At 35.6% G+C, this 115,343-nt stretch carries 98 protein-coding genes and 14 pseudogenes (2 of these 112 cut by a window edge); 17 read left to right on the top strand and 95 right to left on the bottom strand.

Annotated features, from left to right (window positions below):
- The 32 genes and pseudogenes from scfB to TTE_RS05485 form a co-directional block, all read right to left on the bottom strand.
- A protein-coding gene (scfB, locus tag TTE_RS05640) for a thioether cross-link-forming SCIFF peptide maturase (protein ID WP_011025521.1) crosses the window boundary here: on the bottom strand, positions 1 to 471 show its 5' portion. Its footprint begins 939 nt before the window's first position; the window shows 471 of its 1,410 coding nt (coding positions 1-471); it begins with the start codon at positions 469 to 471; the stop codon falls past the left edge of the window.
- 71 nt (positions 472 to 542) lie between these two features.
- Positions 543 to 683, bottom strand: a complete 141-nt coding sequence (gene scfA / locus TTE_RS13505) for a six-cysteine ranthipeptide SCIFF (protein WP_022587783.1) — start codon at positions 681 to 683, stop codon at positions 543 to 545.
- 52 nt (positions 684 to 735) lie between these two features.
- Positions 736 to 1,110, bottom strand: coding sequence for a TIGR04086 family membrane protein (locus TTE_RS05635; protein WP_407636727.1), 375 nt, complete (start codon positions 1,108 to 1,110; stop codon positions 736 to 738).
- Between the two features lie 101 nt (positions 1,111 to 1,211).
- On the bottom strand, positions 1,212 to 1,517 hold the full coding sequence (yajC, locus tag TTE_RS05630) for a preprotein translocase subunit YajC (RefSeq protein WP_011025519.1): 306 nt from the start codon (positions 1,515 to 1,517) through the stop codon (positions 1,212 to 1,214).
- Between the two features lie 3 nt (positions 1,518 to 1,520).
- Positions 1,521 to 2,648 carry a tRNA guanosine(34) transglycosylase Tgt gene (gene tgt, locus TTE_RS05625; protein WP_011025518.1) on the bottom strand — a complete coding sequence of 376 codons (1,128 nt, stop codon included), beginning with the start codon at positions 2,646 to 2,648 and terminating at the stop codon, positions 1,521 to 1,523.
- A 16-nt stretch (positions 2,649 to 2,664) separates the two neighbouring features.
- The gene (gene queA, locus TTE_RS05620) at positions 2,665 to 3,690 is read right to left on the bottom strand and encodes a tRNA preQ1(34) S-adenosylmethionine ribosyltransferase-isomerase QueA (RefSeq protein ID WP_011025517.1); all 1,026 of its coding nucleotides are present in this window, start codon (positions 3,688 to 3,690) and stop codon (positions 2,665 to 2,667) included.
- Between the two features lie 68 nt (positions 3,691 to 3,758).
- Entirely contained in the window at positions 3,759 to 3,971 is a 213-nt protein-coding gene (locus TTE_RS05615) for a DUF2905 domain-containing protein (protein ID WP_011025516.1), read from the bottom strand.
- Positions 3,964 to 4,980 (bottom strand): Holliday junction branch migration DNA helicase RuvB, encoded by a 1,017-nt coding sequence (ruvB, locus tag TTE_RS05610; protein WP_009609552.1) that lies wholly within the window; start codon positions 4,978 to 4,980, stop codon positions 3,964 to 3,966. Before ruvB ends, TTE_RS05615 begins: the two co-directional genes overlap by 8 nt.
- A 10-nt stretch (positions 4,981 to 4,990) precedes the next feature.
- A complete protein-coding gene (gene ruvA, locus TTE_RS05605) occupies positions 4,991 to 5,554 on the bottom strand; it encodes a Holliday junction branch migration protein RuvA (RefSeq protein WP_011025515.1) in 564 nt (187 codons plus the stop codon).
- Positions 5,551 to 6,048, bottom strand: coding sequence for a crossover junction endodeoxyribonuclease RuvC (ruvC, locus tag TTE_RS05600; RefSeq protein ID WP_011025514.1), 498 nt, complete (start codon positions 6,046 to 6,048; stop codon positions 5,551 to 5,553). The genes ruvA and ruvC overlap by 4 nt, the downstream gene beginning before the upstream one ends.
- A 151-nt stretch (positions 6,049 to 6,199) precedes the next feature.
- Complete coding sequence (locus TTE_RS05595) at positions 6,200 to 6,988, bottom strand: ABC transporter permease (protein WP_011025487.1); 789 nt, start codon at positions 6,986 to 6,988, stop codon at positions 6,200 to 6,202.
- A 48-nt stretch (positions 6,989 to 7,036) separates the two neighbouring features.
- Positions 7,037 to 7,900: an ABC transporter ATP-binding protein gene (locus TTE_RS05590; RefSeq protein ID WP_011025513.1), complete on the bottom strand. Its 864-nt coding sequence runs from the start codon at positions 7,898 to 7,900 to the stop codon at positions 7,037 to 7,039.
- 128 nt (positions 7,901 to 8,028) lie between these two features.
- Positions 8,029 to 8,654, bottom strand: a pseudogene (locus TTE_RS14630) (ATP-binding cassette domain-containing protein).
- A gap of 5 nt (positions 8,655 to 8,659) precedes the next feature.
- Positions 8,660 to 10,027, bottom strand: a complete 1,368-nt coding sequence (locus TTE_RS05575; RefSeq protein ID WP_041587145.1) for a S41 family peptidase — start codon at positions 10,025 to 10,027, stop codon at positions 8,660 to 8,662.
- A 21-nt stretch (positions 10,028 to 10,048) separates the two neighbouring features.
- Positions 10,049 to 10,543 carry a S41 family peptidase gene (locus TTE_RS05570; protein WP_011025509.1) on the bottom strand — a complete coding sequence of 165 codons (495 nt, stop codon included), beginning with the start codon at positions 10,541 to 10,543 and terminating at the stop codon, positions 10,049 to 10,051.
- 388 nt (positions 10,544 to 10,931) lie between these two features.
- On the bottom strand, positions 10,932 to 12,215 hold the full coding sequence (locus TTE_RS05565) for an IS110 family transposase (RefSeq protein WP_009609587.1): 1,284 nt from the start codon (positions 12,213 to 12,215) through the stop codon (positions 10,932 to 10,934).
- 713 nt (positions 12,216 to 12,928) lie between these two features.
- Positions 12,929 to 14,212 carry an IS110 family transposase gene (locus TTE_RS05560; RefSeq protein ID WP_011024548.1) on the bottom strand — a complete coding sequence of 428 codons (1,284 nt, stop codon included), beginning with the start codon at positions 14,210 to 14,212 and terminating at the stop codon, positions 12,929 to 12,931.
- 115 nt (positions 14,213 to 14,327) lie between these two features.
- Positions 14,328 to 15,014: a hypothetical protein gene (locus tag TTE_RS05555; protein WP_050724076.1), complete on the bottom strand. Its 687-nt coding sequence runs from the start codon at positions 15,012 to 15,014 to the stop codon at positions 14,328 to 14,330.
- A 91-nt stretch (positions 15,015 to 15,105) separates the two neighbouring features.
- Complete coding sequence (locus TTE_RS05550; protein WP_011025506.1) at positions 15,106 to 15,294, bottom strand: hypothetical protein; 189 nt, start codon at positions 15,292 to 15,294, stop codon at positions 15,106 to 15,108.
- 92 nt (positions 15,295 to 15,386) lie between these two features.
- Complete coding sequence (locus TTE_RS05545; RefSeq protein ID WP_011025505.1) at positions 15,387 to 16,712, bottom strand: radical SAM/SPASM domain-containing protein; 1,326 nt, start codon at positions 16,710 to 16,712, stop codon at positions 15,387 to 15,389.
- A gap of 470 nt (positions 16,713 to 17,182) precedes the next feature.
- Positions 17,183 to 18,748 (bottom strand): ABC transporter ATP-binding protein, encoded by a 1,566-nt coding sequence (locus tag TTE_RS05535; RefSeq protein WP_011025503.1) that lies wholly within the window; start codon positions 18,746 to 18,748, stop codon positions 17,183 to 17,185.
- A 348-nt stretch (positions 18,749 to 19,096) separates the two neighbouring features.
- Positions 19,097 to 19,267, bottom strand: coding sequence for a hypothetical protein (locus TTE_RS13925; RefSeq protein WP_011025501.1), 171 nt, complete (start codon positions 19,265 to 19,267; stop codon positions 19,097 to 19,099).
- Between the two features lie 48 nt (positions 19,268 to 19,315).
- The gene (locus TTE_RS05530) at positions 19,316 to 20,089 is read right to left on the bottom strand and encodes an ABC transporter permease (protein ID WP_011025500.1); all 774 of its coding nucleotides are present in this window, start codon (positions 20,087 to 20,089) and stop codon (positions 19,316 to 19,318) included.
- 4 nt (positions 20,090 to 20,093) lie between these two features.
- Positions 20,094 to 20,885 (bottom strand): ABC transporter permease, encoded by a 792-nt coding sequence (locus tag TTE_RS05525; protein WP_011025499.1) that lies wholly within the window; start codon positions 20,883 to 20,885, stop codon positions 20,094 to 20,096.
- A complete protein-coding gene (locus TTE_RS05520) occupies positions 20,878 to 21,894 on the bottom strand; it encodes an ABC transporter ATP-binding protein (protein WP_011025498.1) in 1,017 nt (338 codons plus the stop codon). Before TTE_RS05520 ends, TTE_RS05525 begins: the two co-directional genes overlap by 8 nt.
- Positions 21,895 to 21,932: 38 nt before the next feature.
- The gene (locus tag TTE_RS05515) at positions 21,933 to 23,243 is read right to left on the bottom strand and encodes a radical SAM/SPASM domain-containing protein (protein ID WP_011025497.1); all 1,311 of its coding nucleotides are present in this window, start codon (positions 23,241 to 23,243) and stop codon (positions 21,933 to 21,935) included.
- Between the two features lie 392 nt (positions 23,244 to 23,635).
- Positions 23,636 to 24,408: pseudogene (gene istB, locus TTE_RS05510) on the bottom strand (IS21-like element helper ATPase IstB).
- Positions 24,374 to 25,632, bottom strand: a pseudogene (gene istA, locus TTE_RS05505) (IS21 family transposase). The pseudogenes istB (TTE_RS05510) and istA overlap by 35 nt, the downstream one beginning before the upstream one ends.
- Before the next feature lie 95 nt (positions 25,633 to 25,727).
- Complete coding sequence (locus tag TTE_RS05500) at positions 25,728 to 25,988, bottom strand: hypothetical protein (RefSeq protein WP_011025495.1); 261 nt, start codon at positions 25,986 to 25,988, stop codon at positions 25,728 to 25,730.
- A gap of 254 nt (positions 25,989 to 26,242) precedes the next feature.
- Complete coding sequence (locus TTE_RS05495; protein WP_226990172.1) at positions 26,243 to 27,280, bottom strand: metallopeptidase TldD-related protein; 1,038 nt, start codon at positions 27,278 to 27,280, stop codon at positions 26,243 to 26,245.
- A gap of 113 nt (positions 27,281 to 27,393) precedes the next feature.
- Positions 27,394 to 28,812 (bottom strand): radical SAM protein, encoded by a 1,419-nt coding sequence (locus TTE_RS05490; RefSeq protein ID WP_407636722.1) that lies wholly within the window; start codon positions 28,810 to 28,812, stop codon positions 27,394 to 27,396.
- 239 nt (positions 28,813 to 29,051) lie between these two features.
- The gene (locus tag TTE_RS05485; RefSeq protein ID WP_011024557.1) at positions 29,052 to 30,419 is read right to left on the bottom strand and encodes a DDE-type integrase/transposase/recombinase; all 1,368 of its coding nucleotides are present in this window, start codon (positions 30,417 to 30,419) and stop codon (positions 29,052 to 29,054) included.
- A gap of 186 nt (positions 30,420 to 30,605) precedes the next feature.
- Between TTE_RS05485 and TTE_RS05480 the strand changes: the two genes are divergently transcribed.
- Entirely contained in the window at positions 30,606 to 31,889 is a 1,284-nt protein-coding gene (locus TTE_RS05480) for an IS110 family transposase (protein WP_011024548.1), read from the top strand.
- A gap of 575 nt (positions 31,890 to 32,464) precedes the next feature.
- On the opposite strand, the gene TTE_RS05475 is transcribed toward TTE_RS05480, so the two are convergent.
- From TTE_RS05475 to TTE_RS05420, 13 genes are all read right to left on the bottom strand, one after another.
- Positions 32,465 to 33,667 (bottom strand): MFS transporter, encoded by a 1,203-nt coding sequence (locus TTE_RS05475; protein ID WP_011025492.1) that lies wholly within the window; start codon positions 33,665 to 33,667, stop codon positions 32,465 to 32,467.
- A gap of 1 nt (position 33,668) precedes the next feature.
- On the bottom strand, positions 33,669 to 34,895 hold the full coding sequence (locus tag TTE_RS05470) for a radical SAM/SPASM domain-containing protein (RefSeq protein WP_226990171.1): 1,227 nt from the start codon (positions 34,893 to 34,895) through the stop codon (positions 33,669 to 33,671).
- Complete coding sequence (locus TTE_RS05465) at positions 34,856 to 35,179, bottom strand: rhodanese-like domain-containing protein (protein WP_011025490.1); 324 nt, start codon at positions 35,177 to 35,179, stop codon at positions 34,856 to 34,858. The genes TTE_RS05470 and TTE_RS05465 overlap by 40 nt, the downstream gene beginning before the upstream one ends.
- A gap of 53 nt (positions 35,180 to 35,232) precedes the next feature.
- Positions 35,233 to 35,448 carry a hypothetical protein gene (locus TTE_RS05460; RefSeq protein ID WP_011025489.1) on the bottom strand — a complete coding sequence of 72 codons (216 nt, stop codon included), beginning with the start codon at positions 35,446 to 35,448 and terminating at the stop codon, positions 35,233 to 35,235.
- 641 nt (positions 35,449 to 36,089) lie between these two features.
- Positions 36,090 to 36,617 (bottom strand): tetratricopeptide repeat protein, encoded by a 528-nt coding sequence (locus TTE_RS05455; protein WP_226990170.1) that lies wholly within the window; start codon positions 36,615 to 36,617, stop codon positions 36,090 to 36,092.
- Positions 36,618 to 36,754: 137 nt separating this feature from the next.
- Positions 36,755 to 37,543: an ABC transporter permease gene (locus TTE_RS05450; RefSeq protein ID WP_011025487.1), complete on the bottom strand. Its 789-nt coding sequence runs from the start codon at positions 37,541 to 37,543 to the stop codon at positions 36,755 to 36,757.
- Between the two features lie 48 nt (positions 37,544 to 37,591).
- Entirely contained in the window at positions 37,592 to 38,455 is an 864-nt protein-coding gene (locus TTE_RS05445; protein ID WP_011025486.1) for an ABC transporter ATP-binding protein, read from the bottom strand.
- 128 nt (positions 38,456 to 38,583) lie between these two features.
- Entirely contained in the window at positions 38,584 to 40,302 is a 1,719-nt protein-coding gene (locus TTE_RS05440) for an ABC transporter ATP-binding protein (protein WP_011025485.1), read from the bottom strand.
- 333 nt (positions 40,303 to 40,635) lie between these two features.
- Positions 40,636 to 41,373, bottom strand: a complete 738-nt coding sequence (locus TTE_RS05435) for an ABC transporter permease (protein ID WP_011025484.1) — start codon at positions 41,371 to 41,373, stop codon at positions 40,636 to 40,638.
- Positions 41,366 to 41,872 (bottom strand): energy-coupling factor ABC transporter ATP-binding protein, encoded by a 507-nt coding sequence (locus tag TTE_RS14250; protein WP_226990169.1) that lies wholly within the window; start codon positions 41,870 to 41,872, stop codon positions 41,366 to 41,368. The genes TTE_RS05435 and TTE_RS14250 overlap by 8 nt, the downstream gene beginning before the upstream one ends.
- A gap of 60 nt (positions 41,873 to 41,932) precedes the next feature.
- Positions 41,933 to 42,301, bottom strand: coding sequence for an ATP-binding cassette domain-containing protein (locus TTE_RS14245; RefSeq protein ID WP_226990168.1), 369 nt, complete (start codon positions 42,299 to 42,301; stop codon positions 41,933 to 41,935).
- 1,025 nt (positions 42,302 to 43,326) lie between these two features.
- Positions 43,327 to 44,631 carry a helix-turn-helix domain-containing protein gene (locus TTE_RS05425; protein WP_011025483.1) on the bottom strand — a complete coding sequence of 435 codons (1,305 nt, stop codon included), beginning with the start codon at positions 44,629 to 44,631 and terminating at the stop codon, positions 43,327 to 43,329.
- Between the two features lie 160 nt (positions 44,632 to 44,791).
- Complete coding sequence (locus TTE_RS05420; RefSeq protein WP_011025482.1) at positions 44,792 to 45,358, bottom strand: hypothetical protein; 567 nt, start codon at positions 45,356 to 45,358, stop codon at positions 44,792 to 44,794.
- Between the two features lie 109 nt (positions 45,359 to 45,467).
- On the opposite strand from TTE_RS05420, the gene TTE_RS05415 reads away from it, so the two are divergent.
- Positions 45,468 to 45,914 carry a chemotaxis protein CheW gene (locus TTE_RS05415; protein ID WP_011025481.1) on the top strand — a complete coding sequence of 149 codons (447 nt, stop codon included), beginning with the start codon at positions 45,468 to 45,470 and terminating at the stop codon, positions 45,912 to 45,914.
- A gap of 24 nt (positions 45,915 to 45,938) precedes the next feature.
- Here the strand turns inward: TTE_RS05415 and TTE_RS05410 are convergent, their stop codons facing one another.
- Together TTE_RS05410 and cysK are read right to left on the bottom strand one after the other, a co-directional pair.
- Positions 45,939 to 46,670, bottom strand: coding sequence for a YebC/PmpR family DNA-binding transcriptional regulator (locus TTE_RS05410; RefSeq protein WP_041587143.1), 732 nt, complete (start codon positions 46,668 to 46,670; stop codon positions 45,939 to 45,941).
- A 12-nt stretch (positions 46,671 to 46,682) separates the two neighbouring features.
- Positions 46,683 to 47,603 carry a cysteine synthase A gene (gene cysK, locus TTE_RS05405; protein ID WP_011025479.1) on the bottom strand — a complete coding sequence of 307 codons (921 nt, stop codon included), beginning with the start codon at positions 47,601 to 47,603 and terminating at the stop codon, positions 46,683 to 46,685.
- A gap of 129 nt (positions 47,604 to 47,732) precedes the next feature.
- On the opposite strand from cysK, the gene TTE_RS05400 reads away from it, so the two are divergent.
- Positions 47,733 to 48,089, top strand: coding sequence for a sulfite exporter TauE/SafE family protein (locus TTE_RS05400; RefSeq protein ID WP_011025478.1), 357 nt, complete (start codon positions 47,733 to 47,735; stop codon positions 48,087 to 48,089).
- Positions 48,086 to 48,439: a sulfite exporter TauE/SafE family protein gene (locus tag TTE_RS05395; RefSeq protein ID WP_011025477.1), complete on the top strand. Its 354-nt coding sequence runs from the start codon at positions 48,086 to 48,088 to the stop codon at positions 48,437 to 48,439. The genes TTE_RS05400 and TTE_RS05395 overlap by 4 nt, the downstream gene beginning before the upstream one ends.
- Here TTE_RS05395 and TTE_RS05390 read toward each other — a convergent pair.
- The 3 genes from TTE_RS05390 to TTE_RS05380 form a co-directional block, all read right to left on the bottom strand.
- A complete protein-coding gene (locus TTE_RS05390; protein ID WP_011025476.1) occupies positions 48,422 to 48,856 on the bottom strand; it encodes a CoA-binding protein in 435 nt (144 codons plus the stop codon). The two genes, TTE_RS05395 and TTE_RS05390, sit on opposite strands and share 18 nt — an antisense overlap.
- Before the next feature lie 32 nt (positions 48,857 to 48,888).
- Entirely contained in the window at positions 48,889 to 49,536 is a 648-nt protein-coding gene (locus TTE_RS05385) for a YigZ family protein (RefSeq protein WP_011025475.1), read from the bottom strand.
- A 92-nt stretch (positions 49,537 to 49,628) separates the two neighbouring features.
- Positions 49,629 to 50,057: an NUDIX hydrolase gene (locus TTE_RS05380; RefSeq protein WP_011025474.1), complete on the bottom strand. Its 429-nt coding sequence runs from the start codon at positions 50,055 to 50,057 to the stop codon at positions 49,629 to 49,631.
- Positions 50,058 to 50,252: 195 nt separating this feature from the next.
- On the opposite strand from TTE_RS05380, the gene TTE_RS05375 reads away from it, so the two are divergent.
- On the top strand, positions 50,253 to 50,735 hold the full coding sequence (locus TTE_RS05375; RefSeq protein ID WP_011025473.1) for a DUF3189 family protein: 483 nt from the start codon (positions 50,253 to 50,255) through the stop codon (positions 50,733 to 50,735).
- Here TTE_RS05375 and hflX read toward each other — a convergent pair.
- Both hflX and TTE_RS05365 read right to left on the bottom strand, forming a co-directional pair.
- Entirely contained in the window at positions 50,725 to 51,960 is a 1,236-nt protein-coding gene (gene hflX / locus TTE_RS05370; RefSeq protein ID WP_041587307.1) for a GTPase HflX, read from the bottom strand. The two genes, TTE_RS05375 and hflX, sit on opposite strands and share 11 nt — an antisense overlap.
- Before the next feature lie 96 nt (positions 51,961 to 52,056).
- Entirely contained in the window at positions 52,057 to 54,399 is a 2,343-nt protein-coding gene (locus TTE_RS05365) for a peptidoglycan-binding protein (RefSeq protein WP_011025471.1), read from the bottom strand.
- A 194-nt stretch (positions 54,400 to 54,593) separates the two neighbouring features.
- Between TTE_RS05365 and TTE_RS05360 the strand changes: the two genes are divergently transcribed.
- From TTE_RS05360 to TTE_RS05350, 3 genes are all read left to right on the top strand, one after another.
- Positions 54,594 to 56,672, top strand: coding sequence for a phospholipase D-like domain-containing protein (locus TTE_RS05360; protein WP_011025470.1), 2,079 nt, complete (start codon positions 54,594 to 54,596; stop codon positions 56,670 to 56,672).
- Between the two features lie 264 nt (positions 56,673 to 56,936).
- Entirely contained in the window at positions 56,937 to 58,634 is a 1,698-nt protein-coding gene (locus TTE_RS05355) for an IS1634 family transposase (protein ID WP_011025469.1), read from the top strand.
- A gap of 156 nt (positions 58,635 to 58,790) precedes the next feature.
- Positions 58,791 to 59,171 carry a hypothetical protein gene (locus TTE_RS05350; RefSeq protein WP_157858514.1) on the top strand — a complete coding sequence of 127 codons (381 nt, stop codon included), beginning with the start codon at positions 58,791 to 58,793 and terminating at the stop codon, positions 59,169 to 59,171.
- 127 nt (positions 59,172 to 59,298) lie between these two features.
- Here the strand turns inward: TTE_RS05350 and TTE_RS05345 are convergent, their stop codons facing one another.
- The 23 genes and pseudogenes from TTE_RS05345 to TTE_RS05245 form a co-directional block, all read right to left on the bottom strand.
- Positions 59,299 to 60,606: a histone deacetylase family protein gene (locus TTE_RS05345; protein ID WP_011025467.1), complete on the bottom strand. Its 1,308-nt coding sequence runs from the start codon at positions 60,604 to 60,606 to the stop codon at positions 59,299 to 59,301.
- Between the two features lie 18 nt (positions 60,607 to 60,624).
- The gene (locus tag TTE_RS05340) at positions 60,625 to 62,301 is read right to left on the bottom strand and encodes a hydantoinase/oxoprolinase family protein (RefSeq protein ID WP_011025466.1); all 1,677 of its coding nucleotides are present in this window, start codon (positions 62,299 to 62,301) and stop codon (positions 60,625 to 60,627) included.
- A gap of 211 nt (positions 62,302 to 62,512) precedes the next feature.
- A complete protein-coding gene (locus TTE_RS14240) occupies positions 62,513 to 62,806 on the bottom strand; it encodes a UPF0236 family transposase-like protein (RefSeq protein WP_226990166.1) in 294 nt (97 codons plus the stop codon).
- Between the two features lie 238 nt (positions 62,807 to 63,044).
- A complete protein-coding gene (locus TTE_RS13305; protein WP_050724075.1) occupies positions 63,045 to 63,338 on the bottom strand; it encodes a hypothetical protein in 294 nt (97 codons plus the stop codon).
- Between the two features lie 202 nt (positions 63,339 to 63,540).
- A complete protein-coding gene (locus tag TTE_RS05325; protein ID WP_009609554.1) occupies positions 63,541 to 64,407 on the bottom strand; it encodes a DUF1002 domain-containing protein in 867 nt (288 codons plus the stop codon).
- A gap of 142 nt (positions 64,408 to 64,549) precedes the next feature.
- Positions 64,550 to 65,987: pseudogene (locus tag TTE_RS05320) on the bottom strand (IS200/IS605 family accessory protein TnpB-related protein).
- A complete protein-coding gene (locus tag TTE_RS05315) occupies positions 65,968 to 66,561 on the bottom strand; it encodes an IS607 family transposase (RefSeq protein ID WP_011025462.1) in 594 nt (197 codons plus the stop codon). Before TTE_RS05315 ends, TTE_RS05320 begins: the two are co-directional and overlap by 20 nt.
- A 368-nt stretch (positions 66,562 to 66,929) precedes the next feature.
- Positions 66,930 to 68,552 (bottom strand): acyl-CoA dehydratase activase, encoded by a 1,623-nt coding sequence (locus TTE_RS05310; RefSeq protein WP_011025461.1) that lies wholly within the window; start codon positions 68,550 to 68,552, stop codon positions 66,930 to 66,932.
- 22 nt (positions 68,553 to 68,574) lie between these two features.
- Complete coding sequence (locus tag TTE_RS05305) at positions 68,575 to 69,825, bottom strand: 2-hydroxyacyl-CoA dehydratase subunit D (RefSeq protein WP_011025460.1); 1,251 nt, start codon at positions 69,823 to 69,825, stop codon at positions 68,575 to 68,577.
- Between the two features lie 226 nt (positions 69,826 to 70,051).
- Positions 70,052 to 70,192, bottom strand: coding sequence for a hypothetical protein (locus tag TTE_RS14235; protein WP_022587753.1), 141 nt, complete (start codon positions 70,190 to 70,192; stop codon positions 70,052 to 70,054).
- A gap of 171 nt (positions 70,193 to 70,363) precedes the next feature.
- Positions 70,364 to 70,650: pseudogene (gene rsmG / locus TTE_RS05300) on the bottom strand (16S rRNA (guanine(527)-N(7))-methyltransferase RsmG); the annotation flags it as partial.
- 1 nt (position 70,651) lies between these two features.
- Positions 70,652 to 72,553 carry a tRNA uridine-5-carboxymethylaminomethyl(34) synthesis enzyme MnmG gene (mnmG, locus tag TTE_RS05295; RefSeq protein ID WP_011025458.1) on the bottom strand — a complete coding sequence of 634 codons (1,902 nt, stop codon included), beginning with the start codon at positions 72,551 to 72,553 and terminating at the stop codon, positions 70,652 to 70,654.
- Positions 72,554 to 72,562: 9 nt separating this feature from the next.
- Positions 72,563 to 73,667: pseudogene (mnmE, locus tag TTE_RS05290) on the bottom strand (tRNA uridine-5-carboxymethylaminomethyl(34) synthesis GTPase MnmE); the annotation flags it as partial.
- A 138-nt stretch (positions 73,668 to 73,805) separates the two neighbouring features.
- Positions 73,806 to 75,242 (bottom strand): IS200/IS605 family accessory protein TnpB-related protein, encoded by a 1,437-nt coding sequence (locus TTE_RS05285; RefSeq protein WP_011025457.1) that lies wholly within the window; start codon positions 75,240 to 75,242, stop codon positions 73,806 to 73,808.
- Positions 75,223 to 75,638 (bottom strand): annotated as a pseudogene (locus TTE_RS05280) (MerR family DNA-binding transcriptional regulator). The gene TTE_RS05285 and the pseudogene TTE_RS05280 overlap by 20 nt, the downstream one beginning before the upstream one ends.
- 56 nt (positions 75,639 to 75,694) lie before the next feature.
- Positions 75,695 to 75,973, bottom strand: a pseudogene (locus TTE_RS05275) (tRNA uridine-5-carboxymethylaminomethyl(34) synthesis GTPase MnmE); the annotation flags it as partial.
- Positions 75,974 to 76,202: 229 nt separating this feature from the next.
- Positions 76,203 to 77,420 (bottom strand): IS110 family transposase, encoded by a 1,218-nt coding sequence (locus TTE_RS05270; protein WP_011025455.1) that lies wholly within the window; start codon positions 77,418 to 77,420, stop codon positions 76,203 to 76,205.
- Positions 77,421 to 77,773: 353 nt separating this feature from the next.
- A complete protein-coding gene (locus TTE_RS05265) occupies positions 77,774 to 78,121 on the bottom strand; it encodes a hypothetical protein (RefSeq protein WP_011025454.1) in 348 nt (115 codons plus the stop codon).
- 150 nt (positions 78,122 to 78,271) lie between these two features.
- Positions 78,272 to 78,445 (bottom strand): hypothetical protein, encoded by a 174-nt coding sequence (locus tag TTE_RS14230; RefSeq protein WP_011025453.1) that lies wholly within the window; start codon positions 78,443 to 78,445, stop codon positions 78,272 to 78,274.
- Between the two features lie 482 nt (positions 78,446 to 78,927).
- Complete coding sequence (locus TTE_RS05260; protein WP_011025452.1) at positions 78,928 to 79,731, bottom strand: response regulator; 804 nt, start codon at positions 79,729 to 79,731, stop codon at positions 78,928 to 78,930.
- Between the two features lie 65 nt (positions 79,732 to 79,796).
- Complete coding sequence (locus TTE_RS05255; RefSeq protein WP_041587142.1) at positions 79,797 to 81,806, bottom strand: GGDEF domain-containing response regulator; 2,010 nt, start codon at positions 81,804 to 81,806, stop codon at positions 79,797 to 79,799.
- 170 nt (positions 81,807 to 81,976) lie between these two features.
- Positions 81,977 to 83,185 (bottom strand): annotated as a pseudogene (locus TTE_RS05250) (glycosyltransferase).
- Between the two features lie 47 nt (positions 83,186 to 83,232).
- Positions 83,233 to 83,889, bottom strand: a complete 657-nt coding sequence (locus TTE_RS05245; RefSeq protein ID WP_011025450.1) for a hypothetical protein — start codon at positions 83,887 to 83,889, stop codon at positions 83,233 to 83,235.
- Between the two features lie 448 nt (positions 83,890 to 84,337).
- On the opposite strand from TTE_RS05245, the pseudogene TTE_RS14625 reads away from it, so the two are divergent.
- The 5 genes and pseudogenes from TTE_RS14625 to istB (TTE_RS14615) form a co-directional block, all read left to right on the top strand.
- Positions 84,338 to 84,394, top strand: a pseudogene (locus TTE_RS14625) (hypothetical protein); the annotation flags it as partial.
- A 263-nt stretch (positions 84,395 to 84,657) separates the two neighbouring features.
- A complete protein-coding gene (locus TTE_RS05240; protein ID WP_041587141.1) occupies positions 84,658 to 85,485 on the top strand; it encodes a 4Fe-4S binding protein in 828 nt (275 codons plus the stop codon).
- 20 nt (positions 85,486 to 85,505) lie between these two features.
- Positions 85,506 to 86,237 carry a hypothetical protein gene (locus tag TTE_RS05235; RefSeq protein ID WP_011025448.1) on the top strand — a complete coding sequence of 244 codons (732 nt, stop codon included), beginning with the start codon at positions 85,506 to 85,508 and terminating at the stop codon, positions 86,235 to 86,237.
- 225 nt (positions 86,238 to 86,462) lie between these two features.
- Positions 86,463 to 86,661 (top strand): annotated as a pseudogene (locus TTE_RS14620) (transposase); the annotation flags it as partial.
- Between the two features lie 415 nt (positions 86,662 to 87,076).
- Positions 87,077 to 87,810 (top strand): annotated as a pseudogene (gene istB / locus TTE_RS14615) (IS21-like element helper ATPase IstB).
- A 396-nt stretch (positions 87,811 to 88,206) separates the two neighbouring features.
- Here istB (TTE_RS14615) and TTE_RS05225 read toward each other — a convergent pair.
- From TTE_RS05225 to TTE_RS14220, 5 genes are all read right to left on the bottom strand, one after another.
- Positions 88,207 to 88,422 carry a hypothetical protein gene (locus TTE_RS05225; protein WP_041587140.1) on the bottom strand — a complete coding sequence of 72 codons (216 nt, stop codon included), beginning with the start codon at positions 88,420 to 88,422 and terminating at the stop codon, positions 88,207 to 88,209.
- Positions 88,423 to 88,641: 219 nt separating this feature from the next.
- Positions 88,642 to 88,944: a hypothetical protein gene (locus TTE_RS05220; RefSeq protein ID WP_011025445.1), complete on the bottom strand. Its 303-nt coding sequence runs from the start codon at positions 88,942 to 88,944 to the stop codon at positions 88,642 to 88,644.
- An 84-nt stretch (positions 88,945 to 89,028) separates the two neighbouring features.
- Positions 89,029 to 89,877 (bottom strand): metallophosphoesterase, encoded by an 849-nt coding sequence (locus TTE_RS05215; RefSeq protein WP_011025444.1) that lies wholly within the window; start codon positions 89,875 to 89,877, stop codon positions 89,029 to 89,031.
- Positions 89,878 to 89,940: 63 nt separating this feature from the next.
- Positions 89,941 to 90,381, bottom strand: a complete 441-nt coding sequence (locus TTE_RS05210) for a hypothetical protein (RefSeq protein ID WP_011025443.1) — start codon at positions 90,379 to 90,381, stop codon at positions 89,941 to 89,943.
- Positions 90,382 to 90,574: 193 nt separating this feature from the next.
- Positions 90,575 to 91,144, bottom strand: coding sequence for a hypothetical protein (locus TTE_RS14220; protein WP_011025442.1), 570 nt, complete (start codon positions 91,142 to 91,144; stop codon positions 90,575 to 90,577).
- A 777-nt stretch (positions 91,145 to 91,921) separates the two neighbouring features.
- Between TTE_RS14220 and TTE_RS13480 the strand changes: the two genes are divergently transcribed.
- Positions 91,922 to 92,101, top strand: coding sequence for an S-ribosylhomocysteine lyase (locus TTE_RS13480; protein ID WP_081427407.1), 180 nt, complete (start codon positions 91,922 to 91,924; stop codon positions 92,099 to 92,101).
- A 53-nt stretch (positions 92,102 to 92,154) separates the two neighbouring features.
- Here the strand turns inward: TTE_RS13480 and TTE_RS05200 are convergent, their stop codons facing one another.
- Complete coding sequence (locus TTE_RS05200) at positions 92,155 to 93,249, bottom strand: P1 family peptidase (RefSeq protein WP_011025440.1); 1,095 nt, start codon at positions 93,247 to 93,249, stop codon at positions 92,155 to 92,157.
- Between the two features lie 1,239 nt (positions 93,250 to 94,488).
- Here TTE_RS05200 and TTE_RS05195 point away from each other — a divergent pair.
- On the top strand, positions 94,489 to 96,030 hold the full coding sequence (locus TTE_RS05195) for a FapA family protein (RefSeq protein WP_041587139.1): 1,542 nt from the start codon (positions 94,489 to 94,491) through the stop codon (positions 96,028 to 96,030).
- Between the two features lie 60 nt (positions 96,031 to 96,090).
- On the opposite strand, the gene TTE_RS05190 is transcribed toward TTE_RS05195, so the two are convergent.
- Entirely contained in the window at positions 96,091 to 97,494 is a 1,404-nt protein-coding gene (locus tag TTE_RS05190; protein WP_011024560.1) for an ISLre2-like element ISTte3 family transposase, read from the bottom strand.
- Positions 97,495 to 97,676: 182 nt separating this feature from the next.
- Between TTE_RS05190 and TTE_RS05185 the strand changes: the two genes are divergently transcribed.
- Positions 97,677 to 100,058, top strand: coding sequence for a GGDEF and EAL domain-containing protein (locus TTE_RS05185; RefSeq protein ID WP_011025437.1), 2,382 nt, complete (start codon positions 97,677 to 97,679; stop codon positions 100,056 to 100,058).
- Between the two features lie 246 nt (positions 100,059 to 100,304).
- On the opposite strand, the pseudogene TTE_RS05180 reads toward TTE_RS05185, so the two are convergent.
- From TTE_RS05180 to TTE_RS14205, 7 genes and pseudogenes are all read right to left on the bottom strand, one after another.
- Positions 100,305 to 101,165, bottom strand: a pseudogene (locus tag TTE_RS05180) (IS1634 family transposase); the annotation flags it as partial.
- Complete coding sequence (locus tag TTE_RS14215) at positions 101,159 to 101,296, bottom strand: hypothetical protein (protein WP_162828796.1); 138 nt, start codon at positions 101,294 to 101,296, stop codon at positions 101,159 to 101,161. The pseudogene TTE_RS05180 and the gene TTE_RS14215, both read right to left, overlap by 7 nt.
- A gap of 491 nt (positions 101,297 to 101,787) precedes the next feature.
- Positions 101,788 to 104,376 (bottom strand): M56 family metallopeptidase, encoded by a 2,589-nt coding sequence (locus tag TTE_RS13475; protein ID WP_011025436.1) that lies wholly within the window; start codon positions 104,374 to 104,376, stop codon positions 101,788 to 101,790.
- A 2-nt stretch (positions 104,377 to 104,378) separates the two neighbouring features.
- Complete coding sequence (locus TTE_RS05165) at positions 104,379 to 104,753, bottom strand: BlaI/MecI/CopY family transcriptional regulator (RefSeq protein WP_011025435.1); 375 nt, start codon at positions 104,751 to 104,753, stop codon at positions 104,379 to 104,381.
- 513 nt (positions 104,754 to 105,266) lie between these two features.
- Entirely contained in the window at positions 105,267 to 106,502 is a 1,236-nt protein-coding gene (locus TTE_RS05160) for a hypothetical protein (RefSeq protein ID WP_011025434.1), read from the bottom strand.
- A gap of 502 nt (positions 106,503 to 107,004) precedes the next feature.
- On the bottom strand, positions 107,005 to 107,553 hold the full coding sequence (locus TTE_RS14210; RefSeq protein ID WP_022588875.1) for a transposase: 549 nt from the start codon (positions 107,551 to 107,553) through the stop codon (positions 107,005 to 107,007).
- A gap of 363 nt (positions 107,554 to 107,916) precedes the next feature.
- Positions 107,917 to 108,576 (bottom strand): transposase, encoded by a 660-nt coding sequence (locus TTE_RS14205; protein ID WP_011025432.1) that lies wholly within the window; start codon positions 108,574 to 108,576, stop codon positions 107,917 to 107,919.
- Between the two features lie 761 nt (positions 108,577 to 109,337).
- Here TTE_RS14205 and TTE_RS13470 point away from each other — a divergent pair.
- A complete protein-coding gene (locus tag TTE_RS13470; protein WP_226990165.1) occupies positions 109,338 to 110,564 on the top strand; it encodes an integrase in 1,227 nt (408 codons plus the stop codon).
- Here the strand turns inward: TTE_RS13470 and hydE are convergent.
- The 6 genes and pseudogenes from hydE to TTE_RS05125 form a co-directional block, all read right to left on the bottom strand.
- Positions 110,484 to 111,539 carry a [FeFe] hydrogenase H-cluster radical SAM maturase HydE gene (hydE, locus tag TTE_RS05145; RefSeq protein WP_011025431.1) on the bottom strand — a complete coding sequence of 352 codons (1,056 nt, stop codon included), beginning with the start codon at positions 111,537 to 111,539 and terminating at the stop codon, positions 110,484 to 110,486. The two genes, TTE_RS13470 and hydE, sit on opposite strands and share 81 nt — an antisense overlap.
- A 1-nt stretch (position 111,540) precedes the next feature.
- The gene (locus TTE_RS13920; RefSeq protein ID WP_011025430.1) at positions 111,541 to 111,696 is read right to left on the bottom strand and encodes a hypothetical protein; all 156 of its coding nucleotides are present in this window, start codon (positions 111,694 to 111,696) and stop codon (positions 111,541 to 111,543) included.
- A 137-nt stretch (positions 111,697 to 111,833) separates the two neighbouring features.
- Positions 111,834 to 112,094: a hypothetical protein gene (locus TTE_RS05140; protein ID WP_011025429.1), complete on the bottom strand. Its 261-nt coding sequence runs from the start codon at positions 112,092 to 112,094 to the stop codon at positions 111,834 to 111,836.
- Positions 112,095 to 112,173: 79 nt separating this feature from the next.
- Positions 112,174 to 113,190, bottom strand: coding sequence for a GerMN domain-containing protein (locus TTE_RS05135; protein WP_041587138.1), 1,017 nt, complete (start codon positions 113,188 to 113,190; stop codon positions 112,174 to 112,176).
- Positions 113,191 to 113,457: 267 nt separating this feature from the next.
- Complete coding sequence (locus TTE_RS05130) at positions 113,458 to 113,733, bottom strand: AbrB/MazE/SpoVT family DNA-binding domain-containing protein (RefSeq protein ID WP_011025427.1); 276 nt, start codon at positions 113,731 to 113,733, stop codon at positions 113,458 to 113,460.
- A 597-nt stretch (positions 113,734 to 114,330) separates the two neighbouring features.
- A pseudogene (locus TTE_RS05125) lies at positions 114,331 to 115,343 on the bottom strand (IS110 family transposase); it runs 206 nt beyond the window's last position.

Genomic DNA, 115,343 nt, shown 5'->3' with positions numbered 1-115,343 from the left:
AAGGGGTTCACCGCCAAAAAAGTCAATTTCAATATTTCTCCTCTTACCAGAACTCTTTATCAAAAAATCTATGGCCTTTCTCCCCGTCTCAAAGTCCATTAATTTTCTTCCACCCTTAAAATTTCCAGTGGAAGCAAAACAATACTTGCACCTCAAATTACAGTCATGAGCTACATTCAAACACATTGCCTTTATCACAGAATCCGCTCTTGAAATTGCTATATCTTTGTATATATCCTCTGTAAAAAGGAGCCCGTTTCCCTTTAACTCATCGACCTCTGAAATCGCCTCTAAAATATCTTCTTCTTTGTACTTATCTTTTAGCAAATTTACAATTTCCTCGCGAGAATGATTTTCATAATAATCTAATACATCATACACTACATCATCCACCACATGTATGGCACCACTTACTGGGTCAACCACTATGTTAAGGCCCAATCTTTTAAATTTATGCATTGTCGCAGACATTTTAAAACCTCCATTGCAAGTTTAAATGGCAGTAAATACTTACTGCCATTTAAGGTAGTTATGTATTAAAGTTAGTTATACTGGCACTCTTGATTACCTACAGTGCAGGAAGTCTTGCAAGCAGACTGACAGGATGCCTGGCATTCTCCACAACCAGGTTTTTTAAGGCTCTCTCTCAATGTGGGCTTGTTAATTGTTATAATCCTCCTCATCTTCCTTCCCTCCTCCCGCTTTATTATAACACATAAAAAGAAGGAAGGAAAGCTATAAATTGATGCCTATCATCCCCCCTAAAGAGCCCAGAAAAGCTCCCCATAAAAACTTTACAGCCAGCGAAGATGAGGGTCCAAATTCCTTCACCAAAAAAGTTCCTAAAAGTGCCATCACTGCAATGTACAAAATTCCTGCAATTCCGCCATTTAACCAGCCTTTGCTGGCAGTATTCCTTGCAGATAGGGCTCCTGCCAATACCACTCCTGTAATAGTGACGAAGATTGTGAATTTAGGCAAAGCCATCTCCGAAACAGAAGTAAAAGTTAAAAGAAGGGCGTAGATTATGAAAAAAAGAAGTGTAATTATGTAAGAGACTAAGACTCCAATTAAAATGCCTGAAAAATTGATTCCACTCCTTTTATCCATCACAAAGTGCCTTCTCAACCTCCTACCCCCTTTCACTTCTCACTAATATCTATGCCAAAAAACAAAAACATAGTACAAAAAAGATGCGGACTAGCCGCACCCTACTTTGATTCCTTATCTCCTTTATTGTTGTTAGATTCTGCTCTGCTCACAACTCCACCTACTGCCCATTTAGCAATCTTTAATCTTACCTTGTCTGCTCCCATTTCAAGAGTTATCACATCGTCCTTTATATTGAGTATCTTTCCATAAAAACCGCTTTTAGTTATAATTTCATCTCCAGGCCTCAAAGAATCCAGCATTTCTCTCTCTTTTTTCTGCCTTCTCTGCTGTGGCAAAATAAGTAAAAAGTAAAAAATTGCAATTAAAATCGCAAATTGAATGAGTACATAAGTAGTTTCGTTCATTCACTATTCCTCCCTGTTCCCATAATATTTTTTTAAAAACTCTTCTTTAAATTCCAGCAGGCGATCTTGCCTTATGGCCTCCCTTATTTTCTCCATCAATTTAATTAAAAAATAGAGATTGTGGTAGGTAGCAAGCCTCGCCGCCAAAATTTCCTTCGCCTTAAAAAGATGCCTTAAATAAGCTCTAGAATAATTCTTGCAGGTGTAACAGTCGCATTCCTCATCCAGTGGCGAAAAGTCTTCAGCATACGGCGCATCTCTCACTATCAATTTGCCTCTGCTTGTAAATACAGTTCCATTTCTGGCAATTCGCGTAGGCAATACACAGTCAAACATGTCAACCCCTCTTATCACACCTTCTATAAGGTCTTCGGGCGTTCCCACCCCCATCAGATATCTCGGTTTATCGTGAGGCAAATAATCAGTAGTAAAATCTATAATTTCGTACATAAGGTCTTTTGGCTCACCAACACTTAAACCCCCAATAGCATATCCGGGAAAATCCATATCAACTAACCTTTCTGCGCACTCTCTTCTTAAATCTTTATAAGTTCCCCCTTGCACAATGCCAAAAAGAGCCTGTCTATCCGTATTTTTATGGGCTTTTTTCCCCCTCTTCGCCCACTTTATTGTAAGTTCCATAGACCTTTTTACATAGTCATAGTCAGCAGGATAAGGGGCACATTCATCAAAAGACATGATTATATCAGACCCCAGCGAATTCTGTATCTCTATCACTTTTTCAGGAGTAAAAAAATGTTTTGACCCGTCAATGTGAGACCTAAATTCCACGCCATCTTCTGTAATTTTTCTCAAAGAGCTTAAACTAAAAACTTGAAATCCGCCGCTATCTGTTAAAATAGCCCTATCCCAGTTCATGAATTTGTGAAGACCACCTGCTTTTTCAATAATCTTGTGGCCTGGCCTTAAATAAAGATGGTAGGTGTTTCCTAAAATAATTGTAGCGCCCATTTCTTTTAGCTCATCAGGGGTCATCGCTTTCACTGTAGCCTGCGTACCTACAGGCATAAAAACTGGCGTCTCTATAACTCCATGGGGGGTTTCAAGAATTCCCAATCTTGCCTTGGTCCTTGCATCTTTTTTTATAACTTGGTACTTTATCGCAGCCATTTTTACCTCCTGTCCTTTATATGATAAGCATTGCATCTCCAAAGCTAAAGAACCTGTATTTATTCTCAATAGCCACTTTATACGCCCTCATTATATTCTCTTTTCCTGCAAAAGCAGAAACCATCATTATGAGGGTAGATTCAGGCAGATGGAAATTTGTAATCATCCCGTCTATCGCTTTAAACTTATATCCAGGATATATAAAAATATCTGTCCATCCGCTTTTTGGATGAATATATCCGCTCTCATCTGCAACCGTCTCTAAAGTGCGAGTAGAAGTAGTCCCTACAGCTATTATGCGGCCTCCATTTTTTCGAGCTTCATTTATGGCTTTTGCGGCTTCTTCTGTAACAATGTAAAACTCCTCGTGCATCTTGTGGTTCTCTATTATTTCCTCTTTAACAGGCCTGAAAGTGCCCAACCCCACGTGAAGAGTTATGAAAACCGTCTTTACTCCCATATTTCGAATTTCATCCAGCAATTCCTCTGTGAAATGAAGACCTGCTGTAGGTGCTGCAGCCGAGCCTTCATACTTGGCGTATACCGTTTGATACCTATTCTTGTCCTTCAGCTTTTTCTTTATATAAGGAGGAACAGGCATCTCCCCCAACCTGTCCAATACCTCTTCGAACACCCCATCGTAGTAAAATCTTGCTATGCGCCCTCCCGCCTCTGTGGTATCGATTATTTCTGCCACAAGCTCTCCATTTCCAAATACCACCCTTTTGCCCACCTTTGCCCTTTTGCCTGGTTTCACTAAAACCTCCCACTCATTCATTGAAGTCCTTCTCAAAAGCAAAAGCTCTACCTTTCCTCCAGAATCCTCCCTCTGTCCAATGAGCCTTGCAGGAATTACTTTTGTGTCATTTAAAACCAGACAATCCCCTTCTTTTAGATATTTAGTTATGTTTTTAAAAATGTCGTGCTTTATTTCCCCTGTCCTTCTATCTAAAATCATCAATCTGGAACTTGCCCTATCTTCTAATGGCTCTTGAGCAATTAACTCCTCCGGCAAATCAAAGTAGAATTCACTTCGCTTCATACCCTACTCCATCCCTTTTCAAGAATGCATATGGTGATTATACCGTTAAATCAAAAAATTTTCAATACTTACCTTCTAAAAAGCCAGAAAAGAAGTGTTAAAAATACGCTTAATAAAAGGCTTGTCATCAATGGAAAATAAAAAGTAAAATTTCCCCTGTGATAAACTATATCTCCTGGCAAACGGCCCAAACCAATTTTTGAACCTGCTGAAAAAAGAAGTCCTATGGCGATTAAAATTGCTCCCATAAATATTAACATTTTGCCAAAGCTGTCAAACATCCTCAATCCTCCTCTGCTCAACATAAGGGTACTTAAGATACTGATAGGCCAGTTTTGTAACTACTCTCCCTCTTGGAGTTCTATTTAAAAATCCTATCTGCATGAGATAAGGCTCGTACATATCTTCTATTGTATCCCCATCTTCACCAACTGATGCAGCAATAGCATCAATTCCAACAGGTCCTCCGCCAAACTTCTCTATTATTGCAATCAAGATCTTTCTATCAATTTCCTCTAAACCCATTTCATCGACCCCAAGCATGTTTAAAGCTATATTTGCCGTATTGTAATCAATATAGCCATTTCCTTTCACTTCCGCGAAATCTCTCACCCTTTTTAAAAGCCTGTTGGCTATTCTGGGAGTTCCTCTGGACCTTCTAGCTATCTCAAAAGCTGCATCTTCGTCAATACCAATATTCAAAATATTAGCTGACCTTTTTATAATTTCCTTTAATTCCTCTACTGAATAATAATCAAGGCGATTTATGACTCCAAATCTACTCCTTAAAGGAGAAGTCATGAGAGCTGCCCTTGTAGTAGCTCCAATAAGCGTAAATTTAGGAAGGCTAAGCCTTATAGACCGAGCGCTTGGTCCCTTCCCTATTACTATGTCAAGCTCAAAATCTTCCATAGCAGGATACAAAATCTCCTCAACGCTTCTGTTTAATCTGTGAATCTCGTCTATAAAGAGTATGTCATTCTCCTGCAAATTCGTCAAAATTGCGGCTAAATCTCCAGACCTCTCTATAGCAGGTCCTGAAGTTATTTTTATGCCTACACCCATTTCATTAGAAATAACTGTAGCTAAAGTAGTCTTCCCAAGCCCGGGAGGACCGTAAAGTAGGACATGGTCTAGTGGTTCTCCTCTTTTTTTAGCTGCTTCTATATAGATTTTTAGCTCCTGTTTTATTTTCTCCTGTCCTATGTACTCAGAAAGCCACCTGGGACGGAGACTGTATTCCGTCGCATCCTCTTGAGTAAAATTTTGAGTCAATATCCTTTCTTCCATTTACTTCACCCTATTTCGCCAATTTTTTCAGCGCCTCTTTGACAGCCTGTTCCACACTTTCACAGTTTACATCAGAAAGAGCGTAAATAGCCTCACTTTTAGTATAACCCAATGCTAGCAAAGCCTCTAAAGCCTCATTTAACAGGCTGTCCTCTTTCGGGACTACAACCTCTTTGGGCACTTTATCCTTGAGCTCTAATATGATCCTCTCTGCTGTCTTCTTTCCTATGCCAGGAGCTGCTGTTAAAATTTTGTAATCACCGCTGTTTACTGCCTTTATAAAGCTTTCTATTGGCACAACAGAGAGAATAGAAAGAGCACCTTTAGGTCCTACGCCGCTCACAGAAAGTAATTTCTCAAAAAGTTCTAGCTCTTCTTTTCTCTTAAAGCCAAAAATCTGAAATCCATCTTCCCTGACGTAAAGGTATGTGTAAAGCTTTGTTATATTTCCTTTGGGAGGCAACTCCTTCATAGTAGAAAAGGGCACAAAAATTTTTATACCTATGCCCATAAGGTCGATTATCACATGATCTGGTCCTATGTCTTCAATAATTCCCCTTATGTACTCAATCATCGCCCATACCCCAGTCTTTCCAACATATTATTGCTGTGGCAGTGGCAAATGGCAACGGCCAGCGCATCAGCCACATCATCTGGCTTTGGTATCTCATCAAGATTTAAAAGCACCTTTACCATCTGCTGAACCTGCTGTTTTTCCGCTCTCCCATACCCAACTACTGCCTGTTTCACCTGTAGGGGGGTATACTCATACACTTTTACCCCAGAATTTACAGCAGCCAGTATTGAAATCCCTCTAACTTCTCCAATTGTAATTACCGTCTTAGAATTTTTATTATAGAAAAGCTCTTCAATCGCTACAATCTCTGGACGATAAAGCTTTATAATATCTTCAAGTCCCTTATATAGGGTGTAAAGACGAAACGCCTTGTCAACTCCCGCATCTGTAGTGATGGCTCCATAAACTATGGGAGAAAATTTGTTGTTCTTGTACTCAACGACTCCATATCCCAATGTGGCAATTCCCGGATCTATTCCCAATACCCTCATTCTTCTCCTCTCCTTTTATTTATTTTAACATCAACAGAGCTTGTAAACAAGAAAAAGTTCTCCCGAAGGAGAAATCGACCTTTCAAAGATAAAATTAAGTCCCTGTTTCCTACCTTCAAAAACAGGGACTTACATATCCTTAGATAGCATATTAATAAAAAGCATATTCTCCTTTTTTCTTAACAACTAGCATGGCATACCGGAAGGTTACTATAGAAATTATGGCAATTAATACTGTATAAACTACTAGTCCTACAAAACTTCCAATAAAATTACCGCCATTAATTAGGCTCTCAAGTGCTTTTACTCCCCAAGTCATTGGCAATATATTAGAAAAAGCTTGTAGTGAAGCTGGCATGGTACTCCAGGGTATGACTATTCCTGAAAAGAATAAAATAAGATATTCTAGAATAGATGTCGTTGCTCCTACCCGTTTAAAAATCATCCCCAAAGATGCTATGAAAAATCCAAAGGCATAAAGAGTAAGGATTATCAACATACCGATAACTACTGCCATCGCAGTTACTCTCCATGATGAGGACATATAGCTTAAGTCAGGCTTAAACACCACATAGAGTATGCCACCAACCACAAGAGTCTGAATTAGAGTAAACAGGCAATGCACAATATTGCGAGCAATCAAAATATGAATAAATGGGGTCTTGGTTATAGATATGCGTTCCAGCGTTCCCAAGTATCGTTCCTCTGCAAGATGACTTGTGGCATCAGATAACGCAGATGGGGTAAAAAGCCACAGCAGCAATCCAACAAAAGCTACTGCCTGCCCACTCTGCGTAAACAAGGAATTTACTGCCCAGTAGAGCCCACTCAAAAAAATAGCAGTTGAAATAAGTCCAACAATGTAGTTGAATAAGTATCGCTTTAGGTCAAAGTAAAACTTAAAAAACTCAGCTTTAATTGCTTTCACTACACTCACCATATAACCTCCTAAAAATCGCCTCAAAATCCGGACTTTTTTTCTCCAAGTTTAACACTTAAAATCAGGATCGGAAAAAACCGAATAAAACAATTCCTTTTGCCCCAGCCGTAAGGTTGTTTTTAAAGTAACATCCGATAAAATTTCAAATTGAAGTTCGTATTTACGCAACTTTTCCCTTGCTTTTGCAGAATTCCGCAAATATAAAATATATTCCTCTTCTTTGCTTAAGTTCTTAAGGTCCTCAGTTTTACCCTCTAAAATGACTTTTCCCTCTTTGAGCCATAAAACTTTATTAGTAACCTTTTCTACAAAGTCCATTCTATGACTGGCAATTATGACAGTTTTCCCCATCTCTTTTACCCAGCTTTTTATAGATTCAGTAAGTTCGGCAGCAGCAAGCACATCAAGGCCGGAAAGAGGTTCATCTAAAAATACCACTTCCGGATCATTTATAAGGCAGGTAGCAATTGCAAGTTTTTTTCTCATTCCTGCTGAATATGTAAATACATACTGGTCCTTAACTTCATACAGATCTAGTTTTTTTAAAAGTTCTTCACATCTCCTCTTGGCAACAGAAGATGGAACCTGATTAAGATATGCAAAGTAGATAATATTAGCTTCTCCGGTTAAGTAATGATATACATTTTGCGTGCCTTCCCAGAGAAAAGAAAATCGCCCTCTTATTATCTCAGGCTTTTTTAGAAGGGATACTCCCCGGTACAAGATATCTCCTTGGTCAGGGATTAGCAAAGTTGCAATCTGCTTTATCAAAGTGGTCTTGCCAGCCCCATTTGGCCCCAAAATCCCCAGTACGTCACCACGCTCAACAAAAAAGTTAATATTGTCATTTGCCTTAATCTGTTGATTCCCTCTCTTATACACTTTCGTCAAGTTTCGCACTTCCAACAGCATAACTTCACTTACTCCTTACTATTATCTTTTAAACTAGAAACACTTAACTTCTCTATTACTCTTTCATAGATACTTGCTTTTGTCGGCAACCATTTGTAAGTTGCTTCAATGCTATATTTTGCATCCTTTCATACAGCTTCCTCTACTGCCTCTTTCTCATCAATCCCATAATTATACATATAATAGAAATATCCTCTCTTCTCTAATAGCTCATCTAATGTACTCCTTTCAACGATTTCCCCATCTTCCATCACAAATATTTCATCATACCTTTTAAGTATGTCCGGGTCCAATTTATGGGTTACAGCAAGTAAAGCATTCCTCTTCCCATCGTAGGAAAAGGTTAGGTTCTTGATTTCTATAGAATTTCTAAATTCAAAACTTGTGAAACTTCTTACACCAAACATTCCACCTTTTTAGAAATTCTATTTAAATCTATCACTTCATCCGCTATATTTAAAAACTCTTGATTATGAGTAACAATTAAAATTATTTTTTCTTTCTTGAGTGCTGTTAGCATAGATTTTAATTTCTCAATACTAACAACATCTAAGGCAGACGTGGGCTCATCTAACACTATAACATCTGGATCTTTTAAAAATGTCCTTGCAATCGCTATCTTTAATTTTTCTCCTCTTGAAATATTGCTTGAGGCTTCATTTAGTTTTGTATTCAATCCTTCATGAAATTTATCTATATTTACATTTAAATCTTTTAGCAGTTTATCAATAGTTTTATAATCGTAAACCTCCACCCCTTTTAGAAATTGCCTTTTTCTAAAGACTTAATCACTTCAACTGTCTTTTGCTTCAATATTTCTGCTCTTACTTCTGGATAGCCAGCATTTGTATCTGGAACGTCTAATTCTATGTCTGGTTTCACACCTTCTATAAAAAATGAACCCCCGTCTCGGTTTAAAATTGTGCCGGCTTCAAATCTCACAATCAATCCACTGTTAGGAAGCCTCATATATGAAGTAAGTGAACCATCTCCTGAAGTACTTCTTCCTATCAATGTAGCAAAACCAGTTTCTTTGCAGAACATGGCAAATCTTGTGGCTGCAGAAAAAGTTCCTCTGTCTATTATTAGAAATATCCTTCCTTTGAAATTTACATATTCATTTGATTTGAAAAACTTTTCTATGTAGTTTTCTTTTTGTTTAGATAGGTTTTCTTTAAATTCACAGATTGTAAAATCTTTTTTCATCTCTTCTGAAAGTTTATCGTATATAGGACTCTCTTTGAATTTATCTTCGTCATAAAATATTACATACTTCTCGAAATTTTTTTTCGTATATTTTCCCTTTCTCGATAGATAAAACCATGTATTTTTATCCTCAGAGTATCTGAAACCTTTTTCTCCTATCAGTGGAGCTACTATAGCATCTATCCAGTATTCTGAAGAACCTCCTTCATTTCCACTAATGTCTATAATTAAATAAGGATAATCTTTGATAGTTTTTAAAAAGTTGTATATTTCTTTTTTCTCTTCCCGATAATTTTTACTGTTCTGATCTTTATCTATCAAAAAAGAATTAACTCTTAAATACGCTATTTTATCCTCTTCTAAAATTTCTGTTTTTATATTTTTCTGTCCTCTCCTCATTTGAACAAAAAAGCTACTATTATGACTGGGATTTACACTTTCTAGCAATTCACTCCATTTTTCATAATTTTTCTTAGAATCTTTAAACATTTTTATAAAAGGCTTAAATTCAATAAAATTTCTTATCTCTTCACCTTCGATTAACTTTAAAAGATAATTAAAATAGCTAGGACTTGCTACATAAAGGTGCCCATCATGCAATTTCCGTAAAATTTCATTTAATTTATTATAAAACTCAATATTATTCCTTGTATTTTTTATCTCTTCTATAAACTCTTCCTTATGGGCTAGCCAGTCGTAGCCATACATTTTCTTTACTTCATAAAAATGTGCGTAATTGTCTTTTAAAATGTTATACATGTACTCAAAATCTTCTATCTTTTCTTTCTCTGTTAAATCTTTTAATTCCTTTGATGCAAATAAAGTGTTTGAAGTATATATACCGGTAAAAAATCCTGTTGAAAATATCAGAATCAATAAAAATATCAAAGTAATTGTAGAAATTGACAGTTTCTTACCCAACAGTATCACATCCTTTTTTCCTTATTTAATACCCTTTTCCTCATTTTCTAACGATTTAATTACTTGCAGTATTTTTTGTTTTAGCTCCTCATCTTTTTCAAATGGGTTTTTAGGCATCATTTTTATTTCTATATCCGGTATACTCCCTGTTTCAAAATATGAAGTACCATCTTGATTTATAAGCATTGCTCCATCAAATCTCACGATTAACCCGCTATTAGGAAGGCGCATTAAACCTGGCATAAGCCATCCTCCATCTCCTTTTCTGGTTCTTTCACCTATTACTGTAGCAAAGCCCGTTTCTTTACAAAATTCTGCAAATATATTTGCTGTTGAATAAGTGGTTCTACTAACGATTAAAAATATCTTACCATTAAAATCTACAGGTTCTACATATTTAGAAAATTTTTCAAAATCTTTTACTATATCTGTGGTCGCATAGTACATGAAACTTTCTTTTACTTCTGCAGGAAGCAAATCATATATAGGAAGTTTATCTATTGTATTAATTTCCAAATCTGGTATATAATTTTCAAGCAGATTAACAATATATTCCCCCCCTATCTCAATATTTTGTAATTAGCTCAATCAAGCTTGAAAAATCTCATTTTTTCACTAAATTTGAGCTCTTTTTACCTTTTTCAAATAAAGCCTTTTTAAAACAACACAACACCTCCCTTAGGCAACTTATTTCACGGTTGCCTTTTATTAGCATATTTTTATGTTTTTTTACTTAGCCCTCGGCTACCCTATCATGTCTCTCAGGGTCATGCCCTTAATTACATTCCTTCCTCCTGCCTTTGAGGGCTTTTGGGGAGCTTCTTACTCGTATTCAGGGTCTTGCCCTTATGGGGGGTACTACAGCTTCCCCAACCTTATTTGCTCTAAATTGATTTGTTGCCCCCTAGGCTACTAATTCCTTTATTTGCTTCATACGATATTCTCCAAGTACTTTTTGTGAATCGTATTTTTCTTTCTTCTTAGCAAGCGTAAACATAACTCTTATGAGTTTTATTGAAATCGCAATTAATGCTTGTTTCTTCTCTAAAGGATTTTCTCGCCTTCTTAAAAAGTAGTTGTAAAGTGCTTTAAATTCTTTGTTTTTGGCTACTAATGTCAGGCTTGCTTTGTATAGAAGATTTCTTAACTCAGGACGCCCTCTCTTTGATATCTTGGTCTTCCCCCTGTGTTTCCCTGATTGGTTATCCGTTATGTTTAATCCCCCAAGTTTCTGGATTTGTTTATAGTGTGTGTATTTCCCTATGTCCCCTACTTCTGCTAAAAATCCTGCTACTGTTATTACTCCTATGCCTGGAATGCTTAACAGATATTCTGCTATGTCTATTTTTTTGAGCAGTTCTTCCATAGCTTTTTCTATGGTTTCTAATTGTGTTTTTAAAAATTCTAATTCATCAAGGTAAATGTTTAAACGTATTTGTGCCCCTTTTATCCCTTCTTTTACACCTATTGACTTTTTTGCTGCTTCAATGAGCTTTTCTGCCCTTTTCATGCCTACCCTGTTATTAGTGGCTTTCTTTAGCTGTTCTGCTATTTCTTCTTTGCTCAGTTTAAGTATTATGCTGGGAAATGGACAGTTCCTCAATATCCATAAGGCTGCTTTCCCCCACAAATTCTTGAATACTTCTTCAAATTCAGGAAAGTATTCGTCTAATATTGCAATAATTTTATTCTTTACACTGTTTAGTTTCTTTATTAACTGCTTTCTTGCAACTGAAAGGTTTCTTAAATCTGCATATGTGTTTTGAGGTAAAAGACAGTTTAGAAATTTCCCTTCTTTTATTAGTCTTGCAATTATTAACGCGTCCTTTCTATCGTTTTTTGATGGACTGTTGTCCTCCTCTTCTTTCCTTTGTTTTACGTGATATGGGTTTACTATCACTACTGTATATCCTTTTTCTTTTAAAAACCATGCAAGTGGCTTCCAATAATGACCGCTTGGTTCGAAACCTATTAATATTTTTGTTGCTTTCGATTTTTCTTTGGCTTCGAGTATTTTGGATACTAGACGTTCATATCCATCTATGCTATTATTAAATTTGAAGGGTTTTATTACTTCAAGTCCTATGTGATTTATTATTCTTGCATAATGGGTCTTTTTAGCTACATCGACCCCGACAAAAATTATATCAGAACTGTGGACTAAAAGTAGTTTTTGTACTTTGTTCATGTGTATCACCCTCCTGGTTATTGTTTTTCCTTTTCACTTTCTTTTTTACCAGGAGGGTTTTATTTTTGCAAAGGCTATTTTAATTTATTACAGGAATGCTCGTATAAGATAAGTCTTTTCTACTGACAAGTTTTTAACTTCTTTTAACTTATTTTTCAAAGGTGCTATTATAGCTTCCAACCAGTACCCTCTATTACCCCCTCCCTCTATTATCTTTTATTTTCTCTTAATATCTTAGTTTTTCTTTAATTTTCTCATCACAACAAGAGCATCTCATGGCTTATATTACCATTTCTTGCTTATCTAACCATTAAATGGGTAAGCTTAATAAACCTCATATCCTATTTCCATATTATGGCGGGATAGCTCCACTTATCTCATGGGGTTTACCCTCCCATGTCTCACTGGATCTTAGTCCTTAATTCCTTCGTTCTACCTGCCATGAGGTGGATGTCATTTCTGCTCCATTGCAGGGTCTTTGCCCGTATGGTGATTATTTTTATGACAATTCCCGCTCTTGTTGTCAATATCCCATCTCTTGATTGGTTGTTTTTGTCTTATTCCTTCTTTTACCTTTTATGTCACATCGTTCACACTTTCGCTTTTCATAAAAATCAATTTCTTCTTAAGGGTCAGCTCTTTAGATGTGACTAAGTTAAAGCTGAAGAGAAGATGATTAACCCTTAATTGATTTGATAGTATGTTGGCACTTTTTATGCAGCTTCCTGTAAGCCTGGCCTCTTTATGTCCTTCATCATCTTGATTGGGTCATATTTTACTCCTTTCTTTAATATGACATAAAATATCCTTATCAGTTTGTTGCACAATACTATTAGTGATTGCTTCTTTTTTAGCGGGTTTTGCGCTCTGGTGGTGTAATATTTGTGTAGTTCACGAAATTCTTCGTTTTTTGCGACCAAGGCCATTACTGCATTAAATAGCACACTCCTCAATCGCTTCCTCCCTCTTTTACTTATTGTCGTTTCTCCTTTATGCTTACCAGAGCTATTTTCTATTAGGTTTAATCCCCCTAGTTTTTGTATCTGTTTTGGATGTTCATATTTTTCAATATCTCCTACTTCTGCAATAAAACCTGCTACTGTGTTTACTCCTATCCCTTTGATTTCTAGTAGTTCTTTAACCCCTGGTATCTCAACTATTAATTCTTCCATCTTCTTCTCTATTTCTTCAATTTGTTTTTTTAAAAATTCGTATTGTTCAATGAGAGTCTTTATCTCGTATTCCGCCATCTTTATGCCCTGCTTCTTCCCTATGCTCTCCTTAGCAGTTTCTATCAGCTTTATAGCCCTTTTTTCTCCTACCCCTCTTTGTACTTCTTTCTTCCATATCGATATTATTTCTTCAGCACTCTTTTTTGCTATCTTCTCAGGCGTTGGAAATTCTCTTAATGTGATAAGTGCTGCTTTCCCTTCCCAGTCTGAAAATACGGTGTTAAACTCTGGAAAGTATATGTCCAACCATCTTGTTATTTGATTTTTTGTCATCCCTATTTGTTTGTTCAACCTGTCTTTTATGCCCATCGCTACCCTTAATTCTGCATATACTCCTTCAGGTATTATCGGCTCTACATATCTCCCGTCTTTTACTAGCATTGCTATTGTTTTTGGGTCTTTCTTATCGCTTTTTGTGGGAGAATTGTCATCTAATTCTTTGCTCATCTTTACATGAAATGGATTAACCAATACTACCTTTATGTTATTGTCTTTAAGGTATTGGGCAAAACACAGCCAATATTGCCCTGTCGGTTCTATCCCTACTATTAGTTTGTTTTTCTTATGTCTCTCCATCAAGTCTTTTGCCCAGTTAAGAAATTTTGTCATACCTTCTCTATTGTTTTCAAATCTCAGGTATTTCCCATATTCTACTCCTCTGTAGTCAAATGCTCTGGCATAATGGCTTTCTTTTGCTATGTCTACTCCCGCAATTAATGTGTCTCCCGTTACTTGCAAAATCTTTTCATTTTGTTTATACTTCATTTTAGGTACCTCCTGTTTATTTTGATAATTCGAGGTAAGTTCTTAAACTTACACTCTGTATTTTATCAGGAGGTACTTATTTTTTCAAAGTCCATTCTCCCTTATTTTTTATTCATTACAGGAATGCTCCATTATCACTAATATCTATGACTAAATATGGATAATCCTTTATACTTCTCAAAAAATCGTATATCATCTCTCTTTCCCTTTTGTACTCTTCTCCTTCATTGTGATAATCAAGCAAAAAAGAGTGGACTTTCAAATAAGCAATTTTTCCAGGCTCTATAACGTCTGTTGTAACGTTTTCCTTCGGTTTCATTAGTGAATAGTAATTTTCTAGTTCGCCCTCTCTATGTGCATTCTTAAAGATTTTTTCCCACATCTTGTAAGAACTTTCTGATTCCTTAAGCATATCTTCATAAGGTTTAAAACCCCATGGTCCAAGTAAATTTCTGTAATGCCCAGGACTTAAAACATAGGTATGCCCATCATGAAATTTTGATAGAATCTCATTTAATGCATAATAAAATTCCAAATTATTTTTTGTCTTCTTTACCTTTTCTGTAAATTGCTCTTTATATGCTAGCCAGTCATAGCCGTACATTTTCTTCACTTCATAAAAATGCGCATAATTGTCTTTTAAAATGTTGTACATGTATTCAAAGTCTTCTATTTTTTGCTTTTCTGTTAATTCCTTTGTCCAATATAAATTAAGCCGTGTATTCAAAAAAATATGTGTACTGAGTAATATAATTACTGAAAATACCAAAGTAACTATTAAAATAGGTAACTTTTTTCTCAAGAATATATCCATCCTTTCTCTTATAATTTTTAAAAGTAGCGATGCATCTAAAACTTAAAAGTTCCAGATGCATCGCTATTAAGATAACAATTTACTTTATTGCTCCGTAATAAGGCTCCATCTTAGGACGGCATGCCTGCACCCAACAATATGGACCCCAGCACACACAGGGATCTGGTCCTTCTGGTAATTTTATTATATCACAAGGTGTTATAGGAAAAACGTCATTAGGTATCTCATTGCCAATTTCTTTATTATACCCTTCTATCAAATATTCCATTTTCTTTTACCTCCCTTCTTTTCATCTTTTATATAGAATGTGCGCACATTCTAATCAAAATTAATACCCTAAAACATCAAACTCAAATTGGTTTAAACCCTTTCTTGTTTTTTCTCTAATAATTCTTTTGCTATATCTTTTAAATACTCTTCTAAAACATACTTATAATCCCTACACCTCTCCGTCACTCTCTCTATTCTTCTCCTTGGACATCCTCCCATACAAATTGGCAGTAGCTTGCAATCAATACACATCTCGTCTATCGCAGGGTCATAAAGAAGATATTCCATATATTTATCAACATTCAAAGAAACTAAGGACGTGTCGTCCAATATATTCCCTACTCTATACTTTTCCATACCTATATCAGACCAGCACTTGTATATGTATCCTTCCGGGTCTATCACCATTGAATTTACACTATCTGCTCCACAAAAATTGTATTTTAAATGGGGGTACTTATGCATTAAATTATTCGAAAAACCTCTTTCTTTTAACACTTTTTCAAACATATAAGTAACCTTAGAGTATTCATACATAGATAGACATTTATTTGGTACGTAACTGTCATTTGTATGTTCTACATGTCCCAAATAAACGCTGAGTCTATTTTTCAATCCTCTCATTTCTAACTCATCTAATATCTCATTAACTCTGGTTACGTTTTCTTTGTCCACGTTTATTCTTAAGTAAATATTTGGCATTATATCAATATTTTCTTCTATGTTGGCCAGTATCTTTTCAAAAGTCCCCTGTCCACTTTTTAAAGGACGTCTCTTATCATGTACATCCTGGGGACCGTCTAATGTTATTTGTATAAATGATAATCGCAAGTTCTTAAATTGTTCCACTACTTCCCTCGTCAAGTTATATCCATTTGTCACAATAGATGCACCATATATAACTTCGTTTTCATCACAGAGTTTTATAATTTTTTCTGACATATCTTTGACAATGTCAAAAGCCAACAGCGGTTCTCCTCCATACCAAACAATATTTACACTCTGCAAATACTTCATATGCCGCTTTATGTATTCAATTATTTTATGCTGCACTTCTTGGCTCATAAATACATTTTTCTGACTATCCTTTTCATAACAATATACACAAGCAAAATTACACCCTAGTGTAGGTGCAATAGTTAAACCTAAATTTTTGTCATTAAATCTACTCCGCCAGAGATTAAAATGCAACAACTGGAGTTCATCAACATTGTCATCTATGATAAATTGCCCTTTTTTCAAGTCTTCTATTAATTTACTGTCATCAATTGAAATGCCCTTTTCTACATAATTTTTATACTTATCGTAATTATTTTTTTCCATTAAGGCTAAAGCTCCTGTTCTTGAATTATAAGCTACTATTTTCTCCGGATCTTCAGGAAAGTCAAAGAAAAAGTTATACTTAGACGGTTTCATTTTCTTTCTCCCTTTAAAGAATTTTTATGCTTAGCCCATCCCAAAAACTTTTCTACATCAAAGTTCTAAGATGTGCCTTTGGCCTGCTTGAAATCTATCTTGGCTTTGCATCTTTTTACTTATCTACAACTACTGAATGCCAATCTATTATATCCTTTTCTCCCATTGGTCCTATACTTTCGACATTTCCCATCACACTAAAACACCATGAATGCAGTAAAAGAGTAACTATGGAAAAAATAATTAATAATTTTTTCTTCATGTCTCTCCCTACTCCCTTTACTTTTCCTTCTCTTACCTATATAATATATGGTAAGTTAAACAATTTCAACCCGAATGGATTCTGGGTGGTGTGTAAAAAAATGGATGGATTCTATTATGATTTAGAGGCTTTTGGAAATGAATTGAGAGAAATTCGCAAACAAAGAGCATTGTCTCCAGTGTTCACAAACAATTAATAAGAAAAAACATCAAGCCTTAGCAGAAACATCGTTATTTCTATTTTCTATGAGCTGTTCCTTAATAATATCACGGTAAGTAGAGCATGAGGCAAGCAATTCTTCATGAGTCCCAATAGCAGCAATTTTTCCTTTATCAAGCACATAAATTTCTCTGCACTGAAGAACTGTTGATAACCTATGGGAAATCACAATTAAATTTGGAATGATAGCTTTTATATTCTTAAATATCACATTCTCTGTTTCGGCATCCACACCTGATAAAGCTTCGTCTAGTATTAATAAAGTTGGTTTTCTCAAAATAGCTCGTGCCAAAGCTAAACGCTGTCTTTCTCCAGTAGATAATGCTTTTCCACCTTCTCCAACCTTCGTATTGAGAAATTCTCTACCAAAATTAAGTCCGCAAAGTTTTAGAGCATACTCCATCTCCTCTTCTGAAAAGTTCTCCCCCATTGAAAGGTTCTCCCTTACTGTCATCCCAAAAATAAAATCTGTATTGCTAACAAGTAAAATATATTTGCGCAAGGACTTCTTTGAATAGGCAGTAATTGGAACATCATTTATTAAACATCTCTCACTATCAAAATATCCGCTTAAAAAGCGCACTAAAGTACTTTTACCCGAACCACTATAACCAACAATTGCAATATTTACGTTATTTATAAAATCAAGTTTTAGGTTGATATTATCTAATACCTCTTTATCCCCATACTTAACTGTTAATCCATTAAGAGATATGCTTTTTAGCTCTCTCAATGTCCTTGTTCCATCCGGAGCAGTGTAAGTAGTCTCAATAATCGTTAAAACTCTACTAAAAGGTGGAATAACTTGACTAAAAGCACCTAGATTTTTTGAAAAATTGCTAAGAGGTTCAAACAAATTCTCAGAATATAGATAAAAAGCGATCATAGTACCTATATCTGTTCTACCTATAGAAACTAAAACTGCGCCCACCCCGAAAATCACAAGTGGAAATATAGCGCTCAAATAAGAATAGCTTGCAGTATAGGCTTTCATATTGAAGATAACTTTTCTGATATTTTTTAACCATTCTTTAATATCAAACAAAAATTTCTTAATGAGAAAATTTTCCTGTTTATAAAAAATAGCAATGGGCAATCCTTCTATTTTTTCTTTTAAGCTTTCTAATACATTTGCATAAGAAATCCTCTCTTCCTGAGACGATTCGATAATTCCTTTTGAGTATTTTTTAAATACAAAAAAGTAAAAAGGAATAAAGATTACCGAAATTATACCAAGGATAGGATTGAGATATACCAATACGGCTATCACAACTAAAAATCTTAAAAGATTAAGAAGGATTGACGGTAAAAAACCCGAAACAACAATACCTGCCATCTCTCCATCAGAAAGTATCTTTGAAATATACTCTCCGCCCTTTTCTGAGATAAGTCTTTCTATAGAAAGCTTTTGCAGACTTTCATATGTCTTCTGAAAAAAATCAGCTGTTGCTTCTTTTTGGAGATATTCGAACCTATACTCTGCTATAAAATTTAAAATTACTACAGTAGTTCTTATGACAAAGAGCGCCAACAAAAGCGAAATTAACTTTGACAAAAAAATTTTGACTGCATTAAATTAATTATTTCTCGATTAATAAAAGGTACCAAGGCTCCCAGTAAAGATATTGCAGTCCAAAGGATGAGTATACAAAACTGTGCCTTCCAATATGGTCTGGAGTAGTGAAGAATTTTCCTAAGATATTCTCTATGCATTTTTTCTACCCCCAAAGTAATGAGAAATATTCTCTAGGATTTTTTGCCCATTTCCTTTCTTTCTCATTATATATATCTTTTTTAAAACTTCATCCCAAAATAGGCTTTCAAAATCAACAAATTCACCAAAGCGCTTTTTTATGAGTAACGGATCTGACTCCAAAGAAATCAACGCTGCAGGACATAAATCTTAAAAGTCAGAAAACCACACTTTCAAAGGAAAATTTAAATCTCTAAATTTTTCTAATAGCCATCCTTCTATTTCTTCATACTTGTTATAAAAACAGTTTTTCTGTAAGTTTAATATATTATCAGCTAGCTTTAGGTGCAAATTTGTAAGAAATGGAATTTTTAAATTCAAAAGGTTTATCTCCTTGTGAAACCTCCTCTTTATCTACCTCATAATAGTCTATCCCCTTCCCTGATATTTTACAAGACCTCTTTGCCAGAGCGTAAGTGATATTCCTAAAAATACAAGTAATAAAATTGTCTGATATATGAATATTTCTTGAAAATTTGAAAGTCCAATTAATATTCTTGTAGGAAAAGAGGAAAATATTATAACAGGTATAATTGTCATAAACACCTTCCTTATGATGCCTGAATATATTACATCAGGATATTTAGCAAATTCCATCAAATCATCATATATATAAAACATGTTGTTTACCTCAAAAAACCAAAAGGAAAGAAGACTTATACAAAAATTTGAAATAGTATATATGATTAAAGATAAAATAAGTGAAATTATATAATAAACTAAGTTCATGCCTGTATGAATGTCATTCATCTTAAGTCCATAAATTAAAAGTATAAATCCAGGCAGTACCCTCCATACTCTCCCAATATTCACTCTTTTAAGTAATATAAATGCAATTGTATTTACAGGCTTTAATAGGTAAATCTCCAAATTCCCTTCCTTTACAGTTTCAGGTAAACTCAATATACCTCCTCTAAAGGTCATGTTATAGACCTCAATAAGGATAAAATAGGTACCAAGTAAAACATACACATCTCCTAAAGTAAAGCCTCCTATTTCACTGACATTCAAATATATCACTCTAAAAAGTAAAAGGATACCAATTAAATAAACCAGTTGGGTAAAAAAGTTGAAGAATACATCAACCCTAAAAGCCAAATCCATTTTTAGCCTCAATTTAAAAAGGGACTTTATAAACCTCATTTTATTATCCTCCCGACGCAGTAAATCTCCTACTTCCTATTTTAAAGACTAAATGGCTTAATGACACTAAAACGAATATCCAAATTGCCATTGAAGCAAATTCAAATACAATATTTAATCCCGTCATTTTTCCTAAAAATATTTGTGCTGGTACATAGCCGCAAAACTTAAAGGGTAAAAAAAGCCATAGGCTTTTAGCTGGCAGCAAATCCAGCGGAATTAGCATACCAGATAAAAGGGCAACAATCCCTTCAGAAAAATATATAATGTATGTACTTCTCTCAAACCAAAAGCTCAAAAGATTAAGTATATAACCATAACTAAACCCTATTACTATTCCACCCATCCAAAATAAAATACTTAAAAAATATGTACTGGCTTCCTTTGGAATTACAACATAATCTTTTAGTATAATTGATACCACTATAACTCCTGCTATCCCAAAAATCCACTGTATTATCCATGAACCAATAAGCCTAAAAAAATAGAGAAGATAATGGTTCACAGGCTTTGTGAGCCAAAGGCTTAAACTTCCATCTTTTATACTTTCCCCTATTTCTATCCAAGCAGAATAAGGAGTATTCATTACAAAAAATTGTGTCACAATAAAATATGTAACCATATCTGAAAGGTTATATCCTCCAATGCTTCCTCCATGGGAAAGTATTGTCTTCCAGAGAAAGAAAAGGGCTAACGGTGGAATAAGCACCACTGTTAAGTAAAATAAAGAATTTGCTTTGTACTGAAGCATTCTCTTGACTTCACATTTTGCACTTTCTAAATATAGCCTAATCATTTTCCTTCCCCTCACTGTAGAATCTATAAACCACTTCTTCTAATGTTGGCTCCATAATCTCAATATCTGAAATATTGTATTTGTTTAAAATTTCTTTTGCCACATCCTTTGAAATGCTTTCTTCTGTACTAATTGTAAGGCAGTTTTCTTCCTTTGATATGACCGCTACACCTTCTACACTCAGTAATTTCTTTTCTATATTTTCATTAAATACCTCATCAAAACATATTTTTATAAATTTCCTGCCAAATATTTTTTTCTTAAGCCCTTCAATATCTCCGTCATATAATTTCCGACCTTTATCAATCATTATCACCCTTGAAGCACATTTTTCTATGTCTTTCATATTATGGCTTGTGAGCATTACAGTAGCCTTATAATCCTTTACATACTCCTTCAAAAAATTGTGAAGTTCATTTTGAGAAAATATGTCAAGCCCAAGAGTTGGTTCGTCTAATAAAATTAGCTTTGGCTCCCATAGCAAATTTGCAACTATCTCCGCTTTTTTTCTCTGCCCATGGGAAAGGTTTCTCACAGGACTTTTTAAAATATCTTCTATCTTCATCATTTCAGAAAGTTTGTCTACTCTATTTTTATATTCGCTATACGAAAGATTGTAAATTTCTTTTATAAAATAAAAGCCGTCCAAAACAGGTAGGTCCCATGCTACCTCTTCAAGAAATCCCCTTGATGCCATAATAAAGCTTATTTTAGATAAAAATTTTTTGCTCCTTTTGTATGGAATTTCATCAAGCACACGAACTTCTCCTTCTGTAGGGAAAAGGACTCCTGCAAGAATTTTCAAAGTAGTAGTTTTGCCTGCCCCATTTGGTCCTATATATCTTACAATTTCTCCTTCTCCTACATTAAAAGAAACTCCTCTTAATGCTTCAACTTCTTCATATAAAGGTTTAAATATACTCTTTACACTTTCTATAAGGCCTGCCTCTTTCACCTGTCTTCTATAAATTTTTGTAAGATTGGCTACTTCAATTACATGCCCACTCATTTTTCTCCTCTGCCTTTCAAAAATTATGTTTAAAATCCTTATTCCCTCTTTATAAATAAATCAACATCTATCCACTTAACTTTACCTAATACATCAAGTAACTTGTCAATTTCTTTTGCCATAGATATTTTATCACACTCTTTTGTTTTACCTAAAGTGTAAGAATTAAAATTACATCCTCCATTACAAATTCCTCCATAAAAATCACAATTATTGCATTCAAAATCTTTATTGCTTTCAACAAATCTAGCGCTATTTATTAAAACTAATTCCGGTTCCTTTATTACTTCATTATAGCTACACAATTTAAAATCATCTATTCCAACTCCCGATATACATTTATAAATATCCCCTGTAGGATGAATTACAAATTCATTTTCTTTCCTGTTTACACAAAAAGAATTGTTCAAAAAATTAACTACTTTTATTCCTTTGTCTATTGCTTCATTTAATACACTGTAATATATGTCTTTGCAAAGATAGCCGTTAGGAATATTGGCATCCACAAACTCGCAACCTCCTTCTGGTCTACAAATTGTGCCAATATTAAATACTATTCTATTTTCATCATCAAATAATAAGTGATCAAATTCTTCTACTAATTCGTCTATCATACTTCCATAATATTTATAATTCGACAAATCAATAACAGTATTGATTATAATACGCGTTTCTGTATCATTTAAAAGTTTTTTGATATTATTTACGATAAGTGCCCAGCTGCCTTTTCCGTTTTTAGTTATACGTCTTTTATCATGAATTATAGAAGGACCATCTATGGTAATTTGTATATCACTAATATTAAATTTATTAATTACATCAATGACTAACTTATTAATCATGGTACCATTGGTTACAGCTGTTATTCTACTTATTGGTAATAAAGCATCAGTAGCTTTTGTCAACAAATCGTTTAAATATTTTGGATACAAAAATGGTTCTCCTCCAAAAAGTGTAATTACTATCTCTCTAGGCCAAAAAATTTCGTAAATTCTTTTCCATAAATTAACTCTCTCTGTGGGAGACATAATGTCTTGCTTTTTATTCCTATTTTGTTGCATGCAATATAAACATTTTAGATTGCAATCAAAAGAAAAAACATCTGTTATATAAAGTTTTTGAAGATCGTATTTTATCTTATTATTGAAGTATCGATTCACTTCATGTTCGTTGAGATAACTAGGTAAAATAAACTTTTCATTCAATAGATCATAGTAAACTGGTGACTTAAAGAGTTCCTGTAAATTGTGAATATTATATCTTTTGTCAATAATTCTGAAATCTCTTAATATTTTATTGTATACCACAAACTCTCCCGTCCTTAGTCTCTTACCAAATAAATAAGCCATAATTTTTCACCTCTGAATTGGGCATCTTCTAAATTCTTTGTTCCTTAATATTCCGCTAATTAATTATATTATGTTATCTGTCAATAATCTTTTAAAAACCAAAAATCCAAATTTAGAAATATAAAGCAGAGCAGTTAAAATATTAAAATTCAAATGCACAAAAAAATGTTGACAATAAATAAATCTCTAATTAGTTGCAATTAATTAACAAAATATTATAAAATCTACTTTGTTTATTATCTGACTTATTATTTTATTTGTCCTCCTAAAAAAGGATAAAAATCTTATAAATTCCACACATTTTTATTCTTTTAATTCAATTATGTCAATAGCGGATTAAAATTGACCCATTTTCAACGGTTTTAAATTGACCCACCCTGCGTTTTTTTAATTTAAGCCTTCCCGTTTGGACTGCCGTAATAAAGACCAGCCTTTAACCTATCCTTTAAACGATAGCTGTTACCTCTTATGTTGATTATATGAGCATGGTGCAGCAATCTGTCCAATACCGCAGTTGCAAGAACCGGATCCCCCATTAGTTCACCCCATTCCCCAAATCCTTTGTTGCTCGTAAGTATTATGCTCCCTCTCTCATACCGTGCGCTTATCAGCTGAAAAAAGAGATTTGCTCCAAGGTTGTCTAAAGGCAAATACCCTACTTCATCTACAACAAGAAGCCTTGGCCTTATGTAGTTCCTCATCTTTCTATCTAATCTGTTCTCTTCATAACCTTTTTTAAGGTCTTCAATTAGTTTTGATAGGGTGATAAAGTAAACTGGTATCCCCTGCGATAGTGCTTCTACAGCAAGTGCTACAACTAGATGTGTCTTACCCACTCCAGGAGGTCCAAGAAATATCACATTCTCCGCACGGTGTACAAAGTCCATCGTAGCAAGTTCTTTTATCAGCTTCTCATCTATACTTGGCTGAAACGTAAAGTCAAATTCTGCTAGTGTTTTTCGGTATGGAAGTCGGGCTAGTTTGAATCTTACCTCAATATTTCTCTTCTGCCTTTCTGAAAGCTCTGTTTCAAGAAGCTCATTTAAGAAGTCAAGATATGTGCTGTTTTGTGCTGCGCTCTTTCAAGGAGTGAATCAAGTAAAGAAGCTGCACTCAGAAGTCCCAGTTCTTCAAGATGTAGTCTGGCTTTCTCCAGTTCTATCATATCCTGTCACCTCCGCTAGACTTTCATAAAGACTAAGTGAGCGTCTCTCAACCTCTAGTGAAAATAGCTTGATTGCTTTTGGTCTGGGATAAAGCATCCCTTCTGCCGCTTTTAAGCCTTTGTACTGGTCTTTGAGAAAAACTGTGCTTCTTGAACGATAACGTTTGTCATGTACTGCTATTACCTTGCTATCGTAGAGAATTTCAATTTTGCCATTTTTTCTCTTACAACTACCTCTTTCCCGCTGTACTGCCATGGTACTCCATACCTTACACCATCATAACTCAAAAGGCCATCTTTATGTACCTTCCTTGGTTCCTCCAGAAATTTTTGATATTTATCCAATGAAGGCAAAGGCTTTAAGTTTTCCCTCTTTAGTCTGTCAATTGGTCTTTCTCCTGTAGTACCATGTACTCTTCTGTTCTTCTTCTCACACCACTCTACTGCCTGACGATTTAAGTCGCCATAATCTAAAAATCTTCTCCCGGGCAGAAAATTGTCCTTGACAAAGTCTATTCCGCTTTCTACTTTGCCTTTTGTCTGGGGGCGTCTAACTTTGCAAACTCTGGGTACAAATCCCAAAGTTGCTGCAAGGTCCTCAAATACTGCATTCCATATGGGCTTCTTGTTTGCATCTGTACCTATGATTACAGTTTTCATTCTGTCAGTAAGTACAACGTCAGTTACTCCACCAAAATATTCAAAACCATGGATAAGGCAGCGATTGAAAGTGTGAACATCACAGCGATTTGTGAATTCCACATACATTGCTCTTGAATAACCAAGTACCATGACAAAGAGATAGAGCTTTCTTACTTCTCCTGTTTCCTGATCAATGTAATTGTATTCACCCCAATCAACCTGGGCTTGTTCTCCAGACTTTGTTTCATAGCGGCATACAGCCTGAATATGCTTTGAAGGTCTAAACTGCCTTACATAGTCTCTTAAAATAGTCTTTCCTCCAGTGTAACCTTCTTCTTTTATTCTTTCGTAAATAACTTCACAATTAAATATTCCCATATTAATGTACTCATGAATAGTATCTTTGTAAGGGTCAAGTTTTGAACCTCTCTTAGGGCGAGGTTTTCTTTCGGGGATTCCCTCTGCTCTGAGATACTTTCTTATTGTGTTTCGAGAATGCCCTGTTTCTCGTGAAATTGCACGAATACTCTTGCCTTTTGCTCTGAGTTCATGTATCATGATAATAGACCCACTCCCTAGCATTTTTTATCTCCCTCCGATCCTCTGAGGTTTAATTCAGATCAGAGGGATATTTCGACAGGGGGTGGGTCAATTCCTTCTCGTTACCCCTGGGTCAATTATACACCGTTAGTGACAACTAGCATTATTTTTCTTCCAAATCTATCACTGAATTGCCCTCCTAATAAGGCGATAACTGTATCGCCTAAATTAGCAATTGAAAAGGAAAGCCCTACAAGAAATGGCCCTCCTCTTCCCATCAAAATCAAAGGTAAAAGCCATCTCATTGGTCCATCCATTAGCCCTATAGCCATGTTAGATAAAAACATAATAGCAATGTTTCTTTTGCATAGTAGAGAAAAATAAGAAGTTTTTCTCATATTTTTACCTCTTTACCTATATCAGTGGTTTACTTGTTTTCGATTTTTCAACTTCTAAACAGTAATATTTTTTATAACTCTTTTCCCGATTTATTGTCCTGAAACACTATAACTTACACCTAAAGTTACTAATTTTTTATATAATTGTGCAAATATTCCTTTTTCAGGATAATTGCTTTTAAGAAATCAATTAATTTCTTTTTGATATTCCTAGCAGATGAAAGATTGTTAGTAATCTCTATAGATTCAGGCCTTTATCTTGGCAGCAAACTCTTTCCTAATAACCCTTCAAGTAGTACTGGTGGGGCACTTTGAGCAGAGCGTACTGCAATACCATTTTTGACACAAATTCCACCAACTACGGTAAGGTGAATGTTCGAAGAATCCAGAAAGATCATACTACATACTAACTCTTGAACTGTTGTTTCAATTCCAACTTTCCAATTTACCCTATATATAGGCATCCCACGTTCTATATAAACGCCTTCGCAATTCTTAATCCGAATCCGAGTAGAAACAGGATCCTTATTTAAAAGCTCCAGATCAAGTTCAGTGATCACTAATGCCCTCTCACTCTCATATACTATTGGCCTAGCTTGAATTACTAGGTTGGTTGTGCGTGGAATAGGGAAAGCACTATTATTGTACCCAAGATATCCACATCCAAGATAATGATATGGGTATGCAGAACTATCTATAAACCCAACTATTCTGCCTTGTTCTACAATAGGGATCCGCCTTGTAATTCGGGCATCGTCATTGAAAGCATTGAATCCAATGGTCTCTGCCTTTGGATCCTCGAAGATTTGTAGATCGACACACTCACCAAAAATCGGAAGATTTTTGATACTCAACGCAGTTTCATAACCTAAAAAGTCAAGTTCTAATAAATGAACCCATTCATGGAAGATGTGACCAACAACATTAGGACTTAAGAGGATCGGTAAATTGTTTGGAAAAACTACCCGGTGAGGCAACATGTGAAAAATACACAGTTCTTTCAACTTTTCTGGAACATAGTCCGCATATATATAAAATCTAGAATTTTCCTGAAATTGTAACACATAAAATCCCATACGCTGGTACTTGACAAAACCATCTGTTTCTATTGTCCTTTCTTCATGATAAAAAGAAAGTACTGCATCGACAGAATAGTTTGCTACTGTTTCCACAGCAGCAAGCAAGCCTTGTGTATCAAGAAGCCCTCTCTCAACATATATATCTCCAGGATCTGGTTCCCATACAGCAGCCTTAGGAAGTGTAAACATCTTAGAACCGCCATCACTCTCCACAATAACAGTCCTCCCACTGTACATCATACAATGAACCTTGGAATCTTTGTAAGTTTTGATTTCATAAATACGTCCCTTACATATCTTGAAGTGCCGTGACCGCAGAAAATATGCTATTCGATAACACATCCTAAAACACCCGAACTAATTAATGCCCTAAGTTCCCCTAGAGGGAGTTCTCTTCCTGTTTGTTTCTTGAAAACTAACCTGAGGTCATTCAAGGCAATCCCACATTGGGATGGAATTAAACAATAGATAGTTGATGCATCACCTGTGAGCTCCACGAAAGTATTTCGTGCCTCATTACGGATAATCAAAGAATCTCCTTGCCACGTTGCAAGTGTAACGAGTTTTACAATTCTTGTGTCATTTCTAATGTTTATTTCTGACAAATAGGCATCAGTCCTTTCAGTAGTTATTTTTTTGCTTGCTTGATTCAAGTTAATTGCTCTGATTAATTCTTCTGGTGAAAAAGGACAAAGTGGATCTTCCCCTAAAAAGTTTCCACTATATGCTACAGCATTACAACGACAACCCCCGCATTTGAAAACCAATGGACAATCTCTACATCTTCCCTCAACCTCTCGTTCTCTCCATCGTCGTAACACAGGATGATTTCGCCAAATTTCGGTTAATCTTGTGTTGCACACATTGCCGAGCACATACGAGTTAAGCTGGCAAGGAACAACATCACCATTACTACGTACTCCAAAATAGTAAATCCCCGCGCTGCAACCAATAAAAAGACTATTCATAAGCAGTTCCCGATCAACAGCTGCTATCCAGTGCTCATGAGTCACTATATATCGGTAGCCTAATTGGGTATTACGTGTCATAATCCAATCCAGAAGCCATTTATATTGTTCGGAACTCAGATTTTGCTCATATGCCTTTGCACCTTTGCCAATAGGAACAAATTGGGAAATGTTTAGTAATCCAGCCCCCCAGTACAAAGCCAATATAAGTACTGTGTCAAGCTGATTAAAGTTTTCCTTTGTCGGTACAATACCCAAGCTGAAGTTAATCCCATATCGCTTTAACAATTTGATACCTTCAATTTGTTCCTTAAAGTGTCCTTTATATCCGACAATTTTGTCATGAACTTCAGGGCTCCCGTGGATGCTTAGATAAAACTGTATCCTATTATCTCCAAGGTCCTTGTTGAGTCGCCAGACCTGTTGTACAACATCTTCACGTTGGTTTACCATCATAGTATCAATTGTAATAATCGGCATTTCATCCCCCATTCGTTCCGCTAACTGCTGCAATATCCAGCTAATGTACGGACTTAACAATGGATCGCCTCCTCCAATGCCTAGATGTAGTGGTTTCAATTCTACTACATTGTCAAGTATTGTTTCAATTAGATCTCGTGTTTCGGTTGGATATAATTTTCTTTCGGTGTTGTAGCAAAAGTTACAATGGAGCATTCCTGTAATGAATAAAAAATAAGGGAGAATGGACTTTGAAAAAATAAGTACCTCCTGATAAAATACAGAGTGTAAGTTTAAGAACTTACCTCGAATTATCAAAATAGGTAGCGTCAAGTAAGAACATGAGGATTCCCTAAAAAATAGAAATTGTAGGTAGTAGTTAGCAAAGAAATCAGTGATTATTAAATCAATAACTTAAAATGACACCTAGGGAAAAACTATAAGTAAATAAAATCTAAGCTTTTATGGGCAAAGAAGGCAAATATCACCCTATGGTAAGCTAGACTATTTCAAATACAGTCTAACTTACCACATAAAAGTTGTCAAGATTATAGAGTTTAATTAAGCTCAACAAACCATTGAATCAGTTTAGCCCAATTATCCACTTGGTGGCCATGTTTATCTTTAAGGGGTGCAAGTACTTTGCCATCGGAAGCCTCATGAGGTTTCAAGTGATTGTAGTACAGCTGATATAGCAATGCATGAGCGATAGCACCTTCAAAAGAACTAAAAGACTTATGGCGCTTGTAATGAGCCTTGTAAGAGCCAAATAAGCGTTCTAAACGGTTTTTATACGGTCTGTAAGTATGACTGTCACCACCGGGTGGAGGAGAGATTCCCAACACAGGTCGATGACGGATATTGGCTCCAAAGAAAACCGAAGCGAAATGGACTGCCACATCATAAATAGGCGCTTTATCTGTGACTAAAATGAATTCTCGGTTGTTGTAACGGTCAATGACCTCTTTAAGGATTGTCAAAGCAGCTAAAGCATCCCTATGAGGAGAAAGGTGCTGTGAGATAATAAAACCTCTCAAGCCATCACAGGCAGTAAAAAGGTAATGCCACTTACCTTTGACCTTTATGTAAGTCTCATCAATAACAACAAGGCCTGACAAAGGGAGGTTGATAGACTTAACAAGCGGAGCGAGTTTAGAGGCCAAGGAAACCACCCAGTTTTGTATAGTCTGATGAGAGAGTTGAACTTGCCATATATGCTGTAGTGCAGAGACAGTTTGCCTTAAAGAAAGACCGAGACCTACGTATAAATTAACAGTTTGTGCTATCAAGAATGGGCTAAAATGGCTTTTTGCGAGGTTAACAGGGGCAGCATTTGGAGAAGAAGAAGAGAGTTCATCAAAATCAACATCAAAAGCTCTGAAGCGATATCTTTTACGGTGGTTAAGCCACTTAGGGCAATTATCATTGCGACACTTAAACACAGTAAAATTCTTTCTAGTTTTATCCTGAATAAGTGCAGACCCGCAGAAAGGGCAGCGGTAAGTAGGGCGAGACTTTTTAGGAGCAGGTTTACCAGGAGCCCATTGATGTTTACACACTTTACACTGTAGTTTTTGAAAGCCGTCAGGGTCTTTACCAAAACTGTACAAATAATCAGGAGGGGCACCGCAAACAGGGCACTTATCAACATCAACACAAAGGGGTTTAATACGTCTAACATGAGAGATAGGCTTACCTTGAGCTTCAGCTTCGGCAAGGATTTTCTTGTAATCTTTTTTCTCAACAACTTTTTCAACAAGTGGCAAAGGATCCTCTAAAGGTGACAAAACTTTGTAGCCTGAAGGTTGGAGGTCAACAGGCGGCTGAATATCTACTTTAAAGTGTTTGAGAGCGAATAGAGAAATTTTAAGCAAAAAATTTAATAAATGAGTAAGAAGGAAAACGGGTAGTAGTTGTCGAAACATAAATTAGGATTCCCTCCTTTGGGTTGATGGTGTTTGTTTTTGCTACAACTACTACCTACGACACCAAGGGGAGGGAATCCTCCTTTTTCTCGAAAAAATTTTTATTCCAATGTTTTGGAGACTATAGATACGCGAATTTAAGGCTTTAATTTGACGTTACATCAAAATAAACAGGAGGTACCTAAAATGAAGTATAAACAAAATGAAAAGATTTTGCAAGTAACGGGAGACACATTAATTGCGGGAGTAGACATAGCAAAAGAAAGCCATTATGCCAGAGCATTTGACTACAGAGGAGTAGAATATGGGAAATACCTGAGATTTGAAAACAATAGAGAAGGTATGACAAAATTTCTTAACTGGGCAAAAGACTTGATGGAGAGACATAAGAAAAACAAACTAATAGTAGGGATAGAACCGACAGGGCAATATTGGCTGTGTTTTGCCCAATACCTTAAAGACAATAACATAAAGGTAGTATTGGTTAATCCATTTCATGTAAAGATGAGCAAAGAATTAGATGACAATTCTCCCACAAAAAGCGATAAGAAAGACCCAAAAACAATAGCAATGCTAGTAAAAGACGGGAGATATGTAGAGCCGATAATACCTGAAGGAGTATATGCAGAATTAAGGGTAGCGATGGGCATAAAAGACAGGTTGAACAAACAAATAGGGATGACAAAAAATCAAATAACAAGATGGTTGGACATATACTTTCCAGAGTTTAACACCGTATTTTCAGACTGGGAAGGGAAAGCAGCACTTATCACATTAAGAGAATTTCCAACGCCTGAGAAGATAGCAAAAAAGAGTGCTGAAGAAATAATATCGATATGGAAGAAAGAAGTACAAAGAGGGGTAGGAGAAAAAAGGGCTATAAAGCTGATAGAAACTGCTAAGGAGAGCATAGGGAAGAAGCAGGGCATAAAGATGGCGGAATACGAGATAAAGACTCTCATTGAACAATACGAATTTTTAAAAAAACAAATTGAAGAAATAGAGAAGAAGATGGAAGAATTAATAGTTGAGATACCAGGGGTTAAAGAACTACTAGAAATCAAAGGGATAGGAGTAAACACAGTAGCAGGTTTTATTGCAGAAGTAGGAGATATTGAAAAATATGAACATCCAAAACAGATACAAAAACTAGGGGGATTAAACCTAATAGAAAATAGCTCTGGTAAGCATAAAGGAGAAACGACAATAAGTAAAAGAGGGAGGAAGCGATTGAGGAGTGTGCTATTTAATGCAGTAATGGCCTTGGTCGCAAAAAACGAAGAATTTCGTGAACTACACAAATATTACACCACCAGAGCGCAAAACCCGCTAAAAAAGAAGCAATCACTAATAGTATTGTGCAACAAACTGATAAGGATATTTTATGTCATATTAAAGAAAGGAGTAAAATATGACCCAATCAAGATGATGAAGGACATAAAGAGGCCAGGCTTACAGGAAGCTGCATAAAAAGTGCCAACATACTATCAAATCAATTAAGGGTTAATCATCTTCTCTTCAGCTTTAACTTAGTCACATCTAAAGAGCTGACCCTTAAGAAGAAATTGATTTTTATGAAAAGCGAAAGTGTGAACGATGTGACATAAAAGGTAAAAGAAGGAATAAGACAAAAACAACCAATCAAGAGATGGGATATTGACAACAAGAGCGGGAATTGTCATAAAAATAATCACCATACGGGCAAAGACCCTGCAATGGAGCAGAAATGACATCCACCTCATGGCAGGTAGAACGAAGGAATTAAGGACTAAGATCCAGTGAGACATGGGAGGGTAAACCCCATGAGATAAGTGGAGCTATCCCGCCATAATATGGAAATAGGATATGAGGTTTATTAAGCTTACCCATTTAATGGTTAGATAAGTAAGAAATGGTAATATAAGCCATGAGATGCTCTTGTTGTGATGAGAAAATTAAAGAAAAACTAAGATATTAAGAGAAAATAAAAGATAATAGAGGGAGGTGACATGCTGTAGTAAGATCCCAAGACAAGTGGTAAGGTCTATCGGGTACAACAATCTGTTTCATGAATCTTCACCTCTTAGCACTAACGCAAGTTTTAACAAAAACAAGGAAATCAGCGAAGCTACTCCTGCAAAAAAGAACATGACCTTAAGCCCCAAAACTGAGATAAGAGTCCCCCATAAGAGAGGAGTTACTGCCCAGAAAGCACTACGAAGAGTATTCAAAAAGGATAGTGCTGTTGCCCGTTCGACGCTAATCTGTTCATTCTCTAAAAGGGTAATACCACTCCCCCTCAAATAACTGGAAGCAATCGCAACAATAACTAAGGCCACAAAAGCCCAAGGCACAGGAACTAACGGCATTAATAAAAAGGCAAGCGCTGATAATAGTGTTGGCCAAAGAATTAGTTTCCTGTAATCGGTGATTTTTATCTTGCAAATATAAAAACCTGTCACTGCTGCAGCCAATGAAGTAACACCAAAAGCAAAAGCCGTCCCTTTCAGGTCAACTCCAAACTGTTCCACCATGTAAGTAATCCACCAGGCAGTTGTGATCCAAATGGGAAGTGTAAAGAAAAAACTCTGAACTGCTGTAATCCATAGAACACGACTTTCTAAAAACTGATAAAATCCCGTTTTGAGTATCTCCAACCACCCTCGGCGACGGTAATTTCCATAGTTCTCAGGAAAGGTCATGATAAAAAACCCATTGGCTATAATGATAACGCCAGTCAAAGCAATTGGAATACGCAGGCTGCCAAGACTTCCCAGAATATATGCAACCACCATTCCTATCGCAGTAAATGGAATAGAGTAAAGGTAAAGTTTACCAAAAGCTTCCCTTGTCCCTTCTTGTCCAACACTATCATAGAGCCATGCTTCCCGTGCACCGCTCGTAAAAGCATAAGAAATTCCCATTAATACAGCAGTAACAAGTGCAGGACCAAAGGCAGAAATCGAGCTGAGCCATAACATTCCTGCACCATAGCAAAACATTGCCAATCCCCAAGAGAGCCTACGGCCCAGCCGGTCTGCAAAAGCTCCAGACAGGTAATCGATAGCAGAGGTCACTGCTGAAGCAAGTGATACAAAAAATCCAAATTGGGTAGGTGTTAACCCGAGTCCCTTTTCTGTAGTCATAAATTGAATATAGTAAGGATCAAGAATTTTAAAAGCAAAAAACTCTATAAGGCATACAGCAATAATATAACGGCGAATATAGTAGGTATAGAGTATTTTTCCATTAGTTGAATGTTCAGTCATGTCAATTTCCTCCTACCTTTTCCTTTGGTAAATTGGATGGAAAAACTCTAACTTGCTCCTCGTTTAAACCTCTGACAAGGGGGCACCAGGGATCCGCAGCAAACCAATCTTCAGTAAGATAGTACGTTCTAGCACGGCACCCCCCGCAGAATTCGCGGTATAAACAAGAACAGCACGGTTCAGCAAGCAGCGATCCGTTACGAACTCCTTCCAGCACAGATGAATGATAAAGAACGATTAGAGATTGCTCAAAAATATTTCCTAAACACAAATCTCTACTGTATAAACAGGGAAGGACTGAACCATCAGCAGTAATAGTTAGGTTGGTACGCCCCCAAGGACAAGCTGTACTCAGATCCAAATAGGGCGAGATGGGATCAGTAAGAGGGTAATACGGGACATTATAATATACTGCAAAAGCCTGTCTAAAATACCTGGTATCAAGTTCTCTAACAAGCTTCATAATTCGTAAATGTTCTTCGTAAGAGATATCAAGCTCTGATTGTACTATACGTCCACAATAAATCGGAGGGTTAATCCACACATAATTAAATCCCATTTGAAAAGCTAAATCAACATAATCTTCAATATTGTCCATATTTAGTGTAGTAAGAGTCATGGTACATCCAAGAAATATATTAGAACAGTATTTTATTAGTATCTCTACGCCTCTCATAGTCCTGGCGAACGAACCTTGTCCTCTGATAGCATCGTGGGTTTGTGCACTAGCTCCATCTAGGGATATCATGACCTCAGAAATACCTAAAGATTCCATAAGCTTTGCTGTTTCTTGGTTAATAAGTGTACCATTAGTGATAATTGCAATACCTTTAATATCCGGCCCTTGAGCCAACTGAAGCATGTCCCATATCCAGTTATTTGTCAATGGCTCTCCCCCAGAAATTGTAAGCCAAAGTCCATCCATCTCTAAACACTCCACAAGTTGTCGAGCATCTGCTAAAATACGACTAAATTGCTCCACTGTCATAATTTGTGGCTTATTCGATACATTGTAGCACGTTCGGCAAGCAAGATTACAAATAGTGGTAATCTCTATATCAAGATTGAAGAGGCGACCTCCAGCAAACTTTTGTTCCCGAGCTATTCGCATATCTACTCTACGTCGGAAATGTGGGTCCGAGGTGTAATGGGGAGAATTACGCAGAATATTGAGAGGATGATCAATATTTATGTGCTGCTTTCCCACGGAAGACCCGCCTCTATCCATTCCTTAGTACCTCCTCTATAAACCTTTACATTAAATCCATAGTTAGCCAACAATTCCGCTGCCTCGATACAGGATGTACATTCGTAGCTTGCACAATACGTAACAATAAGCTTATCTTTAGACAAACAGTTTAAATGGTTTGGCAACTCCTCCAGGGGGATTGATATCGAACCCTTAATGTGAGCCTGCTCATACCAATCGCGAGGAAGAACGTTTAATACAATAACGTCAAGGTTATTTAGCATAGTCAATAACTCTTCTTTTGTTACCATTTCAATTTGCATATGCCATGCTCTCCTTTCTCACTCAGTTAGTTTAACTCTTCTCATTTTAGAATTTACTTTTCCCAAGACAATGATTCTGATAATGCTAACTTGTCCGCAAACAACTGCTTTAAGATCTGCTCTTCCCGTATACCAATTATTCCTTTCTCAACAATTTCTGAGGCAACTTCTTCTAGCGCTCGGTTAGTTAGTGAAAGTGGCATCGCTACAACCCCACCATGAATACACCAGTGAATCTGATAAATCCCTTCATGGATCACCACAGACATATTATCTCACCTCCTATTTTTGTATTTTTTAAGATTTATATAATTTAAGTCACTTAAGAGGTGTGCTTTTTAACTATTGCTTTCAAATTTAAATTTTTATCTTTTGTTTATAATCCCTTATGATTGTTCAATTGTGAGAAATACTCATAAGGAGGAAATCCTACATCCACCAGCTTCAATTACTTTATAAAAATATATTCGAACTCTTTACTTCTCAGCTGAAAATTGGATTTCTATTCTTCATATATTTAAAAAATCTAGACTTGCCTTCAAAGCCTAAATTCCCTTCCTCTGATCATTGCCGCAAGGGTTATTCTCATCGTGCAATATTTAAAACTTTTGCTGTTATAAAAGTTGAAAGATAATGATGGGCTAAAGATTAGTTTTTACAATGAGCAAATCAGCAAGGTCAGATTAATAAAGTTAGAAACAACTTAATTTAAAATTATTAAAAGTAGCTCAATTTTAACCCGCTATTGATATTATTACCCCTTAACCTACCCAAATAGGAGGATTTTCAAGTGGAATTACAATAAAAGCCCCATATACATAGGCAAGGAGTACCAGTGATGTGAGTAGCACCTTGAGCTTCCCCCTCATATTTTGTTATCCTTTCTCAAATATTCCTTTCTTTGCCCTTATTATAACATAAGAAAATAAAAATGCAATATATTTTTTATTTTTTTTTGGAGAATGTTTGCCAGCCTTTTATATGTTTCTATGATAGCCTGTTTATTTCCTAACTTTTTATATACTTCCGCCAGAAGATAACTGCCTTTTACTATGTATTCCATATCCTTGTTCCTGTAGGATATTTCAATGCCTTCTTCCAATAAAGAACGTGCTTCTTTGTATAAACCCATTTTTATATAAAGATTTGCTTTTTCAATAAGAGTATGTGATAGTAAATTTTTATCTTCTTTTCGCCTGATTTTTTCGGCTTCATTTAAATATTCCATTGATTTTTCAAAATCATTTTTTTCCATATAAATTTCTCCAATGTTGGTATAAAGAAAACCCAATAAAGGGTTATTATTGTCATTTATTTCTTCGACTAGTCCTCTAAATATTTCTAAAGCCTTATCATATTCTTTCATGTCTCTATAGCAATTCGCTTCTATTGACTTTATATATACATAGTACTCAAAATCTTTTTCTTTATCTAACACTGATAAACACTTCTGAATATAATCAATTGAAACTGCTGGCTCACTAATACACCTGCAACATAAGGCATTGTTATAACTTGCTAAGTCCCTGTTTCTTAACTTCAAAAACAGGGACTTACATATCCTTAGATAGCATATTAATAAAAAGCATATTCTCCTTTTTTCTTAACAACTAGCATGGCATACCGGAAGGTTACTATAGAAATTATGGCAATTAATACTGTATAAACTACTAGTCCTACAAAACTTCCAATAAAATTACCGCCATTAATTAGGCTCTCAAGTGCTTTTACTCCCCAAGTCATTGGCAATATATTAGAAAAAGCTTGTAGTGAAGCTGGCATGGTACTCCAGGGTATGACTATTCCTGAAAAGAATAAAATAAGATATTCTAGAATAGATGTCGTTGCTCCTACCCGTTTAAAAATCATCCCCAAAGATGCTATGAAAAATCCAAAGGCATAAAGAGTAAGGATTATCAACATACCGATAACTACTGCCATCGCAGTTACTCTCCATGATGAGGACATATAGCTTAAGTCAGGCTTAAACACCACATAGAGTATGCCACCAACCACAAGAGTCTGAATTAGAGTAAACAGGCAATGCACAATATTGCGAGCAATCAAAATATGAATAAATGGGGTCTTGGTTATAGATATGCGTTCCAGCGTTCCCAAGTATCGTTCCTCTGCAAGATGACTTGTGGCATCAGATAACGCAGATGGGGTAAAAAGCCACAGCAGCAATCCAACAAAAGCTACTGCCTGCCCACTCTGCGTAAACAAGGAATTTACTGCCCAGTAGAGCCCACTCAAAAAAATAGCAGTTGAAATAAGTCCAACAATGTAGTTGAATAAGTATCGCTTTAGGTCAAAGTAAAACTTAAAAAACTCAGCTTTAATTGCTTTCACTACACTCACCATATAACCTCCTAAAAATCGCCTCAAAATCCGGACTTTTTTTCTCCAAGTTTAACACTTAAAATCAGGATCGGAAAAAACCGAATAAAACAATTCCTTTTGCCCCAGCCGTAAGGTTGTTTTTAAAGTAACATCCGATAAAATTTCAAATTGAAGTTCGTATTTACGCAACTTTTCCCTTGCTTTTGTAGAATTTCGCAAATATAAAATATATTCCTCTTCTTTGCTTAAGTTCTTAAGGTCCTCAGTTTTACCCTCTAAAATGACTTTTCCCTCTTTGAGCCATAAAACTTTATTAGTAACCTTTTCTACAAAGTCCATTCTATGACTGGCAATTATGACAGTTTTCCCCATCTCTTTTACCCAGCTCTTTATAGATTCGGTGAGTTCAGCAGCAGCAAGCACATCAAGACCGGAAAGAGGTTCATCTAAAAATACCACTTCCGGATCATTTATAAGGCAGGTAGCAATTGCAAGTTTTTTTCTCATTCCTGCTGAATATGTGAATACATACTGGTCCTTAACTTCATACAGATCTAGTTTTTTTAAAAGTTCTTCACATCTCCTCTTGGCAACAGAAGATGGAACCTGATTAAGGTATGCAAAGTAGAGAATATTAGCTTCTCCGGTTAAGTAATGATATACATTTTGCGTGCCTTCCCAAAGAAAAGAAAATCGTCCTCTTATTATCTCAGGCTTTTTTAGGAGGGATACTCCTTTGTACAGGATGTCTCCTTGGTCAGGGATTAGCAAAGTTGCAATCTGCTTTATCAAAGTGGTCTTGCCAGCCCCATTTGGCCCCAAAATTCCTAGTACGTCACCACGCTCAACAAAAAAGTTAATATTGTCATTTGCCTTAATCTGTTGATTCCCTCTCTTATACACTTTTGTCAAGTTTCGCACTTCCAACAGCATAACTTCACTTACTCCTTACTGTTATCTTTTAAACTAGAAACACTTAACTTCTCTATTACTCTTTCATATATACTTGCTTTTGTCGGCAACCATTTGTAAGTTGCTTCAATGTTATATTTTGAATCCTTTCATACGGCTTCCTCTACTGCTTCTTTCTCATCAACCCCATAATTATACATATAATAGAAATACCCTCTCTTTTCTAATAGCTCATCTAATGTGCCTCTTTCAATGATTTCTCCATCTCTCATCACAAATATTTCATCATACTTTTTAAGTATCTCCGGGTCTAATTTATGGGTTACAGCAAGTACTGTCGCATCTAAATTTATAAGTGTCCTCTCTATATCGCTTGCCGTAACTTTATCTAAAGCTGCCGTAGCCTCATCTATTAGTAGTACTTCCGCTTTTTTGATTAACGCTCTTGCAATTGCTATCCTCTGCCTCTCTCCTCCTGATAGCTCTACTTCCCCTTCTCCTACTATTGTATCAACTCCTTTGGGAAGTTTCTCAACAACCTGAATTAAACCAGATTGTCTCAATGCTTCATTAAGTTCCTCTTCCCCACATTCACTGTAAAGACAAATGTTATTCTTTAATGTTTCGCTAAACATAAAGACATCCTGCTGTATAATGCTAACTTTTCTGTAATAGGAAGCAGGGTCAAATTCTCTTATGTCTACTCCGTCAATTAGCACTTGCCCCTCATAATCTGTAATGTGATTTAATAGCACTCTGAGTAGTGTGGTCTTTCCACATCCACTTTCTCCAACTAATGTATACTTTTTGCCTTTATCAAGTTTTATGTTTATGTTTGACAAAGCATTCCTTTTCCCATCGTAAGAAAAGGTTAGGTTTTTGATTTCTATGGAATTTCTAAATTCAAAAGGTTTATCTCCCTGTGAGACTTCCTCTTTGCTTACGTCTATTATTTCTTTTTGGATTTTATCTGCTATTTTTTCAACAGATTTTATCTTTGTAGCATACAAAGATGCAGAAATTAAAGGATTTACTATGTAGTTCATAAGCTGTACAGCGGCAATCATAGAACCTACTGTTATGTAGCCTCTTAAAACCAAATATGTGGCTACAAGAATATTCACAAAAAACATTGCAAATCCTGACACGATAGACAAAGCTCCCTGAAATCCTTGAAACGCGTCGGATTTATACCCCGCCATTTCTGCATCTTTGTTATCTTTTGATGCCATATTGAGGATTTTATTCTCTATGTTAAAAGCTTTTATTACTTCAAATCCCTGAGCCATCTCTTTTATCCTGTTGGTAAACCTCTCAAGCTTTTTAAGGTACTGCCCTTTTAGTTCCTGATTTATTTTTGTGAAAAGCTGAGGCACAATCACTGGAACCCAGCCAAAAATGAAAATGACTATAGTGAGATAAATGTTTATTCGAAGTATCAAATATAAAGACACGATAAATAGTAAAACGTCTTCCATAATGTTAATGAGGCTTGTTAAGTAATTACTCTCTATCATTCTCACATCATTGCTAAGTAAAGATATCAATTCTGAGCTTGTAATTTTCCTTCTTTTAGAATTTATGAAACTTTCTATAATGGATTGTTTGTAGTCTATTAACACTTTCTTGTTAAAAGCTGCTGAAGCTGCCTTTGACAGGGTCTCAGCTGTAAATACCGCTATCAAAAACCCTACTGAATACCATATTAACGTAGAAATACTGTAATTTAAATTTCCAACTGATGTGTCAACAATTATTTTAAAAAGTATTGCCTGCAGGGCTTTAAGGGCTGATACGAAAATTATAAGTATAGCGTTTATCAGAATTAAAAACTTGTACTTTAAGATGTATTTCTTTATCGTCTCCATTTACACGACCTCCATAGAATGAGATTGCAATATCAAATTAAACTTTCCCCTTTAGATTAAGACAATTCGTTTTTTATACAAACTGAAATTGTGCCATATATGTCAGTATCCCAAACAAAAAAGTAAATATCATCAATAAACCCTCAACTTTTTCAATTTTATCCTAACATTCTTATCTCTCTCAGTAAAATAGCAAAAATGTCCATAAACTCTTCTAATATTTCATTTTGGTGAACTTATCCATACTTTCCTCCATTTTTCTCATTTTTTCATATATCGCCAGTAAAAAATTTCAATTTTGTAACTGTAAGTTACAATAAATTATTCATTTTATCAATAGAATCTTTCAAGAATATACACTCTATTAAATGCCTTTAAAGAGTATGCACCAAAAATAACTATAAGAATTATAAGATAAACTAAGCTCCCAGTTACATTAGTTATACTCTCAAAACCCAATCCCAACCTAATCAGGTTCAGACAGTGAGTTACGGGATTTATCATGAGGATTCCTCTGTATATTGGATTTAGCTGCTCTACTGAATAGTATACAGGGGCAAAGAGTAAAAATACCCACGACAGCAAAGGTATAATACCCTGTGCTATAAATATGTTTCTAATCAAAAGTCCTAAGAAAGTCCCAATGAGCAGTATTGTTATAAGTGAAGCCATTATACCAACTATTAAAAAACTTACATTTATTCCTCTGGCAAATATCACAGAAATATATGATGATATTATTACTACTGGCAGCGTAAAAATGATATAGGTAAGAGCAAGTGAAAAAGCTATTTCCTTTATGTTCACAGACATGGTGGAATATAATTCAAGTACCCGAGGTTCCATTAAATTGCATATCCTTATGGCGTATAATCCTAAAAATGCTCCGATGAAGGTCGCTACCATGTAACCAGAAACCAAATAGGCTACTATTTCTCCTCTAACCCCTCCAAACAGCAAAAGCACAAACACATATGAAAGAGGTAAAATCAAAAGGCTGCTTACCACCTGCCATTTGTACATCCTTAAGCTTTTTAACTCCATCTGTATTCCTGTAACAATTTTATTCATTTTTATCTCCTTCCTTCAGCAGTTTTAAGATAGTCTTTTCAAATGATGGAGATTCTAATTCCAAATACTTAATCTCTGTTACTTCTTTTAATTTATTTATAAATTCTATTCCTTTATCCAGTTCCTCAAATGAAACATCAAACACGCTCCCGTGCTTAGTAAAGCTAACTGGAAGTGAAAATTCTAAAATTGATTCAACTTTTTCCTCATCTGCAGGAATAAAAGTCATTTCTACAGGCATTTTCATTAAGGTTGAGATTTCTTCAGGAGACCCTTCTGCTATAATTTTACCCTTTACTATTACATAAACTCTATCGCAAAGGGATTTTATTTCGTTCATATCATGGCTTGCAATCAAAATAGCTCTTTTATTTTCACTTTTCAACTGGGATATTCTCTCCCAAACCTGTGTTTTTGAAATTATGTCAATCATAGCTGTGGGCTCATCAAGTATTAGAATTGGAGTTTCTCTCGCAATTGCTATGTTTAGTAACAGCATCCTCATCAAACCGGAAGATAGCATATACCCTGCGTAGTTTTTAAACCCTTCAAGCCCTGATTATCTCAATACTTTATCAATTTTTTGAGATAATTCCTCTTTCTTTAATCCTTTAAATTTCAAAGCGAATTCAACTGTCTCTTTAACAGTAAGAGAAGGAAAATACAAAATACCTTGAGGACAATATCCAATGTTATCTCTAATGATGCCTGGTCTTTTAGATATATCCTCTCCTAAAATTTCTATTCTACCCTCTGTAGGACGAAGCAATCCCAATATCTGCCTTATCAAAGTAGTCTTCCCTGCTCCATTTGGTCCAATAATACCGACAATTTTTCCTTCTTCTACCGAAATGTTTATCGCATCATTTGCCCTAACTCCATTGGGATATACTTTAGTCAAATTCACCGTTTTTACAAGCGCTCCCAACTCTAACCCTCCTTTTAGTTTAAAAGATTCAAATTCCAATTTTGGCTTCATTCAAGAGTTTAATCACTTGTTCTTTTCTCTATTGAATTTGCTAGGACCTCCATTACGGTGTCTGAAAATAATTGTTTTTTACAAATTTTTTGGTGTAATCATGTAAAACCATGGATTAATATTTTACACGAACCATACGTTATGGTAAATAGTGGAGAAATGAAACAAACATAAAAATTAGGTCCCCCCTTCCATTTGTTGTTAGATTTTTGCAAAATCTCAACATTTCCAATAAAATGAGAGATTCTGCTATATATTTCAAAGGAATTCCTCTATTTTCGTCAAATTTATATAAACGACCACATTACAGGAAGAAATAGAGGAATTCCTTTGAGAGCCAACAACTTACTACCGCTGATATTTACGTCAATATTCTATCTTTTTTAAAGATGATAAATCTAAGTTTGTTAAATTTTTTGAAACCTTTATTGGATTTAATTGTTAGTATCTATATCCTTTCTTTAATCAAAGATATTACTCTAAATAAAGTACTTTGCAACTACACCCAAAAACCCCCCAAATTTGTCCAGCAGTATAGGATTCCAATAATTTGTATTTAAAGATTACGTTAATAACAAATCCCGTAAAGGTTAGCACTAGCACATCTTTGTTAAGATTTTTTAATACAATTCATATGGTGCAAACTACCAGCAAATTTTTCAGTAATCATTTTGTAAAAAGCAAAAATTTTTATTTATAGAGAATACTGAAAATATTTTCGTCGTTTCACCTTTTAATAAACGTGGAATCCCTGCTTAAAATTATTTTAAAAAACCAAGAAGGTTTGGTCTCTTAACCTACCCAAATAGGAGGATTTTCAAGTGGGATTACAATAAAAGTCCCATATACATAGGCAAGGAGTACCAGTGATGTGAGTAGCACCTTAAGTTTCCTCCCCATCCTGTTCCCCCCTCTTAACTGTCTACTCTTTTGCTTTTATTATAACGTAAAAAAATAAAAATGCAATATATTTTTTATTTTTTTATTGTTTTTTGTTCAATTACTTCTCTGGATTTTTCCAAAAAATATTTAGCATTACTAACATCGTTATTCTCAATATAAAGCAATGCCAGTTCTATATAGGTCTTTAAAGTTTCTTTCTTGCTACCCATGTTTTGGAGAATGTTTGCCAGCCTTTTATATGTCTCTATAATAGCCTGTTTATTTCCTAACTTTTTATATACTTCCGCCAGAAGATAACTGCCTTTTACTATATATTCTATATCCTTGTTCCTGTAGGATATTTCAATGCCTTCTTCCAATAAAGAACGTGCTTCTTTGTATAAACCCATTTTTATATAAAGATTTGCTTTTTCAATAATAGTATGTGATAGTAAATTTTTATCTTCTTTTCGCCTGATTTTTTCGGCTTCATTTAAATATTCCATTGATTTTTCAAAATCATTTTTTTCCATATAAATTTCTCCAATGTTGGTATAAAGAAAACCCAATAAAGGGTTATTATTGTCTTTTATCTCTTCGACTAGTCCTCTAAATATTTCTAAAGCCTTATCATATTCTTTCATGTCTCTATAGGAGTTTGCTTCTATTGATTTTGCATATACATAGTGCTCAAAATCTTTTTCTTTATCTAGTACAGATAAACATTTCTCAATATAATCAATTGAAACCGTTGGCTTACCAATATACCTGTAACACAGGGCGTTGTTATAACTTGCTTTGATTTTTATTTCAATATCATTTATCTCTTCTGCATATTCTAAAGCCTTGTGAAAATACATTGTTGCTTCAGGAGACTCTAATAAAGCTACTTTACAAGCTCCCAACATGTTGTAGACGTAGGGCAGTTGTTCCTTTATATTGTTGAGTAATAATATATCCAGTGCTTTGTGGTAATTGATAAAAGCCTCCTGAAAATGTTGATTTTTATACATCACATCTCCTATTTTTATGTAAGCTAAAGCAGTCACTCTTTTTAACTTGTATTCATCTGCAATTTTAAATATTTCTTTTAGTTCATTTAAATCTTCTAACGTGTTAATTTGATCTAGTTTCTGAATACAGTAATACTCTGCTTCTTGGGCAGGAGTCATTAGAAGATAGTCACCATCTATGTTTAAGTCAATACCAAGTTCCCGAGCTCTTTTATTAAATTTTTCTGCGATGATAGAAGCAGTTTCTCTGCTCATAGTAGTTCGATTGCTTTCAATCATGCTTATAAAACCTCTTGTAATATTTTCAGACTGCAGCTCTCTTTGCTTCATTTTAAGCATTTTCCTTATTTTTTTGACTCTTTCTCCAGGCGTTAGAAATTCCATAAGCTTCAGTACCTCCTATTGTGAAATAAAAATATTATTTTTAAATTGCTTTTTATCTCATTATAATATCTTCTTCCCTTGATATCAAGGCAATATTCTGCTTTCAAAGACAAAATTAAGTCCCTGTTTCTTAACTTCAAAAACAGGGACTTATACTCTTTTAAGAGCTTAAATTTGCCAGTATTTGATAAGCTTCATCTTTATCTTTTGTAATTATATTCTTCATTACTCTTTCCCTATCAAAAGGTGTCAAACTTTCAAGAGGAATGTCAGTCTTTTCTACAATTTCTTTATGCCCGTTTCCATCGCTTTTGAGCAAAGCCACATAGCCGTCAACCACAGAAATAATGTAATAATCTGGCGGCAAACCTTCTTTTTCTCTATATAAGACTATTTCTTCATCATCAAATTTTATCACCTTCCAACCAGAATATATCTTTTCCAATTCCTCTTTTGACTTGCCGTAAAGGGAAGGAGTAAGCTTTTGCTCTTCTCGTACAACTTCACCATTTTCAAGATACTTGGTCTTAAAAATTAACTTTTTATAAAAATCTGCTCTTTTAGCAAGAGCTTCCTGTTGAATGGAAAATGGTTTTTCATACTTTGCGCTTTTCGCTTCCCTTTCCATCTCATTTTGTTTAACGCTTATGAGGTATCCTGTCATCGCCCCCAAAAAGATAGCAAAAATATATATAGGAACCATCTTATAGGAAATTATCTTTTTCATAACATCTCCTCCTGTTCTATGTAATTATAACCAATTTTAAAAATTTTATTCTTCTTGCAGGATTTTGTCAAAAAATATCGAATAATATCTAAGAAGGAGGAGATGGAAAATGCCAAAGCAAATTGTTGTATTTAAATTAAACAGCGAGGACTTTTGTGTAGACATCAATCAGGTGGTAGAAATCATAAGGCTTCAGACCATCATCAAAGTGCCAGATGCACCTTCTTTTGTAGAAGGAATAACTAATTTAAGGGGCACAGTAATCCCCATAATAGACCTCAAGAAAAGATTTAATCTGCCCACATCAGAAAAAAATGAAAACAACAGAATAATTGTGGTAAATGTCACAGAAAGGCCTGTAGGGTTCATAGTAGACTCAGTGACAGAAGTTTTAAGAGTTGAAGATTTCACAATACAAGAAGCGCCAGACATAATAAAAGGAATTGGAAGAGAGTACATAACTTCTATCATCAACCTCAACGGAAGGTTGATTATCAACCTTGACTTACATAAAATACTTACAGAAAAAGAAAAGAAAGAGATAGAGCATATTTAGCTTTCTATCTCTTTCTTTTTATTCCTACTCATCTTCTAATTCTACATTGTGGTAAACATTCTGAACATCGTCATTGTCCTCAAGTTTGTCAATCAATTTCTCGAATTTCTCATAGTCTTCAGGACTTAGCTTAATGGTGTTTTTAGGAAGCATTGTAATTTCTGCCTCAGAAATTTTATATCCTGCTTTTTCTATAGCCTCCCTTACTTCTTGGAAATTAGAAGGGTCAGTTATAATCTCAAATTCTCCCTCGTCCGCCGAAAAATCCTCCGCTCCGGCCTCTATCGCCACCATCATCAAGTCCTCTTCATTTATGGAATCAGTTTTTTCCACTACTATAACTCCTACTTTGTCAAACATCCATGTTACAGATCCAGCAGCCCCCAGAGTGCCGCCATTTCTGTCAAAAATATGCCTTATTTCACCTGCTGTGCGGTTCTTGTTGTCGGTTAAAGCCTCAACAATTATAGCTGTACCTGCCGGGCCATATCCTTCGTAAATTACCTCTTCAAGCTTTGCTCCTCCTAATTCACCAGTACCTCTCTTAATAGCCCTTTGAATATTTTCACTGGGCAAATTAAAGGCTTTTGCCCTTTCAATTGCTAATTTCAGTTTACTGTTAGTCTCGGGGTCTCCCCCTCCCTCTTTTGCCGCTTTTATGATATCTTTTGTAAGTTTAGTAAAGATTCTCCCTTTTTTAGCGTCCATTTTTTCTTTTTTGTGCTTTATATTAGCCCATTTGGAATGTCCAGCCATAAACATCCCTCCTCAATGTTCTCTGAAAATCTGAGTGCTTAAATACCTTTCTCCACTGTCTGGCGCTATCGCAAGGACTTTCTTCCCTTTTCCTAATTTCTTAGCTACATTAAGCGCTGCCCACAAAGAAGCACCAGTAGAAATCCCTGCCAAAATACCTTCTTTTTTGGCCAAAATTCTAGTCATTTCAAAGGCATCTTCATCTTTCACTGGTATCACTTCATTTAGCACTTCTCTATCCAAGACTTTGGGTATAAAGCCTGCTCCAATTCCCTGAATCTTGTGGGGACCCGGTTCTCTTCCAGATAAAACTGCGGCAGAGTAAGGTTCTACCCCCACAATCTTTATATCTGGAAAAACTTTTTTAAGGACCCTACCAACTCCCGTAATAGTCCCTCCTGTACCTATACCGGCTACAAAAGCATCTAAACCTTCCTTAAAATCCTCTATTATTTCCTTTGCAGTAGTCTCTTCATGAATGAGAGGATTTGCTAAATTCTCAAACTGCTGGGGCATGAAATAGTTCTTGTTCTGCTTAACTAACTCTTCCGCTTTTCTAATAGCTCCCTCCATGCCCAGTTTTCCAGGAGTCAAAATCACCTCTGCCCCGTAAGCAGCCAAAAGCATCCGCCTTTCCATGCTCATGGTGTCAGGCATGACTATTATAACTTTATATCCTTTTGCAGCCCCCACCATTGCCAGCCCTATTCCTGTATTTCCACTGGTGGGTTCCACAATCACACTGCCTTTTTTTAATATCCCTTCTTTTTCTGCCTTTTCTATCATAGCAAGTGCAATTCTGTCTTTGACGCTGCCGGCAGGGTTAAAAAACTCAAGTTTCAAGTACACTTCAGCGCTATTTTTATCAGGCACCTTATTTAACTTTACCACAGGGGTTTTCCCTATCAAATCAAGAATATTGTTCGCCACCATTTTAAAGACCTCCATACATACATTGCTATACCCATTTTAAACTGACAAAACTTAATCTGTCAAATGGAAATTCGAATAGTTAAAATTTTTAGAGGAAAACTAATAGCAAAAAGATGGCAAGGTGATAGAATGTCAAAAAACAAAAAACTTTTTCTCATAGGAACTGCAACAGGCTTCATAAACGGGCTTTTGGGAGCTGGTGGTGGAACATTGATAGTCCCTGCCCTGGTATTTTTGCTGGGCATAGAGGACCATAAGGCTCATGCTACAGCAATTTCCATAATCCTTCCCTTAACAGTAATAAGTAGCTTCATCTACCTTCAAAGCAAAATAATAGACCTTCCCCTCACAGTCAATGTAGCCATAGGAGAAACTCTTGGTGGAATTATAGGAGCGTATTTTCTCAACAAAATTTCAATTCCACTTTTGAGGAAAATCTTCGGTGTAATAATGATAACCGCCGCCTTCAGGATGTGGGTACAATGAAGCTATTTTTAATTGGCCTTTTTTCAGGAATTATTGGTGGAATGGGGATAGGAGGAGGCACAATACTTATTCCTGCTCTCACTATAATAATGGGCGTAGAACAGCATACAGCTCAGAGCGTAAATTTACTCTCCTTCATTCCCACAGCTGTAATTGCCCTTATATATCACTTAAAAAAGAGAAACATAAAATATTCCATACTTCCACTCATAATCACAGGTGGAATAATAGGTAGCCTAGTAGGTGCCAATATAGCTATTGTAACTAAAGCAATTCTTCTTAAGAAAATATTTGCAATTTTGCTATTTTTAATAGGCATATATGAAATCCTCTCAAAGCCACGAAAATGAAAATAAGAGGAGAAATCCCCTCTTATTTTCTCTGTCAGTTTCTAACATCACGCAAGTATTGTGTATAACCTTTAATCCTAGATTTTTAGCCTTTTCAATCAATTCTTCACTTTCAGATCCCGGCTGAAACCATATAAATTCTACTCCTAACTTAGCAGCCTCTTCTACGTATTTTTCTCCTCTTGTAGGTGGAACAACCATATCTACGACCTCTGGAACTACAGGTAAACTAGAAAGAGAATCATAACACTTGTCTCCATCTACTTCTTCAAACTTAGGATTTACAGGATAAGCAGTATATCCATTTAATTTGAGGGTTTTATAAATCTGAAAACCGTACTTTGTCTCGCGAGGAAGCGCACCTACAACTGCCCATACTTTCCTCTTCATAGCGTCCTCTACATAATCCCAATCCATTTTTTCTACCTCCTAACCTTCTCCATCTCCCCTTACAAAATGTATTTTCCATCCTTTTTAAAAAGGTACACATCTTCTTTTACTCTTATATCGCAGCGACTGGCAGTCAAGTCAGTGATAAAATTCTTAAACTCTGAAACTTTCTCTTCTACGACAGGCAATGTAATAATAACCTTATCCGCATAAGAGATATCCTTTATCAAATAATCTCTTCTTAAAAGTTCATTCTGAATTTTTCCAAGCAGATTATAATCAAAAGTGAGTTCAAGCTCCTTAGCCGGAATCTTTTCTACTATTCCTGCCGCATCAATCCCCATCTTAGCTGCTTTTGTGTATGCCCTGACTAAACCACCTGCTCCCAACAATATTCCTCCAAAATATCTTGTGACCACAACAACTACATTCTTCAGTTCCTGTTTTTTTATCACGTTTAAGACAGGCATACCAGCTGTTCCCGAAGGCTCACCATCGTCGCTAAACCGCTGTATTTCATCATTTTCCCCTACTACGTAGGCGTACACGTTGTGCGTAGCAAGTCTGTGTTCAGCTCTTATTTTCTCTATAAACTTTATAGCCTCTTCCTCAGAGGCTACAGGACTTGCATGCCCTATAAATTTTGACTTCTTTATCTCAACTTCTGCAACTCCGTATCCAAGAAGAGTCTTATAAATTTTGCCCAAATTAACACCCCGTTTGTCATTATACCAAATTATAGCCAAAAAATAAAGCCGTTGCCGGCTTTAAAAATCAAAGTCCTTTCTATTTTACAACCTTAAGCCAGCGCTTTTGTGAGAGTTTTGTATTTAAAGTAAGAAACGTTTACAAGCGATTTATCTTGACTGTAGGTAATCATATCCAATGCCTTGTCTATAGGGAAAAATCCTCCATCAACAAAGCCGTCCTCCTTGCTTATATTAAATTCCTCTTCACTCGTCGTCATGAGATACCAGGTGATTTTATTAAAGACGGGACGCTGACGGGTTACAGAATAGAACTCATAGCTGGTCTCACCAGCAGTAGAAAGGACTTCAACTGACTTAAGACCTGTTTCAGCACACACTCTCCTTATGGCCACGTCAATGGGGAGTTCATTATTTCTAATGACCCCTTTGGGTAACACCCATTCCCCCTTTTCATTTTTGAGGATAAATACACTGTCTCCTTTGAATACAACTCCTCCAGCGCACTCTCTTATTAACATTTTCAAGCCCCCTAAAACATTTTCTTTTATTATAATATTCTTTAAAAAGTCTCAAATTCCTGCTTAATTTTTAATTTTATTTTTATTTTTTCCACCGGTCACCATAATTATACATTTAAAATTACTTTTTTCCAGTATAAAAAAGCAAAAATCACAGACAATAAGTACTGCAAGAGAAAGGAAGGAGAGTTTTATATGCACATAATCTATCACTGTTATGGAGGCACACATACTTCTGTCATAGCAGCTTATATCCACACAGGTCAACTGCCCGAAGACAAAACTCCATCTAGAGAGCAGATAGAAGGCATACCTCTTTTTGATAAATTAAACGGACAAAACGACCCAGGTCATATAGTCTTAATTGGAACTGACGAATACGGCAATAATGTATACTCCATGGGAGTAAAAAATGCAAAAAAGCTCATAGAACCAGCTTTAAAAGACCTATACTACCATCTTTTTAACACCAACGAAGGTCTTTTATTAGTAGACACAACTGCCGCTACAAATTGGTTGATGAAAATTGGAGGATTCCTCTCAATCGCACTAAAATTTCCTATGCTGGGAAGGCCTCTTGTAACTTACGGAACGCAAAAATCTTACAAAAAAATTGTACAAGTAGTAAAAAACGTTAAAGCTCAGGAAAAAGCAGAATACAACGCCATCAAGAGATAATAAAATTCCTAAGCCTTTCTTTTATCTCACACGTAACCTCAGCTTTTACTGATATCCCTTTTTCATCAAAATCTTCCTCAATCACCTTCCCTCTCTCTTTTAAATAATTATACTCTCTCGTTTTTTCGTATGGGAATAAAAAACTCACCACCTCTGTCTCTTTAAAAAGCTCTCTTTCAATAGCCTCTAAAAGCCTGTCAAGCCCTATTTTATTTTTTGCAGATATGTAAATATCCCTGTTATTCCCTGAAGGTACAATTTCCAAAAGGTCTATCTTGTTATAGACATTTATCCTGGGAGTTTCAATTGCTCCCAAATCAGAAAGCACCTTCTCCACAACTTTTATCTTTTCATCCATGTCAGGAGATGTTACATCAATCACATGCAGCAGCAAATCCGCATACTTCACTTCTTCCAAGGTAGATTTAAAGGCCTCCACCAGATCATGCGGAAGTTTTCTTATAAACCCAACTGTATCGGTCAAAATTACTTCTCTGCCTGAAGGAAGCACAAGCTTTCTAGCAGTTGGATCTAATGTGGCAAATAATTTATCTTCCACATAAGCATCAGCACCTGTCAAAGCATTTAACAAAGTCGATTTTCCTGCATTGGTGTAACCCACAATTGCCACAACGGGAATTTGATTTTTCTTTCTTCTTTGCCTCTGCAAATTTCTATGTTTCTCTAATTCTTCTAACTTCTCCTCTATAGCCTTTATCCTATTCCTGATATGTCTTCTATCAACTTCTAATTTTGTCTCCCCCGGCCCTCTTGTCCCTATTCCTCCTCCCAGCCTGGAAAGCTGCCCTCCCAAGCCTACAAGTCTTGGCAAACGATATTTTAGCTGAGCCAATTCTACCTGAAGCATTCCCTCTTTTGAGCGAGCTCTTTTGGCAAATATATCCAATATGAGGTTAGTTCTATCTACGATTTTGACGCCTAAAGCATCCTCAAGATTTTTTATCTGTGTCCCTGTGAGTTCGTCATTTACAATCACCAAGTCAGCCTGCTGATTCTCAACAAACATCTTCAATTCTTCCAGTTTGCCTTTGCCAATGTAATGAGCCTTGTTTATCCCCTTCTTTTTTTGGGTCAGTATTCCAATCACTTCAGCTCCGGCAGTCACTGCAAGCTCTTTTAATTCATTAAGCGTTTCTTCATCCTCAGGAGAAGAAATAATAGCAACTAAAATAGCTCTTTCCTTATCTCTTGCAAGTTCTTCCATACAATCACCAACCCAAAGTTTTGTAATTATAATATATTCTATCTTTTGCAAAAAAGCAACTTATATAAAAAGCCTCCTCTTCGGAGGCTCCTTGGCTTAATTTTGAATCACAATATCAAAATACTCTGAAGCAAAAAGCTTCTGCCCTGCTGCATCTTCAATAGCCTTCCTAAAATCATCATTTCCTACCGTGATAATTCCTTTGGTCCCTGTGATTTTAATCTCCACAGGTCTGTCAAACATCTTCTTAGTAATCTCAACATTTAAAACAGCGCCAATTTGAGGATATGCTTTTTCTATTTGACTTCTAGAAATGCTCACATTCCACCAATAAGTAGCGTATTTAGAAGTATCATAAGGGTCAGGTTTGCCCTTCAAATACGGAACATCTTTTTTCCAGGCAAAAAATGAATCTACTGTATAGCCCCCTGCAGAAGCGCTGTAAACAGTATCCGCCAATTTTCCGCCGTATGTAACTACCTCCCCTTTTGTAGACTCAATCAGCTGGTCAATCTTGGGGTCAGCAATAGAAATACCCTTGTAAACTTGCGAAAGAGTTGTGTCGTAAACGTCAAAAATATTCTCATCTTTTATCCTCACTAAGGCATAAGTTCTAGCTGCAAGAATTTGAGCTTTTAACGCCTCTTCAGGCCAAGAAGGCGACATCTCTGCTGGCACTACTCCCCTCAAATACTCCTCAATCGGAAGCACATTTATTAAGTCCAAACCAGAAGGGATAGAGTTTGGATTTGGATATATCCTAAATTCTCCCTCATAAGGCCTTGCCTTGTTAACGTAAAATAGCACCCCATCGTTAGTAGGTACAATTTTGACCATATCTACTGAAGTTCTTATTTCAGGAGATTGTGAATTTGCAATTAAAATATTGCCATCTAGGTAATTTATAGAAGTTACAGAATCAGGCAAAAAAGTCTCCTGTTTTTCAATTATCTGACCTGTGCTATCGTCCTTTACTTTGTATATGACATTGTATGGCTGACTGCTTGTAATCTTTATATCCTGACTTGTAACATCCAAGCTAATTTTTACTTTCACATTGACATTGGAAGTGTCTACCTTATTTATATCCACTCCTGTGTAATAGTATTTTATTATCTCGTCATACTTAAATCCCTGTTCTGCCATCCCCTTTGCGCCAAACTGCGTCATTCCAACACCGTGGCCATATCCGCCTTTCCCTTGAACATAAAATCCCTTGACCGCCTTCACTTGCGCATCCACTTCTAACAGTTTTTTTAACGTGTCGACATCCGCAATTCCCGTAGGATTTAAAGAATAATACTGTTGGAAAGATCTTACTGCATTTGAAGTGACATCGTCATATGTACCAGTTACATCTCCATCATAATATTTAAGTTCTGAAAGCATTCCTTGCAATAGCTTCACATCATCTCCCTGGAGTCCTCCCTTTAATTCCCTTGTAAAAGGAGTAGGAAATTGTATCTGGTCTTCTTTTTGATTTTGGGGATTATCTCTATTTACATCTCCTCTGGAAGGAAGTGTCACATTCAACCTCGAAATAAGTGCCTGCCATGTCATAGGACCTACTATCCCGTCTGCCTCAAGATTTGCTGACTTCTGAAAATTTATAACTGCCTGTCTCGTCTTTCCACCAAATATTCCATCAGGGACACCAGCATCAAATCCCAATTTATTCAGATACTGCTGTAAAAGCTTCACTTCTTCTCCTATCATTCCGTATTTCAATACCTTATTGAAAATAGCATTTCCATCTCCATTAGAAATACCTTTTCCACTTCCATTAGAGCTAGAGGGCAATGTCGTCTGAACCTCTTCCCTTTTTTCATCTCCTCTTGAAGGAGAAGGGGCATTAACTTTTTGCAATAACACTTTTTGAGTTGCGGGCCCTACAATTCCATCTGCCAGTAATCCATTCGCCTTCTGAAATTGCACCACAGCATTTTGAGTCTTAAAACCAAATATGCCATCAGGTGTCCCTACATCAAAGCCCAGCTTGTTTAAAATACTCTGCAGAAACTTTACATCCTCTCCCTGCATCCCATATCTCAATGTCCTTGAAAATGTAGCTTGTGCGACTGTTTGAGTAGCTGATGAATTAGATGTATTAGAAGTTTGAGGAGGACTACTTACATTTTTACCAGAAAAAGCATTCAGTTTTTCCAAAAGAACTTTCTCTGTAGAAGGTCCGTATATTCCATCAGGCACCAAATTAGAATCCTTCTGGAATTTTATAAGAGCATTTAAAGTAGCCGGTCCAAAATAGTCTGTAGGAGTAGAAGTTACGAAGTATCCCAGTCTATTCAAATTTTCCTGAAGCTTTCTCACCTCAGGAGATCTCATCCCATACTTCAGTATTGTAGCAGCATAAGCATTATTAGCCATAGATAATACCAAGGAGGAAGAGAGCAAGAAAACTGCTACTTTTTTCTTTTCCATCACAATTTCTCCTCTCTTTAATGAACTCTTCGATTAGAATATTCGACATTTTTCTTCTGTATTTTAATAATTCTACAACAAAAGCCTAAATCCTTCTTTTCTTGTAGAATTTCCAAATATTTTTTAAAAAATTGAGCAATTATCTCAAAATTATGATAAAATAGACTGTGAAGCAAAGGTTAGGGGGTATCTCAATGGCAGAACAGATGACTTTAGATATAGGCCCTGTAAAGGGAAAGGAAAGCACCCTTTTTATAGTGCTCAACGGTGAACAAGCAAATCTATCGATTGAGGAAATTTTTGACTCCCATAGATTTAAAAAGTTTATGGCGATTTCATACGTTTCCTCCCCCAGGTTCTTCGCTAAAGTTGTAAAAGGATTTGAAGAAGTAGAATTTATACTCGGCATTGATTCAGCAGAACAGGCAATAAATTTTAACAGCGTTTATTCCCTTTTAATAGATGTAAATAAAAGAATTGACTTCATCAAAGAATTTGACGCTGAGTTGCAAACCAGAGTCTCGGAAGATAAAGTAAAAATAAGGTATTGCAATACTAATTTGCCAATACATACAAAGCTTTATCTTTTAGAAAATCCTGATACTGGCAATACTCGTGTGATAATAGGATCTGCCAATCTCACTGAAAGAGCCTTTAGTGGAGAAAAACAGTATGAAAACATAGCAATATTTGATAACCAGCCTGAGATTTTTAAAATATATTTAGAGTGGTTTAAGAAGCTTTTTTCAAATAGCTTTGACTTTGTACCAGAGGAGATAAAGAAAAAGATAAAGCAGGAAAAAGCCCAAACAATTGTATTGGATAAAGAAGAAAAAGCAAATATAGTTACCAATGAAATCGCAAGAAACCTTTACCACATCGTCCCTCTTTCTCAAGAAATTTTTGAAGAATGGAAGGCATCCCCTCAGAATATCCAGTATCAAGCTGAACTTCAGGCAAATGAAGTAAGGCAAAAGACCCAAATCATCGCCGCAATCACAAAAAAAGATGGAAAAGTCTATAGACTTAAACCCCCTCAAGAGATAAGAAAAATGAATATAGTAGTAGATACTCTGGTGTCAAACTCACTAAAAGAAGACCAATTGCAAGTTCGCCAAAAGTTAATATATTGGGACAAAAATGACCTAATCTATATTGTATCAGAAGACAATAAAACAGCAGAATTTTCACAAAAAGCTGAAAAAGACGAAATCAAAACTCACATTTCTTTAATAACAGAATTTGTTGAAGCTTATAGAAAATTCACCGTTACAAAAGAAGATAAACACCTGGGGAAAGTTATGGAAGCTATACTTTACGCCTTTATGTCTGTCTATTTGTGGAAGATTAGAGAAGATTTAGTTATACAATATGGAGGAGAGAGTTACAGAGCCAATGTGCCTATTTTCTTAGTCCTCGGAGGAAGGGCTTATTCTGGAAAAACCACTGCCTTAGAAATAATAGGAATGCTTTTAGGAAACTACCCACCCTATTTCATCTCATACGACACCATAAGAAAAGGAAATGTAGCAGACAGAGAACTTTTAGAAGGATTTTTTGGCAGTGAATATCTAGCCCCAATTTTAGTTGATGAAATGCCAATTTCCTTTTTTACAGGTAGAACTGGTGAAAATATCATAAAAAATGTAAGTAACAATGCGAAAGGCAAGCATCCTGTAATGATCTGCACTACTAACATGAACGAATTCAATGTACCCCAGCAAATCTTAAGAAGAATTTACTATTTGCAGATAGATAGCGAGTTTGACAAAAGATACAATTTAGAATCACAGGAGCATCTCACTAAAATTAGAAGAGGAATAAATAGTACCCTTTTCAAAGATTTTACTTATAGAATGGGAGAACTAATACGAGAGGGAGAACCTCTGTATTTGCGAAATGATTACCTATACGCGGCTAGAAAAATTTTTGAAGAATACTACAGAGAATGCAAAATAGACCTCCCCGAATGGTTCCCCAAAAAGCCTTTTAACGACTACGAAGAGAGAGGAAAAAGATGGTGGCAGGAAAAATATAAACATCACAAAGAACTCTTTCAAATAAGGCCTGATGGCACAATCTACGTAGAAATAAACGAGCTTTTCAAAGATCCTAAAGAAAAAGACTTCGCTCTAAATATGCTGGGCCCCGGCTGCATAAACGAATCCAGCCATATCCTTATACTAAACGAAAAAGAATTTTTTGAATACATCGGAGAAAAGAAAAAGCTAAATCCTGTCATAAGGTTGATAAAAGGGTTAGTAAAATCTTGAAAAAAGCGCCCATAATTCTCCTTGGGCGCTTTTTGAGTTAATTTTTAGCGCTTTTATTGATTTTTTCTCGACTTTGTCAGTTGGAGGCCATTTTTAGGCTGGTAAAAAATATCAAACCCTTGATTTTCAAGGGTTTTTTGTTTTTAGGGTTAAAAAATTTTTCAAAACTGTAGGGACAATTTTACTCCTAATTATTGCCATAATACTTGACTATATTCACTTTTTGTAGTATAATGTAATAAACTAACATAAAGGTGATGCCATATGTTTCTCAAAATAACTAAAGCTGGTGGCTATGAGTATGCCAAAATTGTCCATAATTATCGCGAAAATGGTAAAATAAAGCAAAAAGTCTTGCTTAATCTCGGTAGAATTGATGAACTCAAAAATGATCCCTCTTTCATTAATCTTGTAGATAAATTGCAAAAAATATTTTTAAGCTCCAGTGAAGAAACAGGTCCCATCAAGCTTTTTCCAGAAGATGTTTCAGAAGGGATTATTAAAAACTGGGGATATATTGTGTATAGAAAACTTTGGGAAGAGCTTGAAATAGATAAATTCCTCAAACAGTATATTTCTCAAAATTCCAGGATAAAGTTTGACATTGATAAAGTGACGTTTTTGATGACAGTACAAAGATTAATTCAACCAGTAAGCAAACTTCAGACGTATTACCGCAAAAACAGATACTTTAGATTTGAAGAAGATATTGATTTAAATCAGCTGTACAGGGGATTAGATATTCTGGCCCAGATAAAAGAGGATTTGGAGCTATATCTTTATCACAAGAATAGAGATTTATTTAACATGGTAGTTGATGTTGTTTTTTATGATGTGACAACATTTTACTTTGAAAGCATTAAGCAAGATAACTTAAGGGATTTTGGATTTAGCAAGGATAACAAGGTAAATGAGGTACAAGTGGTAATGGGCATGCTTGTAGATAAAGAAGGAAGACCAGTTGGATATGAACTGTTTCCAGGAGATACTGTTGACAGCAAGACCATGATAGAAATTTTGAGGAAACTGAAAGATAAATTTTGCATAGACCAGGTAATAATAGTTGCGGACAAAGGCCTTAACAGTAAACTTAATTTAAAGCTGATAAAAGAAGCGGGATACGACTACATTGTGGCAAGCAGACTGAAAAACATGAGTAAAGAGATTTTAGATAGAGTATTTGATGAAGAGGGGTATCAAGTTCTTGAGGAGAAAAAGTGGAGATTTGACAGAGAAATATTTGGTGAAGAGTTTAGATTCAAGGTCATAGAAAGAGAGAATATTATCAAAACGGGAGAAGGGGAAATATTCAAGATACCTGAGAATCTAATAATAACCTATTCAAGCAAGAGGGCCAAAAAAGATAAAGAAGACAGGCAAAGGCTAGTAGAAAAAGCAAAAGAACTTTTAGAAAAGCCCGGCAATGTAAGGGCAGCAGAAAAGAGAGGCGGAAGGAAATATTTAAGACGCATTTCCGAATCAGAAGAATATGTACTGGATGAAGAAGCAATAAAGAGAGATGAGAAATTTGACGGTTTTTATGCAATTCAGACCAGCAAGAAAGAAATGAGTGTGACAGAAGTTTTGAATGCATATCATGATTTATGGAAGATAGAGCAGTCTTTCAGAGTAATGAAAAGTTGTCTGGAGGTAAGACCAATATTTCACTGGACGGAAAAAAGGATAAGAGGGCATTTTGTTGTGTGCTATTTAGCATTTTTACTGGAAAGAACTTTAGAATACAGCCTGAGGTCTAAGGGGAAAGAATTAAGCAGTGATAGAATAAAAGAAGCGATAGGTTCAATGAATTTTGTGGAGATAGAGATAAATGGGAAGAAATATTTAATTAAACAAAAGATGGAGGAGGAAGCTGAGGACATATTGAAGGTGATGAAAATAAAAGCACCAAAAAATTTCATTACATATGAGGAAGGCATGGAATTAATTAGCATGAGAAAGTAATGTAGTGACAAATTTCACGCCCATTTTTTGTCAATACCTGTATTCCCAAGCCTTTTGGGTTTTGAACTGACAAAGTCAAGAGGAATAAATAGTACCCTTTTCAAAGATTTTACTTATAGAATGGGAGAACTAATACGAGAGGGAGAACCTCTGTATTTGCGAAATGATTACCTATACGCGGCTAGAAAAATTTTTGAAGAATACTACAGAGAATGCAAAATAGACCTCCCCGAATGGTTCCCCAAAAAGCCTTTTAACGACTACGAAGAGAGAGGAAAAAGATGGTGGCAGGAAAAATATAAACATCACAAAGAACTCTTTCAAATAAGGCCTGATGGCACAATCTACGTAGAAATAAACGAGCTTTTCAAAGATCCTAAAGAAAAAGACTTCGCTCTAAATATGCTGGGCCCCGGCTGCATAAACGAATCCAGCCATATCCTTATACTAAACGAAAAAGAATTTTTTGAATACATCGGAGAAAAGAAAAAGCTAAATCCTGTCATAAGGTTGATAAAAGGGTTAGTAAAATCTTGAAAAAAGCGCCCATAATTCTCCTTGGGCGCTTTTTGAGTTAATTTTTAGCGCTTTTATTGATTTTTTTAGTCTTTGAACTTTTTTGAGACTTATTATTACAATAATATACTAACACCAGATAGTGTTTTTATTTAGAATAATATTCGTCATTTACTCTATCTTGTAAATACACATTTGTATAATGAGAAGAAGCATTTTTATACAGTTTGTATCCTTCATCAATACAATTAGGGCAGGCATCTCTAGGAATAGTTATAGCAAATATATGATATCCTCTATCACTTTTTGACTCAATTGTATTTACTCCAGAGCACTTGTTACATATTTTAAAATTTTGAACTTGTGTTTCTAATATACCATCTGTATCATAATACACTCGTCTAGGTCTTTTTACATAATTCACATCTTTAAATTCTTTTAATCGCAAGTCATCTTTATTTCTCCAGCGGTTATATACTATTTCTGACAATTTTTTGATATATTCTGTAATATCTTTTGGCTGTTTTAATTTCTCTTCATCATAATCTGGTTCACGCACTCTAGAGTAGTCAATACCTGCCATAGCTAATATTATTCCCAAATTAACATAAGGCAAAGCTCCTTCAATAGAATAGCCTCCTTCAAGAACTGCGATATCAGGATTTAGTCGTTCGTTTAATTTTGCATATCCTTGAGCTGTAAAGTTCATATTGGTAAGCGGGTCTGTATAATGGTTGTCTTGGCCAGCAGAGTTTATTATTATATCAGGTTTATATTCCTCTAAAATAGGTATTACCACATTATCTAATACGTATAGAAAACCTTCTTCTCCTGTTCCAGGAGGTAAGGGGATATTTATATTGTACCCATAAGCAGCTGGGCCTCCAAATTCTTCTATAAATCCTGTTCCAGGATAGAGAGTTCTTCCGTCTTGATGGAGAGAAATAAACAAAGTATCTTTGTCGTTCCAATAGATATCTTGAGTGCCATCACCGTGGTGACAATCTGTATCTACAATGGCGACTCTTAAATTTCCATATTCTTGCCTTATTCTTTCTAGCATTACTGCTTCCACATTGATTATACAAAAACCTCTATCTCCATAAACTACTCTCTGAGCATGGTGCCCTGGGGGACGAACTAAAGCAAAGGCTTTATCTACTTCTTTTTCCATCACTGCTTGAAGGGCTTTAATAGCTCCACCGGCGGATATGAGGTGAGATTGAGTAACTACAGATTTTACATCTGGCACTACAAAATGTACTCTGTTAATATCTTTTTCTTCAGCAATAATTGGATTATAAAATTTAATTCCTTCAATGTCTTCAATTCCTTCTTCAAAAATTTGATCTTGAGTATAAAGGAGTCTTTCTTCTCTTTCTGGATGAGTAGGACTAATAGCCCAGTCAAAAGCAGGAAAGAATACAATGCCCAATCTATTTTTAGCTTTAATCATTCTCATTCACCTCTCAATTTATTGGATAAGTCCTGGTTTTACCTGAGCTTTAATTCGCATGTTCTTTCCGATAGTATAAAATCCTCTTACCATATTGAAGCTACTTTCTTCTACTATTTCAGCTTCTATTTCCTCAATAGAAGCGCCCAGAGATAGAGCAGATTTTTTGACTAATTCTAAAGCTTTTTCTTTTGCTTTATCAAGAGTATAATTTCCAGTTATTTTTTCATATAATCCTAATTCAGGTACAGAAAGTGTTTTTTTAGAAGTATCAACAAGCATTGTAATTTCAGTAGTTGGTCGTGCTAAAGCTGCACCTACAGCGTTGGCTACAGAATAGTTTTTAGGGTAATAGCAAGGTAAATTAAACTTTTCTTCAAGTACAGGGGCTAATACTTTAGAAGGACCACCAATTATATTTATCAGCTTAGGTTTAATTTTTTTCCCGTACAATAATTCTTTTACAGTATAAACGGGACGGCTATTTATTTCATGTAAAAGTTCATCTACTTTATTTTTAATAATATCTCCCATAGTGCTGAGAATTAATTTTGCCATATCTTTTGCTGATAAATTTAACTCTTTTCCCAATAAAGTCATTGCTTCATAAGCTTTTTTAACATTATCCTGAGTGAGGCTAAATGCATTTTCATCTATCAACTCTAAGGTTATCATGGCATCTGTAGGAGTAGGTTTGGGACCACCAAAAGCGTAAGGCACTCCTTCTCTTTGGGGGCCTATTTTTATCCTGCCATTTCTAACACAAATACTACTATCTCCACCTAAACCTATGGAAACACTATAAATTGCTCTTATTAAAGTTTTATATTTACCTATTCTTATTCCCCACGGTTCAAATAAAGGAACTCCATCGGCAAGGAAAAATATGTCTGTAGTAGTACCTCCAATATCTAGTAATATTGCATCTTCATTGGTAGGAAGCATAGCATTAATTCCCATAAGGCTGGCAGCAGGACCAGATAGGATAGTTTCTACTGGTTTTTTTTCTGCTGTAGAGATATTCATAGTGCCGCCGTCGGCTTTTAATATAAATACTGGTGCATTTATTCCTTCTTTTTCTAGGGATTTTTTAATATTATTTAAAAATTCATTAAAAATACTGTGCACTGCTGAATTTAAATAAGAAGTATACACTCTGCGAGGGAAATTTAACTTGCCTGATATAGTATGTCCCATGGTAACAAAAGAGTTGGGTATTTCATTTTCCAAAATTTCTTTTATTTTTATTTCAATGCTAGGATTTCTAATAGAAAATTTAGTGACTACAGCATAAGCTTTAATATTTTTTTCTTTGAATAATTTAATGGCATTTTCTATTTCAAACAAATTAAAATCTTTAATTATTTCACCTCTGTAATCAATATATCCAGATATAAATACATTTTCATCACCGCAGGCTAAAAAATCATAAGGCAAACCTGGACCAGGTTGAATAATCATTCCTACAGGAGAAAGTTTATTTTCAACTATGGCGTTGGTAGATACAGTGGTGCTTAAATTTATCCTTTCTATTTTAGTATTATCATATCCTGAAAGCAGTTCTTTAAGGGCAGTCCAGATGGAGTTAAATAAATTATCTCTATTTGTAGGTTTTTTTATGGTTTTTATAATCTTGCCTTTTTCTACGATAACTCCGTCTATATTAGTTCCTCCCATATCAAGACCGATGATCAATTAAAAACCTCCTTTCTTTGGAATAATATTATTATAAATTTCCACGCCATTTTATATTTTAATGTTTTTTGTATTTTGTATTCTCACAGAGAAAATTTTTCCGTCTCTTGCCTTCATTATACTATACATTTACTTATCCATGCAATAAAAGATGTTTTAAAGTCCGTATCAAGATTTTATGAGGGTAAAATTTTTATAGCCAACCTCGCCGCTAATAACCTTTAAAACGTATTTTATCCATGACTTGCTCGCAAATGGGCCTTCCAGTATCGGTAACGAAACTTTTAACCATTCTTCTATGTCTTCTTCCGTGTACTTTCTTTTTTTCCTTCTGCTTTGCTCTAAATCCCACTACTTCCCACACTCTTTTGTCTCGGTTCTCCATCAACTTTTTATCCATCTCCTCTGCTGCCCACTCAAGAAGTTGTCTTGATACTTTTTGTGTAAGTTCATGTATCCTTCTCTCCAATTCATAAAAATCTTTACTCTCCCTTATTATTTTCATTAAACCTTGAACAAAAAGCAGGACTATACCCACTTGTGTCGAACATCTAATAATATATTAGACCTCACCTTTCTATGTTTCGATTTTTGATTTTTCCCCGGTGAGGTCTTTTTTCAACATCATCTATACCTCATTTTCCTGCTTTGTTACTGCTGAAATTTTACACTATCTTACATTTATTTTGCTTTCCCCATAACAAGGGGTAATATAAACTTGCGGAACAGTAACAAAATTTGCACTATTGTATATGGACGTAAGGGCTGTATTGCCATCCCCATAAAGATCCAGTCAAAATAGCAGTACACGCTGTATTCTCTAAGCCAATTTTTATATTTAAGTATAATCTATAAACCACAGTGCCTTTAAGCATATCTTTCAAAACTCTTAAAATTTCAAAAAAATCCACTTTTCTTACATCAAACAGTGGAAGTCTAGGCTTTTTTGTAGAGACTCTCTCTCTTTTCTGTCCTTCACTTCTGGCAAAATTTATCCTTAAAACCTTTATCCAAATCTTTTTAGCTTCTGAATCCACTTACAATTTAAAGTTTAGCAATTTTACAAAAAATATATTAGTTTCTATTTTCAGGGAAATAACTTCTTCATCTTTTTTGGTTTCAAGCTTAATTCTAAGAGGTGAAAAATATATTAAAAAGCTAAAAAATAAAAAATTAAAAAATAGGGAAAGGAAACATAAGATATTTCATTATTTCACCTCAATACACTTTGACTTTCCCTTACCTAAATAGTGAAAAGAGCCAATCCAAAAAACCCTGAATAGCCTTTAAAATCTTTTGTAATATGCCTTTATTTTCTTCAACTGTTTTTTTTATCTTCTCCACATCTGCACCGATTTTTTCTAATTGCTTTTTTACTGTTTCAATATCTAAATTAAGCTGATTTATTTTTTTCATAAGCTGAACAATTTGAGATATTTGGTCTTCTGTTAGGTTAATATTGAGCTTACTGGCAACTTCCTTTATCACATTGGCAATTTCATTTTCATCCGTCAACCTCTTCTCAATTACTTCTTTTTTCACTTTTTCAAGAAGTTCAGCTGCCTTCTCTTCACCCACTTTTTCTGCTAATTTACCCGTAATCACTAACTCCTCATTAGCAGTCTTTTTCGCCTCTTCACTTAACTTTTTACCTGTGGCTTCCTCAAATGCTTTCATTATTCCGGTAAGGGCTGCGGTTCCTGATACCTTAAAAGGAGCAGCTACCACAACCCTTGCATCTTTAATTCCTGCAGTTATCATTGCATTTGCGTACATTTCTTTAGAAACCCATGTTATGTTGTGGGTATCAACTAAAATTCCTTCCCCTTCCGGTAATAGCTGCAAATAAGCAGAAGAAATAGCACGAGTCCCTATTTCCCTACCTGGCACTAAACCTTCTAAATATTTCCTCTCCTCTTCATTTGTGACTTTTATAATTTTTACTTGCTTGCCCTCAACACCAAAATATTTTAACATTTCCTGTTGTTGAGAAGGCGTAAGATCTGAACCTAAAGTTACTATTTCTCTTTCAGTGGCATAGATAGGATTAATTAAAGCAAGTGTAGAAAAAAGTATTATTAAGAACAAGCTTACTACTTTTCTCATACCCTGGTTACCCAAACTGTACAAAACTGTACAGTTTAGATAGCTGGGGTATTTGTAGTCCGCCCTTCAGACTTTCCCAGCCCCAGCAGGCGGTATTTGGGAAAGCCATAGCCCCTGCCCCAAGAAGCAGGAACTTGCGCCCTTACGGGTCTCTCCACTTACCCTGAATTAGTAATCCTTTCAGGGTAGAGAAGTCTCTTTTTACCTTCTCAGGAGAGAGTGGAGTCACCACCGCTACCTTGAGAACTCGCCAGAAATCATAGGCACTAAAACTTGTTCCATCCAGAGGTTCTAGCACCCTTCCTGGCTTGCTCTCAAGGCTTTGTAAAATTTCTATTGCTTTATTTATTTCTTTTAAGTGTTTTTTCTTCAACTGCTTGTTTCTGACTGTTTTCTTTACATGCTCTTTTAATTCTTCTAATTCATCTACAGTCAATGCGTTGAGAAACTTTATATAATTATCTGGTATCTTTTCTTGCAGTCCTAATCCTCTTCTTGCTATTACATAGGCTGCTGCTACATCTTTTGTTATCATATACTGCGGTGCATATTTTAACATCCCCATTATTGAGGTGTAAGAAGGATTAACTTCTATTACTTCTATCCCTTCTCGTTTTGCTAAAACTTTTATCTTTTTTAAAAGTGATTTATAGCTAAAATTGTGTCTTATTCTTCTTGATTTTCTTCCTGAAAAATCTCCTCTTTCTCCTCTGTTTTTTATGTCCAATGTTTCGATTACAATTGCTTTTCCTTTCTCTTTTGCTATCTTTACTATCTCATGAGTATATTGCCATCTGAAATATTCTCTTTTGTTTTTATTTCCGCTTGCAAGCTCTGGCATTGGCATACTCCCATAGCTTATTAGATTCCCCTTTTCATCTGTTTCTGCCCATGATATGTTGTCTGGATATGCATTGGCGTCTATACCTATAACTCCTTTGTCCTTTGTTATCTTTATTTCTGGATATTTTTCTTCAATAGCAAAATAGGCGTATATGCTGCCATTTTTGAGTTTTAGCTCTACAGAGTATGGTATATTTGATTTGGAAGATTTCTTGAAGCATCTCTCCTCTGTTTTTATTCTTCTTCCATCCCGCCTGTATCTTTGTATATACATACTTTCTTTCTCCTACATTTATCCTTAAGAAAGTACCATTTTCATTTACTTCTATTCTTGTGTTGAGATTTCCTTTTTTGCTTTTATCTCCTCTTGAATAGAGATTTCCTTTTCTCTTCTCCTGCCACCTAATTTTTAATTTTTCATATGCTTTACCATTTAAATGATGTTTTTGAAGTTTTCTAAACAGTTTTTTTCCGCCAAAAATGACTTTTCTTGGACTTTTACCTAGTTCTTTCGCAGATTCCAGTGTACTCCTTGCTTTCATTATTGCATCATCTACATACCTTGAGTTTAAATTGAATACCTGGGGTAACTTTCTTTTTAAATCTGCTCTTTTTTCTCCTTCTAAAAGTCTGTTGTACGCAAACCTCATACACGATGACCATCTTCTCATTAAGTCTAATACTATTTGTTTGTCTTCTTGACTTAAAAACACAAGTTTAGCCTGTATTACTACCATGTTTTTTACCACCTTTTTGTCCGTAAATTCTTGCCGCAAAAGATGTTACTATTGCTATTAAGTCTTCTGCCAGTTCTTTATTTGCGTCTTCTTCGTTTTCTTTCCCGTTTAAAACTATAAGCTCCACCCCAAAGCTTTCCATGAAAAATTTGAGATATTCAAAGCCAAATCTCGCTAGTCTATCAGGATATTCTATTACAACTTTTTCAACTTCTCCTCTTTTGATTTTGTTTAGAAGCTTTAATAAACCTCTCCTGTTTTCATTTACTCCGCTTGCTATTTCGGATATGACTTCATACTGCCATCCTTGGGAATTAGCATACTCTTCAAGCCTTCTAATTTGATTCTTAAGATATTCTTCTTGTTTCTTTGTGGACACTCTTGCATACAAAACTACTTTAGGTTTTGGTTTTTCTTCCAGCATGCCTAATAACTTCTCTATATCTTCTTTTTTGTACCTTCTTCTTCCTTTTGGTGTTCTAACTGGGGTTATTAATCCTTCCTTTTCCCAGTTTATTAATGTAATTCTGCTTATATCATACAGCTCTTTAACCTTTTTTATAGTTAATAACATTCATCATCACCCAATTAAAATTATATCATTTTTTACTACTAATTTCAACTGTTTTGACCTCCCTATAGCGTCACTTTAATTTCAGGCAATTTTTTAAGGAAGTAATGCCAAAAATACTTTAAAAAGTCTTCTGTTGTAGAATATAGAATGAGTCTCCCTGGAAAAGAAGCCAGTTAAGTTTATATAATTGTGTAAAAAGGGGTTGAGCCATTCCTCACCTTCTGGTTAGAGTAGAAATAGAAACGAACCAAAAACCTAACTAAAAGTTCGTATTCTAACCAGAGGGATTCTACGCAAAAATTTGGACTTGATCAAATTTTAAAAATTCAATCTCTATAAATACATGAGTAAAGCCTATAGTGATACCCTCATTTACCTTCAAGTGAAATTAGCGCTGCTCCAAGCGCTCCGATAATCTGAGGTTCAAATGGAATTATAAGTTTTTCGCCCAGCCTGCTTTCGATGGCATAAACTACTCCCTGATTTTTGGCAACGCCCCCTGTCATCATGTATTTTCCTTTTCTCCCTATTCTGTCGACCAGGGAAATAGCTTTTGAAGCAACGGCTTTATTGAGGGCATGTATTATATCCCTTTGATCCTTATTTTGCGCAATAAGAGATATTACTTCTGATTCTGCAAATACAGTACACATACTGGTAATCGTGATATTTTCTTTTACTTCCTTATGCACTTTTGCCATTTCTTCTATTGAAATGCCTAATGTTCTCGCCATTACTTCAAGAAACCGACCTGTCCCTGCTGAACATTTGTCATTCATTACAAAATCAATGACATTGCCGCTGTCATCTAACCTTATCACTTTGCTATCCTGTCCGCCTATATCTATAACAGTTCTAACAGTATTGTCTATAAAAAACGCGCCTTTTCCGTGACAGGTAATTTCGGTTACAATTCTATCTGCAAAGGGAATGCTTACTCTTCCATACCCTGTTGCTACTATTGATGTAATATCCTTTTCTTGAAGTCCTGCATTTTTTAAAGCAATTTCAAAAGCTTTAAAAGCACTTTCTAGAGCTTTAGGACCTGTTGGAATAATAGAATATGATATTATGTTTTTGTTTTCGTCGATTATGACTACATTTGTAGAAGTAGAGCCACTATCCACTCCTACAAAATATCCTTTCTTGGCTTTCTGTTTTTCCATCTTTTTAATACCGGTTGATTCCAAAAAAGCATCTATTCTTGTTAAAATCTGTCCGCTATTTGAATCGTTATAGTCAGTTTCAATTTTTAAAAGTGGGAGGTCTGCTTTGCTTTTGAGCTCAGCATACTCATAGGAATAAAAATCACAGAACTTTATGGTGTTGTATATTATCCCCTTGAATTCTTTATTGATTAACTTGCTTCGATCTTCTGCCATTCTCATACAAGGTGTTAAATTAAGAAGCGATTCCGCGTAGCTTTTTAATAAATTATCTTTTGCTTCGATATTGAATACTCTTTCTTCACCTGTGCAGGTAAAATTTATTACCTTTGCTGTACAAGAATTTCTGATTTTTTCTATAACATCATCTTTAAGCCTCGCGCCTAATATAGCAATGCTTTCAGCAGATTGTTTTTCTTTAGTAAAAGACTTGCTTTCTAGAATTTTTAGCAAATTCTCTTCAGCAAAATTCTTGTTTTTAAAGGCCTGATACGCTTTTATAAATTCAATTATTTCATTGTAAAAAAGATCTATTGCGAGAGGATCTTTTTTTCTAGGCAGGTCCAGAAGATGGATAAATTTTACTTTATCTTTTAATACATCATAAAGCCTTTTTATACTATCACAACACGCAGTTAATATAACCTCTTCAATATTATTTTCAATTATATTTTCCAAAACCCCTTTTGCAAAACTGCACATATTTGAATGAATCAGTGCTTCAGCACGCTCATGAGACTTATATCCTGACTCAAGTCTTACCGGTTCTTCTCCAAAGGCTTCGATTATTTCTACAGGCGTGTATTTACAAATGTACCCTATCAATTTTTCACCTCCAGAAGGATTACTAGAGCATTTCAAGAAAGGCTTCGAGCCTTGTCCTATTCTGTCCCTCTTGATTATTTCTTTTGTCTACACAATCCCCATCTAAATAAAGAAATGGAATACCCAATTCTGAAGCAAGATTTTTAATTATAAACGTTCCACCCATCGACTGTTTACAGCCCAAATGACAAAACTGTATAATGCCGTCCGGTTTTATTTTTTCTATCAGTTCTTTGATTCTTGCAACTCTTCTATTTATTTCACCATTAAAAGAGTTTAAGATAAGCTTTTCAGCGATTCCCTTGAAAGGGTCGTTTTCATCAATTTCATCAAGAAAATCATAATTTAAGTCACTACCAGCAATGTGAAATTTATCGCTGAAGTTAAAGTAATCTTTAAAATTTTTCTCAAATATAGGAAGAAGGTGTATAAAAAATATGCTTTTTCCACTTCTTTCAGGAGCTCTTTTTATATCCTCCACTAACATCTCATAAAAATGTAATACTTCCTTGCTTCCAATGAATACATGGGATGCAAAGAGCATATACATTTCAAAGGTCATAGTAGGTATAAATCTTTTTTCTCCCGCATAATTTAAATATTCTCTCATAAGTGCTCTTGTTTTATTTTCCGTTTTTACAACTTCCCTCAATTTATCAATATCAAGCTTTCTATTAAAAACTTCCCCAAGCTTTTCCGCCACTTCCAAAAGCTGCTTTTTTACATACATTACGGCGTTTTTAGAATATTTGTAGGGAATATCAATAATGTACAGTGGAACCCCGTGTTTTTTTGAAAGATACTTGAAAGTAGGTATATTCGCATCACAGATCATAGAAGTAGTCATCATAAATTTAGGTTTTTTGAGAATATTAAGCTCACTGGCTCCTATAAAAGTTTTATGGTAACTGCATAAAGTATTTGACATGCCTCTCGATTCGGCAGTATCAATAAGATAATCTTCAATGAAGAAGCCTGACATGAAAGAAGAATATGCTTCAATAAATAAGGGTTTTATGTCCATGGCAATCAAAAATTCAGAGGGTGCAAAGAGGTTTACCCAAGCAGAATTTTGAGGATTTGCTAGAGAGTCTTTTATGCTTTTTATACAGTATTTATTTAGGTAATGAAGAGATTTGGGAATCCTCCTGTCTTTGAAAAAGCTCACATAATAATAAGCAGTGGTAAGACCAAGGTTTATCAGCTTATTTACTTTTTCCGGACTGTCCATATTCTCTTTTATAATATTGGCATAAATCTTTACTGTATCCATTTTATCACTGCCCCGTAAACTCTTCTTTTTTGATCTTTTAATTAATGTTACCACATTTTTATAAAATTTTGTAGCCGCGTCAAATACAAAAGTGCGTGTCAAGATTTTGTAAGTAAAAATTTTTGTAGCCGACCTCACCGCTAATAACTTTTAAAAACGCATCTTATCCATGGCTTACTCACAAATGGACCTTCCAGTATCGGTAATGAAACTCTTAACCACTCTCCTATGTCTTCTTCTTTGTATTTTCTTTTTTCTCCTGTTGCACTGGCTGTATTATCTTTTTTATTTCATCCCCGACCTCACTTTCCTTTGTTTTGATTTTTAATTTTTCCCCAGTGAGGTCTTTTTTATATCTATACCTCATTTTCCTGCTTCGTTACCTACTGAAATTTTACACTATCAGACTTAAGATAAAAAATAAAGCGCCTACCAAATTTAAAAAATAAGCGCTCATACTACAAAGGCTTTGTCCTTATGACTTTTTCTCTTCGAGAATACTTTGGAGACAGAACATCAACTTTTTTACTACAATCAAATGGACTATGTCAACATCCTTAAAAAAGAGCGTTTTTGAAACGACATTCAAAAAATTGACTTTCTTCTTAGATGCTTCAAGAAGAGAGTAAGTCTAATTTCAGGAAAAACTATTTTTAAAGGAATTCCCGGAAATCCAGCTCCTGTCCCTGTATCTATAACCTTTTCTTGGCGTTTTATCTTATTATATCTTACCAAAGATAAACTGTCTAAAAAATGTTTTATCACTACCTTCTCTTCCTCGGTACTCGCCGCCAAGTTCATCTTTTGATTCCATTTCAATAGCATTTCAACTGATTCTGGATTCATTGGACTTCTTTTTTCTCATCTGTTGTAAATATATTAAAAGTACAGAAATATCTGCAGGTGAAACTCCTGAAATACGGGATGCCTGTCCAACAGAAGTAGGTCTTATCTTTGACAGTTTTTCTTTAGCTTCATTGCTGAGTCCACTGATCTGGTAGTAATCTATGTCCTCTGGAATTTTTTTATTCTCCATCGCCTTAAACTGTTCCACTTGTCTCAACTGCTTCAAAATATACCCTTCATATTTTATGTTTATGTCGATTTGCTCTGCAACGCTATCTAAAATGTCATCGGGTCTATCTGGATCTAAAAATTTAGTAGATTTGTAGTCAACTTCGGGTCTCTTCAATAAAGTGTACAGGTCTACACCCGAAACTAAAGGAGTGCTTCCTCTGGAAATTAAAAAGTTGTTGACTTCTTCTGTCGGCCTCACCATGACTGTGGAAAGCCTTCTCATCTCTTTTTCTAACTGTATTTTCTTCCTCAAAAATTTCTCATACCTTTCTTCTGTCACAAGCCCTATTTCTTTTCCTATCTCAGTCAATCTAAAATCTGCATTGTCCTGTCTTAATAACAATCTGTATTCTGCCCTTGAGGTTAGCATTCTGTAGGGTTCATTTGTACCTTTTGTGACTAAGTCATCAATGAGAATGCCTATATAGGCTTGAGAGCGGTCCAAAACTACAGGAGGTTTGTTTAAAATTTTCATGGCAGCGTTTATTCCTGCCATCAACCCTTGAGCCGCCGCCTCTTCATATCCAGATGTCCCATTTACTTGACCAGCAAAATAAAGGCCCTCTATCCACTTAGACTCTAAAGTAGCTTTTAATTGAGTTGGGTCTATGCAGTCATACTCTATGGCATAAGCAGGTCTCATTACCCTCACATTTTCAAGCCCTGGAACTGTCCTCAAAAATTCTAACTGGACATCCTCAGGAAGGCTGGAGGACATTCCCTGCACGTACATTTCATAGGTATCCCTGCCTTCTGGCTCAATAAAAATCTGATGTCTTTCTCTGTGAGGAAACTTCACAACTTTATCTTCAATGGAGGGACAATACCTGACTCCAACTCCCGTTATGGCCCCCGTAAAAAGAGGAGCTCTGTGAATGTTATCTCTTATTATTTTGTGAGTCTTCTCATTGGTATAAGTGAGCCAGCAGGGCATTTGTTCAATTTCTATTTTATCGTGCATGAAAGAAAAGGGAGTTATAACCTCATCTCCCGGCTGTATTTCCATCTTAGAAAAGTCAATACTTCTCTTGTCCACTCTTGGAGGAGTCCCTGTCTTAAATCTCATCAATTTAAATCCCAATCTTTTTAAAGCCTCAGATAACTCGCTTGCCGGGAAAAGACCGCTGGGACCACTTTCAAAGTCCACTTCTCCAATTATCACTCTTCCTTTTAGGAAAGTACCTGTAGTTATAATGCAGGCTTTACATTTGTAAATGGCACCTAATTTTGTAACAACCCCCGTAACTTTATTGTCTTCCACCAATATGTCCACAATCTCTGCCTGCTTAATATCGAGATTTTCCTGCCTTTCAAGGGTGTGTTTCATATTCATCTGATAAAGCTTTTTGTCAACCTGGGCCCTTAAAGAGCGAACAGCCGGCCCTTTACTGGTATTTAATGTCCTCATCTGCAAAAGAGACTTGTCAGTGTTTATGGCCATCTGGCCTCCCAAAGCGTCAATTTCCCTCACTAGCTGAGCCTTTGCAGGACCTCCAATGGAAGGATTACAGGCCATGAGAGCTATCGCATCCAGATTTGTGGCAAACCCCACAGTACTAAGTCCAAGTCTAGCAGAGGCCAAGGCAGCTTCACTGCCAGCATGTCCCAAACCAACTACACAAACATCGTATTCTCCAGCAACAAACCTCATAAACACCACCTACTTTCCTACACAAAATCTCTCAAAGATTTGGTCTATTACATCCTCTGTAGCTGTCTCACCGGTGATTTTTCCAATTTCATTCAATGCGCTGTTTAAATCAATTGTGATGAGGTCCTCACTGTAGCCTTTTTCAATGGCTTCTACCACGCTTTCCATGTATTTTTTGGCATTTATGAGAGCCTCTTTATGCCTTGCATTGGTAATTATTTCTTCATTCCCTATTGTAACATTTCCTTTAAATACTAAATTATAAATGGTTTCTTCTAATTTTTCCAACCCAATTTTTTAACAGTAGAAACCTCTACTATTATACCATCTTTGGTAAGATTTTTTAATTCTTCTTCAGCAATTTTTTTTGGCAGGTCAATCTTATTGAGAACAAAGATAATATTTTTCCGGTCAAAATATCAAAAATCTCATAATCTTCTTTTGAAAGTTCTCTAGAGGCATCAATTACAAATAAAACTAAATCCGCCGCCCCTAGAACTTCTTTACTCCTTTCAACTCCTATTTTTTCCACCAACTCATCAGTGTCTCTAATCCCCGCTGTGTCAATTAGTCTTATAGGGATCCCCTTCACATTTAGATACTCCTCGATGATGTCCCTTCTAGTGCTGGGAATATCTGTCACAATCGCCCTATTTTCTTTTAAAAGGGCATTTAGAAGTGAAGACTTCCCTACATTAGGCTTGCCAATAATAGCTGTTTTAAGCCCTTCTCTTATTATTCTTCCACTTTCGGCAGAAGCAATTAATTTTTCTATCTCTTTCAATATCTCTTTAGCACTTTCTAACATCTGCCACCTTTCCAGCTTATCCACATCATCTTCAGGAAAATCGATTAAAGCTAAAAGATGAGCAAGCAATTCCATCATTCTATCCTTTAATTTTCTCATCTTTTGTCCTAGGTATCCAGACAATTGCTTTTGGGCGTATTTGTTTGCCAGCATTGTCTTTGCAGTAATTATGTCAATTACCGCCTCTGCTTGGGAAAGGTCTATTCTTCCATTTAAAAAAGCCCTCTTAGTAAACTCCCCTGGCTCAGCCAAGCGAGCTCCCTGCTTTAACACCAATTCCAGAATTTTTGAGGTAACCACTATACCTGGTTACCCAAACTGTACAAAACTGACAGTTTAGGCAGCTGGGGTATTTGTAGTCCGCCCTTCAGGCTTTCCCCATCCCCAGCAGGCGGTATTTGGGAAAGCCATAGCCTCTGCCCCAAGAAGCAGGAACTCGCGCCCTTACGGGCCTCCCCACTTGCCCTGAATTAGTAACTCCTTCAGGACAGAGAAGTCTCTTTTTACCTTCTCAGGAGAGAGTGGAGTCACCACCGCTACCTTGAGAACTCGCCAGAAATCATAGGCACTAAAACTTGTTCCATCCAGAGGTTCTAGCACCCTTCCTGGCTTACTCTCAAGGCTTTGTAAAAATTCCATTGCTTTATTTATTTCCCTTAAATGCTTTTTCTTTATATGCTTGTTTCTGACTGTTTTCTTTACATGCTCTCTTAATTCTTCTAATTCATCTACAGTCAGTGCGTTGAGAAACTTTATATAATTATCTGGTATCTTTTCTTGCAGTCCTAATCCTCTTCTTGCTATTACATAGGCTGCTGCTACATCTTTTGTTATCATGTACTGCGGTGCATATTTTAACATCCCTATTATTGATGTGTAAGAAGGATTGACTTCTATTACTTCTATCCCTTCTCTTTTTGCTAGTGTTTTTATTTTTGAAAGAAGTGATTTATAGCTAAAACTATGCCTTATTCTCCTTGATTTTCTCCCTGAAAAGTCTCCTCTTTTGCCTTTTTCTTTTATGTCCAATTTTTCAATTACTATTGCTTTTCCTTTCTCTTTTGCTATTTTTACTATCTCATGAGCATATTGCCATCTGAAATATTCTTTTTTGTCTTTACTGCCGCTTGCAAGCTCTGGCATTGGTATATTCCCATAGCTTATTAGATTCCCTTTTTCATCTACTTCTGTCCATGATATGTTGCCCGGATGTGCGTTTATGTCTATTCCTATAACTCCTTTTTCTTTTGTTATTTTTATTTCTGGATATTCTTCTTCAATAGCAAAATAGGCGTATATATTGCCATTCTTGAGTTTTAATTCTACAGAGTAGGGTATGTTTGATTCTGCAATCTCCTGCAGAAGTTCTTCTCTTCTCTTATTCTTTTTGTAGCCTGCTTCTATTCTGGCATATACATATTTTCTTTCCCCTACATTTATCCTTAAGAAAGTGCCATTTTCTTTTACTTCTATTCTTGTGTTGAGATTTCCTTTTTTGCTTTTATCTCCTCTTGAATAGAGATTTCCTTTTCTTCTTTCTTGCCACTTTGTTTTTAGCTTTTGATATTCTTTCCCGTTTATATGGCGCTTTTGAAGTTTTCCAAACAAGTCTCTTCCTCCAAAAATGACTTTCTTTGGATTGTTGTCTAATTGTCTAGATGATTCTAATACACCTCTTGCTTTCATTATTGCATCATCTACATATCTTGAGTTTAAGTCAAATGTTCCCTGAAGGTCTCTTTTTAATGTTTTTCTATCATAACCTTCTAGAAGCCTTTTGTATGCAAATTTCATACATGATGACCATCTTCTCATTAAGTCTAATACTATTTGTTTGTCTTGTTGGTTTAGGAAAATAAGTTTAGCCTGTATTACTATCATGTTTTTTATCACCCCTTTGTCCGTAAATTCTTACTGCGAAAGATGTTACTATTGCTATTAAGTCTTCTGCTAGTTCTTTATTTTATTTACTCCACTTGCTATTTCGGATATGACTTCATACTGCCATCCTTGGGAATTAGCGTATTCTTCAAGCCTTCTAATTTGATTTTCAAGATATTCTTCTTGTTTTTTTGTAGATACTCTTGCATATAAAATTACCTTAGGTTTTGGCTTTACTTCCAGCATACCTAATAATTTCTCTATGTCTTCTTTTTTGTATCTTCTTCTCCCTTTTGGTGTCCTAATTGGGGTTATTAATCCTTCCTTTTCCCAGTTTATTAAAGTAATCCTGCTTATATCATATAGCTCTTTAACCTTTTTTATAGTTAATAACATTTATCATCACCCAATTAAAATTATATCATTTTTTACTATTAATTTCACCTGTTTTAACCTCCATGGCAATTTATCTCTACAATGTCTTCCCGAGTATAAGTATTTGGTTTTTTCATGATGGAAACCAACACTTCATCGTAAACTTCTCCTGTATCCGGGTCTACAATGTGTCCATAATGAAGGGTGTGGGTCTTTACATTCTTTACATCTTTTTTCTTATAAAATCTAAAAATTCTTGAAATTATATCTAAAGCCCCATCACCACTCATTCTCACAATTCCAATCCCTGCTTCACCAGGAGAAGTAGAAATGGCTGCAATTGTGTCAAACTCCATTTTCATCACCAGCCCAAAATTTATCCATATATAATTACCAATTTATTGCGAGTTAAGTCTATATAATTGTGTAAAAAGGGGTTGAGCCATTACCCACCCTCTATCCCGAAAATAAAACACCGCTAAAAAAGACAAAAAAACAACAACTATATAAACCTATAGCATTCCGCTTCAAAAAAATTACTCTATAGGTCTTACGAGGCATTGTGTTAAATTGTGTATACAAACCTTACACTGCATTCTCCACGGTGACTTTTAATCCTAATGCCTCTAATTTCTTGATGGACTGTTTCACAATTGCTTCTTTCTTGCGTTCTTCGTAATAGTTTACTCCTAACTCATTATATCTCTCTTTTCGCTTTAATAAATAATACACAATCGTAAGGATACTGTGAGCTACAGCAACTGCAGCGCGATTGGCTCCTCGCCGGGCAGCTATACGGTGATATTGCGCTGATAAATATGTATCTTTCGTGTGAGCAGCGGCTCTTGCAGCTTCTACTAACACAGACCGTAATTTTTCGTTCCCTTTTCGTGTTCTACCCGATTTTCTTTTCCCTGCACTTTCATTGTTACCTGGAGCTACCCCCGCCCAGGAGCAAAGATGCGCAGCAGAAGGAAATTGGTCCATGTTTGTACCAATTTCAGCTATTATGTGTTCAGCTGTACGTCTGCCTATTCCAGGAATATTGTGTAAACGTTCTAAGCCCTCTTCAAAAGGGAGCATTCGCCTCTTTATCTCTTCATCCAATAAGGCTATTTGTTCATCGAGAAAATCTATATGTGCCAGCTGTGTCTTTAACATTAATCTTTGATGTGGTCCTATTAAACCATTTAAAGCTTTCTTTAGTTCTTCTTTCTTATTCTTTAATCGTTTCTGAGCCAATTCGGATAAAATGGCAGGATCTTCTTCTCCATTAATTATAGCTTCAATCATCGCACGTGATGATTTCCCCAGTATATCTGTAGTCACAGAAGCAAGTTTAATATTTGTTCCCTCTAATACTTTTTGCATCCGGTTTATTTCTCTGGCACGTTCTTCTATTAAGCTCCGTCGATATCTTATTAATTCCCGCAATTCCCGCTGCTCTCTTGAAGGAATATAACTGCCCTGCAGTAAACCATGCTGCAATAATCCTGCAATCCACTCCGCATCCTTTACATCCGTTTTTCTGCCCGGTACATTCTTAATATGATTAGCATTTACTACCATTGGATTGAGCCCCTCAATCTCAAGAATGTTGTAAATGGGCTTCCAATAAGAACCTGTACTTTCCATCGCTACATGTGTACACCCTTTATTTTTTATCCAGTCCACCATAGCTAGTATATCTTCAGTCATCGTGGAAAATGTACGTATTTCTTTTTCTTCTGGTGTAATTACGCAAGCTACTACAGTCTTTTTATGAATGTCTAAGCCACAACAGCGTGGATATATAACTTCCATTTGTATCATCCTCCAGCGGCTTTTAAATTTGAAGGGCTGGTGCAACAACCTCTATCGATTATTCTATCCCGCGTGCTTCCATATTGGAGCAACAGTCTGTGGTGCACCCGGTCGTTGTGGTTCAGTCTAACCATCGAGCTCGAAGCATCAAAATAAAAACGACCTGCCTTCACCAGCCGCTAAAAAAATTATACTAGATTTTATGAGTATTTTCATCCTCTGCTGGTGATGCTTATTGCATCATGAATGTCTAACCAGAGGAATTTTACACAAAAATTTGGACTTGACCCTTCGCCAAAAAGCGTAGAAAAAACTTTTAATTCTTCAAGAGTGCCGGGATTCTGTCATGTAAGCTATATTCTCCTGAAATAACCCCATTTTTTTCTATAGATACACTTAATTACTAAAGTCGCAAGACTATCACTTCTGAAAAAAATGGTTCCAACAAAAGCTCCGGCAATGGCGCCTGCTGCGATACTCGCCCCAAGTGGTAAGGCAGCGCCCCAGAAGCCATGAACATCCCAATTACCGAAAATAGGTACCACCCACGCAGATGGCAAAAATAGGAGCAGATAGGTCATATTGTAGCCCAAATAACCGCGGATGGTTTCCCTGATCGCCGGTACCACGAGGATGACATAACTCAAAGTACCCCAGAGTGCCCCAATTAGGCTTCCCCGGTAGAAGAAAGCCCTCTTCACCTTATTCTTCCTCCTCAATTTTATTTTCCTTGCTTAAATTCATCTATTATATACATCTATTATATAAAGATCTAGCCATCTCCTTTCCTATTTATTTATTAAAGAATCTCTATTTAATAAGGCAAACACTACTTTTATCTATTCCACTTCTCAAAAAGTATTTTTATAAAGTGCCATGGCAAGATATCCTGCACCAGTTGCAAATCCTACCCCAGTTTTAGCCTTTCCTGTGTCTTTGTCAAAACTCTCTGCCAAAAGCCCATAGTCCATATTGGCATTTTTAAGCCAGAAAAGAGCCTCTTCCCTCTTTAATGGATTTAACAAGCTTCCACAAAGTCCTAAACCTGAAGGTGTATTAGGATGATGGTCGCAGGCAAGTTCTTTTATTTTGGCATCCTCAAAATAGTATTTGTATCTGGGAGAATAGTAGTATTCAATGGTATTTTTAAATATTTTATCCTTGTAATCTACAAATTCATAGTAATATATAAACCCTAAATTACCAGGAGGGTCGTTGTAAAGCTTGTAATTTTCTTTTCCATCTGTAGACCAAGCAAAATAGGCTTCCCATCAACCTCTGTCACAAGGTATTTGTATATCCCCTTGTCAATAGCGGATTAAAATTGATTCATTTTCATCGGTTTTAAATTGACCCACCCTGCGTTTTACCTGTTTTTCGTGCAATTGCCTGGATCCTTTTGCCTTTTACAAAGTTCAATTTTCCAGCCTGTATTATTTATTTCTACATATTTCTTCAAATTCCTTCTTTTCTGGTACTATGAATATCTTCTTAAGTCCAATTGCTTTTATTTTTCCTCTTTTTCTTTATCATCTTCCTGAGATGAATTTGATTCTTCCTTCATCAAGCTTTCTTTTGCAAAACCGATAAGTTCCTCTTCATCTTTCCCATTGTCAGGATATATGCTTATGGCATAGCGCCAGCTGCCACGCAGTTCGCCCTGAATCTTTTTCACTACAACTTCCGCACCTTCTCTCCCCGTAACAGGAAGAACAAGCGCCAGAGTATTCTCGTTAATTTCAAATACCGCATCTATATCGCGAAGTTTACTTCTTATCTTCCCTGCTATTTTTGAAATTTCTCCTGCTATTTTCCCTTCGCAATGTGCCAGAATTAGTGAGAGATTTGTATTACTTCTTCTGGCACGGTTTACTTCTTTTTTCAGCAGGTCTTTAAGTTCGGGATAGCGATCTTCTTTTTTGACACTCCCTACTAATTTTACTACCCGCTTCACAAGTTCTTCTGCTTTAAAGGGCTTAACAAGATAATCCACTGCACCGGCTTCCACTGCCCGTTTAATTGAGGGTACTGTAGCATCTATGCTCAAAATTATCACAGGAATGTGTCTGTACTTTTCCTCTGATTTCAAGTTCCGAATAAATTCGAAGCCATTCTGATCTGGCAGATTAATATCTACAATTATTAGATCAAACAGTTCTTTTCTGCTTTTTATCTTCCGCACTGCTTCTTCAGAAGTAGCCGCAGCCACTACATTATACCCTTCTCCTCCCAGTATGTCCTTTACCATAAGCCGTATAAGTACAGAATCATCCACCACCAAAATGTCTTTGGTTTCTTTCCCTTTCTCCATAGTTTTTAAGGCAAGGCTCTATAAAAGAGCTCTCCCTTCTGCCCCCCTTTCAAAGATTTTATGTTTTACGCGATTTTCACACAATTTCTCCCTGACCCTTTTGCCTCATAAAGCGCTCCATCCACTCTTAGAAGAACTGTGTCCATAGTATCAGTATTTCTATATTCCGTCACACCAAAGCTGGCTGTTACCTTTCCTATACCGTCCAGCGCTGTTTCACTTATTTTCTTTCTGAGTTCTTCAGCCAGCTCAGCTGCATTATTCAAGGAAGTTTCAGGCAGAAGAATTATAAATTCCTCCCCTCCCCAGCGTGCAAAGTAATCTGTTTTTCGTATCCTCTTTTTTACTGTATTGGCAACACTTCTAAGAACCGTATCTCCTGCAGCATGCCCAAAGCGGTCATTTACGTTTTTGAAGTGATCCAGGTCAAACATAATAAGTGAAAAGGGCTTTTTATTTCGTTTTACTCGCTCTATTTCCTGCTCCAGCATCTGCATGAAAAAGCGTCTGTTGTAAATATTTGTAAGGGGATCGGTAATGGACTGGCGGTAAAGCAGTTCCTCAAATCTCTTGCGCTCGCTTATGTCGCGAATAATTCCTATTGCATGCCATGAATCTTTAATTCTAACGGCAGAAAGTGAAAGTTCTACATCAATTTCATGCCCATTTTTGTGCCTTGTCTTCATCTCAACTGTCTTACCTACGACACTTCCTTTTCCGGTTAAACGGAATTTTTTAAATGCTTCTCTATAAGCTTCGTACAGTCGCATATCTTGTATCATAAACATGTGCAAATCCTTTCCTATTATTTCTTCTCTTGAATAACCAAGTATGCGTTCCGCCGCAGGATTCCAAAAAGTTACTTTACCGTTATCGTCAATCATAATAATGGCATCTCCTGCAGACTCCATTATGGTGCTTAAAATTTCATTCCTTTCCTTCAGTTCTTTTTCCATTTCTCGACGTTCTGTTATATCAATCACAAGTGCTACAAATACTTTTTCTTTATCAAACTCTACAAGTTCTAAATGGATTTCTACTGGATATAAAGAACCGTCTTTTCTGCGGTGCACTGTGTCAAAAACGATTTGCTTCTGTTCATCTCTTAAAAGGGGCTCAAGAAGTTCTTTAAAGCTTTGCAAGGTAAACTCTGGCTTTAAGTCAACAGGAGTCATTTGTTTAAGCTCTTCTTCAGTATATCCCAAATTTTCCCTTGCTCCACGGTTTACTGCGATGAATTTTAGTGTCTGCGGATGGAATATGTAAATTTCATTGAGTGAGTCTTCAAAAAGATTTTTATAAAATTCAAGCTCTCTCTTTGCTTTCCACTGTTCGGTGATGTCAAAGACAATCAGATGCATCAGTGTTTTTCCTTGATAATCTACAGGGGATGAATATATTTCTACTAATTTCTCTTCTCCGTTAGCTAACCGTTGGAAGCAAATGCAGGGATTACAGCCCTTCTTTAAAGCTTCCGAACACCTCTGACCACCATCTATGGTAGAAACGCCAATAACAGCTTCTATGTCCATCTGCAGCATAGTTTCTCTGGAATAACCGTAGAAGTGGCAGGCAGCTTTGTTAGCATCAATGATGCGTCCGGCTTGTGGATCAATAAGTATCATTGCTACGTCATGATTTTCAAACATATTGCGGAACAGCTCTTCTCTCTTTTTTAGCTGCATTTTAGCCTCATAGAGCTTAAAAGCCATTTCTATTTGAGATATGAGTACATACTCATCTACACCCTTAAGAACATACCCATAAGCTGAAACTGATTTTATTTTTTCCATTATTTCTTTACTGGCATTGGCAGTGAGAAATAGAATTGGGATATCTTTATGCTGTTGAATTATTCTTGCTGCATCTATCCCATCGATTGCTCCTTTAAGTTCTATGTCCATAAGAATTAAGTCCGGACTTTTGATGTTATTTAGTGCTTTTTCAACAGCCTCTTCGCCTGATGTGACTATCTCTGTTTCGTATCCATGCCTGGTCAGAATATCCGCTGTTATCTGCGCATTGAGCCTGCTATCTTCTACAATGAGGACCTTCTTCAGGTAAAAAGCATTCATCATCTGGTACCTCCAACCTTTTTGCAAGTATCTTTGAAAAATTATTTATGATTTTTATTTTCCAAAGTACTATTGTACTCTTCTCACTTGAAAAGTGCAATAAAATTTTCCTGTCATAGTGTTTATTTTCACCCGGTTAAAAAGTCTGCCACCTTTTATATATCCCACTTTCATCCTCGAATATCCGGTTTCTCCATTTTAACTCTTTTTGGGCTCTTCCATTTGCCAGCTCCAGCTAAACTTCCAAAAAGTCCTTTTGGAGCCGTCCACACTACAGTGAGCGCACCAAAAGCAAAGAGAAACACAAAATACCAGGGAACCCAGAAAAGTGTTTTCCATAAATTCCTGTCGTAGTCATAATTCAAAAAGGCAGCAACCGACATCTGCACTACCCCTGCAACCGAAAGAAGCGCCCCATACCAGGCTGGAATTGGACTAATTCCCAGAGGATAATGGAAAAATATACTGCTTATAGCCCATAAAAGAGTGCCAAAGACGAAACAAAATGCCCACAGGTATCCCAGTACAAAGTCAAAATAAACAGGATATAAATAACGCCAGTGCCAGCTTTTAAAAATATCTTTATGAGTTCGCAGTAAATGCCAGCCTCCAAGTGCCCAGCGCTTGCGCTGTTTCCAGTATTCCCTCAATGTTGCTGGAGACTGTATTAGGGCTACTGCCTGAGGCACAAACCAAACTTCATAGAAACGCTTTTGAATCTTCCAGGTTATATCAATATCTTCAGTCGCAGTATATGGTGAAAAACCGCCAACTTCCTTCAAAACTTCTGTTCAAAATGCTACAACACATCCTGATACAGTCAGCACCCTTCCCAAAACTCTCTGAGATCTTTTTATAAGTCCAATAATAGAGGAAAATTCAGCTGCCTGCAGCTTTTCAATAAGATTTTTCCTGTTGACAGATATAGGATTGCCAGTGACTGCTCCCAGTCTTGGCTGTTTTAAAAAGGGATAAACCAGGTACTTCAGTGTATCTGGTAAAAGAATTGTATCAGCATCTATTACCACGGTAATAGATGTTGTTACCGCAACCGACAGGGCAATATTTAAAGCATTGGCCTTTCCCTGATTTTCAGAAAGTCGCAGGAGATGAAAATTAGGATTTAAACCAACAAATCTTCTAATAATATTCGCTGTGTTATCGGTGGATGCATCATCTATAAATACTACTCTGTAATCCGGGTAGTTTAAAAATTGTAAAGCCGTGCATGTTGCTGCAATACTTACCTCTTCATTGTGGCAGGGCACAAGAATAGTAACTGATGGCCAGTCTTCCGGCCATTGACTGGGTTTTCTTGAATAACTTTTCTCACGCCTCCACCAGAAATATATCCCTGCAGATGTCCAGATTATGCTCATTGCAAGAGGATAAACAAATACATACCATCCTATGATTTCCCATATTGTCATTTACTTTCCTCCTCTGCAGGTATATATTCAGAAATTTCATGAATAAACTCCCAGTACAGACCTTCCTCTGCTATTCTTTTTATAACTTCAGGTGTAATTTCTTCTCCTTCAGAAACAATAATATTTCCTTTTGGACTGCAAAAATTCTTTTTCATAATCATTGGAGTAAAAGGAGCTAAATAATCTTTCTCTTTTACAGAGGTAAGATTTCCAAACAGGCTTTTATTGGTCTCCTGGGGTATCTGCTTATCCTCCATAATTTTTGCTATATCTAGAGCTTCTAAAGAAAGTTGTTTCCAGGCTAATATTGGCGCCTCAAAAACCGGCATTTTTAATTTTCTTTTATTTTTCCTGTAATACCTGTAATAATGATATTTGGTCCATACAAACATAATTGCACAAATGATAATAGCCCATCCAAGAGACAAAACAAAAGCAAAGGCTGTGGAATACACAGCCTGCGGTATAAAAAGATTTTTTCTCCAGACATATGCAAGCAAAAACCAGCCGAATGCCCCTAAAACCCAGATAAAGGCTCCTATAATCCACGACCATACACCTAAAGTGAAAATTATTAGTCCTATGCTTTTAAAAAAGCCTATCAAACCTTTAAAACTGTCTTTTGCTCTACTTTCGAAATTATTATTCCCCATAAACTCTTCCTCTTTCTTTTCAACACTATCGGTATGATTATAATATATTGTTTCTCAGAAATCAATAATTTTTATGAATAGATAATAATTATTCTCTGCTTACAAATAAGGATTTTCGTCAAGAGTTGGAATGGGTATTTTTTCGAATATACGCTCCATTTAGAATAAGCTAAGTCTTATTTGTCTAAAAAGGGGTTAAGAAACTTTCCATCTTCTAGTTAAAATAAGAATAGAAGCAAGGCAAAAATCTAACTGCAGGAATGAGAAATGGCTTAGTACAATATTAACATAGATTCCAAAATTTTGGATTACCTTTTTTGTGTTATAGGAAAGTATTAGGTCTTATGCTGGGTGACAGTGAATCAGAAAAAGCTTCTATAAATTCTTTTCACGGCTCAAATAAAGAAAATTACATGGAGTTGATCTAGCAGTTTCCGACCATCGCAGTGGTCTTGTACAGGCTATTCGTAAACAGTTCCATGGAGCTACCTGGCAAAGGTATTAGATTCATTTTATGAAGAATATTCACATAAAAGTACCTTTACCATCCTGGCTAATCTTTAATAACTACAGAAAAATCTTGGTATCAGGGAGATGTGGAAACCAGGCCACAGTTTATCCTTGACACCAAAGAGTAAAGCAGCGCACATAGAAAAATCTGGATTTGACCGACTAAATTTCATAAAAACATCAATTTTATATCAATTTTTTATCATCCCTTATCTTTATAGTGATATTGTGGAAATAAAATATAAAGGAGAGATAAGAATGCATAAAAAGAAAATCCATATTAGAACCTTGATACAAATATTTTTCTTTATTTTGATTCTTTTAATCTCAATAAATAAAACTCTATCTGAAAAGGGCATATCTATACCATATATTCCAACTGCATCCCTTCACGCTTTATGTCCTTTTGGTGGAGTTGTAACAATTTATCAATATCTAACAACAGGAACTTTTATCCAGAAAATACATGAATCTTCATTCGTTCTAATGATAATAGGATTTATCATAGCTATATTATTTGGTCCTTTATTTTGTGGTTGGATTTGTCCTTTTGGAACTTTTCAAGAATTTATAGGAAAACTGGGCAAGAAAATTTTTAAAAAACGATTTAATAATTTCGTCCCCTACAAATACGATAAATATTTAAGATATCTACGCTATTTTGTCTTTGCTTGGGTTTTATACGCGACAATAGTAGCAGGAAAACTCATATTCCAGGACGTTGATCCCTATTATGCATTATTTAATTTTTGGAATGGTGAAATTGCAGTTGGAAGTATTGTGATACTATTTATTACAATTATTTTATCACTTTTTATAGAGCGACCATGGTGCAAATATTTATGCCCTTATGGGGCAGTACTCGGCATTTTTAATTTAATTAGGATATTCCCAATCAAGCGAAATAACAAAACATGCATAAATTGTAAAATGTGCGATCGTAATTGTCCAATGAATATAAAAGTTTCAGAAAAAACTATAATCAGAGACCACCAGTGTATATCATGTCTTAAATGTACATCTGAGTATTCGTGCCCTATTAACAATACTGTAACAATTGAATCAATTATTCCTTATAAAAGTTAATAACAAGGAGGAAGATAAATATGAAGCTTAATTCTAAAATTATAGGTATTATATTGCTTTTATTGTTATTTGGCGGAATTGGCATCGCAAAAGCAACAAATTATTGGAAAACAGAATCTTCAAAAGTACCAGCAACTTATAAAGACGGCGAATTTGCTGGAGAATATAACCCAGCAGATATAAGAGGTTCTTATACTTTCGCTGACATAAATAAATTCTTTAAAATCCCTATTGATGAATTAGCACAGGCATTTGGAATAAATACAAGCGATAAAGCATCTTTTAAAATAAATCAGCTTGAAACTATTTACCAATATCTAAAAGATAATGGTACAGAAATAGGAGTCTCATCTGTAAGGTTATTTGTAGCACTTTACAATGGCTTGCCATATGACATGAGTGAAGACATATATTTACCACAAACTGCAGTAGAAATTTTAAAATCTAAAGGCAATCTAACCGAGGAACAAATTAAATATTTAGAAAACCATACTGTGGATATTCAAAACCAACTAGAAAATGTAAAAACAGAAGGTAATATCACGCAAAGCTCATTGCATGGAACTATTAAAGGAAACACAACTTTTAAAGAGATAATAGATTGGGGTATATCAAAAGAAGAAATTGAAACTATATTAGGTAGAAAAATTTCAAATACTACTTTGAAACTTAAAGATTACTGTTTAGAAAATAATCTAGATTTTGAAACAATCAAAAATGAATTACAAAATAAGTTAAATAACTTAAAATAAACTAAAAATACCAGAATAATACCACTAAAAGCATATCAGATTTGGATAGTAAGGAAAGTATAAGAAATCTTTTGCAAATTTACCAAAAACCTTTGGTAAAAATTAGAATATAAAATTCTCATGTTTTAGCTCTGCTTTCTCTACTTTTATTTCTGTCGTCTTTATTGCTTTGATTTTTTTGGTTTTTTGTTAATAGTTGGATGTATATTTTCTGAATGTCTATTCATAAGAAGTAAAAATAAGAAATTAAGAAAGTGGATTCAACTAGCCAAAAAAAGCAAAATTGACGAATTTATAAGATGTATACAGGTATCTAAGCGTTTGTTTAAAGAAATAACTAATGCATTCGATATAACCTTATACTAATTCTGTAACAGAAGGTTACAATAACAAAATTAAAGTGCTTAAGAGGATTGCATATGGTGTTTGTTGTAAAATAAAAATAGACAAAGTTAAAAAAAGCCCTACTTTAGCAACCCAGAGATTCCCAAACTTGCAAAGGTCATTGCAGGCACCCCTAAAAACCCTTATTCTTCTAGTTAGGGATAACTTAACTACAAGGGAGGATAGGAGGATGTTCACAATAACCCAAATAGATGATATCAGAAAAGCATTGTTCTTTAATTTTTAAAGGATTAAATATCGATTAAATATCAGTAAGATAGGAAGGGAATTCAAGATAGACCGGAAAACGGCCTTATAGCAATTTACAACAATATAACGAATATAACACCGCACTTAAAACCGCTAAAGATGCCAGAAGGGGTTCCTTAATTGACAGAATTTTACTTCGATGCAAAAGATTATGATAGAGTTTTTTTGAAAGGTAGTGTGGATGTATGTTTAAGGAGCAAATAGCTGCATACTGCAAGGCATTAAAGCTCAGTCACAATCTAGTAGAAAACTCCGATAAAATTGAGGCAGAAAACCATGAAGAATATTTGCTAAAGCTTTTAAGATTAGAAGTGGAGCACAGAGAAGAAAGCCGGAAGAATAGATTTTTGAAAAACGCAGGTTTTTATAACACTCAAGACATTTGAGGGCTATATATTTGACGAGATAAAATTTCCATAGGGACTTACTCCGAAGGACTTAAAGGATTGCAAGTTTATTGAAGAAAAGAAAAACTTAATCTTCTATGGCAATGTTGGGAACTGGGAAAACACATCTTGCTACTGCTATAGGGGTAGAGGCCTGTAAGAAGGGCTACAACGTAAAGTTTTTCCGTACAGCAGCACTAGTAAATAGGCTGGTAGAAGCAAGGAAAGGGGGTGAACTTTCTGGCTTTTTAAAACAGCTTTCCAAAGCGGATCTTTTAATGTGCGATGAATGGGGTTATGTTCCTTTAGACCAAGAAGGAGCACAGCTGCTTTTTCAGGTAATTTCGGACTGTTATGAACAGAAAAGCATAATAATTACTACAAATCTGGAATTCAGCTGATGGGTAAATATCTTCTATGATGAGCAGATGACTGCAGCGATAATAGACCGGTTAATACCTCACTGTTATTTGTTAATCTTTGATGGACAAAGCTATCGGATGAAACAATCATTAATGAAACAGTTAAGCTAATAAAAAATTCCCCACGAGTGCCTGGGGAAAAATCTTTGCAAAAATGGGGAATTACATCTTGCAAAAAACATGAAAGACCAATTCCACCCCATGGCATATTCTCTTTTTTAAACCATAGCTCACCTGCTCTCTGAAAGAAGGCAACAATAAATAAAACCATTATTGATTCAACGAAATAATAAATATTTGACAAATTGTAACTACCAACGCCTTGTTGCCATACATTTTAACAAAAATTTTAAATCCTTGGTAGACTTGAGGTATTGACTCTTTGAAAATTTTTGCTTCAACAAATGAAACTAAAAGCACTATTAAAATTGAGATAAAAAGCATTATAGAAGTTCTCTTCGTAAAATTAAATCTCAATAATTCATCCAGAACACCATTTTCCTTGCCTCAATGATACACGATAGCTATACCTGTCCCCCATATTATTAGCGTAACTACCCAGTGAAATACCATCGCATACCAGTGTTTACTAAACGAAACAATCTGTGAAATATCTCTTCCATCAATAAATGCATCAAGAAAACAAACCAAGAATTCACTTGCCAAAATACCTATGAACAATATTGCTCTTAAAAAGAAATCTTTTGCTTTTGTTTTGTTCATTAAATTTTTCCCTTCTTTTCGCAAAAAAATTGTTTCAAAAGATTAGTATTTTAACGTTTTAGCTGCCATAATTGTTATGGGAATAATAGCATTTCCCAAAAGATTGCATATTAAATGTGGCAGTCATTGGTATATAAACATTCTTTGTTTTAACATAAGTTATAGTGAATGTAGTGAATGAAATATCCCAAAGAGCTGCTCTTAATAAACCTAAAGGCTTTAGCGGATGCTCAGTGCATATAGCAAAACTCCAATAATAAATGACAAAATAAGCAAAATTTTACTATTGAAATTTATTATTCCTTTTCTATAAAAAGCTTTTTCAGCTATCGGAGCAAGAAATATTGTTGTTATTATAAATGCTATAACCGATGGCCATCCCGTTATTCTATAAAAACCCCTTATCCCTTCATCAACATTTGGCAACAAAGCCAATAATGTCATTTCTATCCCGAAAGCAATAATTTCCCCTATTACATTAAATATAACAGGTAACCAAAAATTTCTACCTTTTCCATTCATTCAGCAGGATCTTTAAGTTAATTGGACCTATTAGTAAAAAATATACAGCCTTTTGCCTTTACTATCCCTTAAACAAATGCCTGTTTACTTTTCTTTTGACAGTGTCAAAACAACAATTTCTGGATGGTTGAAAATCCTTTGGGGAATAATGCTGTTTCCAAGCCCCCTGCTTACAATCATAGTACAGCTCCCTCTTTTGTATTCTCCTGATGTATATTTAGGGAAAAACCCCTGGTTCGGCGCAATCAATCCACCTATAAATGGAAGCCTTACCTGTCCGCCATGAGCATGTCCAGATAAAACTAAATCAAATCCATACTTACTGTATAATGTAAACATCTCGGGTCTATGGGATAAAAGAATCTTAAATGCTTCGTTTTCTTCTATTCCATTCACCGCTTGTTTAATTTCATTTTCAACTATTTTTGTGTCCTCATATATTTCTTGAGTTGACGCAGGGTCATCTATTCCTATAATATAAATCTCATCTTTGTCTTTAACGATTCTGGCATAGGTATTTCGTAATACATGAACCCCATTCTCTTTTAGAACTTTTTCCAGAACATTAAAGTTTCCTGACCACCATTCATGATTTCCTGTCACAAAATAGGTCGAGGCAATTTTTACAATCTGTCTTATCAGTTTCAAACTGACCTCCGCATCAAAATGACTGCTGTCCATCAAATCCCCTGTAAATACTATTAAGTCTGGCTGTGCATCTTCAATTTTCTTAACAAGATTTTTATGTCTTTTACCAAACTCCTTACTGTGTAAGTCTGATAAATGAACTATTTTGTATCCATCAAAAGCTTCAGGCAATTTATGGGATTTAACAGTGATATTTGTAACAGTTATGAAATTGTTTTCAAAATACAAAAATACCCATGTGCAAATACATACAATAATAAAAACCAAAACTTTTGTTCTCTTCATAAAATCTATCCCCTTATCTTAATACACAAATTTACATTGTTATATCGATACAAAAGCCCATTTTCATCTTTTTATTTTTTCCTGATAGTAGTTTTTAAAAGCTAAAACATCATCATAAAATCCTGTTTTAAATATTAAAATATTTACTGCTATTATAATTATTGCTAGGATAACTAAATATAAAGCACCACCAAAAGCATCTAAAACATTTAACACACGCAGTAATTCCCAAACCAAATAAGCAGGTAATAAACCGGAGATTAAAATATAAACCATTGATAATAAAAACATAGTTAATTTAAACGCTATTCTATTCCCCTTATAGTACAAAAATATATTGAATAAAACCAGTCCCTTAATGATGATTTTTTCTGCTGATAATCCTTTGATACCATTAGATATTAGATTAATAGTAAAATCTCCGAGTAAAAGAAGAATTAAAATAACTATACCAGTATTTACAATTTTCCTGCCTCTGTTAACCTGTTCACTACTAAAAAGCAAAATTATCTCACCCCTTTCCTACTGATTTACTACACTTATTTTTCGGTTTTTCTATATTAACAACACACATCACATGCCCTAAGCATTTTTTATTCAGCATAATTTTTTATTTCCTAATATCTTTACTTTTTTGAAATCTGTTTAGCAGTTTTTACCAGTCCTCAGGTATTTCCAGTAAAAGTCCCTCTTTTTTTCATGAAGTCTCAAAAGGAACAATTTCTTCTATCATTACGATTTTTTCTACACCACGTTTATTTAACTCTTCCAAAACTGCTTCCATTGCTTTGTTCACAATTTCTATGGTTGTTGCTGGATTAAACCAAAAAACTGTGCTTGAAATATGCTTATCTCCTGCATAGACAACTGCTCCAATTGCATCTGGAACAGGTGCTACGTATGGAAAGTGACTTAAAAAAGATAAGCACGCTTTTATTTCTTCTTTTCCGGTAATTATACTGCTTGGCCCGGTTAATATTTGTTCTTCTATTAAGAAATCAGACATAGGCTCAAATATTGGAGCAGCAGTTATCCATGAATCCAGCTGGAAAGGATCAAGATTTTCTTTCTTAAAAAATTCTTTTGCCCGCTCAACATTACCAAGTGTTAATTTAAAAGGAATGTTATTCTTCTTTAAGAAAAGCAGTGTTGTTTTTAAACCGCGCAAATACTTTGCATATTCATCTGCTTTTATACTTTTTTCAATTACAGCAAATTCCTGTGGACTCTCTGATATTTCTTCCAGTTCATCCCAGTATTTCTGCATTTCTGCCTGTATGTCCGGACGCTTAAAATACTCTTTAAATGTGTAGAAAGGTATAGCTATTTCATTAAAAGGTAATAAATTAAAGGACTCTTTGAACTTTTTCGCACTTTCCCATATTAGTGGATCTGGCCACCAGCATATTAACCTGTCCGAATTTAGTACCTCTTTTTCTAAATTCTTTTGCTGCTTTGCTGTAAAAAACTTTCCTTCGTATTTTTCACTTAAACAGGCTGCTATTATTAAATTTTCTTCTTCCCATATGTGCCATGTTAAATCCGCAAGATCGTTTGCTGCTTCTTCTTCATCGGCTGTTGTTTCTTCTTTATCAATGATTGCCTTCAGAGGATTCCATTCTCCTGAATCGCTCTGTTCTGCAACTAATGCAACATCAATTTCGGTATCATTTATGTAAGGAAAAACCAGATTAAAACTGCGCTGTTTCCCGCCCTTAGATTGAGAATAATTGATTATAATCTTGTCTTTTCTGTTTACTATTTTTCTCGTTATTAGCTCCCTACCTCTTTTGACTCTTTTAATTACATTTTAAAATTTTTTTGTGTACAGTATCAACCATTTTTTGTTTATAATCCAAGAACCAGAGCTAAAGTTTCGGTGTTTTAAGCTTGCCTTTTGAATATGGTTTATGAATATAAAAAAATAGAGCATTTATTCTAAATGCCTGCTGTAATAGAATGAGAAATAAAATTAAAAGCGGGCATTCAAAAAAATCCCCACCCTAACTATTGACAAAAAGCCAAAAAATTTAATGTAACACCCCTGAATGAAATTAAAGAAGCGGTGAAGACCTTCCTAAAAAGGGTTTTAGAATCAGAAAAAGTTTCTGCCGCTAACAAAATACCGTGCAAGAACTTCAGGGATCACTCTCTTGAAGGTGCAAAAGAAGTGGCTAAAAAAGTTTCAGATGAAGGAATATTAATTCTGGAAATAATCTCTTAGCACCTAAGATAGGTCTTTTTTGTGTTTGTCGTCGCACAATATATAATGATTATTTAGTCCTGCCTTATCATTTCCGCCAGCTTTTCCACCGGCAAAAGCGGAGCCTCATGGTAGTCCCTTCCCACTATTCTTTCCGCTGTAAACATGGAGTCCCATACGGCCTCTTCCACGGCTTCTACCACCGCTTGAAATACTTTGTTTATATCACCGGAATGTGGAGATATAGTCTTAATCTCCATCACGGGCTCACCGTAATGGCAAATCTTGTTTGCCGTGGAAAAGGCGATGGCAATGTCGCCGCTTCCATTCCCCATGAAGGAGCCCGTCTTCGCAAGGCCTAAGACTCCCCTCTTTGCTACCCTCTCCAGACCGTGGGCATCCATCGGCGCATCAGTGGCGATGACGATTATGCAGGAACCTTGGTCTTCTTTCGCCGCCTCTTTCCCTTTTTTTATTTCTTCCTTCAACATCCTTCCCACATTTTTCCCGTTGAAAATAAGGTCTTCCATCCTGCCGTAGTTGGTGAGTAAAAGGACACCTACTGTATAGACTTTGCCCCCTATTTCGATCCGTCTGGAGGCTGTGCCGATACCACCTTTAAACCCGTGGCAGATCATGCCCGTGCCTGCACCAACGCTTCCCGTTTCGAACTCATTTTTTGCGCTTTTTATGGCCGCAATGACATGTTCCTTTTTCACATGCCTTCCACGAATGTCGTTGAGATAGCCGTCGTTGCACTCCAGCACCACCGGATTTACGGTGCCCGTGGTAATGCCGATATCTTCATTAAAGGAGAGCATGTATTCTATCAGACCATCGGCAGCAGTTCCAACGGACAGCGTATTCGTTAAAATGATAGGTGTCTCCAGCGTTCCCAGTTCTTTCACCTGGATAAGCCCTATAGATTTTCCGAATCCGTTCCCCACGTAACATGAGGCGATAAGTTTTTCCTTAAAGATGTTTCCGCTGTGGGGCACAATTGCAGTTACTCCTGTCCGCACCGGCCCTTTTCCGGGGATAAGCTTTCCTTCGCCGGAAATTAATGTCACATGTCCAACCGTTACTCCTTCTACATCAGTAATAGCATTTAAAGGGCCGGTCGGAAGCAGGCCTAATGTAATACCGTATTCCCTTATCCTCTTTCGCATTTTCTTCCCTCCTAAGGCAAAATAGGGTAAATCTACACAGCTTCTTTTTTAATTACTTTGTAAAATCCTGAATAATCTTTCATGCTCTCATACTCTTCCATAGAGTGCATACCAATAAATCCACAGGAACGGGATATTTGGCTTACATCCCATTCTGCAAAACAGTTGTGAAGGGGAGTGTCACTTTTTTGATCACAATTATCAAATCAAGGTTGCAGTTAAGTCTATATACTTGTGTAAGAGGGATTGAGCCATTCCCCTCCCCTGGTTAGAATAAAAGTGGAAACAAAGCCAAAAATCATTCTTCCGGGATGAGAAATAACTCAATACAATATTACCATAAGATTTTGAAATTTTGCATTACCTTTTTGTAAAAAGAGCTAAAGATGAAAAGCTAGCTAAATTCGTAGAGTCTGTGCTTACTCGAATCCTGGTATCTCGGACTACTGAGCAAATCAAAGCTGAATCCTATAAAAGAACAGAAAAGAGACAAGACTAACGTATAGTCACTAACGTTGGTACCCTTCTCTTAAAGAGTTTCAAGACTTTGCAATGGTAAATTTACCAGTGACCCTTTTAAACGTAGATTCCCAAGACTGGAATCTGGCATTCGTCTAATTGGAGCTTTACTAATAGGACGGGAAAGAAGTATATTTAGAACATGAGAAAGTATTTTGGGTAGCAAAAAGAGACTTCAAAAAATCAAATGAAAAGGTTATTTCAGTAAAATGACTATTCAAGTTCAAATTTTTGTGTAAAATTTTCATTAGGTCAGAATTAAGTGTTAATTAGTTACCATCACTATTATATTACTTTTGTGTCTTTTTGAGTTGACCTTCTTAAAATAATTTTCTTAATTTTTTTTTTTTTTTTTTTTTTTTTTTTTTTTTTTTTTTTTTTTTTTTTTTTTTAGAAGGAATTACGGTTTTTTTGTCGAATATAGTAATCTAATAGATAATAACGTAAAAATAGTATGGTGCGCCCGGCATGGAGTAAGCTAAAGCGTGGAAGTCCCATATAGGCCTGGTATTAAACGTGCTAAAAGCAAGGGTATTTATCGTGTGGTGAAATCTTAAGAAAGCTTAGGGCAAAATCGCTGCCCGATGAACAAAAACTACATATATGGCTGCTTGGAACGGATAAATATGAAAAACAAAGCTCAGCAACGCTTAAAGAGTTCCTGTATTTACGTATATCATATTTTATCCATTGGGGCGCTTAACATATGGGGGTGTTTTTATGAAAATAGAATTAAGCGATATTTTGAAGAAAATGGGGATTATTTTAGAAATCTCGGATGATGAAATGATTGTAACCTTAAGAAAAACCCTTTTTTCTTCTTGGGGTGATATAGATATCTATGAATTTTTAAATATAGTGGAAAGCGAACTTCGTAAGAACGGAATTATAGTAGGTATAGATAAAAGTGCGTTAATTAGCGTATATACCCAAAATAAAAAAGAAGCGGTGATAGCAAGAGGAATACCATATAAAAGTGGCAGGGATGGTTATCTGGAATTTATTATAAAAATCGATAAGCCAAGAATTCTTTATACAGAAACTTTTTCTGAAGAAGATATATTTGATATGGCAAGTATACCCTTTGCAAGAAAAGGTGATGTTATCGGGAAACTACATAAACCCATAAAAGGTGAAAATGGAATTAGCGTAAGAGGTAGAATTATAAATGCACCACCTGTAAGAGACGTTGAAGTAAAAATTCTCAGCGATTCCATAGTTTTTAAAGAAGATGAAGATAAGATAGTTGCGATAGCTGACATTAGACCGGTTGTTCATAAAAAAGATGAAACTGATAAATTTGTATATCTTTTTTACTCTATTCCTGTGTTCTTTTACAAAGGAAGTATCCCGAAGAATTCAAGACTTGTAACATTCGAGGGCGATGTTATAATAAACGGAAATGTCGAAAAAGGTAATCAAATAATTGCTTCAGGAAATGTTCAGATACTGGGTTCAGTTTACGAATCAGTAGTTGAGGGAGGGCAAAATATTATTATCTCTGGCGGAATTGTTGATAGCCAGTTACACGCCGGTTTTTTACCAGGAAACATTTTTGATAAAATAGAACTTCACGCTGTAAATCTTATTGTTGAGAAATTATCGGCAATTTTCCTCCATATTAGAGAACTACCAACCGTTATGAATAATTCCAGACATTTAAGTGAGAAGATCAAATTAATCGAAACCTTAAAAGAAGAGTTAAAAACATCATCAACAGAAATAAGTATGATACGCAGTTCAAATGTACTTCAAAATCTTCTGGAGGATTTAAAAAGTCTCGTTAAAACGCTTAACAACATTTTGGATTACGATATTATTGGTCTTATAAAACACTTGAATTCATTAAAAGAAATCTATGAAAAAATCCTCTTCATATCAAGAATTTTAACAGAGGAACATGAAAACAAGGGACATATACTTGCAAAATGGGTTCATGACAGCAAAATTTACGCTATGAAGGACGTAATTATAACCTCAGAAGCAGGCTGTTATAACACAAAAATTTCTACAAATGGTTCGGTTTCTATTAATGGTAAGGTTAGGATGAGCACGATCGAATTTAAGAAAAATATCTTCATAAAAGAAGCCGGATCGCTTGGCGTTGGTAGTCGTGTATTATTAAAGGGAAGTAAAAATTCAATAGTAAAAATTCTTTACGGCTATGAAGGAGTCGAACTATACTTTGATAAAATAGGCTACAAATTAAGAAATGGTGAAAAAATAAAATTATATTTGGACGATAGTGTCAAGATACTGTAGGATTTTTTTAAGACAACCCCTGAAACTTAATTAATTCAGGGCTTCGTTTTATCATGTTCTTTATATAACTTGTGCATATTTTAATGCTCTTAAAACCCTATATATTGGCGTTACTTTCCCTATATTCAAAACCGTAATATTGTTTATTTTTTCATTTGTAGACGTTTTAACTCTCCTTACTGCCTCTTTTATTTGCTTCTCTGTTAATTTGTAACTTCCTGCATTTATATTCTTTTTCTTGCCCCACTCTACTTCTCTTAAGTCTCCTCCATTCTTGCTAAATACCCTTAATTTCGCCATTAACTTTAATCCTTCTCTGCTCCACCCTAATGGATTCCTGCTAAGTCTTGCAGAAAATACATGGCTTATATGCCCTTCTGCACTGCACCCTATTACATCTTCGTCTTCACTGTATATCTTTATCCCTTCCCAATTGTTTAGTATGTATCTCTTCGCTTCCTTTATCTTTTCTTTTTCTTTCTCTTCTTTTGCTATCTTTATTAACTCACCAAATATTTTCTTCACTCCTTCTTTATCCCCTTCATTTATTGCTCTCCATATCTTATCCCTATACTTTGGCTCTTTTGATGTTGCTTTTAATACGTATTTGTTTAAATGATATCTGTCTAACACAAACCTTGATTTTACTATCCATTCTAATCCCTCTTTTATCCATGGTGCTCCATCTCCTGCTATGTATATCTTCTCTATCTTCTCTTCCTTGTAATTTTCTTCTATGTAATTCGCTACATCTATCCATATGTCTTCTGCTTTCTCTCCTACGTATGCCTTGTAATACACATTCTTCAGTACGTTCCTTCCGTTTTTCTCTTCCCTACCTTCATGTATGTATATCAATCGCGGTGTTTCACTGCTGCCATCTTGTAAAGGTACATGGTCTTCATCTGCTTCTATGTATAAAACCCTTACTTCCTTCTTCTCTTTTATTTCTCTCTTCACCTCTACTTCTCCTATTTCCCTTATTGCGTTTAATACCGTCTGTTTACTTATTTTCTCTGGACATGCTTTCTCGCTACTTTTCTCGTATGATTCTTCTATCGCATTTTCTACTAACTTTATTTTTACTCCCTTTTCTATCCTCTCGTGCCGTCCTATCTCTAATGCATCATCCACTAAATATGTATATCTACCATCCTCCCTTGATTTGTAATATGTCCTCTCATATTCAATATCCCCAAGGACTGTCGTTAATCTCTTTTTATCTTTCCTCTCTACTACCCATTTTTCTTTCCTTCTCTTGTCTTCTTTTATTATCCTATCTAACTCCTCAATAATTGCTTCTATTGCCTCTCTACCTAGTTTGTCCGTAAGTTCTTTTATCCTTGCTACAAGCTCTGTAATATTCATTCCATTCTTTAATAAATCCTCAAAAACATTCATCATTTCCCTAGTGAAATTTAGAGCATTTTGTAGTATAATATCCTCAAAAATATGTTTTTTCACAAGAGACACCCCTTTCGTGTTTTTTGTTTTCCACAATCTATTTTATCACAGGGGTTGTCTCTTGTTTTTTCACTTTAAAAATCCTACGATAATTTTACACTATGATATTTGGACAAAGATGAAAAAGTCGTCGAAGACATTGTTTAAAAAATAGTTGTCAAGAAAGGAGAAATTAATGGCGAATGATAGAGAAGATGCCTAGTGAGAGGAAAAATAAGAGTTTTATTGAAGAATCAAAGAAATCAATTGCTTATCTTCAGAAGAAAGAAGAATTTTTAAGCAGAATTTTTGAAAACGAGCAGATGCTTATAGTAGTCTGGGCATTGGATGGTAGAGTAGTTTGGTTCAACAGATATACCCAGGCTGTAATTGGTATAGCCGTTGAAGAACAAACAGAGAGGATAGATATAAGTTCAATAATTCCCAGGGACATGATAAGCCGTATAAAAGAAAATTTGGACGATACTGAAGATAGAGGCATTCATTACAAATGTGAAAATCCAATGGTTTTGAAGGATGGCAGACAAATTTATATTATGTGGCATAACAGTATTATTTGCGATGATGAAGGAAACAGGTATATTGTTTCAACTGGTATAGACATTACAGACCTAAAGAATGCCGAAAGAAGACTTGAAGAAGCAAATAGTAACCTTTTTGCTTTAAACGAGGAATTGATGGCTCAACAGGAAGAGCTCTCTGCAATGAATGAAAAACTTATGGCCCGAGAAGAGGAGTTGAGGCAGAACTTAATTGAAATAAAAAGGCAGCAAGATGAATTGAAAAGAAGCGAAGAACGCTACAGACTGGTAGTTGAAGGAGCAAGCGATGGACTATGGGACTGGGATTTGATAACGGATACGGCTTACATATCCGAGAGGTGGAAGGATATCATTGGTTTAGATAAAGAAGTAGTAAACAACTATTATGAAACATGGATTAAATTCATTCATCCTAGAGATATTAAAATAGTCATCAATAATCTACGTAATCATCTTGAGAAAAAGACACCATTTTATTTATGCGAATACAGAATCAAAACAAAAGACGGTAGATATATTTGGGTTCTAAGCAGGGGAAAGGCATTGTGGGATGAAGAGGGCAGAGCCATAAGAATAGCAGGGTCGCACACGGATATTACTGAACGGAAACAGATGGAAAGCAAGTTAAAATACATGGCATTCTATGATCCTTTAACTGGCCTTCCTCGCCGGGAGGTGTTTATGGATAGGCTCAAAATTGCCATGGCAGATGCAAAAAGGAATGGGAAGAAACTTGCAGTGTTTTTTGTCGACCTTGATAATTTCAAAACAATCAACGACTCCCTGGGACATCATATAGGTGACAGGCTATTGAAAAAGGTTGCCAGGAAACTGAAAGCGTGTCTGCGTGAATCAGATACAGTATCCAGAGTGGGCGGTGATGAGTTTGTTATTTTGCTACCTGACATAATTAATATTGACGATACAAATAAGGTTGCAAACAGAATATTGGAACTTTTCAACCAACCGATAAAGTTCAATAATTATGAATTGTATGTGACTATTAGCATAGGTATTGCCATATATCCTGACCATGGAAAAAATGAAAGAGCTATAGTCAAAAATGCAGATATAGCGATGTACAAGGCTAAAAGAGATGGGAAAAATAGTTTTCAATATTTTGACAGTATTACGAAGAAAGAAGTCGAAATTGCCAGCACAATAAGAAGAGATTTAAGGTTTGCTTTGGAAAAAGGTCAGTTCTTTTTGCACTATCAGCCTATTGTTGATGCAAGGACTGGTAAAGTAGTGAGTATGGAGGCACTGTTGAGGTGGCAGCATCCTAAAAAAGGACTGATCAGTCCCATTCATTTTATTCCAATTGCTGAAGAAACACGACAAATAATATCTATAGGTGAATGGGTGTTAAGGACAGCCTGCAAGCAAATGAAAGAATGGCGTAATATGGGGTATTATGGTTTTAGTGTTTCGGTGAATGTTTCAGTGCATCAGCTGCAGCAACCTGATTTTGCAAAGGTTGTATTTGATATACTAAACGAAATTGAACTTGAACCAAGATTCTTAGAACTGGAGATTACTGAAACCGTCCTTATAGAAGCAATGGATACGGTGGTTAGAAACCTTTATCGCTTGAAGGAAATGGGGGTCAAAATAATAATAGATGATTTCGGAACGGAAAATAGTTCTTTCAAATACCTCCAAAAATTTACGGTTGATGGTTTGAAAATTGACAGGTCGTTTGTGAGCGAGATAAAGGTAGAGGTAAATAAGGCTATTGTCGATGCGATTACTTTCTTGGGGCACAGGATGAAACTCGGCGTAACTGCCGAAGGTGTGGAAACAAAAGAACAGCTTGATTGTCTTGTAGAGAGCGGGTGCGACAAAGTTCAAGGTTATTATTTCAGCAAACCGTTGCCTCCAGACGAGGCCATTCGAATGGTTCAGAAAGAATCCAATTATTTCATCTTTTCTCCTTCTACCCAAAAGTGTTGCAAGAAAGTAGACGGAACAAAAAAACATAGTGGAAAGGATAAGACCTTAGGGAAGTCTGAAAATACTTGAAAAAATTTCGCATTCTTATCAAGAGTTGGGATGGGTATTTTCTGAATAGCCGTCCTTAATTGTTGTATTGGAATACAACGGTATTACTACTAAATACACACATCAAATATTAAAACTATATTTTGTCTTACTATCTCAATAAATGCAACATTTGATATTTAATATTTTTAACTTGACTTTGTTAGTTCGAAACCCAAAAGGCTTGGGAATACAGGTATTGACAAAAAATGGGCGTGAAATTTGTCACTACATTACTTTTTCCATACCTTCCTCATATGTAATGAAATTTCTTGGTGCTTTTATTTTCATCACCTTCAATATGTCTTCAGCTTCCTCCTCCATCTTTTGTTTGATTAAATATTTCTTCCCATTTATCTCTATCTCCACAAAATTCATTGAACCTATCGCTTCTTTTATTCTATCACTGCTTAATTTTTTCCCCTTAGACCTCAAACTGTATTCTAAAGTTCTTTCCAGTAAAAATGCTAAATAACACACAACAAAATGCCCTCTTATCCTTTTCTCCGTCCAGTGAAATATTGGTCTTACCTCCAGACAACTTTTCATTACTCTGAAACACTGCTCTATCTTCCATAAATCATGATATGCATTCAAAACTTCTGTCACACTCATTTCTTTCTTGCTAGTCTGAATTGCATAAAAACCGTCAAATTTCTCATCTCTCTTTATTGCTTCTTCATCCAGTACATATTCTTCTGATTCGGAAATGCGTCTTAAATATTTCCTTCCGCCTCTCTTTTCTGCTGCCCTTACATTGCCGGGCTTTTCTAAAAGTTCTTTTGCTTTTTCTACTAGCCTTTGCCTCTCCTCTTTATCTCTTTTGGCCCTCTTGCTTGAATAGGTTATTATTAGATTCTCAGGTATCTTGAATATTTCCCCTTCTCCCGTTTTGATAATATTCTCTCTTTCTATGACCTTGAATCTAAACTCTTCACCAAATATTTCTCTGTCAAATCTCCACTTTTTCTCCTCAAGAACTTGATATCCTTATTCATCAAATACTCTATCTAAAATCTCTTTACTCATGTTTTTCAGTCTGCTTGCCACAATGTAGTCGTATCCCGCTTCTTTTATCAGCTTTAAATGGGGTCATTTTTGAGTTCATCAATTCTACCGAGATTAAGCAAGACTTTCTGCTTTATTTTACCATTTTCGCGATAATTATGGACAATTTTGGCATACTCATAGCCACCAGCTTTAGTTATTTTGAGAAACATATGGCATCACCTTTATGTTAGTTTATTACATTATACTACAAAAAGTGAATATAGTCAAGTATTATGGCAATAATTAGGAGTAAAATTGTCCCTACAGTTTTGAAAAATTTTTTAACCCTAAAAACAAAAAACCCTTGAAAATCAAGGGTTTGATATTTTTTACCAGCCTAAAAATGGCCTCCAACTGACAAAGTCGAGAAAAAGTTTTTCCGAATGGGCAGGGTCATGGTTCAAGGAAAAAAGGGATAAGTGGCGTAAATCCCGAATTTTTCAAGGCCTTACCACTTATCCCTTTGTCATTCTGTAAAGACTTAATCCTTAATCCTTTTCCCTTATTCCTCCCAACCAGAACCACTTTTTTCGCATGGGGAAAAGGAATAAATGGGAAATACACTTGCCGCTAAGTCTTTTGGAATTGGGTCAGACTGGATAGCAATGATTAACATTCAATTTTACACGATGAGGAGGCAGTAAGGCATAATCTATATGCTTTATTTTGTATTTTTGTATATGAGCTGTGGCTCACTATCGACAATTTTATATCTATATTCTTTAACTATAGTCCCATCTTCTTTTGTTTTCCTAAAAATTACAAGGTCGTAGCCGTCATTAGTTTTACTTTGAGAAGTTTCATAAATGTATCTAATACCATTTTCGATTCGTTCTCTCGTTCCAATCCACCACGGATAATCATTAAGAAAAGGAAATTCTGTTCCGCCAAACAATTTATTTGATGCCTCTACATTTATATTTACAAGCTTCTTTTCTACATAGGCTGCACTTACCTTTGCTGTTCTTCCAATATTCTTTAAATATTCTGCTGCTTGTGCTTCCTGCTGCTTTGCAAGCTCTGGATAATATTTATCTGCAGAAATGACTTTATCGTATAGTTTCTCAGGAAACATCTTTTTTAGTGAATCTATGTAGAACGCTCCATCCATTGGCTCCTTATATTCAAGCAAAGAGTACACACCTTTTTCATTTTTGGAAAATGTTATAACAGTTGGAATAGCACCACTCCCGCTGATCTTAGTAAAAATACCGTTCTCAAAACCAAAAGCTCCAAAACTCGCTATGGTATAAACCTTAATAATTCCATCTTTTTCCTCTACATCAAGGATAATGTGTCCCTCCGTTGCTGCCTCTCCTTCATTATATGCAAGCCTTCTAGATTTTATAGCATAACTTACCGCCTCATCTAAATTTTCAATTTTTTGAGTCTGTAGCTGTGAACCAAAATCAATCCCTGTAATCAACCACTTTCCTTCCAATTTTTCCACTGTCAGCGTGACCCCCGTCCTCCATTCCTCACCAGGAACGCTCGTTATTTCTACAATATCTCCTGTTACTAAAAATTTAGCTTGGCCGATCTTAGTAATATCCTTTATATCAATCCTGTCCGGCCACGGACTTGAAACATATTTCCCTGGAGCCTTTGATGGATCTCTAATCCATTCGGCAAGTAAATCCTGCGAAACATACTGACTATAATTCTCTTTTATGAGCTCTCGACAACCTTCTTTAGGAGCAAGTTTATCTACATTCTTCAACCTTTTACCAAACCCCTCCACAACTTTTTTTACTTCGTAATCCGGAGCTGGTTTAAAACTCTTAGCAATCTTAATGAGTTGAGATTCGTTGACGTATTTTGCATCAGCGTAAATATCATAAGCAATCCCATCTTCTTCAAAAATTAAATATATATGATTCTCGTTTTTTATTGAGTTATCTCCGGTTGCTGCAGGAGGAGTTATATCAAGGTTTACCAAAACCGCCTTTGTAATTAATCCTTCTATCTCCTTTTTACTCTTGACCTCCGAATGGTTAGGCAAAAACAAAAGTTGATTCGGCTCATAACCTATTATCTGAACTCCTCCGACAGGAACGTTATCCTTTTCAAATACGAGTTCCCCGCTTGATATTATTCTCGTAGTGGTAATAATTTTTAAAATAGTGTTTTTTTCTGTAATTAAACCAGGTGTGTCTGTTTTTACCTTCCAATCGGTAGGTATTTCAATAGTGTAATACCCTATCTGTAGTAAAGTTTTTGATGTTGGATTGGTTAATAAGAAAACGGTAAGGATTATAAACACAATTAAACCCGTGATAACAAAAAATCTCTTTCTATTTTTAAAAATATCCATTATCTTTATCATTTCTATCCTCCTTTCTATATTACTTTTATCGTCCATCATCCCAACCAGCTTAAAAGATATATGCGGAGTATTTAAACCTTCCAGCACTGTTATTAGAGTTCTCCCGTATTTCTTTCGTTCATTATTCTCCAAAATATCAAGTACTTTCCAATCGGCTGCTACCTCCATGTCCTGACGAATTTTTTTAAAAAAATACCATATAAAAGGATTGAACCAATGCAGTATTTGCAGTACCAGTAACAGATAATTTACAAGAAGGTCTTTTCTCTTCAAGTGGGCAAGTTCATGAATGAAAATATACGATATTTCTTCTTCATTCAGCTTTAAAATTTCTGGTGATATCAATATGTACGGCTTAAAAATTCCAAAAATGGCGGGTACTTTTATCACATCCTGAACAACTATTTTGATATTATTTTTCATATACATCCTTTCTTTACATTTTTCCAGAATACTATATAATGAATCGGGTGCGGATTTTCCGCGTCTCTTAATTTTTTTGTGGAATACAAAACTGGATAATATAATAAATGTAAAAAATATCATTGCAACAGTAATCCAAATATAGGCCAAGATCTTTACCTCATTTTTTGAATCAGAAAGTCTTGTCGATTCATCCACTATTGAAATATTATCTTTTTCAAATCGATCATTAATAACAGGCCTATTATAAATATTTTCCTGATATGATTGATAATGCAAAAAATCAACACTTTGTTCAACTTGGGGCATTAAATTGAAAAAACTTAAGGCACTTTCCGGACCAAACGGTAAAATCAGTTTTAAAATAAGCACGACCCACAAAGCATAATGCCATTCCGGACTAATTTTGTTGTTTAAAATTCGTTTTACAAGAACAATAAAAAGCCCAACTATAGAAGCCTGAATAGAAATTAAAAATACGGTATAAAAAATCTTTTCCATGTTCACACTTCCTCATCCAGAAGTTTTTTCAACTTTTCGATTTCTTCCTTGGAGACCTTTTGTTCTTTTATAAAACTTGCAAGCATCAAGCTTAAAGACCCGTTAAATACCCTCTCCAAAAAGGTTTTGCTGGCATGAGATCTATATTCTTCTTCACTTATTACAGGAAAATAAATATACGCTTTTCCTTTGCTTTTTTCGGCTTTTAAAGCTCCTTTTTCTACAAGACGATTGATAAGAGTATGAATAGTTTTCGGTTTCCAACATGTTGTCTTCACAAGCCTTTCTACAATTTCCGAACTTGATGCTTGTTTAAGTTCCCAAATTATTTTCATTACTTCTAATTCGGACTCTGATATTTTAGGCATTTTTTTCATATTAATATCACCTCCAATTTATATTACAATTGTAGTCTATCATTAGATTACAATTGTAATCCACAATTGTCAATACTTTTTTATCCGCCGAACCATTTTTCTAGAACCCTTTCCTTCCACTCCAACCCGTGTAAAATCCACATGAAATTTTATGGGATGGAAACTTGCGTAAAAAAAGTTTTTCCAAAGGGGCAGGATCATGGTTCAAAGAAAAAAGGGATAAGTGGTGTAATCTTTCTTTTTCAAGGCCTTACTACTTATCCTTTTGTTATTCCGTAAAGATTTAATCCTTAATCCTTTTCCCTTTTTTACCCCTCAATAGAACCACTTTTTTCGCATGGAGAAAAGGTATAAATGAGAAATATATAGTTTGGAAATAAGTAGTAAGGATCAAGGTTTAATTCTAAAAAGCAATACATATATTTCGTTGGCAAAAATCATTTTATTTCTTGAAGTTTTTCAATGCCAAGGTTATAAAAAACTCAATTAGTTATTATAAAAATATGCGTCAGTTCATGGAAGATGGTATGCCATTACTGCTAATTTCACTTCTCTGTTTCGGTCACCATTTATATGGAAACGGTAATTAAACCAACTTTCATCTTCTTTATTAACAAATCCAAGGTAGTTCTTATGTTTAGGCGTTTCCTCCTCAATCGTTCTTAATACATCAGATATAGTCTTATTTTTTACAAACAAAATTATCGCTGCCTTAGAATCTCTCCACGTCAAATAGCTTAATAGTTGACTTATCGCCTTGAGGTAAGCAGCCTTCCCTCTCCAGAATTTGCATTCCGCAATAAAGACATTACTACCTTCATATCTCAGAAGTATGTCTGTTTTTCCGTTCTTATTAAAAGTCTCCCCTGTTGCTGAACCTTCAAAATGAGGCTCAAGCAGCATTAAAAAATGATCCCTCAATTGCTCCTCGCTTTTGCCTGAGTAAACGGACGGTTTCCTTTCAAACTCTTTTCCCATTTCATGGATTAATTTAAGAATATCTCTATATGTTTGCATATCAAGTGCTGGTTCTGGAGTAAATCCCTTATCAAAAACTTGAGGCTTTACTGCAATTTTCTTTTTTACTCCTGGGGGAGGAATAACAAAAGTTTCTGGAACATTCTCAGAACGTTTGATTGGAACAACTAAACTCGAAAGTAAGTTTCGCCTTTTCAACAACTCCTGTTTTCGACTCCTGAAAATCTCTTTTACTTTTGTCCGTAATGTATTATTAAAGCTATTTACTTCTTCGTTAATATGAGCCTCCATTGTTCTTAATTTCTCTACGGTTGATTCGTAATCTCTATTAATTTCTTCAATACTATCTCTAAACTGAATTCTTCGAAAAATTAATTCTGATTTGTCTATAAACATTTCTTCCGTCCATAAAAGTCTGGTACTTGGTGTATAAGTAAGAAGTTTTAGCTCTCCTTCAACTGGTATATGGAAATAAATTACCATTTTGGGATAAGATTTACCCGCATATACAAAAAAATCGTTAGGAAATAACTCTGCTGGAATAAGCTCTTCTTTTTGCTCTGCATAAGCCTGTTCGTATTTTAGTCTAAGAGGTTCTATTTTATATTCATTAACTTTGTATTCAATGTATTCTACTTCATTAACATTCAATAAATAGTTTTCTGATTCCTCAAAAATGCTTTTTCTTAAGGCTTCTTGTATTTCTTGTAAATAAGATGATAAGTCACCGTTTTCATAAAAAACGCGGATTTTTCGTAATCCGTAAGACATTTTTCCGCCTCCTAATCTAATTCCCCAATTATCTACTAAATAGCCTTTTAAATACAACTTTACTTACCCAATTAATCACTATTTGTACCAATTTCACATCCTAATGGCCTCTATGAAAAAACAGGGTACATAAATATTGTCCACATGGCCTTTCATATTTTTCAGTATCAAAGCATAAGGTATTTGAATGGCAGCTTACTCTATTAACATATCTTGGAATATGCTCTTCTTACCTGCTTTGTTATAAACCTATTTGTTACACATTTCACTAATACCACAAAAATAAAATGTTCCTGAAACAGTCATGATTCCTCTCGTTAAAATTTTTATTTTTTAATAATGATTCTAGTAGTGTAGAAACTCAATTTTAGAATCTGCTTTTCTGTACTTTGACAAATTTATTTAGGTAAATTGTGGTAATTTGCACCTATGATAACAAAAATCCAGTGTAAAGTCTACCAAGAAAAGCTTATATTTTACCTTTATAATACGTTATTACCATTTATTGAGCCAATATGGGCACGCTTCCCCTTTGGATCTTTGGAATAGCTTTTTTAGCTCGCTCCAACATATATCTTGCAAAACGCTTAAAGTTCTGGGTCAATACCTTTAAGCCTACGTTTACTCTACATTTTACAAGTCTCCTTACTCGAAGCTTCGAAAAACCGTGACCCCTCTTCAAGGCTGAATTGGTACCTTCTATTGCAGCTCTTTTGCTCTTGTCTTCCTCACGCCTACATTCTATCTTTTCCCGCTGTTTGGCTGCTTCTATCGATTTTAGATTTATCCTTACCACGTAATCTTTTTTCTGTTCTTTACAGTAACATTGATTTTTCAATTTACACATCGCACAGGCTTCTTTTGGAAAATGGGCCACCGTCTGCCCCTTCTTAACACCGGCATGGATGGGTATTATTCCCTTTGGGCACTTCGTTATCACTTTCGTTTCTTCATCTATTTCATATTCGGTCACTGATATCCTAGAGATGGGCTTCCTACCGCTTAAGTCGGTAAAGTGAAGCTCCACCCCGTTTTCTTTTGCAATTTGCACTGCTTCTTCGGAGTAATAACCACCGTCTACATAGACTTCTTGGCATTCGGTATTTTGTTTTACAATAGGTAGTCTTTCTTTTAAAAGTTCTACATCGCTTTTTATGTTTTTTTCTACCGTATAGTCTGTTATGAGCTGGAAGGGATTTTCTTTTGAACAGGTTTCGCTGAGGTTTAAAACGTATCCGCTTTCAGCTTTGTTCCCTTTCTTGCGATAGGTAGCATCCTCATCGTATGCTGACTGAAGGGAGTCGCTGGGTATGCTTTTGCTGTCTTTGGCCTTGAGCTTCCTGGTTTTTTCGTCGTAGTATGCCTGTTCTGACAGGAATCTTGTGAGGATTCTATATGCATCGGATTTCCCAAGTCAGGGAATGTTTTCGATTGTTTCCTTTGCTTCCTGGCACAGATTCAAGAGCATTTCGAGCCTGCTTTCGCTTTCTGAAGGCTTGGTTTTATGTATCACTTCTGTCTTGAATTCAGGGTTAAGGACTTCTTTCAGGTTCTCTGAAAGTCTATCCTCAGGGATGGATTTTACTGCCCTGTAAAGTACATCAAAGGCAAGAGCAATTCTTCCTGCTTTTTTGATGTTTGACATGAACATGGTAGAGTCCATGCGCTGTTCTTTCATGGATATGCCTGCTTCTTTAGCAAAAATCCTGGTAAGATTTAAAAACTGCCCGAATATTAAGTCTTCTTGTTCAGGATGTTTTATGAGGTATTGGTATATCCTTGCTCTAAAGTCATACAGGGTTTTCTCTGAAAGATTCATGCCTCCTAATGTTCTTATTCCTACGGCATAGTTTATCAGGTAATTGAAGTTAAAGTTTTCAATAAGTTCATCATCAGAGTAGTTTTTAAGGTGTTTTATGTATTCCAGGGAAAGGAGTATGTTAACCGGGAAGTTAGGCCTTCCTGTATCACTGTATAAGACTGAAAAGGGTTTTTCATCGATGTTGCAGAACACGTATTTATAGAATATGGGTGCCCATGATTTTTCGAGTTCGGTCTTTATTCTTGAGTCCATAAAATTGGTGCTTCCAAATAATGTTTCCTGCGGTTATGATTGTTTTCTCTGAACAATTGTAACACCCCTATTTACTGTGGTTTTTTCTTCCTTAATTTTAGCATAAGTTTGGGAAAATTTGTATACCACCTATGTATCCAATGAGTTTTATTTATTCGCTGTTTCGTATATTTATGCTTTGTGGGAAAGGAAAAGGGGTTTTTACACTAGAATCAAATTTTCTTTTTTTGTACAAAACAAAAAGTACCTAGTATTATTATCATAACCAGGTGCCTTCTGTCCAAGTAGATATACCTTCAAACAGCCTGTATTTTGGGCCAACATGGGGATATACCTACTTGACATATGCTTCGGCAGCCTGGCAGGGATAGAAATCATTTTTTACCTTACTTTTTTACTCCTCTGCCTTTTAGCATATGTCAAGTTTATTTCCTTCTTCTTCTTTTAAATTTTTCCTATAGATGAGAAAATTCAATAACAAATATTACCATCACATAGTTAAACTTTGCCTATGCCAGCTTTAACTGTGTAAAAATATCATCAATATGGCGATTTATGTAAGCAAATCTTCGTATCTATAAGTATAAGTTTAAATGTCTTTCTCTAAATTGTCAAGGACATAACATGCTTTGGATTGTAAATGAGCCACAGTTTCGTTCACACTACTTTATTAAAGTGAAAAAGACATTGCAAAGGGTGGGTATCCCTGGGGTATTATGGATATGGCACAATAAAAACCCATTAAGGAGGGAACCCACCCAATGACATTATACCAAAAACTTAAAGCTTCGGGTAATCCCCAGGCTATTGCTCAAGTTACTATCTCTTTGCTTGAGTCTCATTCCGTTAAAGAAACCGCTAAAATCTTGGGTGTTACTCCAAGGTGGGTGTATAAATTAAAAGAGCGTTTCAGGCTTTCTAACGGCGATATATCAGCCTGTATCAAAAAACGAGGGCCTAAATTCCGCATGCCTACCAGAACTCCAGAACATATCGAAAATTTGGTCGCAACTTTAGCAAAAGAAACTAATCTAGACTCTAAAAGATGGGCTTTGTTCATCAAAAATACCTTCAATATCCAGCTTTCTCCTTTTACCATCCGTAATATCAGAAGACGTTACGGCATCCGATGCCAGAAACATATAACAATTACAGACTCTCGCCGTTTCGCTGCGGATTTCTCCGCTTTTGAACCTTTGCAGTTCTGGCAGTTCGATTCAAAGCATATCGCCGATCAATCGGCTTTGCCTCCAGAAGCATATGCCTCTATTTTTAAAAATAAGCTCCCTCTTTATCAGTTCACTGCTATTGATATTAAAACAAGATTGCGCTTTATCGCGTATGCCGATTCCCTCGATTTCAAAAACAGCCTGACTTTCATGCTGCTTGTGGCGGCATGGCTTAGAGCTTTCAGTGTAAAACATCAACTTTTCTTCCAAACAGATAACAGAGCAGAGTTTGGAGGCAGTGCCACTTCTCGCAAAAGAAAACTCATTCAAAAACTTATTTTCGATCATTGGAATGTATCTTTGCTTAATATCCCGGAGAGAAACAAGAAGACAAATTGCTTCGTTGAGCGTTCTCACCGCACTGATGATGAGGAGTTTTATGCTTTAAACTTGAATAAGGCAACTTCAAGGAGTTCGTTTCTGAACATGGCGCAAAATTGGATACTATATTTCAACTACAGACGGCCGCATTTCGGCAAAAACATGAATGGAATGACTCCTGTTGAGGCATTAAAGTTTTATCGCTGCCTTTATCATCCTACAATTGGTTTCATGCCTGTGGTTGTTTTGGATCAGCTTTCTAATTACGTTTCTTTACTTTTTGACATTTCTTCGTTGCCCTGGGATAACCTGCCCAAAAATAAAAAGCTATTGAATGAAACTATGACACATTACAATTTAGCTCACAGAAGCTCTTTTGTAGTGCCTGCTCTGTCCCTTCCCCTGCCCGACCTTCCTGCCCACCGAAACAATGATTGACTCAATGCATCCTCTGCACTTTGTCGCATCCTCATTTATGCAAATCTTGCCAGGATACAGCTCATATTTGAGCTTGTACTCAAGCCTGTTGACGTTCGGCATTACAATGTTTGCACCACACATGAGCCCCTTTTGTCTTCCCAGCGGGTCTAAAGTGCCAAGTGCAGTTGTTGCCGGAATATTAGCATCTGGATTCAAAAGCCTCAAAATGGCAATGCTCTTGAGCGTCAAATCAACTGAACCTTCTTTTGCATCTTTTAGAGGCGTTTGGGGATGAGGAATAAAAGGTCCAATGCCTATCATATCTGCATCCAATTCCTTTACAAGAATTATGTCCTGTGCCAAATCATCCAACGTCTGACCTGGAAGGCCTATCAAAAAACCTGTCCCAAGTTCATACCCAAGTTTTTTGAGCCACTTAAGGCACTCTATCCTGTTTTCAAAGCTCATGCCAGGATGATACTTTCTATATAGCTTTTCATTTGAAGTTTCAAACCTCATCAGAAACCTGTCCGCCCCGGCATCTTTAAACACCTTGTACTCATCATACGACCTTTCACCAATCGAAAGTGTTATAGCAACGTCAACCACCCTTTTCATCTTCTTTATGATTGAACACAGCCTGTCTTTGGTGTAATACATGTCCTCACCAGACTGCAGCACCACAGTGCGGTACCCCATTTGATATGCTCTTTTTGCAACTTCTACTATCTCATCTTCCTGCATTCTGTACCTTTGAGCATTCTGGTTGCTGCGCCTCAGTCCACAGTAAAAACAGTCGTTTTTGCAATAGCTTGAAAATTCAATAAGTCCCCTCAAAAAAACCTCGTCGCCAACGTGCTCTTTCCTTACCCTGTCTGCTGTTTTGAAAAGAAGATCTTTATCCTCACCTTCTGCCATCAGCAAAAGTTTTATCTCATCCTTTGTGAGATTGCTCTCATGATACGCTTTTTCTAAAATCTCTTTCACTTTCATCTTAAACTCTCCTGTCATAAAGCAAATTTTGAGTATTTCTATCTACTTTGCCGGAATTGATTTTATTATACCACATTTTAAAAGGGTTTAAAAGCATTTTGCCATCCACGTCTGCGTCAAGATTCTGTAGGTAAAAAATTTTTATAACTGACCTCACCGTTAAAAATCTAGGAGTTTAAAATTAGTAGTTTATATATATTGCTAATTATGTTAAATTATTACTTCAACAAATCATAAATATCCGCTTTCTTTTTTGCTTTTTTAATGTAAAAATATATACTAGTTGTTTACTACTCAAATACCTACTGCTAATCCATTTACTCGTATTAATTCCTTTAAAACGTATTTTATCCATGGCTTGCTCGCAAATGGACCTTCCAGTATCGGTAATGAAACTCTTAACCATTCTTCTATGTCTTCTTCCGCGTATTTTCTTTTTTCCTCCTGCTTTGTCGGCTGCATTATCTTTTTTATTTCATCTCGGACCTCACCTTCCTTTGTTTTGATTTTTGATTTTCCCCCAGTGAGGTCTTTTTTTCTGCACTCATACCTCATTTTCCTGCTTCGTTACCTACTGAAATTTTACACTATCTTAGAAAATTTTTTGCGCCTTATATTGAAATCCTCAGCACAATTACCTGTCTACCTTCAAAACTTCGTCCTTGCCGAAGACAAAATGCCCGGACTCGTATCCCTTACCTTCCACATTTAAGATGACACCTTCTACTCCAAAGTTATAGCCGTAGGTGTTTACTATGCTGTCTATAAGTAGCGCCTCATATCCCGAGCCGGCATTCATCTCAGTGATAAGTTCTTTAGAAAAATTAAGCCTCAGAACATTTTCTCCTTTTTTTATATCCAAGAGTCGTGTGTTTTTGCTCAGTACTCTGTACTTTTCGCTTTTCAAAAGTTCAGTTATCCTCTCCACAAGAGTTTCGCCGGTTTTAAACTTCTCTACTACCCTATCTTCCAGCAATTTATCCACGTTTTCTGAAGGATAATAAATTGTCAGCTCTTTTGCAGGCAGGCAGTTGTCTTTTTCAGCATCGCCAAATTTAGAAAGATTGTCTTCTACAGTCATGTTATCAGATGCAAATCTTTGTTTGACAAGCCCTACACCTTTTGCAAAATATCTTTCTAATACAAAATCTCCAGACTTGCCCACAACTTTAATACATGTAAATTCTCCTGCAGGTACTTCTACCTTCTCATTTAAGCTTTCAATAGTCCAGACAATGCTACCGTCTTGCCAGCTGACTTTTTCTTTTATGGGTGATTTTAAATAATACTCTTCATGGGTAGGTTCTTCTGCAAGATAGTTTATCCTGTAATAACTTTCTTCGATAGAATTAATCACCTTCACGCCTTCATTACTTACTTCAAAAACTTTTGCTACAACAGTACCTCCATTGTCATAAGAGAACTGAACTCTGTTTCCTTCAATAAATTCTATATCCACTCTTCCACCTGCAAATTCATTGCCGATACCTTCGTATTTCCAATAAAGATTTTCCGAAACCGGAAAGTAATCGGTCACTTTTGTTTCTTCCTTGGGTAAACTACTTTCGGGGCTTTGATTTTCCCTAGTGCAGCCTGTAAAAACTACTGATAAAACCAGCACTGTCGCGATAGCAAGAAAAATCTTTTTCAATTTCAAAACCTTCTTTCTTAATTATTTTTCATAGGTCCTTACAAAATCCGTGTAATTTTTTATAGCTAGAATAATTGCAAAATTATAAATGTATTGCATCTTAGCCAAACTTTTCTAGAAACTGCGCCGGTGTCAAAATTAATGGTTTTTCAATTTTAACATCAAGAAGATCTTTATCCCTTGTACCTATGCTTTTCTACTATAATTTTCATTATTTCATCCATTTGTGTATTGGGAAACAATATAGCAGAAATTAAAACATTTGTATCAACCATTATTCGCATGTTGCTCTTCCCACATTTCTTTCCTGATCTTTTTAACTAAATCAACTATATCCTGTTCACTTTTTAAACCAGCTTTTTCTGCTTCCCCTTTAAATTCATTTTGTATTTGACGAAGTGCAAACACTGCTGAATTTTCTATAATAATTTTCCCATTCTCTTCAATAAAAACTACCTTATCTCCTTCTTTAAGGTTCAATTTTTTACGTATTTCTTTAGGAATTGTAATTTGGCCTCTTGTTGTCACTTTTGCCAATTCCATACTATCCCTCCTTTACGCATTGAAAATAAGATTTTTCTTACTTTCATTGTACTTCAAACTTAATAAATTATCAACTACTTTTTAACTTTCTGTGCGTGTCAAGATGTCGTAGATAAAAATTTTTTGTAGCTGACTTCACCGCTAATAACTTTTAAAACATATTTTATCCATAGCTTGCTCGCAAATGGCCTTTCAGTATTGGTAATGAAACTCTTAACCCTTCTCCTACGTCTTCTCCTTAGAATAAAAAGAACTCAAACCAGAAAACTATCACATTTAGAGTATTAAAAAGAAATTATGAGAAAAGTAAATAATAGGGTTGTTTCAGAAAAATAACCTTCTTTACTACTGCCCAATTATTTTTTAATAACCTAGCATCAAGGAGGGCAAAAGTCAGGCGTAGCGTATCCCTAACACCAAGGGACAGCGACAGTACAATGAATTGAACAGAGTGATAAAGAAGGTTCATATTCTATCCCGAAAATAAAACACCGCTAAAAAAGACAAAAAAACAATAACTATACAAACCTATAGTATTCCGCTTAAAAAATTACTCTATAGGTATTATGAGGCATTGTATTAAATTGTGCATAAACCTTACGCTGTATCCTCCACGGTGACTTTTAATCCTAATGCCTCTAATTTCTTGATGGACTGTTTCACAATTGCTTCTTTCTTGCGTTCTTCGTAATAGTTTACTCCTAACTCATTATATCTCTCTTTTCGCTTTAATAAATAATACACAATCGTAAGAATACTGTGAGCTACAGCAACTACAGCGCGATTGGCTCCTCGCCGGGCAGCTATACGGTGATATTGCGCTGATAAATATGTATCTTTCGTGTGAGCAGCGGCTCTTGCAGCTTCTACTAACACAGACCGTAATTTTTCGTTCCCTTTTCGTGTTCTACCCGATTTTCTTTTCCCTGCACTTTCATTGTTACCTGGAGCTACCCCCGCCCAGGAGCAAAGATGCGCAGCCGAAGGAAATTGGTCCATGTTAGTCCCAATCTCAGCTATTATGTGTTCAGATGTGCGTCTGCCTATTCCAGGAATAGTGTCTAAACGTTCCAAGTCCTCTTCAAAAGGGAGCATTCGCCTCTTTATCTCTTCATCCAATAAGGCTATTTGTTCATCGAGAAAATCTATTATGTGCCAGCTGTGTCTTTAACATTAATCTTTGATGTGGCCCTATTAAACCATTTAAAGCTTTCTTTAGTTCTTCTTTCTTATTCTTTAATCGTTTCTGAGCCAATTCGGATAAAATGGCAGGATCTTCTTCTCCATTAATTATAGCTTCAATCATCGCACGTGATGATTTCCCCAGTATATCTGTAGTTACAGAAGCAAGTTTAATATTTGCTCCCTCTAATACTTTTTGCATCCGGTTTATTTCTCTGGCACGTTCTTCTATTAAGCTCCGTCGATATCTTATTAATTCCCGCAATTCCCGCTGCTCTCTTGAAGGAATATAACTGCCCTGCAGTAAACCATGCTGCAATAATCCTGCAATCCACTCCGCATCCTTTACATCCGTTTTTCTGCCCGGTACATTCTTAATATGATTAGCATTTACTACCATTGGATTGAGCCCCTCAATCTCAAGAATA

Origin of the sequence: Caldanaerobacter subterraneus subsp. tengcongensis MB4, assembly GCF_000007085.1 — a bacterium.
Lineage (GTDB): Bacteria > Bacillota > Thermoanaerobacteria > Thermoanaerobacterales > Thermoanaerobacteraceae > Thermoanaerobacter > Thermoanaerobacter subterraneus.
This window is presented reverse-complemented; position numbering and strand designations above follow the sequence as displayed.

Excerpts from the sequence above, each read along its gene's own strand:
- TTE_RS05220 (WP_011025445.1), bottom strand. The coding sequence starts at position 88,944 with ATGAATGGAAAAGGTAGAAATTTTTGGTTACCTGTTATATTTAATGTA.
- TTE_RS05140 (WP_011025429.1), bottom strand. The coding sequence starts at position 112,094 with ATGAGGTATGAGTGCAGAAAAAAAGACCTCACTGGGGGAAAATCAAAA.
- TTE_RS13475 (WP_011025436.1), bottom strand. The coding sequence starts at position 104,376 with ATGGAAAAGATTTTTTATACCGTATTTTTAATTTCTATTCAGGCTTCT.
- hydE (WP_011025431.1), bottom strand. The coding sequence starts at position 111,539 with ATGAAAGTGAAAGAGATTTTAGAAAAAGCGTATCATGAGAGCAATCTC.
- TTE_RS05260 (WP_011025452.1), bottom strand. The coding sequence starts at position 79,731 with ATGGAGAAAGGGAAAGAAACCAAAGACATTTTGGTGGTGGATGATTCT.
- TTE_RS05415 (WP_011025481.1), top strand. The coding sequence starts at position 45,468 with ATGCCAAAGCAAATTGTTGTATTTAAATTAAACAGCGAGGACTTTTGT.
- TTE_RS05345 (WP_011025467.1), bottom strand. The coding sequence starts at position 60,606 with ATGATTAAAGCTAAAAATAGATTGGGCATTGTATTCTTTCCTGCTTTT.
- TTE_RS05545 (WP_011025505.1), bottom strand. The coding sequence starts at position 16,712 with ATGAAACCGTCTAAGTATAACTTTTTCTTTGACTTTCCTGAAGATCCG.
- TTE_RS05355 (WP_011025469.1), top strand. The coding sequence starts at position 56,937 with ATGTTTCTCAAAATAACTAAAGCTGGTGGCTATGAGTATGCCAAAATT.
- TTE_RS05325 (WP_009609554.1), bottom strand. The coding sequence starts at position 64,407 with ATGAGAAAAGTAGTAAGCTTGTTCTTAATAATACTTTTTTCTACACTT.
- TTE_RS05440 (WP_011025485.1), bottom strand. The coding sequence starts at position 40,302 with ATGGAGACGATAAAGAAATACATCTTAAAGTACAAGTTTTTAATTCTG.
- TTE_RS05255 (WP_041587142.1), bottom strand. The coding sequence starts at position 81,806 with ATGAATGCTTTTTACCTGAAGAAGGTCCTCATTGTAGAAGATAGCAGG.
- TTE_RS05410 (WP_041587143.1), bottom strand. The coding sequence starts at position 46,670 with ATGGCTGGACATTCCAAATGGGCTAATATAAAGCACAAAAAAGAAAAA.
- TTE_RS05165 (WP_011025435.1), bottom strand. The coding sequence starts at position 104,753 with ATGAAAAAAATGCCTAAAATATCAGAGTCCGAATTAGAAGTAATGAAA.
- TTE_RS05515 (WP_011025497.1), bottom strand. The coding sequence starts at position 23,243 with ATGGCTTATTTATTTGGTAAGAGACTAAGGACGGGAGAGTTTGTGGTA.
- TTE_RS05465 (WP_011025490.1), bottom strand. The coding sequence starts at position 35,179 with ATGCAAATTGAAATGGTAACAAAAGAAGAGTTATTGACTATGCTAAAT.
- TTE_RS05375 (WP_011025473.1), top strand. The coding sequence starts at position 50,253 with ATGCACATAATCTATCACTGTTATGGAGGCACACATACTTCTGTCATA.
- TTE_RS05400 (WP_011025478.1), top strand. The coding sequence starts at position 47,733 with ATGTCAAAAAACAAAAAACTTTTTCTCATAGGAACTGCAACAGGCTTC.
- TTE_RS14250 (WP_226990169.1), bottom strand. The coding sequence starts at position 41,872 with ATGCTGTTACTAAACATAGCAATTGCGAGAGAAACTCCAATTCTAATA.
- TTE_RS05225 (WP_041587140.1), bottom strand. The coding sequence starts at position 88,422 with ATGAACAAAACAAAAGCAAAAGATTTCTTTTTAAGAGCAATATTGTTC.
- TTE_RS05480 (WP_011024548.1), top strand. The coding sequence starts at position 30,606 with ATGAAGTATAAACAAAATGAAAAGATTTTGCAAGTAACGGGAGACACA.
- TTE_RS05200 (WP_011025440.1), bottom strand. The coding sequence starts at position 93,249 with ATGCGAAAGAGGATAAGGGAATACGGTATTACATTAGGCCTGCTTCCG.
- TTE_RS05450 (WP_011025487.1), bottom strand. The coding sequence starts at position 37,543 with ATGGTGAGTGTAGTGAAAGCAATTAAAGCTGAGTTTTTTAAGTTTTAC.
- TTE_RS05475 (WP_011025492.1), bottom strand. The coding sequence starts at position 33,667 with ATGACTGAACATTCAACTAATGGAAAAATACTCTATACCTACTATATT.
- TTE_RS05315 (WP_011025462.1), bottom strand. The coding sequence starts at position 66,561 with ATGTTATTAACTATAAAAAAGGTTAAAGAGCTGTATGATATAAGCAGA.
- mnmG (WP_011025458.1), bottom strand. The coding sequence starts at position 72,553 with ATGAGGTTTGTTGCTGGAGAATACGATGTTTGTGTAGTTGGTTTGGGA.
- TTE_RS05550 (WP_011025506.1), bottom strand. The coding sequence starts at position 15,294 with ATGGAATATTTGATAGAAGGGTATAATAAAGAAATTGGCAATGAGATA.
- queA (WP_011025517.1), bottom strand. The coding sequence starts at position 3,690 with ATGAAGCGAAGTGAATTCTACTTTGATTTGCCGGAGGAGTTAATTGCT.
- TTE_RS05425 (WP_011025483.1), bottom strand. The coding sequence starts at position 44,631 with ATGGAATTTCTAACGCCTGGAGAAAGAGTCAAAAAAATAAGGAAAATG.
- TTE_RS14205 (WP_011025432.1), bottom strand. The coding sequence starts at position 108,576 with ATGGACTCAAGAATAAAGACCGAACTCGAAAAATCATGGGCACCCATA.
- TTE_RS05530 (WP_011025500.1), bottom strand. The coding sequence starts at position 20,089 with ATGAGGTTTATAAAGTCCCTTTTTAAATTGAGGCTAAAAATGGATTTG.
- TTE_RS14220 (WP_011025442.1), bottom strand. The coding sequence starts at position 91,144 with ATGCAGAAATACTGGGATGAACTGGAAGAAATATCAGAGAGTCCACAG.
- ruvB (WP_009609552.1), bottom strand. The coding sequence starts at position 4,980 with ATGGAAGAAAGGATATTGACTCAAAATTTTACTCAAGAGGATGCGACG.
- TTE_RS05520 (WP_011025498.1), bottom strand. The coding sequence starts at position 21,894 with ATGAGTGGGCATGTAATTGAAGTAGCCAATCTTACAAAAATTTATAGA.
- TTE_RS05240 (WP_041587141.1), top strand. The coding sequence starts at position 84,658 with ATGCATAAAAAGAAAATCCATATTAGAACCTTGATACAAATATTTTTC.
- TTE_RS05360 (WP_011025470.1), top strand. The coding sequence starts at position 54,594 with ATGGCAGAACAGATGACTTTAGATATAGGCCCTGTAAAGGGAAAGGAA.
- scfA (WP_022587783.1), bottom strand. The coding sequence starts at position 683 with ATGAGGAGGATTATAACAATTAACAAGCCCACATTGAGAGAGAGCCTT.
- TTE_RS05445 (WP_011025486.1), bottom strand. The coding sequence starts at position 38,455 with ATGCTGTTGGAAGTGCGAAACTTGACAAAAGTGTATAAGAGAGGGAAT.
- TTE_RS14235 (WP_022587753.1), bottom strand. The coding sequence starts at position 70,192 with ATGAGGTATAGATATAAAAAAGACCTCACTGGGGAAAAATTAAAAATC.
- TTE_RS05565 (WP_009609587.1), bottom strand. The coding sequence starts at position 12,215 with ATGAACAAAGTACAAAAACTACTTTTAGTCCACAGTTCTGATATAATT.
- TTE_RS05590 (WP_011025513.1), bottom strand. The coding sequence starts at position 7,900 with ATGCTGTTGGAAGTGCGAAACTTGACGAAAGTGTATAAGAGAGGGAAT.
- TTE_RS05305 (WP_011025460.1), bottom strand. The coding sequence starts at position 69,825 with ATGGATACAGTAAAGATTTATGCCAATATTATAAAAGAGAATATGGAC.
- TTE_RS05270 (WP_011025455.1), bottom strand. The coding sequence starts at position 77,420 with ATGGAAGTTATATATCCACGCTGTTGTGGCTTAGACATTCATAAAAAG.
- TTE_RS05130 (WP_011025427.1), bottom strand. The coding sequence starts at position 113,733 with ATGGAATTGGCAAAAGTGACAACAAGAGGCCAAATTACAATTCCTAAA.
- TTE_RS05365 (WP_011025471.1), bottom strand. The coding sequence starts at position 54,399 with ATGGAAAAGAAAAAAGTAGCAGTTTTCTTGCTCTCTTCCTCCTTGGTA.
- TTE_RS05285 (WP_011025457.1), bottom strand. The coding sequence starts at position 75,242 with ATGATAGTAATACAGGCTAAACTTATTTTCCTAAACCAACAAGACAAA.
- TTE_RS05560 (WP_011024548.1), bottom strand. The coding sequence starts at position 14,212 with ATGAAGTATAAACAAAATGAAAAGATTTTGCAAGTAACGGGAGACACA.
- TTE_RS05525 (WP_011025499.1), bottom strand. The coding sequence starts at position 20,885 with ATGATTAGGCTATATTTAGAAAGTGCAAAATGTGAAGTCAAGAGAATG.
- yajC (WP_011025519.1), bottom strand. The coding sequence starts at position 1,517 with ATGAACGAAACTACTTATGTACTCATTCAATTTGCGATTTTAATTGCA.
- TTE_RS05380 (WP_011025474.1), bottom strand. The coding sequence starts at position 50,057 with ATGTTAATAAGAGAGTGCGCTGGAGGAGTTGTATTCAAAGGAGACAGT.
- ruvA (WP_011025515.1), bottom strand. The coding sequence starts at position 5,554 with ATGATTGAGTACATAAGGGGAATTATTGAAGACATAGGACCAGATCAT.
- TTE_RS05595 (WP_011025487.1), bottom strand. The coding sequence starts at position 6,988 with ATGGTGAGTGTAGTGAAAGCAATTAAAGCTGAGTTTTTTAAGTTTTAC.
- TTE_RS05615 (WP_011025516.1), bottom strand. The coding sequence starts at position 3,971 with ATGTTTGACAGCTTTGGCAAAATGTTAATATTTATGGGAGCAATTTTA.
- hflX (WP_041587307.1), bottom strand. The coding sequence starts at position 51,960 with ATGGAAGAACTTGCAAGAGATAAGGAAAGAGCTATTTTAGTTGCTATT.
- TTE_RS14240 (WP_226990166.1), bottom strand. The coding sequence starts at position 62,806 with ATGAAAATAATAAGGGAGAGTAAAGATTTTTATGAATTGGAGAGAAGG.
- TTE_RS14215 (WP_162828796.1), bottom strand. The coding sequence starts at position 101,296 with ATGTTTCTCAAAATAACTAAAGCTGGTGGCTATGAGTATGCCAAAATT.
- TTE_RS05215 (WP_011025444.1), bottom strand. The coding sequence starts at position 89,877 with ATGAAGAGAACAAAAGTTTTGGTTTTTATTATTGTATGTATTTGCACA.
- TTE_RS05395 (WP_011025477.1), top strand. The coding sequence starts at position 48,086 with ATGAAGCTATTTTTAATTGGCCTTTTTTCAGGAATTATTGGTGGAATG.
- TTE_RS05195 (WP_041587139.1), top strand. The coding sequence starts at position 94,489 with ATGAAAATAGAATTAAGCGATATTTTGAAGAAAATGGGGATTATTTTA.
- TTE_RS13470 (WP_226990165.1), top strand. The coding sequence starts at position 109,338 with ATGACATTATACCAAAAACTTAAAGCTTCGGGTAATCCCCAGGCTATT.
- ruvC (WP_011025514.1), bottom strand. The coding sequence starts at position 6,048 with ATGAGGGTATTGGGAATAGATCCGGGAATTGCCACATTGGGATATGGA.
- TTE_RS05235 (WP_011025448.1), top strand. The coding sequence starts at position 85,506 with ATGAAGCTTAATTCTAAAATTATAGGTATTATATTGCTTTTATTGTTA.
- TTE_RS05460 (WP_011025489.1), bottom strand. The coding sequence starts at position 35,448 with ATGTCTGTGGTGATCCATGAAGGGATTTATCAGATTCACTGGTGTATT.
- TTE_RS05185 (WP_011025437.1), top strand. The coding sequence starts at position 97,677 with ATGATAGAGAAGATGCCTAGTGAGAGGAAAAATAAGAGTTTTATTGAA.
- TTE_RS05500 (WP_011025495.1), bottom strand. The coding sequence starts at position 25,988 with ATGAGAAAAACTTCTTATTTTTCTCTACTATGCAAAAGAAACATTGCT.
- TTE_RS05485 (WP_011024557.1), bottom strand. The coding sequence starts at position 30,419 with ATGTTTCGACAACTACTACCCGTTTTCCTTCTTACTCATTTATTAAAT.
- cysK (WP_011025479.1), bottom strand. The coding sequence starts at position 47,603 with ATGGTGGCGAACAATATTCTTGATTTGATAGGGAAAACCCCTGTGGTA.
- TTE_RS05420 (WP_011025482.1), bottom strand. The coding sequence starts at position 45,358 with ATGAAAAAGATAATTTCCTATAAGATGGTTCCTATATATATTTTTGCT.
- TTE_RS05635 (WP_407636727.1), bottom strand. The coding sequence starts at position 1,110 with ATGGATAAAAGGAGTGGAATCAATTTTTCAGGCATTTTAATTGGAGTC.
- tgt (WP_011025518.1), bottom strand. The coding sequence starts at position 2,648 with ATGGCTGCGATAAAGTACCAAGTTATAAAAAAAGATGCAAGGACCAAG.
- TTE_RS05435 (WP_011025484.1), bottom strand. The coding sequence starts at position 41,373 with ATGAATAAAATTGTTACAGGAATACAGATGGAGTTAAAAAGCTTAAGG.
- TTE_RS05390 (WP_011025476.1), bottom strand. The coding sequence starts at position 48,856 with ATGGATTGGGATTATGTAGAGGACGCTATGAAGAGGAAAGTATGGGCA.
- TTE_RS05160 (WP_011025434.1), bottom strand. The coding sequence starts at position 106,502 with ATGTCTTACGGATTACGAAAAATCCGCGTTTTTTATGAAAACGGTGAC.
- TTE_RS05470 (WP_226990171.1), bottom strand. The coding sequence starts at position 34,895 with ATGGATAGAGGCGGGTCTTCCGTGGGAAAGCAGCACATAAATATTGAT.
- TTE_RS05245 (WP_011025450.1), bottom strand. The coding sequence starts at position 83,889 with ATGGGGAATAATAATTTCGAAAGTAGAGCAAAAGACAGTTTTAAAGGT.